General features: G+C 60.5%; 89 protein-coding genes and 4 pseudogenes. 49 read left to right on the top strand and 44 right to left on the bottom strand.

Annotation, left to right across the window (positions count from 1 at the left end; translation table 11 throughout):
- Positions 1-348 precede the first annotated feature (348 nt).
- From NKJ00_RS22555 to NKJ00_RS22520, 8 genes are all read right to left on the bottom strand, one after another.
- Positions 349-744 carry a hypothetical protein gene (locus NKJ00_RS22555; RefSeq protein WP_352631294.1) on the bottom strand — a complete coding sequence of 132 codons (396 nt, stop codon included), beginning with the start codon at positions 742-744 and terminating at the stop codon, positions 349-351.
- Entirely contained in the window at positions 741-980 is a 240-nt protein-coding gene (locus NKJ00_RS22550; protein ID WP_352631293.1) for an HTH-like domain-containing protein, read from the bottom strand. The genes NKJ00_RS22555 and NKJ00_RS22550 overlap by 4 nt, the downstream gene beginning before the upstream one ends.
- A 453-nt stretch (positions 981-1,433) precedes the next feature.
- The gene (locus NKJ00_RS22545) at positions 1,434-4,196 is read right to left on the bottom strand and encodes a DEAD/DEAH box helicase (RefSeq protein WP_352631292.1); all 2,763 of its coding nucleotides are present in this window, start codon (positions 4,194-4,196) and stop codon (positions 1,434-1,436) included.
- An 11-nt stretch (positions 4,197-4,207) separates the two neighbouring features.
- Positions 4,208-4,708 (bottom strand): hypothetical protein, encoded by a 501-nt coding sequence (locus tag NKJ00_RS22540; protein WP_352631291.1) that lies wholly within the window; start codon positions 4,706-4,708, stop codon positions 4,208-4,210.
- Positions 4,709-4,710: 2 nt separating this feature from the next.
- Positions 4,711-7,914, bottom strand: coding sequence for a DUF1156 domain-containing protein (locus NKJ00_RS22535; RefSeq protein WP_352631290.1), 3,204 nt, complete (start codon positions 7,912-7,914; stop codon positions 4,711-4,713).
- 12 nt (positions 7,915-7,926) lie between these two features.
- Positions 7,927-8,916, bottom strand: a complete 990-nt coding sequence (locus NKJ00_RS22530) for a hypothetical protein (RefSeq protein ID WP_352631289.1) — start codon at positions 8,914-8,916, stop codon at positions 7,927-7,929.
- Positions 8,916-11,660, bottom strand: a complete 2,745-nt coding sequence (locus tag NKJ00_RS22525; RefSeq protein WP_352631288.1) for a DUF499 family protein — start codon at positions 11,658-11,660, stop codon at positions 8,916-8,918. The genes NKJ00_RS22530 and NKJ00_RS22525 overlap by 1 nt, the downstream gene beginning before the upstream one ends.
- A complete protein-coding gene (locus tag NKJ00_RS22520) occupies positions 11,647-12,543 on the bottom strand; it encodes a BrxR family helix-turn-helix transcriptional regulator (RefSeq protein ID WP_352631287.1) in 897 nt (298 codons plus the stop codon). The genes NKJ00_RS22525 and NKJ00_RS22520 overlap by 14 nt, the downstream gene beginning before the upstream one ends.
- Positions 12,544-12,714: 171 nt before the next feature.
- On the opposite strand from NKJ00_RS22520, the gene NKJ00_RS22515 reads away from it, so the two are divergent.
- Genes NKJ00_RS22515 through NKJ00_RS22505 form a run of 3 tightly spaced genes read left to right on the top strand, consistent with a single transcriptional unit; the run spans position 12,715 to position 22,143 of the window.
- Positions 12,715-15,375 (top strand): PD-(D/E)XK nuclease family protein, encoded by a 2,661-nt coding sequence (locus NKJ00_RS22515; RefSeq protein ID WP_352631286.1) that lies wholly within the window; start codon positions 12,715-12,717, stop codon positions 15,373-15,375.
- Positions 15,375-18,779: a UvrD-helicase domain-containing protein gene (locus NKJ00_RS22510; protein ID WP_352631285.1), complete on the top strand. Its 3,405-nt coding sequence runs from the start codon at positions 15,375-15,377 to the stop codon at positions 18,777-18,779. The genes NKJ00_RS22515 and NKJ00_RS22510 overlap by 1 nt, the downstream gene beginning before the upstream one ends.
- 22 nt (positions 18,780-18,801) lie before the next feature.
- The gene (locus NKJ00_RS22505; protein ID WP_352631284.1) at positions 18,802-22,143 is read left to right on the top strand and encodes a DEAD/DEAH box helicase; all 3,342 of its coding nucleotides are present in this window, start codon (positions 18,802-18,804) and stop codon (positions 22,141-22,143) included.
- Positions 22,144-22,383: 240 nt separating this feature from the next.
- Here the strand turns inward: NKJ00_RS22505 and NKJ00_RS22500 are convergent, their stop codons facing one another.
- Entirely contained in the window at positions 22,384-22,815 is a 432-nt protein-coding gene (locus NKJ00_RS22500) for a hypothetical protein (RefSeq protein ID WP_352631283.1), read from the bottom strand.
- A gap of 361 nt (positions 22,816-23,176) precedes the next feature.
- On the opposite strand from NKJ00_RS22500, the gene NKJ00_RS22495 reads away from it, so the two are divergent.
- Positions 23,177-24,229, top strand: a complete 1,053-nt coding sequence (locus NKJ00_RS22495) for an ADP-ribosylglycohydrolase family protein (RefSeq protein WP_352631282.1) — start codon at positions 23,177-23,179, stop codon at positions 24,227-24,229.
- A gap of 529 nt (positions 24,230-24,758) precedes the next feature.
- Here the strand turns inward: NKJ00_RS22495 and NKJ00_RS22490 are convergent.
- Positions 24,759-27,347, bottom strand: a complete 2,589-nt coding sequence (locus tag NKJ00_RS22490) for a phospholipase D-like domain-containing protein (protein ID WP_352631280.1) — start codon at positions 27,345-27,347, stop codon at positions 24,759-24,761.
- Entirely contained in the window at positions 27,337-28,752 is a 1,416-nt protein-coding gene (locus tag NKJ00_RS22485) for a hypothetical protein (RefSeq protein WP_352631278.1), read from the bottom strand. The genes NKJ00_RS22490 and NKJ00_RS22485 overlap by 11 nt, the downstream gene beginning before the upstream one ends.
- Before the next feature lie 518 nt (positions 28,753-29,270).
- Here NKJ00_RS22485 and NKJ00_RS22480 point away from each other — a divergent pair.
- Positions 29,271-30,071: a type IV toxin-antitoxin system AbiEi family antitoxin gene (locus tag NKJ00_RS22480; RefSeq protein ID WP_352631276.1), complete on the top strand. Its 801-nt coding sequence runs from the start codon at positions 29,271-29,273 to the stop codon at positions 30,069-30,071.
- Entirely contained in the window at positions 30,068-30,883 is an 816-nt protein-coding gene (locus NKJ00_RS22475; protein ID WP_352631274.1) for a nucleotidyl transferase AbiEii/AbiGii toxin family protein, read from the top strand. The genes NKJ00_RS22480 and NKJ00_RS22475 overlap by 4 nt, the downstream gene beginning before the upstream one ends.
- Positions 30,884-31,076: 193 nt before the next feature.
- On the opposite strand, the pseudogene NKJ00_RS22470 reads toward NKJ00_RS22475, so the two are convergent.
- Positions 31,077-31,499 (bottom strand): annotated as a pseudogene (locus tag NKJ00_RS22470) (DUF6088 family protein); the annotation flags it as partial.
- A 199-nt stretch (positions 31,500-31,698) separates the two neighbouring features.
- Between NKJ00_RS22470 and NKJ00_RS22465 the strand changes: the two are divergent.
- From NKJ00_RS22465 to NKJ00_RS22455, 3 genes are read left to right on the top strand one after another with little or no spacing between them, the layout of a single operon-like run.
- The gene (locus tag NKJ00_RS22465; protein ID WP_352631270.1) at positions 31,699-32,457 is read left to right on the top strand and encodes an ImuA family protein; all 759 of its coding nucleotides are present in this window, start codon (positions 31,699-31,701) and stop codon (positions 32,455-32,457) included.
- Positions 32,372-33,892, top strand: a complete 1,521-nt coding sequence (locus NKJ00_RS22460; protein ID WP_352631268.1) for a Y-family DNA polymerase — start codon at positions 32,372-32,374, stop codon at positions 33,890-33,892. The genes NKJ00_RS22465 and NKJ00_RS22460 overlap by 86 nt, the downstream gene beginning before the upstream one ends.
- Entirely contained in the window at positions 33,889-37,185 is a 3,297-nt protein-coding gene (locus NKJ00_RS22455) for an error-prone DNA polymerase (protein ID WP_352631266.1), read from the top strand. Before NKJ00_RS22460 ends, NKJ00_RS22455 begins: the two co-directional genes overlap by 4 nt.
- Positions 37,186-37,324: 139 nt before the next feature.
- Here the strand turns inward: NKJ00_RS22455 and NKJ00_RS22450 are convergent, their stop codons facing one another.
- A complete protein-coding gene (locus NKJ00_RS22450; RefSeq protein WP_352631264.1) occupies positions 37,325-37,888 on the bottom strand; it encodes a hypothetical protein in 564 nt (187 codons plus the stop codon).
- Positions 37,889-38,222: 334 nt separating this feature from the next.
- On the opposite strand from NKJ00_RS22450, the gene NKJ00_RS22445 reads away from it, so the two are divergent.
- Positions 38,223-41,000: a UvrD-helicase domain-containing protein gene (locus tag NKJ00_RS22445; protein ID WP_352631262.1), complete on the top strand. Its 2,778-nt coding sequence runs from the start codon at positions 38,223-38,225 to the stop codon at positions 40,998-41,000.
- 251 nt (positions 41,001-41,251) lie between these two features.
- Positions 41,252-42,244, top strand: coding sequence for a non-homologous end-joining DNA ligase (ligD, locus tag NKJ00_RS22440; protein WP_352631260.1), 993 nt, complete (start codon positions 41,252-41,254; stop codon positions 42,242-42,244).
- Between the two features lie 28 nt (positions 42,245-42,272).
- Here ligD and NKJ00_RS22435 read toward each other — a convergent pair whose 3' ends face one another.
- Positions 42,273-42,863, bottom strand: coding sequence for an SOS response-associated peptidase (locus NKJ00_RS22435; protein WP_352631258.1), 591 nt, complete (start codon positions 42,861-42,863; stop codon positions 42,273-42,275).
- A gap of 58 nt (positions 42,864-42,921) precedes the next feature.
- Here NKJ00_RS22435 and NKJ00_RS22430 point away from each other — a divergent pair, with 58 nt between their 5' ends.
- Both NKJ00_RS22430 and NKJ00_RS22425 read left to right on the top strand, forming a co-directional pair.
- Positions 42,922-43,428, top strand: a complete 507-nt coding sequence (locus tag NKJ00_RS22430) for an SOS response-associated peptidase family protein (RefSeq protein WP_352631256.1) — start codon at positions 42,922-42,924, stop codon at positions 43,426-43,428.
- Positions 43,429-44,043: 615 nt separating this feature from the next.
- Entirely contained in the window at positions 44,044-44,949 is a 906-nt protein-coding gene (locus tag NKJ00_RS22425; protein WP_352631254.1) for a DUF3991 and toprim domain-containing protein, read from the top strand.
- A 50-nt stretch (positions 44,950-44,999) separates the two neighbouring features.
- Here NKJ00_RS22425 and NKJ00_RS22420 read toward each other — a convergent pair whose 3' ends face one another.
- Positions 45,000-45,638 (bottom strand): hypothetical protein, encoded by a 639-nt coding sequence (locus tag NKJ00_RS22420; RefSeq protein ID WP_352631252.1) that lies wholly within the window; start codon positions 45,636-45,638, stop codon positions 45,000-45,002.
- 164 nt (positions 45,639-45,802) lie between these two features.
- On the opposite strand from NKJ00_RS22420, the gene NKJ00_RS22415 reads away from it, so the two are divergent.
- The 14 genes and pseudogenes from NKJ00_RS22415 (at position 45,803) to NKJ00_RS22350 (ending at position 64,216) form a co-directional block, all read left to right on the top strand.
- Positions 45,803-46,405, top strand: coding sequence for a DUF1419 domain-containing protein (locus NKJ00_RS22415; protein WP_352631250.1), 603 nt, complete (start codon positions 45,803-45,805; stop codon positions 46,403-46,405).
- Positions 46,406-46,415: 10 nt separating this feature from the next.
- Positions 46,416-46,814 carry a DUF3085 domain-containing protein gene (locus tag NKJ00_RS22410; RefSeq protein ID WP_352631248.1) on the top strand — a complete coding sequence of 133 codons (399 nt, stop codon included), beginning with the start codon at positions 46,416-46,418 and terminating at the stop codon, positions 46,812-46,814.
- Positions 46,815-46,898: 84 nt separating this feature from the next.
- Positions 46,899-52,007: a helicase-like domain-containing protein gene (locus NKJ00_RS22405; RefSeq protein WP_352631246.1), complete on the top strand. Its 5,109-nt coding sequence runs from the start codon at positions 46,899-46,901 to the stop codon at positions 52,005-52,007.
- A 313-nt stretch (positions 52,008-52,320) separates the two neighbouring features.
- A complete protein-coding gene (locus NKJ00_RS22400; protein ID WP_352631244.1) occupies positions 52,321-54,015 on the top strand; it encodes a ParB N-terminal domain-containing protein in 1,695 nt (564 codons plus the stop codon).
- A gap of 94 nt (positions 54,016-54,109) precedes the next feature.
- Positions 54,110-54,583, top strand: coding sequence for a UCP036055 family protein (locus NKJ00_RS22395; RefSeq protein ID WP_352631242.1), 474 nt, complete (start codon positions 54,110-54,112; stop codon positions 54,581-54,583).
- Positions 54,580-55,466 (top strand): annotated as a pseudogene (locus tag NKJ00_RS22390) (DUF7007 domain-containing protein). Before NKJ00_RS22395 ends, NKJ00_RS22390 begins: the two are co-directional and overlap by 4 nt.
- The gene (locus tag NKJ00_RS22385) at positions 55,463-55,798 is read left to right on the top strand and encodes a hypothetical protein (RefSeq protein WP_352631240.1); all 336 of its coding nucleotides are present in this window, start codon (positions 55,463-55,465) and stop codon (positions 55,796-55,798) included. The pseudogene NKJ00_RS22390 and the gene NKJ00_RS22385 overlap by 4 nt, the downstream one beginning before the upstream one ends.
- Positions 55,799-56,262: 464 nt before the next feature.
- Positions 56,263-56,850 (top strand): hypothetical protein, encoded by a 588-nt coding sequence (locus NKJ00_RS22380; RefSeq protein WP_352631238.1) that lies wholly within the window; start codon positions 56,263-56,265, stop codon positions 56,848-56,850.
- A 367-nt stretch (positions 56,851-57,217) separates the two neighbouring features.
- Complete coding sequence (locus NKJ00_RS22375) at positions 57,218-59,611, top strand: NHL repeat-containing protein (protein WP_352631236.1); 2,394 nt, start codon at positions 57,218-57,220, stop codon at positions 59,609-59,611.
- Positions 59,611-60,726, top strand: coding sequence for a cytochrome-c peroxidase (locus NKJ00_RS22370; protein WP_352631234.1), 1,116 nt, complete (start codon positions 59,611-59,613; stop codon positions 60,724-60,726). The genes NKJ00_RS22375 and NKJ00_RS22370 overlap by 1 nt, the downstream gene beginning before the upstream one ends.
- A complete protein-coding gene (locus NKJ00_RS22365) occupies positions 60,726-61,082 on the top strand; it encodes a VOC family protein (protein ID WP_352631232.1) in 357 nt (118 codons plus the stop codon). Before NKJ00_RS22370 ends, NKJ00_RS22365 begins: the two co-directional genes overlap by 1 nt.
- 652 nt (positions 61,083-61,734) lie before the next feature.
- A complete protein-coding gene (locus NKJ00_RS22360) occupies positions 61,735-61,920 on the top strand; it encodes a hypothetical protein (protein ID WP_352631230.1) in 186 nt (61 codons plus the stop codon).
- A gap of 244 nt (positions 61,921-62,164) precedes the next feature.
- On the top strand, positions 62,165-63,094 hold the full coding sequence (locus tag NKJ00_RS22355; RefSeq protein ID WP_352631228.1) for an ArdC family protein: 930 nt from the start codon (positions 62,165-62,167) through the stop codon (positions 63,092-63,094).
- A gap of 810 nt (positions 63,095-63,904) precedes the next feature.
- Positions 63,905-64,216, top strand: coding sequence for a DUF736 domain-containing protein (locus tag NKJ00_RS22350; protein ID WP_352631226.1), 312 nt, complete (start codon positions 63,905-63,907; stop codon positions 64,214-64,216).
- Between the two features lie 20 nt (positions 64,217-64,236).
- Here the strand turns inward: NKJ00_RS22350 and NKJ00_RS22345 are convergent, their stop codons facing one another.
- The 4 genes from NKJ00_RS22345 to NKJ00_RS22330 form a co-directional block, all read right to left on the bottom strand.
- A complete protein-coding gene (locus NKJ00_RS22345; protein ID WP_352631224.1) occupies positions 64,237-64,551 on the bottom strand; it encodes a WGR domain-containing protein in 315 nt (104 codons plus the stop codon).
- A gap of 137 nt (positions 64,552-64,688) precedes the next feature.
- A complete protein-coding gene (locus tag NKJ00_RS22340) occupies positions 64,689-64,967 on the bottom strand; it encodes an HU family DNA-binding protein (protein WP_352631222.1) in 279 nt (92 codons plus the stop codon).
- A gap of 564 nt (positions 64,968-65,531) precedes the next feature.
- The gene (locus tag NKJ00_RS22335; RefSeq protein ID WP_352631220.1) at positions 65,532-65,855 is read right to left on the bottom strand and encodes a hypothetical protein; all 324 of its coding nucleotides are present in this window, start codon (positions 65,853-65,855) and stop codon (positions 65,532-65,534) included.
- Between the two features lie 4 nt (positions 65,856-65,859).
- Complete coding sequence (locus NKJ00_RS22330) at positions 65,860-66,549, bottom strand: AAA family ATPase (protein WP_352631219.1); 690 nt, start codon at positions 66,547-66,549, stop codon at positions 65,860-65,862.
- A 275-nt stretch (positions 66,550-66,824) separates the two neighbouring features.
- On the opposite strand from NKJ00_RS22330, the gene NKJ00_RS22325 reads away from it, so the two are divergent.
- Together NKJ00_RS22325 and NKJ00_RS22320 are read left to right on the top strand one after the other, a co-directional pair.
- A complete protein-coding gene (locus tag NKJ00_RS22325) occupies positions 66,825-67,361 on the top strand; it encodes a MobC domain-containing protein (protein ID WP_352631217.1) in 537 nt (178 codons plus the stop codon).
- Positions 67,362-67,399: 38 nt separating this feature from the next.
- Positions 67,400-69,739: a relaxase/mobilization nuclease domain-containing protein gene (locus NKJ00_RS22320; protein WP_352631215.1), complete on the top strand. Its 2,340-nt coding sequence runs from the start codon at positions 67,400-67,402 to the stop codon at positions 69,737-69,739.
- A 111-nt stretch (positions 69,740-69,850) separates the two neighbouring features.
- On the opposite strand, the gene NKJ00_RS22315 is transcribed toward NKJ00_RS22320, so the two are convergent.
- The 4 genes from NKJ00_RS22315 to NKJ00_RS22300 form a co-directional block, all read right to left on the bottom strand.
- Positions 69,851-72,157, bottom strand: coding sequence for an nSTAND3 domain-containing NTPase (locus tag NKJ00_RS22315; RefSeq protein WP_352631213.1), 2,307 nt, complete (start codon positions 72,155-72,157; stop codon positions 69,851-69,853).
- Positions 72,158-72,255: 98 nt separating this feature from the next.
- Positions 72,256-74,706: an AAA family ATPase gene (locus tag NKJ00_RS22310; protein WP_352631212.1), complete on the bottom strand. Its 2,451-nt coding sequence runs from the start codon at positions 74,704-74,706 to the stop codon at positions 72,256-72,258.
- Positions 74,703-75,290 carry a hypothetical protein gene (locus NKJ00_RS22305; RefSeq protein ID WP_352631210.1) on the bottom strand — a complete coding sequence of 196 codons (588 nt, stop codon included), beginning with the start codon at positions 75,288-75,290 and terminating at the stop codon, positions 74,703-74,705. The genes NKJ00_RS22310 and NKJ00_RS22305 overlap by 4 nt, the downstream gene beginning before the upstream one ends.
- Positions 75,287-76,990, bottom strand: coding sequence for an SIR2 family protein (locus tag NKJ00_RS22300; RefSeq protein ID WP_352631208.1), 1,704 nt, complete (start codon positions 76,988-76,990; stop codon positions 75,287-75,289). Before NKJ00_RS22300 ends, NKJ00_RS22305 begins: the two co-directional genes overlap by 4 nt.
- A gap of 485 nt (positions 76,991-77,475) precedes the next feature.
- Here NKJ00_RS22300 and NKJ00_RS22295 point away from each other — a divergent pair, with 485 nt between their 5' ends.
- Entirely contained in the window at positions 77,476-77,757 is a 282-nt protein-coding gene (locus tag NKJ00_RS22295; RefSeq protein WP_352631206.1) for a DNA -binding domain-containing protein, read from the top strand.
- Positions 77,758-77,772: 15 nt separating this feature from the next.
- On the opposite strand, the gene NKJ00_RS22290 is transcribed toward NKJ00_RS22295, so the two are convergent.
- From NKJ00_RS22290 to NKJ00_RS22265, 6 genes are all read right to left on the bottom strand, one after another.
- A complete protein-coding gene (locus NKJ00_RS22290) occupies positions 77,773-79,947 on the bottom strand; it encodes a type IV secretory system conjugative DNA transfer family protein (RefSeq protein ID WP_352631204.1) in 2,175 nt (724 codons plus the stop codon).
- 27 nt (positions 79,948-79,974) lie between these two features.
- Positions 79,975-80,949, bottom strand: a complete 975-nt coding sequence (virB11, locus tag NKJ00_RS22285) for a P-type DNA transfer ATPase VirB11 (protein WP_502906409.1) — start codon at positions 80,947-80,949, stop codon at positions 79,975-79,977.
- Between the two features lie 74 nt (positions 80,950-81,023).
- Positions 81,024-82,469 (bottom strand): type IV secretion system protein VirB10, encoded by a 1,446-nt coding sequence (virB10, locus tag NKJ00_RS22280; RefSeq protein WP_352631200.1) that lies wholly within the window; start codon positions 82,467-82,469, stop codon positions 81,024-81,026.
- Positions 82,469-83,278, bottom strand: coding sequence for a TrbG/VirB9 family P-type conjugative transfer protein (locus tag NKJ00_RS22275; protein ID WP_352631198.1), 810 nt, complete (start codon positions 83,276-83,278; stop codon positions 82,469-82,471). The genes virB10 and NKJ00_RS22275 overlap by 1 nt, the downstream gene beginning before the upstream one ends.
- On the bottom strand, positions 83,275-83,964 hold the full coding sequence (locus tag NKJ00_RS22270; RefSeq protein ID WP_352631196.1) for a VirB8 family type IV secretion system protein: 690 nt from the start codon (positions 83,962-83,964) through the stop codon (positions 83,275-83,277). Before NKJ00_RS22270 ends, NKJ00_RS22275 begins: the two co-directional genes overlap by 4 nt.
- Positions 83,965-84,086: 122 nt before the next feature.
- On the bottom strand, positions 84,087-85,124 hold the full coding sequence (locus NKJ00_RS22265) for a TrbL/VirB6 family protein (RefSeq protein ID WP_352631194.1): 1,038 nt from the start codon (positions 85,122-85,124) through the stop codon (positions 84,087-84,089).
- Between NKJ00_RS22265 and NKJ00_RS22260 the strand changes: the two genes are divergently transcribed.
- A complete protein-coding gene (locus NKJ00_RS22260; protein WP_352631192.1) occupies positions 85,102-85,410 on the top strand; it encodes a hypothetical protein in 309 nt (102 codons plus the stop codon). The two genes, NKJ00_RS22265 and NKJ00_RS22260, sit on opposite strands and share 23 nt — an antisense overlap.
- Here NKJ00_RS22260 and NKJ00_RS22255 read toward each other — a convergent pair.
- The 6 genes from NKJ00_RS22255 to NKJ00_RS22230 are packed head-to-tail and all read right to left on the bottom strand — an operon-like array spanning position 85,385 to position 91,009.
- A complete protein-coding gene (locus NKJ00_RS22255; protein WP_352631191.1) occupies positions 85,385-86,122 on the bottom strand; it encodes a type IV secretion system protein in 738 nt (245 codons plus the stop codon). The genes NKJ00_RS22260 and NKJ00_RS22255 overlap by 26 nt on opposite strands.
- Before the next feature lie 20 nt (positions 86,123-86,142).
- A complete protein-coding gene (locus NKJ00_RS22250; protein WP_352631189.1) occupies positions 86,143-87,318 on the bottom strand; it encodes a transglycosylase SLT domain-containing protein in 1,176 nt (391 codons plus the stop codon).
- Positions 87,302-89,713: a VirB4 family type IV secretion/conjugal transfer ATPase gene (locus NKJ00_RS22245; protein WP_352631187.1), complete on the bottom strand. Its 2,412-nt coding sequence runs from the start codon at positions 89,711-89,713 to the stop codon at positions 87,302-87,304. The genes NKJ00_RS22250 and NKJ00_RS22245 overlap by 17 nt, the downstream gene beginning before the upstream one ends.
- Complete coding sequence (locus NKJ00_RS22240) at positions 89,710-90,012, bottom strand: VirB3 family type IV secretion system protein (protein ID WP_123150346.1); 303 nt, start codon at positions 90,010-90,012, stop codon at positions 89,710-89,712. The genes NKJ00_RS22245 and NKJ00_RS22240 overlap by 4 nt, the downstream gene beginning before the upstream one ends.
- Before the next feature lie 3 nt (positions 90,013-90,015).
- Positions 90,016-90,324 carry a TrbC/VirB2 family type IV secretion system protein gene (locus NKJ00_RS22235; RefSeq protein ID WP_352631185.1) on the bottom strand — a complete coding sequence of 103 codons (309 nt, stop codon included), beginning with the start codon at positions 90,322-90,324 and terminating at the stop codon, positions 90,016-90,018.
- Entirely contained in the window at positions 90,305-91,009 is a 705-nt protein-coding gene (locus tag NKJ00_RS22230) for a lytic transglycosylase domain-containing protein (RefSeq protein WP_352631183.1), read from the bottom strand. The genes NKJ00_RS22235 and NKJ00_RS22230 overlap by 20 nt, the downstream gene beginning before the upstream one ends.
- 250 nt (positions 91,010-91,259) lie before the next feature.
- On the opposite strand from NKJ00_RS22230, the gene NKJ00_RS22225 reads away from it, so the two are divergent.
- Genes NKJ00_RS22225 through NKJ00_RS22210 form a run of 4 tightly spaced genes read left to right on the top strand, consistent with a single transcriptional unit; the run spans position 91,260 to position 92,944 of the window.
- The gene (locus NKJ00_RS22225) at positions 91,260-91,871 is read left to right on the top strand and encodes a hypothetical protein (RefSeq protein WP_352631181.1); all 612 of its coding nucleotides are present in this window, start codon (positions 91,260-91,262) and stop codon (positions 91,869-91,871) included.
- Positions 91,852-92,412: a thermonuclease family protein gene (locus tag NKJ00_RS22220; protein ID WP_352631179.1), complete on the top strand. Its 561-nt coding sequence runs from the start codon at positions 91,852-91,854 to the stop codon at positions 92,410-92,412. The genes NKJ00_RS22225 and NKJ00_RS22220 overlap by 20 nt, the downstream gene beginning before the upstream one ends.
- The gene (locus tag NKJ00_RS22215) at positions 92,409-92,615 is read left to right on the top strand and encodes a hypothetical protein (protein ID WP_352631178.1); all 207 of its coding nucleotides are present in this window, start codon (positions 92,409-92,411) and stop codon (positions 92,613-92,615) included. The genes NKJ00_RS22220 and NKJ00_RS22215 overlap by 4 nt, the downstream gene beginning before the upstream one ends.
- Entirely contained in the window at positions 92,612-92,944 is a 333-nt protein-coding gene (locus NKJ00_RS22210) for a hypothetical protein (protein WP_352631176.1), read from the top strand. The genes NKJ00_RS22215 and NKJ00_RS22210 overlap by 4 nt, the downstream gene beginning before the upstream one ends.
- Here the strand turns inward: NKJ00_RS22210 and NKJ00_RS22205 are convergent.
- Positions 92,938-93,060 (bottom strand): hypothetical protein, encoded by a 123-nt coding sequence (locus NKJ00_RS22205; RefSeq protein WP_352631174.1) that lies wholly within the window; start codon positions 93,058-93,060, stop codon positions 92,938-92,940. The genes NKJ00_RS22210 and NKJ00_RS22205 overlap by 7 nt on opposite strands.
- Before the next feature lie 58 nt (positions 93,061-93,118).
- Complete coding sequence (locus NKJ00_RS22200) at positions 93,119-93,505, bottom strand: hypothetical protein (protein ID WP_352631172.1); 387 nt, start codon at positions 93,503-93,505, stop codon at positions 93,119-93,121.
- A gap of 320 nt (positions 93,506-93,825) precedes the next feature.
- On the opposite strand from NKJ00_RS22200, the gene NKJ00_RS22195 reads away from it, so the two are divergent.
- Positions 93,826-94,719: a serine hydrolase domain-containing protein gene (locus NKJ00_RS22195; RefSeq protein WP_352631170.1), complete on the top strand. Its 894-nt coding sequence runs from the start codon at positions 93,826-93,828 to the stop codon at positions 94,717-94,719.
- 135 nt (positions 94,720-94,854) lie between these two features.
- Here NKJ00_RS22195 and NKJ00_RS22190 read toward each other — a convergent pair whose 3' ends face one another.
- Entirely contained in the window at positions 94,855-95,238 is a 384-nt protein-coding gene (locus tag NKJ00_RS22190; RefSeq protein WP_352631168.1) for a hypothetical protein, read from the bottom strand.
- 243 nt (positions 95,239-95,481) lie between these two features.
- Here NKJ00_RS22190 and NKJ00_RS22185 point away from each other — a divergent pair, with 243 nt between their 5' ends.
- Together NKJ00_RS22185 and NKJ00_RS22180 are read left to right on the top strand one after the other, a co-directional pair.
- Positions 95,482-97,095, top strand: a complete 1,614-nt coding sequence (locus NKJ00_RS22185; RefSeq protein ID WP_352631166.1) for an RcgA family putative transporter — start codon at positions 95,482-95,484, stop codon at positions 97,093-97,095.
- A complete protein-coding gene (locus NKJ00_RS22180) occupies positions 97,085-98,092 on the top strand; it encodes an RcgR family putative quorum lactone hydrolase (protein ID WP_352631164.1) in 1,008 nt (335 codons plus the stop codon). Before NKJ00_RS22185 ends, NKJ00_RS22180 begins: the two co-directional genes overlap by 11 nt.
- A gap of 927 nt (positions 98,093-99,019) precedes the next feature.
- Here the strand turns inward: NKJ00_RS22180 and NKJ00_RS22175 are convergent.
- Positions 99,020-99,502 (bottom strand): hypothetical protein, encoded by a 483-nt coding sequence (locus NKJ00_RS22175; RefSeq protein WP_352631162.1) that lies wholly within the window; start codon positions 99,500-99,502, stop codon positions 99,020-99,022.
- A complete protein-coding gene (locus NKJ00_RS22170) occupies positions 99,499-99,702 on the bottom strand; it encodes a hypothetical protein (RefSeq protein WP_352631160.1) in 204 nt (67 codons plus the stop codon). Before NKJ00_RS22170 ends, NKJ00_RS22175 begins: the two co-directional genes overlap by 4 nt.
- A gap of 739 nt (positions 99,703-100,441) precedes the next feature.
- Between NKJ00_RS22170 and NKJ00_RS22165 the strand changes: the two genes are divergently transcribed.
- Entirely contained in the window at positions 100,442-101,245 is an 804-nt protein-coding gene (locus tag NKJ00_RS22165; protein WP_352631158.1) for a hypothetical protein, read from the top strand.
- A gap of 101 nt (positions 101,246-101,346) precedes the next feature.
- Here the strand turns inward: NKJ00_RS22165 and NKJ00_RS22160 are convergent, their stop codons facing one another.
- A complete protein-coding gene (locus NKJ00_RS22160) occupies positions 101,347-101,877 on the bottom strand; it encodes a helix-turn-helix domain-containing protein (RefSeq protein WP_352631156.1) in 531 nt (176 codons plus the stop codon).
- An 87-nt stretch (positions 101,878-101,964) separates the two neighbouring features.
- Between NKJ00_RS22160 and NKJ00_RS22155 the strand changes: the two genes are divergently transcribed.
- From NKJ00_RS22155 to NKJ00_RS22145, 3 genes are all read left to right on the top strand, one after another.
- Positions 101,965-102,471, top strand: a complete 507-nt coding sequence (locus tag NKJ00_RS22155) for a hypothetical protein (protein ID WP_352631154.1) — start codon at positions 101,965-101,967, stop codon at positions 102,469-102,471.
- 85 nt (positions 102,472-102,556) lie between these two features.
- Positions 102,557-102,886, top strand: a complete 330-nt coding sequence (locus tag NKJ00_RS22150; RefSeq protein ID WP_352631152.1) for a single-stranded DNA-binding protein — start codon at positions 102,557-102,559, stop codon at positions 102,884-102,886.
- A 172-nt stretch (positions 102,887-103,058) separates the two neighbouring features.
- On the top strand, positions 103,059-103,220 hold the full coding sequence (locus NKJ00_RS22145; protein WP_352631150.1) for a hypothetical protein: 162 nt from the start codon (positions 103,059-103,061) through the stop codon (positions 103,218-103,220).
- A gap of 2 nt (positions 103,221-103,222) precedes the next feature.
- Here the strand turns inward: NKJ00_RS22145 and NKJ00_RS22140 are convergent.
- Together NKJ00_RS22140 and NKJ00_RS22135 are read right to left on the bottom strand one after the other, a co-directional pair.
- Positions 103,223-103,538: pseudogene (locus tag NKJ00_RS22140) on the bottom strand (ATPase, T2SS/T4P/T4SS family); the annotation flags it as partial.
- A gap of 56 nt (positions 103,539-103,594) precedes the next feature.
- A complete protein-coding gene (locus tag NKJ00_RS22135; RefSeq protein WP_352631296.1) occupies positions 103,595-103,876 on the bottom strand; it encodes an acyl-homoserine-lactone synthase in 282 nt (93 codons plus the stop codon).
- Positions 103,877-104,347: 471 nt separating this feature from the next.
- Here NKJ00_RS22135 and repA point away from each other — a divergent pair, with 471 nt between their 5' ends.
- From repA to repC, 3 genes are all read left to right on the top strand, one after another.
- Positions 104,348-105,565 (top strand): plasmid partitioning protein RepA, encoded by a 1,218-nt coding sequence (gene repA / locus NKJ00_RS22130; RefSeq protein ID WP_352631148.1) that lies wholly within the window; start codon positions 104,348-104,350, stop codon positions 105,563-105,565.
- Between the two features lie 196 nt (positions 105,566-105,761).
- Positions 105,762-106,775, top strand: coding sequence for a plasmid partitioning protein RepB (gene repB, locus NKJ00_RS22125; protein WP_352631146.1), 1,014 nt, complete (start codon positions 105,762-105,764; stop codon positions 106,773-106,775).
- A gap of 212 nt (positions 106,776-106,987) precedes the next feature.
- A complete protein-coding gene (gene repC / locus NKJ00_RS22120; protein ID WP_352631144.1) occupies positions 106,988-108,331 on the top strand; it encodes a plasmid replication protein RepC in 1,344 nt (447 codons plus the stop codon).
- A gap of 298 nt (positions 108,332-108,629) precedes the next feature.
- Here repC and NKJ00_RS22115 read toward each other — a convergent pair whose 3' ends face one another.
- Complete coding sequence (locus NKJ00_RS22115) at positions 108,630-109,562, bottom strand: recombinase family protein (RefSeq protein ID WP_352631142.1); 933 nt, start codon at positions 109,560-109,562, stop codon at positions 108,630-108,632.
- Between the two features lie 285 nt (positions 109,563-109,847).
- Between NKJ00_RS22115 and NKJ00_RS22110 the strand changes: the two genes are divergently transcribed.
- The 4 genes and pseudogenes from NKJ00_RS22110 to NKJ00_RS22095 all read left to right on the top strand — a co-directional run.
- Complete coding sequence (locus tag NKJ00_RS22110) at positions 109,848-110,966, top strand: RHE_PE00001 family protein (protein WP_352631140.1); 1,119 nt, start codon at positions 109,848-109,850, stop codon at positions 110,964-110,966.
- 97 nt (positions 110,967-111,063) lie between these two features.
- Positions 111,064-111,747, top strand: coding sequence for an XRE family transcriptional regulator (locus NKJ00_RS22105; protein WP_352631138.1), 684 nt, complete (start codon positions 111,064-111,066; stop codon positions 111,745-111,747).
- Positions 111,748-112,095 carry an RES domain-containing protein gene (locus NKJ00_RS22100; RefSeq protein WP_352631136.1) on the top strand — a complete coding sequence of 116 codons (348 nt, stop codon included), beginning with the start codon at positions 111,748-111,750 and terminating at the stop codon, positions 112,093-112,095.
- 1 nt (position 112,096) lies between these two features.
- Positions 112,097-112,168, top strand: a pseudogene (locus NKJ00_RS22095) (IS6 family transposase); the annotation flags it as partial.

Below are 112,168 nucleotides of genomic sequence, written 5' to 3'. Positions count from 1 at the left end.
CAGTCCGTTTTGCTTATCATTTCCCTTTGAATATATTGGCACAGGCTCGCTTGCTTCGAAAACCCCAAGGGAGCGGTCATTGCGCTTTCCAGCCGATGCAGACCAGTTCGTCGGAATTGGGTCTTTGCGCGATAGAAATCACGGCAAATTGGAGGACAGTCTTGGGGACCTCAACCGATGCTCATTGCTCCGCTTGTGGCTATGACACGTTCTTGATGCTCGGAGGTGGGATGGCAAATCACACAACCTATGCGGCCTGGCCCGTCAGCTGCATAGCGTGTTCTGCGATCACCACGGCCAATTTCGAACAGACGCCATTAGCTTGCGAGGTGTGCGCGACAACGAGGGTCATCCCGGCTTCCGATCCTCGCGAATGGAAAGGAGGTGGTCGAGTGCCGCGAGGGGCTGGCCAGGCCCGCCGCCAAACCAAAAGAACGGGCCCATGCCGAGGTCAGCTTCCAGCCGAATCCAGATCGCGCACCCACTCGGTTTCTCAGCCAAGGCCCGGGAGAGTGATACGGTGCCGGGCTCCTTCTGCGTTCCGGTCTTGAACTGGATGTGGCGAACGATCTTTCCTCGTGCCATCACCAGGTCGTAGCCGTGGGCGTCGAATTCCGATCGGAGGACTTCGACATCGTACACGCCGAGCCGCCAGAGCTCTCGGAGAGCGTCGCCAACGAAAACGTGTTCGACGATTCGCTCCCGCAAGGTCGAGTAGAGGTAGTTTGAAGCGACCGTCGTCATATCCGGTCCACATCAAGGCCGGCGTTCACTAGCCTGCCGGCGATCTTTCGCATCTTCGCAAATTCAGTCCCGAAGGCCGGCGTCAGCCCCACGGCTTCGCAGAACTCTCTGCCTGTTACACCCTCCAGAACATCGGCATACTTGATCACCTGAACGTGGAGCTCGGCGATATATCCATTCCGCGGCGATGTCTCGATCGCAACCTTGATCTTCTTTAGTGCTTCGTCAGCCCTCATCCGACTCCCCATGATTACTCGGTATCGCTGACCGTACCCTGGCGTTTAGCTAATTGCAATATGCTTAAAGCTAATAAGTACAAAGACAGCATCGCTGGCCAAGGGATATCGTCCTTCGAGCGGGTTCGTCTGCGCTCGACTGGCGAGCTAGGCTGATGAGAAACTTTCCGGGATCAGCATTCTAACCGGAAGTGCTCAAAGGCACATCGCATGCGGCAAGCGGCACGGGCTGCGCCGCACCGGGGGAAAGCGTTTCTCGAACAGGTGGCGATTGGGCAAACAATGAACTGCGAAGCGCGATGCGGTCGAAGTGGCCGTGTCATCGTCTACGACCGGGTGATCGCCGTGTGCCGTGTCGGCGGTCGAAACATCGGCGATCTTCTTCGTGGCCTCCATGCATCTGAAGGCGGAAACTGAAAGGCCCGGGCTTAACAGCGGATTGGCGATCGGGCCTTAGGCGATCTCCACATATCCGATCAACTCGGCCGAAAAACTCCCGTCTCCATTCGCAGCCCCCTTGTGTTTGAGCTCCCGCTGCAAGGTGGGCTCAACAGCACTTGCGAAGAGCGAGAGGCGCTCATCAGGGGATAGGGTGGGACTCGTTTCCGCCGCGTGGAGAAATTGGCCGGCCTGCCGCTCCACACTTGGAACTCGCGTTCCGTCTGTATTAACCGCGATCGGCTGAACGGAAATACGCTTCTCCCCGGTGCCGGCCGATGCCTCAACAAGCCAAAACGAGAGAAGCGTTGTTCCAATCTCGCTTCCTCCAAGCGAAACGCCGAGTTGCTCTGGTGGCAGACTGCGCCACCGTCCCAACTCCTCCTGTACAAGGGGATGATCGAGCCCCATTAGGTCCACGTTGTCATTTGACGTGGCCATGTTGCGGTCCAGTGTGAACCGCTTCTTTCGTGCCCCATCCGTGGCGATCAAGTCGTAGGTCAAATCGTCGACCTTGTTGAGCCTCCAGTTCCTATCGGCCAGAGCCACCGCTAGGAACCGGACTAGGCGATCCATCCCCGACGAGACATCGGAAAACGGCTTGTAGTCGTCGAGACTAAATCCATCGAGGTCCTGAAACAGATCGAAGACGACTTCGCGTGCTTCCCGCGCGTTGGAAAGCGCCGCTTCAAGTTCAACGGCCGTTCTCTTCAGTTCGGGATCAGAAAGCGCTTCCTGATACAGTCGGTCGTAGTTCAATCGCTCGGAAAGTTGACCTAGTATCTGAGAACGAAGATCCTCCGCGATGTTCCCCTGATCATCCACCTTGCCGAGCGTTCGTGCGATCTCGGTGAGCTTGTCATCCAAGAGAAGAAAGATGCGTCCCTCGATCGTGTCTGAGAGCACTAGATTGTAGACCTGTGCCGCGTGAGCCTGGCCATACCGATGGATGCGGCCGATCCGCTGCTCCATATCCATCGGATTCCAGGGCAAGTCGAAATTGAAGAGAACGCGCGCGAACTGAAGGTTTATGCCTTCGCGGCCGGCTGCCGTACAGACCAGGACCCGCGGCCCGTCCTTGAGACGAAAGCGCCGTTCAGCTGCAACCTTTGCACCGTGGTCCCCGCCACGTAGGACGACGACCCCCTGGCCTGGATAAACCTGTTCAATCTCGCGGGCGAGCAGGTCAACCGTGCCGAGGTAGGTGGCGAAAATCACGATCTTCTCGTTGGAGTTCTGGCGCCACAGCGTGCCCAATCCATCGAGCAGTTTTTGGACCTTGGTCTCCCGCTGCTCAGGAAATACCGATAGCAGATCGGCAATGCGAAGCCGTTCCTCGGGCAGATGAATATCGACTGCGGCCGACGCGGCGTCCTCCATATGCGATGAGGCGAACTCGCTGCCATAGGGGTCGGAGGCCAATTCGAGCGCCTCTTCGTCCAGCTTCTTCGCAAGTCGATACTTGAGGTCGGCCATCACCCGGTCGACTTCGGTCCGGCCAACGGGATCGCGCCCGAGAACCCATTCGGCATGGATCAGCTCGCGGGCCTCATCGTAAAGGCGCTCGCGGCCCTCAATGTCGAGGTCGCGATCACGAATAAGGGCCTCGTGCAACGTTAGCATCAGCATCCGGCGCTTCAAGGTCCGACGCACGGCGGCAAAGCTTGATGCTGCGATCTTCTGGAAGATGGCCATCAAGAAGCCAAGGGCACGACCTTGGTTGCCCTGTCGCTTGGCAAGATCGAAACCGTCCTCGAGGTACTCGCGCAGCTTCTCATAAAATCGCCGCTCCTCGTCCCCCATAAGAAATGATTCTGTATGCACCCACCGCCGGGCAAAAAGGGGATCACCATCCGGCCGGCAGGCATCGGCCTTGGTCCGACGGAACATGACAGTGTTCAAGCGATGACGATTCTCGAGCATCTCTTCAGGACTGCCGAAGAGGGTCGGATTGAGAAGTTGAATAAGCATCCAAAACTGAAAATGATTGCCTTGATGCGGCGTCGCAGAAAGCAAAAGGAGATCACGCGCGTGACTCTTCAGCGCCTCTCCGAGCTTGTAGTTCTCCGTCTTCCGAACCTTCCCTCCCGTTCGGTACGCGGTCAGGTGGTGCGCCTCATCGAAAACTACCAGATCCCAGCGTGGCGCTTCCAGCAACCGCTTGATACGCGCCGGTCGCTTTAACGTATCGATGCTGGCGATCAGTCGATCATGCTTGGCAAAGGCGTTGGTCTTCCGATCGGTGATGTCGCCTTCCGATCCGAACACCTCGAAATCCAGATTGAAGACTTCGTTCAACTCCCGGTGCCAATTATTTACGAGGCCCGCGGGAACCACCATTAGTGCCCGGTCCAACTCGCCTCGACTGACCAACTCGCGCAAGATCAGGGCAGTTTCGATAGTCTTGCCAAGACCGACCTCGTCGGCGATTAGGAAGCGGCGGGGCGAAGCTGTGGCAATCCTGTGCGTCAGAACCACCTGGTGCGGAAGCAGATCAATCCGTGCCGACGTTAGGGCCGACGCACTTTCCATGACCGGCAACGTGTGGGCTTCATAGGAAAGCCATACAGCCCGCGCCCGCTCGGGCGTACCTTCGACCGATCGCAGAATTCGCTCCGTCCGCGACACTTCGCGCCGGACGCTTTCGTGCGGAACGCGCCGCTCCCCGCTGCTGAAGAAGGCTCGCAGATAGCCTTCGTGCGGAGAGTCGAGCACAACCCCTGCGCCAAAATCAGGGTGGGTTATCCGATCGCCCGGACTGAAACTTACACCATCCATCAAACAGGCCCTCAGGTGATCCGCAGGTGAAACAAGCCGACTGGCTTGCCTCCCTCAGAGAGGATGATTTCCTGCGGGTATTCCCGAGCCTCGCCCCACAGGAGACGCCCAAACTCGATTTTCTGGTCGGCGTGGGGCGCCGAGCAGCGCCAGCGGACGGCATCCGTCGCCATGTCGGTATGAAAACGGCGATGTCCGACGGGCAGCCAGAAAACGAGGGCAGCTTCACCAGAATATTCATCCTGGAAGGATAAGATGGCGGATTTCAGCTCGTTTGCCAGCCACCCGTCAGCGTCGGCCGGAGTGAGTAGATCGAGACATGCATCTAGGCCGGCCACCACCAGCGTATTTCCGCCGTTGCTCGGCAAATCGTCCGGCCAATCCCTCGGGGCACGGAGGAGTTCGCGCAAGCTGTAGACTTCGGAGGGCTTTGCGACGACCGAGAGCGCTTCATCGTCCCAAATCCAGCTCACGCCACGCCGCTGCCAGACGCTGTCGAGCAATTGCTTCACGCTCAATCCTCCTGGAACAGCGACATCTGTGCGACCGCCTCTTTGTGGCTGGAGGCCCAGTTGTTGTAGATCGACAATGCCCGCGACGACCCGTTTCGCTTCGGCGGGGTCGCGCCGTGCTTGCTGAGCCATTCGAGGAGACTCTTCAGGGCGGGATGCGGCCTGAAATTCTCGTTCTTCAGCGTATCCGATGCGTTGATGCCGCTGCCATCGTAACAAGCGCCGATCAGCACGAGCGCCTGATCGAGATCGGCTGTCAAACGCCGGCGGTGCCTTCCCTGCCAATCCTGAGCAAAGGCAACAGGGTCGGCGAGATGGAATACCTTCTTCTCTTCGTTCGCCCAACCACGGTTGGTGAACTCGTCGGGCGCGATACCGGAGCCACGCAGCAGTTTTTGCATCTGGTCGCGCGCGAGCTCAGTTTGGCCGTTGAAGATGCGGAGGAACTGCCGGGTAATGGGTTCTGCCGTAACTGGCGGCGGTTCGGTCGTCTTATTCGCGTCCTCGTCGATCAGTTGGTTAATGCCTACAAGGGCCTCCTTGACCGAGATAGCACGACCTTCATCCACGAAGACCTTGCCATAGTGGCGGGAGAAATACTCCAGCGCCTTACCTCGACGAATGACCTGAAGGTCCGCAGCCGGCAGACCGGCTCTTGCGTGGTTTTCAAGCATTCCCTGAAGCTGGCGGACATCGGCCAGCACCTCTCGGCGCATGCGTCCCCAACTCACGGCCTTAGGTTCTTCGGTGCGTTTCCGGCACACGTGGATGATGTCATATTCTATGGTCTTTGAGCCGAACTCACCGTCCCCCTTTGTTTCATCCGACCGGATCGGATAGGTGGCTTCGAGGAAAAAACCCGCGTCAAATAGCGATTCAAGAACGGAGACCCATGGGGCGTCTTCGCTGTGGTGGAACGTGAACGCGAGCATGCCACCTGGTTTCAGGATACGGTGCGCCTCCTTCCAGCACGCCGTCAGGAGCCGTTGGTAAAAACCATCGGGGTCATCGGGCTCACGTGCTTTATTGGAGACCGCTTCCATTGATTTGGGCGTGTACTCGGGTCCGAAAATCTCTGGATATTTGGTTTTGAGCGGCAGACGCATCCAAACGTAAAAAAAGTCGGCCAGTTCCGAGTAGTGAAGCAATCCACCGAATGGCGGATCGGTAATCACCAGATCAACAGATTGATCTGCATAGTGGAGAAGATCCGTCGACGAGCATTGAAGTATTTCTGCGCCGTTGACGGGATCTCCAGGAAATACTTTTTCGCTTTTTCCACTCACTTTTTCAGCAATGGCTGGATGAACAGTGCTGAGAGTTTCGGCGCTAACGGCTTCCCAAGGTTGTTCGGACCACTCCTTCGACTCTGTGAGGGGGCCGACCGTTGATGACCATGGGCCATACCCAACCGGCGAAAAGACTCCTACCTCGACCACAGTCGATTTGGGATGGTAATTGTTATTTGAAAGAGCAGGAACGAAATGGTCCTTAGTCACGTGCCAAAATGCAAACATAGTATTATTGCGCAGAAAATTCTGGAACGACCCGAGAACATATTCTCGGGTAGACCAATCGTGATCTCCCGCTTCGAATATGGCCTTCAGGATTTGGGTAAGAGCCAAGAGTTGACGCGGATTAAACATTGTCCACCAATGCGTGAAACCGTGATTTGGCACCCCGCCTTGAAGATGATGGGTCATGAAACCATAGGGCAGCTCTGATCGCGGCCAGTAGTCAGATAAATCTGTATTCCCGCGCTTTTCCCACTCTAGAATTGCCGCGTCGTATTGGCGTGACAAACGGTTGTCGAACGGTAGAAAGAAACGACCACCGTAGGGCAGACCGCCCTTATCCCGTTGCGGTGAATAAGCTTGAACCGCATAACCGGCCATTGGCGCTGTTTTGCCAGTAGCCTTAACGGCCTCAAGGACATCATTTTCTTTTCCGTCTGCTTGGCAAGCAAACGTGGATTTTTTGGGAACCGTCCCTCCTGATTTTCCGGTGTTAAAGGTAACCATTGTTACTGGACAGGTGACTTCAGGCGGCAGTGTGCCGCGAACCTCCAAGAGGCGAATCCTTGCGGCTCTTTCCTGATTCCAGCGAATGGTTGATTCCGCATCGTCCTGCGCCGAACCGCCGAACCGCTTTCCATTTGCATCCTTTGAGGGACTTCCCCCCAACCATTCCGGATGCACCAGCAGGGACAATTCTACTTTCTTATTCTTACCCTTACCAAGTTTGACCATCGACGTGTGGCCGCAACTCGGGCAGGTCACGCGCCCCCTAGCGTCGAGGACCGAATACGGCCTCTCGTCCGGGGCGACGTAGAGCGGCACGTCAGGCGCCATTCGGGCCTCGGCATCCTCTATCTCAAACTCGGTGCCGCATGCGGAGCATTCATGCTCCCAATGCTTCACGGTCAGCGTCTTCACCGCCATGACCGGGCTGGTCATGATCGGCGTTCGATGGCCACAGCCCGTCACCTGGCACGGGCCGTGCTTGGCCCAGAAGGTGTAGATCATCTCCGGGCCTTCGTAGTTGTAGTCTCTGCGCTCTTCGGACTTGATGGTCAGCGGATCGAAGTCCGGTCCCATCGCCTTGCCCGTCGGCTTGTGTGTCCAGATCCCTTTCTCGCCGTTCGGGCCGTCGCAATAGTAGAATGGCATAATCTGAGGCTTCACTTCTGCCTCAATGTCCGCCAGCAGACGCTGCACCTCGTCGAGATCTACATCGGCTAGCTCCTGCTTCACAACAAACCATGCAACCGGATTGAGGTCGTTGCCGGACATCTGCATACCCAGCCGTGAGCCCTCCACCAGGGTCGTGCCGCCGCCCATAAAGATGTCGGCGACCTTCAAGTGCTTGAAGGCCCCCTTTTTCTGATGATTCGCGTAGTAGTTGTCCCAGACGAGCTTCGCAGCTAACGCGGGATCTTCTGGAGCCTTTGTTGCCGCCGCGATGAGCATCGACCGGAACACGGTCGACCGACGGCGCGCCCACCATTTCGACATCTGATAGATCGGCTTGCCCGCGTTGCCTTCGATGACGGCGACTTGGTTCACGGGCAAGATTGGAAAATCAACTTCAAGACAGGTCTTCGAACGATTCGGATCGCCGAAATCAACTGTCTCCAACGCAACCGTCTTGCCAGCACCAACTGCGCGAGCCACTTCCTGAGCAATAAAGTCTTTCTTCGTGGCCATACGCGGCGTTCCCTACTTCGTCATTTCTATGAATGGTGACAGCATCTCAAGCAGAGAGAGCCCACCATGCGCCAGCGTCGGGTATCCACCCTGGCTGCGCCATTTCCATCGACCGACAGCAAGCAGATGCTTGCCATGCGGACTGTTCGCTTGCAGAGCCACCGGCGGCACAAACGATCCGGGATCGTGCTCGCCGGCCACGAGGCGGCCGCTCTTGAGGATGCCCTTTAGGAAGGCGGCCTGTTCGTCTGGAGCATCGAAGAACAAGCCGGTCGCGGCGTAGCCGTGGTCTGACGTGATCACCAGCCGCCTGCCCTTTGCAAGACGCTCGACAAACTCCCAAAAATCATCGCTGCCCAGTTGCGCCGCAATGTCGCGAGTAAGAGTGTCGAGCCCCTGACCGGCGCCAGAACCATCGTGCAATTTGCTGTCTGGCCATTGATGCCAGAAGATCCAATTAGGGGACGCATCGATGAGATCGGCGCAATCCTTCCACGGCAGATCGACGCATTCGGTTCTTGCTGGCGCGAAGCGATGCGCCTTGCCACCGCCGTTATTCTGAAGCTGGCTTCGGCTGTTGAATCCAAGGGCACGGGCAAAGGCATTTGTCTCGCTCGGCACCTCCGCCCCATGCGCTGTCGTCCTGTGAACAGCAAAGCCACGGGCCTTTGCGCCCTCAACCAACCAAGGCAGTTCACGCAGACTTAGCCCATCGAGGATAAGGATGGCCTTGGCGCTGTAGGGTGACGACCACCAGTCGACGAGCCGATCAGCGTTCCGGTCGACAGTCTCGCCGAACTGTTCCCATAAGTCCCACGCAGCCGCCGCGAGGAGATGGTCAAGCGCGCCAATGGCGCGGTCCCGTCTCGTGACCTCCCCCGAGGCGTTGGGCGCCGACAAGGGCTGAACGCAGACCGAAAGGATGTCGTCGATGATTACCCGCCATGCCTCGTCAGGCGCTGCAGTCGTCAGGGCGCGAAACTGATCCGGATCAAGCGCCATCAGTTGCTCTCCTTGTCGAGGGAGAGTTCAAAGGTCATGCCGTCCGGTAGCTTTTTCAGCAGCTCTTTCAACTGAGCGCCGGTTGCCGCTGTGACCTTTAAGGTCACTTCCCGGACCGGGGTGGCGGGGCCGATTCCCCAACCCTCCAGCTTGCCGATCAGGTTGAGCGGCGAAGTCGCCGGGTTGGAAAGGGTCGTCCGCGAACCAGGCGCCGTTCCGCCAAAAATTCCGCCAGGTATCTGTGGGCCAGTTTCGGAATCTGAAGGCGCATCTGGACTGCCTTCTCCCGGCGTTGGGGGCGGTGCCGGCGCTGCACCTCCACCGAACAGTCCTCCAGCGGGCAAATCACTCGGCGATGCCGCCGGCGGTGCTGTTCCCCCGGTCGATGGCACGGCAGAGGGCGGAAGCAGGAAAATCTCATCAAGCTGGCGTCCGGTATAAGCCAACTTGGGCCGCAGACGCCTCCACGCCGCGTCCTCATCCTCTCCGGCTTGCGTTTGCAAATACTCCATGCCCCGGAGATTGATCGCCACCTTGCCGCGCGCGCACATGCGGACGATGCGCTCCTTCATCGCCGTCTCGCCCAGCCAGGGGATGCAATCTTGTCCCGCCGGTCGCGGCTCCTGAAGCTCACGCAACAGCTTGCCTACGGGGACATTGTCGCTAGCCGCCTCCAGCACGAGAGCTTCGAAATCCTCGGGGACGAAGAGATCGTTGACTAGGGCCTGCTCGATAGCATCGGGAATCTTCGCGCCTTGTTCGCGAAGTGTCTCAACGTGGAATTCGCATTTGGCCGGTTCCGTGAAGTTCCAGCGGTGCAGCACTGCGAAGCGGTCGAACCGCTTCTTTAGAATGTCCCGGAGTTCGTTCTGATACTTCGTCTGGAGTTTGCGATATTCCGGGCTTTGGACGCTCCATTCCTGCGCCTTCATCTCGGCGCGCGCGAGGATCAACAGGTCACGGTCATAAAACGCGTTCGTCGTCCCGGCTCGCGGCAGCAGGAAGCGAACGGTGTTGCGGCGCTTCTGGAGATGATCTTTCAACCACCGCCCAAGGCGTTCGCTCAACCGGTCCGGCTCCTCCGGCAACACGAGGATCGGCAGGCGTTCATCCCATCTCTCCGGCTGCTCAGCTTCGTCTAGGCCCGACCAGGGATCGGTCAGCCACGTGCGCGGCAGGGCAATGACGCGGAAGGTACGCGCCACCTCCTCGGAACCGCCGATGACATAGCGCGTCTCCCTCGCCAGTTGCGCGAGATCGGACCCGTCCGTGAAGAGCTTATCGTTCCGGGCGGAGGCCATGACCTTGGCCTGTGGGTTCTCCTCCTCCTTGAAGACAAGCCGCGCACCATCTTGATGGATGTTGAAGCTGTTCTCGATGATCGTGGCCAGCTCGACCTGGAAGGCGTTGTCGTCGATCGGCTTGGTCTGAGTGATATCCGCTTGAAGAACGGCTGGTTCGGCGCCCGCAAGATTTCCAACTGCGATCGAGCGAAGCCACAACGCGCCCACGATTTCCTGCAAGTGGGGAGCCTTCGACGCATGATCGGAGACTGCCTCAGTGACCGAGGTCAGATTGCGCAGCGCCTTGTCGCGAAGCGTCCGATGTTGCTGATTGGCGACCGAATCCAGGAGCGCGCCAATGCCCGAGGCATCGTCATCCATCCTGAAGTCCGCCGCGGTCAACACGGGCGTTTGGTCTCCGCGGCTCTTGAAGAGATTTGCCAGAATTCTGATCAGATCTCGGGTCTCTTGAGCATCGGTGGCGACGAGGACTTGATCTTCCAGCAACTGCAGAAGATGCGGCGCAAAGGGCCACGACTCAATAAAATCCCGTTGCTTGCGATCCTGCTCCGCCGCTGGCGTGCTCAAGAGTCGGAAATATTCCGAGATGTGCCGCGCAAGGGCGGCCTCGATCGACGATGATGTGATCTGGAGCCGGTTTTCGAAGAGACGGTGCAACAGCATCCGTCGCCGATCATGCTGGATCCGCTCCGGGCTTCCGCCCGCTTTGAAATCGATCTGCACGGGGTTGACGCGATGTATCTGCTGATATGCGTCAGTTTCGCCATTTCGTACAGAAACGACGAGAACAAGGAGCTCAGGATGCTCCTTGGCGATCTCAGACAGGATCTGGATGAAATTGAACGCCCAGTGCTTCCATGGATATTGTTTGGTGTTCGTGAGGCCATCGTACCAAGTCTGAAATTCATCCAGCAGCAGCATGACAGGCTTATGCCGAAGGAGTTCCAGGATGAGTTGGTCAGACGGAATATCCGTCATCGCGGCACCCATGCCTTCCCACTTACCTTTGATGTAGGCACCGTGCGGATGCTGCTCGAACAGTAGGTCCCAAAGAAACTTGTAGCGCTGCCGATGCAGGCTCTCGCCGATGACGAGCATCCCATCGCGCAACTGGATGTCGCCGATGTGCGGATCGCCCAGCGTGGTCGACCAATTCTTCAGCCAAGCGCCGGTTGAAGCCGCATCGTTGACCGCGTGAAACAGTGCGGCCATCAAGTGGGACTTACCAAGACCGCGCTCACCAATAACGACGACCGGGCGACCTTGATTCGGCCCGACAGCTTCGATGCCCTTCAACAAGTCATGCGTCGGATAGGTGATTTCCAGAAAATCCTTGGCCGCGATCTGCGTGGCGCCGGTATTTGCCTCGTTTGATAGTTCGATCGCCGTCCCTTTGAGACGCCGCCCTCTAAATTCTTGCCTGAGATTAAGCCCGAGCATTCGCCGTCCCCGTTGCCCCGTTCGCGTAGGTGCCGCTGTACGTAGCCAGCGGTTCCAAGAGAATGATTTGTTGATCTTGTGGAGCGCGTGAGTTTGGATCGACATCCAACCCCAGGCGCTTCAGTGTGTAATAGAGAAGAGCTCTGCGAACCTTCACTCGCGCTTTTCCCTCGCGCATGCCGTAGTCCAGCGCGATTGCTTTCTTCTGAGCGTCGGAAAGACCAGGGTGCGGGCCAATTTCAAGCGTGACCTCGTCCTGCCAATCAGTATCTGCACCCGCTTCAATCTCACCCGGTTTCGCGCCTCGCGTCTCTAAGATGCGAGACAAAAGGAAATCCTTGAATACTCGGTCGACACCGCAGAATGCCCGTGCATGCCATCGAAATCCGTCAAAACCGAGCGCATGCGGCGTGATCCAACGCCATCTCGATTCGGAGCTGGACAGGGACTGATATCGAATTTCTACGGCTTCCCTTTGGCGAATCGCGGAAAGCATCGATCGCAAGACCTCTGCCCTGATTTCTCGCGCAGGGCTGGGAGCGACGCCAAACGATGGAAAATGCCCAAGCCACGCTTGTGACGGATCGAGAATGCCGTCAGCAACCGAGCGAAGCTGACTGAGATACCCATCGGGGTCTGGCTTTAGGAAACAGGGTGTGAAGGCGTCACTCGCGATATAGCGCTTGGCGCTCTTGTCGTAGATCGCGTTATGAGGCGCCCGCTCCTGATAGAGAGTGAGGTCCTTGGACGCCTGCGGCACCGAAACATCGAACATCTCGATGATATCGGCGCGGTTGACGCCACCTTCCCAGAACAGCCGGAACTCGATGAATTCGAGTCGCCGCTCCACTCCCCACTTTAGTCCCGCGCCGGCCTGCGCCATCAAGTTCGCCTCCAACGATACGGATAGAAACTATCTGGACATATCTATACGATCCATCTATTTTCTATTCGCGAAGGGTGCTTGGGTCAAGGCGGAATGCGTCGCAGTGGACGGGTGCGTCGCCTCGTTCCTCAGAAAGCGCGGTTCCACGGGGGTTAAGGCGGAAAAGTGATGGAAGCATCAGGCAGACGAACCATCATCGCCCACGGGCGCCTAGCAATGCGCGAGCGTCGACTCGCCGCCGCGCGGGAACGCCAGCACGGCCTTCAGATCATGTCGTTTGAACAATTGGCGGTTCGCCTTGCCGGCGGGTTCGCCAGGCCGATCGACGATGAGAGTTTGCGCGCCGCGATCCAGGCGGTCTTGCCGTCCACCCCGCTCGGCGAACTGGAAAGCATCAAACTGCTTCCCGGTATGGTCGATGCGTCGGCCGACACCCTTCACAAGGTCTGGCGCGCGGGGATCGACCTGGCCGCGCGCGCAGCGGACCATCCCCGCCTCGACTCCATCGCGCGGCTTGAAACCGCGGTGCTGGCGCAACTGCCGTCAGGGATGATGCGCCCGGTCGATCTCGTCGCCGCGGCCAGTCTGCGCCTTGGTCATGCCAAGGCCGTGCTCGGCCCGGTCGAGATCATCGGGATCACCGAGTTGTCGCCCTGTTGGCGTCCCCTCCTTCAGGCGCTGACCGCCCATACCGCAGTGACGTGGACCGCGGGTCCGCGTTCCACACCCGCTTGGCTCGAAGCAGCGGGTGTCGCAGTCAGCCGGACAAGCCCTCAAACGCCCGCCATCAGCGCCGTCAGCGCGGCCACGGCCTATCATGAGGTCATTGAAGCCGTGCGCTGGGCCCGCAGCCTGTTGGCCTCCGGGGAAGCCGTCCCCGCTGACGTCGCCATCGCAGGCGCCTCGACGGCCGAGTATGACGACCATTTCCTCTCACTTCGCGCCGACGCCAATCTCGATCTTCACTTCGTTCACGGGATCAAAGTCACGACAACGCGGGACGGCCAAGCCGCCGCCGCGCTCGCCGACATCCTCATCCGAGGCCTGTCGCAGACCCGTATGCGCCGCCTGGCTGGACTTTGCGGATCGGCAGCAGGCCCGTTCCAGACCTTGCCCCCGGGTTGGATGCGCGTCCTTCCGTCGGACGCGCCGCTGGCTTCTGCCGCCGCCTGGACCCGCTTGCTCGATCGCCTGACGCCGGCTGACTGGCCCGACGCGCAGGATCATGCCGCGACGCTGCGCGGCATCGTCGCGCTCCTCGCCAAGGGCCACATCGCCGCAGAGGAAATCGGCGCTGCGCTTCTCAATGGTCGAGCACTGGCGATCTGGCGCAAGGCGCTGTTGGCCGGTCCTTCCGGATCGCTCGACGCGACCCTCGAAACCTTGAAACAGGATGACGGCCTGGAGGCCTGCGTCTCCGTCGCCTGGATGCCGGCCAGCGCATTGGCTGCATCGCCGCGCCGGTTCGTCCGGCTCGTCGGCCTCAACTCTGCGCGTTGGCCGCGCGGCATTTCGGAAGATCGCCTGATCTCCGACCACATCATTCCGACCGTCGAGCTCGATCCGCTCCCGGTCGGCGCGGCCGACCGGCGGGATTTCGAGACCATTCTCGCGACGACCGAGCGCCAGATCATTCTGTCGCGGTCACGTCGCGACAGCGAAGGCAGACTTCTCGGGCGCAGTTCTCTGGTCGGTGATCACGCTAGCGAGACCTACATCCGCCGCAATGCGGTCCCGCTCCACGCTTTCAGCGAAACCGACCGGCTTATGGCGCGTCCGCAAGAGTTTGCACATGAACCGCAGGCGATCAGCGCGACGACCTGCTGGCGCGACTGGCACCACAAGGAGATCACGCCGCACGACGGGCTGGTTCGGGCGGACCATCCTCTCCTGCTGGCCATCCTGGCCCGAACTCAGTCGGCCAGTTCGCTCAAGCTCCTTCTGCGAAGCCCCCTCGGCTTCCTCTGGAAATATGGGATGCACTTGCGGATGCCCGAGAGCGGGACCGATCCCCTGGTTCTCGATGCGTTCGGCATGGGCGACCTCGTCCACATGACGCTTGACCTCGCGCTCCAAAAGCTGGAGGCGGCAGGTGGCCTCGCCAAGGCCGACGAAAACCAGATCGCAGCGGCGGTGCGGAACGCCGCCGCCGAGGTTTCAGGTGTCTGGGAAAGCGAACGCGCCGTCCCGCCCGCTGTCATCTGGCACCGGACACTGGATGAAGTGCGCCTGCTCACCAGCCGCGCGCTCACCTATGGTGATGAGCATCTGCCGGACGCCCGGTCCTATGGCGAAGTGGCGTTTGGCGGGCTTAGCGTCAAATCGGATGCCGACAGCCCGTGGGATTCGGCAACGGCCGTCGAAATCCCCGACGCCGGGTTTCGCATCGCCGGCTACATCGATCGTCTCGACATTTCAGGCGATGGCAAGCGCGTCCTGGTCCGCGACTACAAGACGGGCAGGCCACCCAAGGACAATATCGGCCTGGACGGTGGCCGGGAATTGCAACGCTGCCTCTACGCCTTCGCCGTGAAGGCGTTGCTGGGCACGGATGTCTCTATCAGCGCGTCGCTGCTCTACCCGCGCGACCAGATCGATCTGCAACTCGACGATCCCGAAGCCACACTGGTCGAGATCACCGGATATCTGCAGGCGGCGCGAACCAATCTGACAGCCGGCAACGCGCTCATCGGACCGGATACCGGCGGAACCTACGACGACCTGGCTTTTGCGCTGCCGGCGAACGCAGGCGCCACCTATTGCAAACGCAAGCTTTCGGCCGCGACCGAATTGTTTGGCGACGCCGCGCAAGTCTGGGAGGCGCAGTAATGACCGTTGTAACGAAAGACCTTCGCGATGACGCCGCCCGCTGCAACGCGATCCGCGTGCATGATCGCTCGATCCTGGTCGAGGCTGGCGCCGGGTCCGGCAAGACGGCTGTCATGGCCGGTCGCATCGCGGTGATGCTGGCCGAAGGCATCGCGCCCAAATCCATCGCGGCGGTGACGTTCACAGAACTGGCGGCCAGCGAGCTTCTGATCCGCGTGCGCGACTTCGTCAGCGACCTCTCCGCCGGACAAATTCCGCCCGAACTGCGGATCGCCTTGCTCGGCGGTCTGTCAGACACCCAAAAAGCCCATCTCGCGGCAGCGAGCGCTGCGATCGACGAGATCACCTGCTCGACCATCCACGGCTTCTGCCAGCGCCTGATCAAGCCCTATCCGGTCGAGGCTGATATCGATCCGGGCGCCAGTGTGATGGATCGCAACCAGGCCGATCTCGCCTTCATCGAGATCGTCGAGGTCTGGCTGCGGGAGCAACTCTCAGGTGGCGAAGGCGGCATCATCGCCGAAATGGTGCTTCAGAATCCCGGTGAGACCGTCGGGCTGATCCACAAGATCGTCGCGAACCTGCGCCGGCGTCGAACGGTGTCCGCCCCGGAGGTCACCCCGCTGGCGCCGCACCTTCAAGCCTTCCTCGCCGCGGCGGACTCCTTCGCCGAGTTCATCCGCACAGCGCCCGCGGTCGAGGAAGAAACGGCGACGATCGCCGAGCGGTTCGCCGAAATGGCGCAGGCCCTTGATCAGGCTCCGGTTGCCGAAACGCCGGCCGGGCTGGTCCGCCTGCTGGTATCCCAGCCGCACCACGATCTTTGCACCAAGAGTGGGGCCTTCTCCGCATTCAGGAGGAAGGGCAAATGGGTCGATGCGGCCAAGCGCGAGGGCTTGGCCAAGGCTGATGGCGAGCGGCTCAACACGGCAGCCGAAGGCCACTATATGGCGTGCTGCGAGGCATGGCAGACCATGCTTCAGAATGTCGCCAGCCGCGTGCTCGCCGATCTGATCGCCCAGGTGCAGCCGGTTCTGCACCGCTTCCGCGACCACAAGCGTTCAGCCGCTCTGCTCGATTTCGACGACTTGATCTTCGCGGCGCGCGGCTTGCTGCGCGATCATGATGATGTTCGCCGCGCGCTCGCGGCGCGTTTCGCCCATGTACTGGTCGATGAGTTTCAAGACACCGACCCGCTACAGACCGAGATCTTCTGGCGTCTCTGCGGCGAACCGCCCGCTGACGGTTCGACCGCCGACTGGTCGGCTTTTCAAATCCGTCCCGGCGCACTGTTCCTGGTCGGCGATCCCAAGCAGGCGATCTATCGTTTCCGCGGCGCTGACGTCAGCGCCTATGTGCGGGCACGGGATGCGTTTCTCGCCCAGAACCCGGACAGTGTCCTGTCGATCTCGACCAACTTTCGCTCCTGCGCTCCCATTCTCACTTATGTGAACGAGCGCTTCGAGACGTTGCTGTCGAGCGAAGGGCAGCCGGGCTTCACCGCGCTCGACCCGTTCCACGCTGATCGCGAAGAGGCGCTGTGTGTCGCAGCCCTGGATGTCGCGGTCGCCGACGAGAACGGCAAGGCCACGGCCGAACAGCAGCGTGACGCCGAAGCCGAAGCGGTCGCCGAAATGTGCGCCCGCCTGATCGGCAGCGAGATGATCCTCGATCGCCGGAGCGGCGCCAGCCGGGTCTGCCGGCCGGGCGACATTGCCTTGCTCGCCCCTACCGGCAGCGATCTGTGGCGCTATGAAGAGGCGCTGGAACGACACGGCATTCCGGTCGCGACCCAGGCGGGCAAGGGACTGTTTCGCCGCCAGGAAATCCAAGACCTCATCGCCCTGACCCGCGTCCTCGCCGATCGGCGCGACACCCTCGCTTTGGGCGCACTGCTGCGCGGCCCGCTCGTCGGCCTGACCGAGGAGGAGCTTCTCGACATTATCTGGACGCTGCCGCGCTCCGAGGGCTACCCGGATGCGCTGCCCCGGCTCGATCTCGGGGTCGATGCAAGCGGTATCGAACACACGCTTGCCCGGACCACCATCGAGAAGCTGCAAACGCTCTACCGTCGGACCAACAGCACCACGCCGCACGACCTCCTGTCGCAGGCAGTCGATGTGATGCGGGTACGCCCGATCCTGCTCGAACGGCACCGGGGACAGGCGGAACGCGCACTCGCCAACGTCGATCTCTATCTGAGTCTGACCTCCGCCTTTGCGGTTCGGGGCCTTCGCGCCTTTGCCGAGACCATGACGGCGGCCTGGACCGACGAATCGCGTGCCGTTGAAGGACGACCCGACGCCCAGGAAGAGGCCATCGCCCTCTACACCATGCACGCCGCTAAGGGCCTGGAATGGCCGATCGTCGTGCCCGTCAATACGATGACAGGGATCATGGCGCCGGAAAGCGCGGTGACCGATCGCGACAGCGACATTTTCTATTGCCCAGTCTTTGGCGTCCGACCGGTCGGGTATGACGACGCCCGCGACGCGGAAAAAGCCGAGCTCGATCGCGAGCGCATCCGGCTCTGGTATGTCGCCGCCACCCGGGCGCGCGAGCTGCTTGTCCTGCCTCGGCTTGACGCCGCGCCGTCGAAATCGGCCTGGATCTCCCTCCTCGATTTGTCGATCGGCGAGCTTCCGGCGCTCGATCTGTCACATCTCTCGCCGGACGTGGGAGCAGCACCGGCCGGCCAGAGCAACCCGCAGACACGGGAGATTTTTGCGGCCGAAGCCGCTGCCATCGCAGACCGTCATCGCCGCCTGACCTGGCTAGCGCCAAGCCGCGACGAATCCAGCACCGGGCCTGTTGTGACACCCGAAGCGGTAGAAATCTGGACAGCAAGCGACGCGGGTCAACCTCATGACGATGCCACCCCCGCCAGCGTCCAGGGCGGACGCGAACGTGGTCTGATCCTGCACAAGCTTTTCGAGGAGGTTCTGACCGGCGAAACGCCCGACGATGTGGCGTCTCTGGCCAAACGCGCGCAGGTGCTCATCGCCACGATCGACAGCCCGGTGGTTGATGATCCCGCCCAAGGTCTTTCGCCGGCCGAGCTCGCAGGCTGCGTGGCTCGCACCCTCGCCTTGCCCGAAATCGCCGAGCTTCGGCCGACCCTTGCGCCGGAGTTTCCGGTCTATGCCTCGGCGTTTGTCGACGATCTTGAACAGGCGACCGCAGGCATCGCGGACGCCATCAGTTTTGCGCCTGACGGAAAACCGCAGGTCGTCGTCGACTGGAAGAGCGATGTTCAGCCAAGCCCGGAGGCCATCGAGCACTATCGCGCCCAGGTACGGAACTATCTTGATATGACCGGGACACAACGGGGGCTGATCGTACTGGTGACGTCGGGCGAAATCCTCGCGGTTGCGCCTTCGCCAGTCGCCGCGGTCGCGGCGTAGGCGGCCGGCGCAGGGGGGATCGATGCACGCACGAACAGACGCCACCGCTCCAAGACAGGACGACCTCTTCACCGAGGAGGTGTCGCTGCTCCTCCCGGCGCGAATGGCCGTCGAGGGCAGAGTCTTGGGCAGCACGACGCGCCAGCAGGCGGGGCCATCGATACAAGCCATTTGCCGGCTCAAGCCTTTCACGGTTCGGCGGGTCGGTGGATTTGAGACGACGCTGTCAAACGGCCAGACCCTCATCGTACTCAGCGGAAAAACGGCGACTAAGCTGGATGCTGACCTCGTCCTGCTCGTACCCGATGCCCAGCACCCAGAGGAAATCAAGGCAGCGCTGGAGCGTGGAGAAGGGCGTTGGCTTCGTCCTACGCCCCTCAATCCCGCTCTGGTAAGCGTTCCAGATATGACGACCCGACTTGCGGCCGTTACCGTATCCTGGGATGACGCCTTCCATCTGCGCGAAGGCCGGGCGGCCGCGGATGGCAAGCTAGCCGTCCCCGGACTGAGGAGACCCCAAATCGGCGCACTCCACGCGGCCCTCGCGCATGCGACACGCTCGACCGAGCCCGCGACCATCGTCATGCCGACCGGCACGGGCAAGACAGAGACCATGCTGGCCCTGAACGCTAGCCAGCAGTTTGATCGGTTACTGGTCGTGGTGCCAACCGACGCCCTTCGCGAACAGATCGCCGGGAAATTCGAAACCTTTGGCGTCCTCAAGAGTCAGGCGTGCCTCGACGCATCAGCCGACTATCCCGTGGTGGTCCGTCTTGCGCACATCCCCGCGTCTGTTGCCGAGGTCGATCAAATCTTCGACACGGCCAACGTCATCGTCACAACCATGCACATCGCCGGGCGGGCAGAACCCCAGGTTCAAGAACAGATGGCGGCGCGAGCCGCAGCGCTCTTCATCGATGAGGCACACCATATCGGCGCCCGGACATGGTCGGAATTTCGCAGTCTCTTCGTCGACCGCAAACCACCGATCCCGATCGTCCAGTTTACCGCCACCCCGTTTCGCGAGGATGGGCGGCGCGTGGACGGCGAGTTCATCTATACCTATCCCCTGAAGAAGGCGCAGGAAGAAGGCTATTTCAAACCGATCCGGTTCGAGGCCGTCTTCGGACTTGGTCGTCCTGACGCCGACCTGGCGATCGCCGAAAAGCTAGGCGAAGTCCTTGCCGAGGACCTCGCGGCTGGCCTCAACCACCTCGCCATGGCCCGTTGCAGCACCATCGAACGCGCAAAGCACTTGCACCGGCTGTATACCGAGAGTTATCCGGAACATCGGCCAGTCATCGTTCACAGCCAGCAGCCGCTGCGGGAGAGACGCGAAAATCTTGCAGCGCTTCGACGATTCGAGAGCCGGATCATCGTGTGTGTCGACATGCTGGGTGAAGGGTTCGACCTTCCCGAACTGAAAATCGCGGCTCTGCACGACCACCACAAAAGCATCGCGGTCACGATCCAGTTTGTTGGCCGCTTCACTCGCCAAGACCCAACCTTGGGTGATGCGACCGTCATCGCCAACACCGGCATCGACGACATCGATCGATCACTGGCGAAGCTCTATTCCGAAGACGCTGATTGGAACGCGCTGGTTGAGGCGCTGAGCTCGGCCAAGATCGAGCGCCAGGTCCGGCGTGCCGAGATGTTCAAGGGCTTCACCGGCGATCTCGACGATATTCCGTTGCAAACCCTCGAGCCGAAGATGAACGCGGTCGTGTACCGGACTTCGTGCGATGGCTGGGATCCCTTCCAAGCCGAAGATCTATACGACCCCGGCTTCTACCTCGGCATGAAAATCAATCCGCACCAGCGCGTGGCGATCTTCGTCACCCGGGCGGAGGAACAGGCCCGCTGGACGACGGCGCAACACGCCATCAACGTGACGTGGGACCTGCATATGCTGCATTGGGACCAGGCAAGCGGCCTGCTCTATATCAGTAGTTCAGCCAAGGGACCGTTCGACCGCCTGGCCAAGGCCGTTTGCGGCGAGACGGCCCGCCGCGTCGAGGGCGAAGATGTCTTCCGCAGCCTGCACGGCTTCAAGCGCCTGATCCTGCGTAACCTCGGCCTCACTCACCATCAGGGCCGCGGCGTTCGCTATTCCATGTACATGGGCGTCGATGTGGCCGACGGGCTGGACAGCGCCAAATCCCAGTCACGGATCAAGAACAACGTCTTCGCCACCGGGTTTCTCGACGGCGCGCCGGCTTCGCGAGGCTGCTCGGCCAAAGGCAAGTTCTGGTCGATCTCCAAGGTACGTGATCTCACCGACTGGGTCGACTGGTGTCAGGATGTCGGCCGCGCCGTGAATGATCCCGGCATCACCACCGACGGTGTGTTCAAGAGCGCTATGCGTCCGCGCCAGATCAGTGATCGCCCGGCGGTCCCGCCCGTGGCGATTCATTGGCCGGAATCGCTGTTGATGCAGATCGAAGACCGGATCGAAATCACCTTTGGCGACAAACCAGTCGTGTTCACAGAATGCGACATCGAGCTGCTCGACAATGCGCGAACAGGGCCGCTCCGCTTTGCGGTGCGAAGCGACGACCAGTCCGCCGAGTTCGAGATCGTCTTTGCCGATGGCGGAGCGCGCTACCCCCAGCGCAACGGACCCAAGGCGACGATCAAGGTGGGCAGCAAGATCCAGACGCTTTCGGAGTCCTTTGCCGATGATGCACCGCAGATCGACTTCGGTGACGGCTCCCTGCTGATCTATAGCCACCTCTATGCCCTGCCCGAGGACGAAATGGTCCAGCCCTATCCGCCCGAGAAGATCGAGGTGTGGGACTGGTCGAAAACCAACATCCGCGCCGAAGCGCAGGGCGTCGAGAAGCGGATTGATTCTGTACAGCGCCTCGTCATCGAAACCTTGTTGGCCGACACCGAGCCCTATGACGTCATCTTTGACGACGATGGCAAAGGTGAAATCGCTGATGTGGTCACGTTGCGCATCACCGACAGCGTCGTGTCGGTGACCTTGTTCCACTGCAAATATTCAAGCGCCGCAACGCCCGGCGCTCGGCTCAACGACCTCTACGAGGTGTGCGGGCAAGCTCAGAAATCGGCCAGGTGGCGTGATCGGCCCAACCGGATGCTCCAGCACATGCTGAAGCGGGAACAGATGCGGCGTGACAGGGGGCTCAGCTCGCGGATCGAGAGGGGTTCGGCGGCCATGATCAAGAAGCTGAAAGCCGGCTGGCAGGACCATCGCTTCGAATACGACGTTCGCATTGTGCAGCCCGGTCTTTCCCGCCAAGCGATTGGCGAGGAAGGTCTGCACCTGCTTGCCGGCGTCGAGACATATCTGCTGGAGACCCGTGCCATGCGCCTGCGGATCATCGGTAGCGACTGATGCCCAGGTTCATTCAACAGCGGCGCTGGTCGCCCAAAACAAAGGTGCCGCGACCAATGTCGTCACTTGCATTGGCTCAGGAAAACCTATCCCCGGAAGATGCGCACAAGGCGCTCGCCGCAGACCTGAACCGAATCCGGTTGACGGGATGGAGAATAAACTCGCGCGGCTTGGCGATACAACGGCGATCACCGGAAGGATCAGCACAGCCCCGGGCAGCGTCCTGATCCCCGGTATGCACTACGCCGAGGCCGCCGCCAGATCGAGACCAACATAAACCGTTGAGGTCAGCGGCCCCGTTGCGATGCCGTGGGTTTGGATGCAAAAAACGAGCGGAACCTTCCCGATGGACGGCAGGTGTTCCTGCAGGACATCGAAATCGTCGAACTCCTCGTCGCCATCGGCCGCTTCCAGTTCTTGGCGCTTCCTGTCGATCTCTTCCTTGAGCTGCGGCCGGATGAAGTCGAACTCGCCCGTCTCGGCCGTGTAGTGAAACAGAACCGTGGGGATGTTTTCCCACTCTGGAACGTGCTCTCCGTAACCAAACTCCCCGGTCGCCGGATCGTATCCTGCAGCGACGACTTCACCCGTGATGGGGCAGCGCAACACGAGAAGCTTTTCTTCCTCCCAGTCGATCGTGACGAGAGCCTTCGAGAATGCGGTATCGGCCATAATTCTTTCTCCGGCTGCTTATGAGTCTGGCTGCGGATATCGCGGCAATAGTACGCACGTGCAACAGCCAATTTCAGTCAGATTGTCGCATTGGCGGCGTTGAACACCGCAGTCGCGCCCTATGAGGTGCAGCGCTCAGAGCCGCCCATGCGGATGCGCCACTCAGCTCCCCCCAACTGTTCAAATTTCATCCAAGCAATTCAATGAATCCATTAAGATCAAAGCATGAGTCGTATCGATGTTCTGGCGCCCTTGCATAAACTGCACCTCCGGAAGGCGCGTAGCATCGCATCATCGTTCCAGACTTATCCGTGCGGAAAGCTACACACCCGCATATCCATATCAGACGCAGGAGATGTCATTGACGCTGTATGACCACATCTATGGCTGCCTGTTGGGAGGCGCGTGCGGAGACGCTCTTGGCGCTCCCGTAGAATTTCTCAAGCTGGAGGAGATTACCGCTCGATATGGCTCGCAGGGAATCTTGGACTTCGATGCAGCCTACGGCGTCACTGGTGCGATCACTGACGACACGCAGATGACCCTTTTTACGGTCGACGGGTTGATTAGGGCTGCCATTCGAATGTCTGAGAAGGGTATCGGACATCCGCCGGCTGTCGTGCATCATGCTTACAAGCGCTGGCTCGTCACACAGGATCAGCCATTCGAGCAACTCTCATCCGACGACGAACTCGACGGCTGGCTGATCCGCGAGAAGAGGCTTTGGACGCGAAGAGCACCTGGAAATACTTGTCTGTCTGCACTTCGGGAAAGTAGGTCATTCGGCAGCGCCGCGAATAACAACAGCAAAGGCTGCGGGACGGTCATGCGGGACGCGTCCTTCGGCTTTTTCGCAGTCGATAACCCGCACCACGCTTTCAGTCTCGCGATGGAGACAGCAAGAACCACGCATGGGCATCCCTCCGCTGCCTTTTCATCCGGAGCGCTCGCGGCGATCATTGCCTTTGTGGCGCAAGGAGAGCCACTTCCGCATGCCATCGAGCAGGCACTATCGATCCTGCAGAGCGAACACGACGCCCGCGAGGTCCAGGACGCGCTCCGGCACGCGGCGCAACTAAGCAGTGCAACAGATTGGCGCGATCGGCTGTCCGAGCTTGGCGAGGGCTGGGTTGCAGAAGAGGCGCTCGCGATCGCCGTTCTTTGCGCGCTCGCCGCTGAAGACCCTCGCGAGGCGATCATCGCGGCGGTCAACCATAGCGGCGATTCCGACTCGACTGGCGCGATAGCGGGAAACGTCGTGGGGGCTTTGCATGGACCCCGATCACTACCGACGGCGTGGGTGGAACGTGTGGAGCTTGGCGATGTGATCGAGACGTTGGCGAGGGACTTCGCGGCTATCATCGAAGGTCGCTATGAAACCGAAACCTTCTGGGACCGATATCCGGGCTGGTAGGTGAACCAGAGGACATCGCAACAAATTAACCCTGTCGGCTCGGCTTCTTTCATTTGAGATCTGTCTCGGATCCCGATCGGTTACGGCCGTTCACGCAGCGGCATGAACGCAAGCGGCCCCCGATGGTGCGTCAACACCGAACCGAGGCGTGACCCGCAACCTGGTGAGAGGTCTTGGGCTATGAGAATTGATAGATGGCATTTCCGCTTTCCGCCGTCCGGAAGGGGACCGCCGGAATTCGACGGTGCGGCTGGCGGGTTATCGACGCCATTTTGGACAATCGACAGGATCGCTGCCGCCTGGAGCCTTCGACAACGACGTCGACAGGCTGGTCGATGAAGCTATGAAGGCGGCGCTTGGGCGAACGCCGACGAGCTTCTTCCGTTCGTCGGCGAAGCTCAGCGAGCGAGGCGAGCGAGCGCATCTATACAACAATCCAGGCATAGGGCACCAGCGAGCGCGGCTAAATCTTCGAGGTCGAGCCGTCGCCGCGTTTCGGCCTAACAAGGGACGAAAGATGAAGCAAAGCCTATCCCTGCTTGACTTCGAGATATGAGTTCCAGGACGCGACTTGCGCAACAGCCAGATGTTCGGCCCGGTAGACGAGGCGGGGCTTGTCCTCCCTCAGCGCAATAAGGGAAACTTTATTGCCGTTGCGGCCCGCAACCATTCGAACAATCCAGTCCTGGGCTGTTCGATGGAACGCGATGTCGCCGGCTTCCGCATTCTCTCCCTGTCGCAGTGCCGATACATTCCCGCGATGCGTAGTGCAGTCGTCGCTCAATCGCTGAATATCCTTTAGCCAATCCAGTTCGATTGAGGTTAGGCCTCCGATGCTCTGACGTGCTTCATCGATCACCGCTTCGTCTGAAAGGATGATCTGTGCGAGCGCAAGAATCATCGCATTCTGTTTCAGCCTCTGCTCGCCTGCTTCAGGGTTCTCCCTGAAAGGCTTCTGCAAATTCAATGTCAGTCCGCAGTCCCAAGCCAGCCAAAGCAGCAAGCCCTTGAGCCGCGCCACGTCGTCGCTATCCCGAAAATCCTCTCCAAGTGGTTCGAGGCTGAGCAGCGACGTATTGGACATTGAGGAGTCTCGTTCGAAGAGATTCAACATGACTGCCTCCAGGAGACGCAGCCGCTGATCCCGCGGAACTGTGGTTGTGCCTTTTGCGACCCAGGCGACACGCCCATCGCACGTTCGCAGTTCTCGAAGAACAGCCAGCACGCCCAACAAGCGTACCAATACTTTTGTAAGGGGTTGCGTTCCTGCGGAGAGGGCTTTCAACTGCGATACCATCCTGTTGATGATAGTGCGTACCTTCGAATGACAAATGCGAAGCAGATCAGCTTGTTTTGCGGACGTAAGATTCGTGATCTGGCCATCGGGATCGTCGTCAGCGCCAATCTGCTCTTCTTCAGTGCGGCCAAACCGATCGGTCTCTTCGTGCGACCTTTCCTCCTGCATGCGTAAGTGGAAGATCAAGGCATCGAGCAGATAGGCAAAGTCGCTAGAATGTTCCAAGCGCCGCTTTTTGCCGCGCTTCTTCATCTCGCTCACATCGATGGCCAGCGTCTCAGGAACATCGGATTCGTTTGGCTGATCCGTACTGCGCGAGCCTGATTTCCTTAGCTGCTGGGTCGGGGCGGGGGCGTTCTCTTCGTCAAATATGATTTTATCAATGCACTGAATGAGTAGTGCGATGTCAGGAGTATCGCTGTCCAGGCTGAGCAGAGCTTCCTTGAAGCGCCGCTGCGTTCCGCTCCGGGCCTGCTCCTCTACCATGCCAGCATGATGGAGGATAAGTTTCAACACGACGCCGCCTGCAATTATGCCGTGGAGTGTAGTGGCCTTATCGATGTCACGGGCCGCAAAATCCAGAACCGCAAAACCGTCTTCGACGGTGAGCCCACCCGCCTGGCAGATTTCGCTCCCATCAGGAGCGTTCAACGTGAAAGCCAGGTTCTCAAGAGCCTTCAGGAGGCTTATGTCGAAGAGGACGCGCGTATCTTCGGCTAGCGCAACGCCGCTGCGAACGCCTGCGGACGAGGTGTCCTTTTCCTGCGCCTGGTTGATCTGGATGGCGTCCCAGTCCTCCGTGGTAAGCGCCGGTAGGTTGCGAATGTCCCCGCATCCGAGTGCATTTGCCGTCAGCAGAGCATCATCGCCAACGCGGGCGAGCACCAGCTCGACGTTGCCGCTGTCTTTGTCGGCGAGCCATGCGGGTCGACTGGGGTTCGCGCTACCCGATGCAAAGACGGAGGCACCGCCGGTCTGCTCTGCCAGAACGAATTTGGCGTGGAGATACCGGCTTTCCGAGTTCTCATCACAACCAAGTCCGTCAGCCCGGACAAAGGATACCCCTTCAAGATCATGAGCGCGAACGGGCATCTGCACGGTTCCGGGATCGACGGCTACAGTCATCCTTCCCGGTTGCAGCTCCTCCTTCACGCGATGGAGGAAGTTCAGCTTTTGATCGAAGAAAGCCCCGCCGATCGAAATCTGGGCAGTTTCTCCCCCCAGCAGCGCGGTGAACTGTTGCCATAGGGATTCCCCTCCCGGACGAGCGGCAAGAAGCCTCAGTCTCGTATCAGGAAGCGCCGCCGCATTCATCCAAGGGGCGAACTCCTTCACACGTCGAGTCATAGCCCGGACATGATCGGGGATGCCATCCGTGAATGCGTCCAGCCAGTATTCGACTTCCGTCCAGACTGCTTGAGCAAGCGCTATCCCTGAACCGTCATCGTCCCCTTGGATGCGCACAAGATTTGTCATCTCGCGATTAAACCCGAAGCCGGCAAGGGTCATATTGTGACTGCCGATCAGGATCGCTCCCTTGGTCTTGCCCGTCAGAAAAACCAGCTTTGGATGAAAAGCGCCCGGAACCCTCACCGGTAGAAGGCTGTACTGACGGCCGGCAAGTCGGGGCGGGTGGACCGTCAAAGAGGCCGCATATTGCTGAGCATCCATTAGAAGGACGTTGTGCCGTACGCCGGCATTGACCAACCGGCGCAGCACCACTTCTTCATAGAAGGGCAAATACGCATTGTAGGTCGTCGTCAGCGAAGCTTCGTAACCCCCCTTCTTCAATTCCTCCATCAGCGAGATTTTAGGGAGCATCCGTAAGCTCCAGCTGCGCGCGCCCCAGCATGCTGGGCTGCCAACCCGACGCGGTTCTCTCAAGCGCGCCAATGTCCTTGAGCACCCGGACAGCCTGATTGAAACGAGGCCGTGTGTGAACAGCCGGCGGGATTGCAATGACCTCCATCCCGCGATCAGAAGGGCGTATTCTGAATGTAGATTGCGACTGGCTGCGAAGTTTTCTTAGGGCCACGCGTAGGTGCATCTCCAGGCCCCAGTTGATCAAGAGCCACCGGAGCACATCTTGAATTGTCGTGGAGGCCCAAATGCCCGTGGCATTGCGGGCAAACGACTCCAGATTAATCGGGTAATAGCGGAAGTAGTCCGGCTCAAACACCAGGTCGGCGTAATGCCGATCGGTAGGATCGGCCCTGCTTGCGAGTGCAATCAGCGTTCGCAGCGCAGCCAAAACTATCTCTCTGCGGTTCTGGGGCGACTTGCTGGCCCGTGAGAGCGACGTGATGCGCTCGGTCAGCTTCACTTCATGCATTTGCTCGTTCCAGCGCGTAAGGTCGGGCAGCCACGCCTTGCTGTCCGCGACACACTCCGAAAATGACTTCTGCGGTCCCAGAGCCTCCAACGCTTCAAGAACTTCAAATTGCTGCATGAACCAGTCTGCGATGTCTGCGCTCGCATCGAAGCGAAGAGTCGATGCTTCGTAGGCATCTAGCAAGGCGTAAAATAGCCCCTGCACCGCAACCGAGAGCAGCTCGTTGCGAGCGTAGACCGCCCATTTCTCATGGGTACCGGATAATTCGGGAGAGATAGTCCACGGCTCGCCTCCGGGCAGGCTGCTCGCATAAGTACAAGCACGAAACGCCGTCTCGGAGAGCTGTTGACCGTGGGCACAAAGAAGGTCGGCAAGCTGCAATATCAATTGCAGCGACCGGCGGCGCGGCAGCGCCTCGCTGTCGTGGAAACGATCCCTAACAAAGAACAGCTCGCCGAGGATCTTCTGCTCACCCGGACTGTTGCAAAGCTGGCAGGGGCAGAAGCCATGTAGAGCATCCAGCTCCGACGCGGTAACCAAGTCGGCATCGACCGCTTTCATGAAAAGCGGTCGATTGACGCTGGCATCCATTCGTTCAGCGATGACAGCCCCCACTTGCCTAGTATAGCGGACCCCAGCGGACGCATCGCCGTCGATAATCGAAAGCTCTCTTAAGACTCCGAGATAATACTGTCCGAGCCCACCCAGATCACTCGCGAAATATCGCTTCTTGGCCCCCGACCGCAGTGAGAAGTCGGACAGATGGATTGTGCCGTCGGCCCCCAGCGACCGCGCGACGCTTGCCAGAGTATCACTACCCACCATTGCTGCAGCATGATCGTCAGCATCGCCGCCGCATACAGCGGCATGGCGATGCGCGATAAGACAGAACAAACAGTCAGCCCGGCGAAAACGCTCGATGAAGGCGTCATTGAATTCCCGGTGGCCGGCCTTGTCGAGAGCCCATATAAGCCAAGGGTAGAAAGAATAGTATCGCGCTCTGTCCGTAACGTTAGTGATGCCAGGGAGCAGCCGTCCATATATGCTTATGCAGGGCGCCTGGACAGCTAGATGATCAAGCCCTCCAATCTGTAGTGGTGGCTTAACCCACGCCGTCTCTATCTGCATAAATCATGCCCCCCGCAATCATTTCCATATCCACCCTGATATTCAAATCAGCTTATCAATTAATCAACGCACTACAAATCCAAGAAGCGTCGCGGATTGGCAAGGGGCAAACCGCTGCCAAGAAACGATCCCTGCCGCCTATCCATAGGCGGGGATTTTCCGGGTGGCGCGAATCCTCTGGCCGGGCAGGACCCTCTCGCTCTCGGAGATGGCCGAGTGCTGCCGCCCCATTCGTCGTCTCCAAATCAATTGCGTAACGTATCAAAAAATAATACTTTATGCATATGAAATCAGAATCGCGCCTGCATGCTCGTAATTATATTTCCCGCTTGGCAGCCGGCGGTCACTATCATTTCAGCTCTGCCGATGCCCAGTCCGCTTTGGGCGTGTCTGCCGATGCCGCCAAGCTGGCCCTGAACCGGCTTGCGAAGCAAGGCTTGATCGCTTCCCCTGCCCGGGGGTTCTACGTCATCGTTCCTCCGGAATACAGCTCTCTCGGTTGTCTGCCCGCCGAGCAGTTTATTCCCGCGCTGATGAAACGGTTGGGCCTGTCTTACTATACGGGTCTGCTGTCCGCCGCCCAGTTTCATGGCGCGGCCCATCACCGCCCCCAGGAATATCAGGTGATGGTTGTTAAGAGCCGCCGCCCCATCTCCTGCGGCGCGGTGCGAGTCGCCTTCGTCATGCGCAAGAACATCAGCGCGATTCCCGTGCAAAGCTTCAATACGCCGCGCGGCACGGTTCTCGTATCGACGCCCGAGTCGACGGCCGTCGATCTTGTCGGCTATTACAACCATGTCGGCGGTCTCGACCAGGTCGCGACAATTCTCGGCGAACTCGCCGACAATCTTGACCCCGACAAGCTTGTAACCGCTGCGCAGACAGCGCCTGTCCCGTGGGCGCAGCGGCTCGGCTATCTGCTGGAGCGCGTGGAGGCAGGCGAGCGCGCGCAAGCACTGAAATCCCATGTCCGCAAACATGCCCGGCAGGCGACGGTCCTGCTGCCGACAGCGGAGGCCAAGGGCGCTGAACGGGATGAAGGCTGGAAGCTCGACATCAACGCCGACGTGGAGGCCGAGCTGTGATCCCGCGCGACTACATAACCGAGTGGCGGTCACAGGCCCCTTGGGTTCAGGACATCCAGGTCGAGCAGGACCTCGTTATCTGCCGCGCGCTGGTCGAGATATTTTCCCATCCCGTTCTATCGGAAGCGCTGGCGTTTCGCGGCGGCACAGCGCTCTACAAACTCTACCTCAAACCGGCCGCGCGCTATTCCGAGGACATCGACCTCGTGCAGATGCGCGCCGAGCCGGCGGGGCCGGTCATGGAAGCCCTCCGGTCAGTGCTTGACCCTTGGCTTGGCACGCCGCGCTGGAAGCAGACCGAAGGCCGCGTAACCTTCGTGTACCGGTTTTTGTCGGAGGATGCTCCGCCGATCAATATGAGGCTGAAGGTCGAAATCAATTCGCGCGAACATTTCGCCGTTCACGGCTTCAAGCAGATGCCGTTCGGCGTTTCGTCGCGCTGGTTCGAAGGCGCGTGCGAGATACCGACCTACGAGTTGGACGAGCTTCTCGGCACCAAACTGCGCGCGCTCTATCAGCGCAAGAAGGGCCGCGACCTGTTCGACCTGGCGGTCGCCCTTACGCATGACGGCGTCGACCCCGGCCGCATCGTCGAGACCTTTGCGGCCTACGTGGGCCATGGCGGGCACACCATAACGCGCGCCCTGTTCGAGCAGAATATGCATCAGAAGCTCACTGATCCGCAGTTTACCGCCGATATCAGTCCGCTCCTCGCGACCGGGTATTCTTGGGATTTATTGGCGGCGGCCGATGCCGTCGGTGCCGCGTTGATTGAGCGGCTTGCCGGTGAGCCGTGGAAGGGCGCTTCATAACTATGCCAAGTGAGATTGGCGACAAGGAATGCATCGCCTCTCGAAACTACAGCTTCAATCCGCGATGGTTTTCCAGGTACGCACCGCTTTGTCCAGAGCGCGCATGATCTGAAGTTGATTAGCACCAAATGCATAGTGACCTGTGATCGCGGTTGAAACAGGCATCGCACGCCCTTTTCGTCGATGAAAGTTATCGGGTAGGGGCAGCGTATTTGAAGGCATTTCCTGCGTGCCGAGCTTGATTGGCTTCAACCGCGCATCGACCAGCACTTCTATTCGGGCGGGGACGGCAGTCGTCAGGCCGAGGTCGTTGGCGGCCGTCATACCATCGATGACGGCGCGCGCCCGATCGCGGCGCATGACGGCGCGGATCACAGCGCGATAATCCGGCACGGTGGCGCGGCCAGTCAGGTTGTTCGTGCGCGGCCGGTCATAGAGGCCTCGGTCAATCCGGCGCAGCTCCCCGGCGGCTGCCAGGCGCTGCAGGGTTTTGTCCACGGCGGCGCGCGAGCCGAGATCGGCGAAGTCGCCGGGGGTCCAGACCTCGTCGGGTTTGGACTCAAATGCGGGCAAGCAGGGGCGAGCGAAGATCGGTATCGGGCTCAACTATGGGCATGTCTGAAATATGCTACAGTTTTCGGACACTCCGTGGCGCCCAAACTCCAAAAATGGAACTCGCATTTTCGCATTGAAGGATATGGCCCGAGCATCGAATGCCTCCTTCCGCAGGGGCACGACATCATCCCGGTTGACTCTTAGCCAAGACGAGAACAAATGTAGAACATATGACAGGCTTTCCGCGTTTCAAGGGTCAGATGAGTGTATCGGCGCCCCCTGCTGCCATTTCCGAGCTTCGAGACCGCATCGCGCGTCTCGAAGGCGGAAAAGCGCGCGCGCGAACGGTTTTGCCGTTCGGAGTGGCCGCAATCGACAGGGTTCTGCCGGGAGGGGGATTGGCTTTTGGCGGTCTGCATGAGGTCGCGGGTGGTGGAAATGACGCTGTCGATGGTGCGGCCGCGGCGCTCTTCGCCGCCGGTATTGCGGCGCGCACGGTGGGCAAGGTGCTGTGGTGCCTTACCCGGCCCGATCTTTTCGCGCCTGCGATCGAACAGGCCGGCCTTTCTCCGGGACGGGTAATCTATGTCGAAGCCGGCGACGAAAAATCCGTTCTCGCCTGTTTCGAAGAGGGTCTTCGTGGCGGTTTTGGCGCTGTCGTTGCCGAGATAGCCCGGCTTTCGATGACGGCCTCACGGCGGCTTCAGCTCGCCGCCGAAAGCTCCGGCGCCATCGGCATCGCCATTCGCCGCTGGCGCCGCCAGACGGAGGCAACCGATTTCGGCCAGCCGACAGCCGCCGAAACCCGCTGGCGGGTGTCGGTCGTGCCGTCGACGCCATTGCCGGTTCAGGGAGTCGGGCGTGCGCGCTGGCAGCTTGAACTGATCCGATGCCGGGCCGGAGAGAGTGCGGATTTCATAGTGGAGGCTTGCGATGCCAAGGGTCGTATCGCTCTTCCTTCCGATGTGGCCGACAGACCGCTTCAGAAGGAAATCGGGCGACGCCGCGCCTCCGCCTGAGACGCCGCTCGTTTTGATCGGCCGCGATGGACGTCGCCGTGTGGTGCTCGCCACTGACGCTGCAGCGCGCGCAGCCGGCCTGCGCATCGGCATGCCGGCGAGTAAGGCGCAGGCGCTCGTTCCGGGTCTTGTCGTTCATGATGCCGAGCCCGAAGCAGATGAGGTGGCGCTCGAGCGATTGGCGCTGTGGGCACTGCGCCGCTACGCGCCGATCGTCGCTGCCGATCCGCCGGATGGCATCGTGATCGACACGACCGGCGCCGATCATCTGCATGGCGGCGAGGCGGCGATGCTTACCGATATAGTGGCGCGACTTGGCGCGTCCGGCTTCGCCGCGCGTGCCGCGGTCGCCGGCACCTGGGGTGCAGCTCACGCACTGGCCCGCTTCAGTACACGGCAGACGCTTGTGGTTCCATCCGGCGATGGACAGGCGATCCTGCCTTTGCCGATCGCTGCCCTCCGTCTTCCCGTCGCGACGATCGATAGCCTGCGACGGCTTGGCTTCGAGACAATCGCGGATCTTGCTGGCACGCCGCGCGCATCGCTGGCCTTGCGTTTTGGACCGGAACCCGGCCGCCGCCTCGACCAGGCGTTCGGGCGGGTGAGCGAACCGATCGAGCCGATCCGGCCGGAAGAAATCGTCGAGGTCCGCCGCAATTTTGCCGAGCCGATCGGAGCGGCAGAAACAATCGCGCGTTATACCGGCAAGCTGGTCGCTGAACTATGCGCCTCACTCGAGACGCGAGGGCTTGGCGCGCGCCGGCTCGATCTTCTGTTCTTCCGTGTCGACAGTCGCGTCGAGGCGATCCGTATCGGTACGGCAATGCCGGTTCGCGATGTGAAGCGTTTGACCCGGCTTCTCACAGATAAAATAGAAACTATCGATCCAGGGTTCGGCATCGAGCTGATGCGGCTTGCCGCGACCGTTGCCGAGCCGCTGAGGGCCAAGCAGATGATTTCCTCGCTCGCCGAGGCGCCCGAACCCGATGTGTCGGATGTGATCGACATCCTCGCCAACCGTGTCGGTGAGGAGCGGCTTTATCGCTTCGCCCCGGTGCAGAGCGACGTTCCCGAACGGTCGGTTCAACGCATTGCCCCAATGGCGCCCGATGCCGGCGAGGGCTGGCCCGGCCATTGGCCACGACCGTCACGGCTGCTGCCGCGGCCCGAGCCGATCGAGACGGTAGCACTTCTTCCCGACCATCCGCCCGTGACCTTCACCTGGCGCGGCGTTCGCCGGCGCGTGAAGCGTGCGGACGGCCCTGAACGGGTTTTCGGGGAATGGTGGAAGCGTGACGCCGAACTCGCAGCGGTGCGGGACTATTTCCAGGTCGAGGATGAGAACGGCGAGCGGTACTGGGTCTATCGCGCCGGCGACGGCGAAGACACCGCGACCGGATCGCACAAATGGTTCATGCACGGGATCTTCGGATGATTGGCGGAGCCCATTATGCCGAGCTGCAGGTGACCTCGCATTTCTCGTTCCTGCGGGGAGCATCGTCATGCGAGGAACTATTCGCGCAGGCGGCACTGCTCGGCATCGAGGCGCTGGCTGTCGTCGACCGCAATTCGCTTGCTGGCATCGTGCGCGCCCACGAGGCCGCGAAGGCGACAGGCGTCCGGCTGATCGTCGGCTGCCGTCTCGATCTCGCCGACGGAATGGCATTGCTGGTCTACCCGACCGACCGACCGGCTTATTCGCGGCTTTGCCGCTTGCTGTCGCTCGGCAAGGGCAGGGCGGGCAAAGCAAAATGCCATCTCGAATGGGATGACGTCGTCGCCTATGGCGAGGGGCTTATCGCGGTGCTCGTTCCCGACGAAGCCGATGATCGCTGTGCCGTCCGTCTACGACGCCTGCGCGAGGCCTTCGCCGATCGCGCCTATCTGGCGCTCACCTTGCGCAGGCGCCCGAACGACCAGCTCCGACTTTACGAGCTGGCAAATCTTGCAACTGCAATGCGCGTGCCCACCGTCGTCACCAATGACGTGCTCTTCCACGAGCCGGCCCGCCGCATGATGCAGGATGTCGTCACCTGCATTCGGCACAACGTCACTATCGACGACGCCGGCTTCCGTCGTGAACGTCATGCCGATCGCTATCTCAAACCGGGCGATGAGATGGCGCGGCTGTTCAGCCGCTATCCCGAGGCCTGGGCGCGCACGATCGAAATCGCCGACCGCTGCCGCTTCTCAATGGACGAGCTCGCCTACCAATACCCGCTGGAAAAGACGATGCCCGGCCTCACCGCCCAGCAGGCGCTGGAAAAGCTAACCTGGGAAGGTGCCGCCCGCCGTTATCCCGAGGGTCTGCCCGACAAGGTGGTCGGTATTCTGAAGCACGAACTGCGGCTGATCGAGACGCTCGAATACGCGCCGTACTTTCTCACCGTGAACGCGATCGTTCGTTTCGCCCGCAGCCAGGACATCCTGTGCCAGGGCCGCGGCTCGGCCGCCAATTCGGCCGTCTGCTATGTGCTCGGCATCACCTCCATCGATCCCGAACGCAACAACCTCCTGTTTGAGAGGTTCGTTTCGCAGGAACGGCGCGAGCCGCCCGACATTGATGTCGATTTCGAGCATGAACGGCGTGAGATCGTCATGCAGTGGGTCTACGAGACCTACGGCCGCGACCACGCAGCACTTTGCTCGACCGTCATTCGCTATCGCACCAAGGGCGCGGTCCGTGATGTCGGCAAGGCGCTTGGCCTGCCTGAGGACATGACCAAACTTCTGTCCTCACAGGTCTGGGGCCATGGCGAGGCGGTGGATGAGCAGCGCGCCCGCGAGCTCAACCTTAATCTCGGCGATCGCCGGCTGCGGCTGACCCTCGATCTCGCGGCGCAACTTGCCGGCACGCCGCGCCACCTCTCGCAGCATCCGGGTGGCTTTGTCCTGACCCACGACCGACTAGATGATCTCGTGCCGATCGAACCGGCGGCGATGAAGGATCGCCAGGTCGTGGAATGGGACAAGGACGATATCGACGCCCTCAAATTCATGAAGGTGGATGTCCTGGCCCTGGGCATGCTGACCTGCATGAAGAAGTCATTCGATCTCCTGTCCGAGCACAAGGGCATCGCCCTCGACCTGGCGACGTTACCGTCGGAGGATCCGCGCACCTATGCGATGATCCGCAAGGCCGACACACTCGGGGTCTTCCAGATCGAATCCCGCGCGCAGATGTCGATGCTGCCGCGCATGAAGCCGCGCACCTTCTACGACCTGGTCATTGAGGTCGCTATCGTCCGTCCAGGGCCGATCCAAGGCGACATGGTCCATCCCTATCTTCGCCGGCGCGACGGGACGGAAGAGGTGACGTTTCCGACACCGGAGCTCGAGCGCGTGCTGGGCAAGACGCTTGGCGTGCCGCTGTTTCAGGAGCAGGCAATGCAGGTCTCCATGATCTGCGCCGGCTTTTCGGCCGGCGAGGCCGACCAGCTGCGGCGCGCCATGGCCACCTTCAAGCACACCGGCGGCGTCTCGAAGTTCCGCGACAAGCTCATCAACGGCATGATCGCCAACGGCTACACCCAGGAGTTTGCCGAAAAGACCTTCTCCCAACTCGAAGGTTTCGGCAGCTACGGCTTTCCCGAAAGCCACGCCGCCTCCTTCGCTTTGATCGCCTACGCCTCGAGCTGGATGAAATGCTGGCATCCCGATGTCTTCTGTGCGGCGCTCTTGAACTCGCAGCCTATGGGCTTTTATCTGCCGGCCCAGATCGTGCGCGACGCTCGCGATCATGGCGTCGAGGTCCGTCCCGTCTGCGTCAACGCCAGCCGCTGGGATTGCACGCTTGAGCCGACCGATGCCGAAGATCGCTTCGCAGTCCGGCTCGGCCTGCGCATGGTGAAGGGTCTCGCCAATGATGATGCGGCCGCGATCGTTGCGGCGCGAGCCGATGAGCGTTTCCTCTCGGTCGACGATCTCTGGCGCCGCGCTGGCGTGCCGGCGTCGTCGCTGGTCCAGCTCGCCGAGGCAGATGCCTTTCTGCCGGATCTGAACCTTGCCCGCCGCGATGCGCTCTGGGCGATCAAGGCGTTGCGCGACGAGCCTCTGCCCCTGTTTGCGGCCGCTACCTCTCGTGAGCAGAAGACAGTGCCGGAGGTTCACGAGCCTGTCATCACTCTCAGGCCCATGACGGCCGGCCGCGAGGTGGTCGAGGATTATGGCCATGTCGGGCTGACTTTACGCAGCCACCCCGTCTCATTCCTCCGCGCCGATCTTCGCCGGCGTCGCATCGTGACCTGTCAGGAAGCCATGCAGGCGCGAGACAAACGTTGGCTCGAGGCCGCGGGCCTGGTGCTGGTCCGGCAACGGCCGGGCTCGGCCAAAGGCGTGATGTTCCTCACCATGGAAGATGAGACAGGCGCCGCCAACGTCGTCGTCTGGGTCAAGGTCTTTGAGAAATTCCGTCGCGTGCTTCTCTCGTCGGCCATGCTCGGCGTGCGCGGCCGCATCCAGCGGGAAGGGGAGGTGGTGCATCTCGTCGCCCACGAGTTGACCGATCTTTCGGCCGAACTCGCCAGCGTGGGAAACCGCGAGATGCCGTTTCCGTTGCCACACGGCCGCGGTGACGAGGCCCATTATGGCGGATGGGGCATCGATCCGCGCGGCATGCCGAAGGGGCGCGCCATCGTCGATGCCTTATGCCGAGTTCGGCATAAGGGGTCTTATCCCGAGTCGGAGACTATGTCGATCAAGCTGCCTAAGCCACGGGACTTTCGGTAGAAACGCCGCCGCGGCTCGGCATGGTAACGGTGTTCGGCGTCGCGAATATCTCAGTTGGGGTGGCAGCTGTCAGTCAGCTTTGCCACGCTTACGTCGAGAACCCGACATTCTGCAACATTTGCGACGGTTGAGGCAGGCGTTAATCTATTCCATCAGGCGAGGGGTAATCGACCGCAATAACATCAGCGATCATCGCACTGCCGCTATCAACTTGGGCGACCTTTTCCTCCGAGGCATCTTCGCCCTCGGTATTGTTGTGTTGAATTGGGTACCAGCCGCTCAATGAAGCGACGTAGGCGAGGACGTTGGTGTTAGCACCGTTGTGGCTAAATGACGTAATGTCGGCACGGGCATCGATCTGCAGAGCATTTTGAAGATACTGGACGAGGAAGAGAGCAATTTGCTGCGAAACGGCTGAACGGAATTCCTCAGTTTTCTGCGGTCCACCGAAGGACGCGGCCCCAGATGGCAACGCTACGGCGAAGTAGTAATCCGAACAGAGGTAGTAGACAAAATATGGATTACCGGATCGAGTGCCGAAGGAAATTTCAAGTATCTGACCTTCCAAACGGTCCTTTGCATACGTCTTTACGATGTCACCGGTGTAGAGCACCTCTGCGTCACGGGTTATGGAGACAACGTTTACGTCATGGCCCATGACACGCAAACTGCTGAACGGCTGCTTTTCGAAGAATCCGAACACTGAGGCTCCTATGATCTGGGGATCCGCCATCTCAGCCAGCCCGTTTGAAATTGCAAGCTATTGTTTCGCAAAATTTATTACCTGTATTCTTCCTGAAATGCGGATCGCGACGAAGCCAAAGCCAGATCGGCGACTGCGGGGTGTCCTGCTAACCGCCCCCCGGGTTGGACGGATGGGCTCACCACTAGGATGACCCGAGATCCCGGGACAGAACTGTGGCCGCGACAGCGTCTCCGCGAACTTTCATTGCTGTTGCCCGCGATGATTTGGAACATCTCAATATGTTGATGATAGTCAGCTCCTTGGGAGCCTTGATTTATTGGACATATCGAGTGTGGCACTGAGTAAATTGCTATCTGGCCGCGCGCGCGCATACCGGCCTGGTTTCCTTGCGCGGATGTTTCCTTCCGGAAAATGGAAGCTGACCCTGGACCCCAAGCTGTCCGGGCGCATTCGGCTGAGCCAGGGTCGCGATGTTGATCTCAGCTGCCTCGATATCGTGTCGGTTTCGACCAGCAAGGCGCTGCTGTGGCATACCGTCGAGATCCGCGCACGCGGCAGAACGGACAATCTGTCGAGTCTGTCGGGGGACGCGTCCGAGCAACTGGCCGCAGACCTTCATGCGTTCATCAACACCCATCTCTTCGACCTCATCGGCACAGAGACGGATCATTTGCTCGATGTCGATGCCAGGCTTCGGGAGATCACCGAAGACAACAGACAGTATCTCGCGCAGGCCGATCTCGGGCGGGCCATCGCCAGCGTGCCCGGCAGCGCCGCTGCCGCACTTTCTCACCCGCTTCTGGATCCACAATTGATGCCGGCCGGGCTCAAAACGTCCCTGCCGGCTTCGTTCGCCATGCTGACCGACCCGGGCGTCCGCCACGCCTACAATGAAGCGTTCGTTGCCGCGGAGCTGCGCAAATTCGAGCCATTTTTCGACGATCTGGACGGGCGCTCCTTTTCCGATCAGCAACGCGAGGCGTGTATCCGATTGGAGGACAATAATCTGCTCGTCGCCTCGGCCGGGTCCGGCAAATCCGCGACCATGGTCGGCAAGGTGGCCTATGTCCTGGAAAGGCAGCTCTACCGGTCCGATGAGATCCTGCTTCTGGCCTTCAATAAGAGTGCAGCAGATGAACTCAGGACCAGGATCGCACGACAGCTACAGGTCGAGGAAAGCGCCCTGGAGTGTCGCGTCACGACGTTTCACGCGCTTGGACGGGGCATCATTAAGGAGGTCGAAGGACGTCCGCCCCAGCTTGCCAACTGGGTGGATCATCCCGCCGGCGAAGCCAGGGTCATCGAAGAGATCATCCAGAGCCTTGTCGAGACCGATCCGGAATTCGCGCGATTGTGGTGCGACCTGCTCGTGGTGCATCCCAAGGCGGACATCCCGGCCGAGGTTTTCGACACCGAGGCTGACTACCGTCGCTATGTCTCGGATCGGCTCAGAAAGGGCGAAGCCACGATCGGCTCGCTTGCCGGAGTGATCGTCAAATCGCTGCAGGAGCAGAAGATCGTCAACTGGCTGTGGCTGCATTCCGTCGCATTCGAATACGAGCGGCAGCTTGCGGTTGAGGAGGATGACGGCACGGTTCGCCATCTGCATCCCGATTTCTACTATCCGATGACTGACACGGTGCATGAGCATTTCGCGCTCAACGCCGATGGGACCTCACCGTTTGCGGATTATGTCCAGCACGCCGAGAGCAAACGTCAGGCCTATCGCCGCAAAGAGATCGATTTCTTCGAGACGACTTCAGCCCAGGCCAGCGACGAGACCCTGCTCAGCACACTCGAGGCAGAACTGGCGCGGCGCGCGGTTCCGTTCGAGCGCAAGAGCTATGCCGAGATCACCGAGGCGATCGAGCCTGTGGTCATCAAGCACTATCACAAGCTCATATCCACCTGCATCAAGCATATTCGCGCCAGCCATCTGACGCTCGATATGCTGCTCGAGCGCGCCAAGACCCTGCACGACAAGCAGCGCGCGAAGCTCTATGCGCGGGTCGTGTGGATGATCACGAAGGGCTATTCGCAAAAACTCGTAGAATCCCGGCGGATCGACTTCGATTCAATGATCGCCGACGCGGTCCGGCTGGTCGAGACCGGGCAATATCAGAGTCCCTATTCCCTGATCCTCGTCGACGAGTTTCAGGACATTTCCGAGCCGCGCGCCAACCTCATCAAGGCGCTTAAGCAGCAGAAGGCGTTCAGCAAAGTGTTCGCAGTCGGAGACGACTGGCAGTCGATCTATCGCTTTGCCGGATCGGACATCACGATCTTCACGCAGTTCGAGGCCAATTTCGGGGCAAGCTGGCAGGGACGCCTGGAACAGACCTATCGCTGCAATCAGCTCATTGCGGAGACGGCCGCGACATTTGTCCAGCGTAATCCCGAACAGATCACGAAATCGGTTCGTTCGACACGGCCTGCCATTCCGCGGTCGATTCGGGTTATTCCCATTGATGACGAACGCGGCAGGCCCGAATTCGCCCAGGCTTGCCATCGTCTTCTCGAACGGCTCGACATCGCCCTGGGGAGCATCGCCGAGCAGTGGCGCAGCGAACCAGACGCCAAACTCAAAGTGCTGGTTCTATGGCGGTACAATCTGCTAGATCCGTTCGGCGGGATCCCACCCTCCTTCGCCAATATCGAGGTTTCGGGCCAATCCTTTCACCGGGCCAAAGGGCTTGAGGCGGACTACACGGTTCTGCTTGATGTGAGTGAAGGCGATTATGGCGTGCCGAGCCGCATCGAGGACGATGAACTGCTCAACCTGGTTATTCCCCAGCCTGAAACCTTCGTCTATGCTGAAGAACGACGCCTGTTCTACGTCGCGCTCACGCGCGCCAGCCGGGGCGTATACCTCATCACCAACAGCCGCCAGCCGTCCCGCTATATCCGGGAACTTTGCGAGATAGCCGGGGATGAGGTGCGCTACGAGACGATCGAAGGCGCTGCCTTGCGTCAATGCCCCGTTTGTCTGGTGGGCCAAATGGTCGAGAAGCGCAACAGGAACGGGACGGTGTTTCACGGATGCAATCAGTTCCCTGATTGCAGGCACAGCGAAGGTGTTCCGGCGCAATCGACGGCGCACCCTGCATAGACGCGCCTAACGCCAGGAGCACCGCTCGCGCAGTTGCAGCGGCGTCCGGGCGATGCTGCCGCGCGGACGCCGTTTCGATTCGCACGACGCCGCGCCGCGCGGTTTGTCCCGATCAATCCACAAGATCAGCGCTCGACGCGCCGTTGTCCATTTACGCGAGAAAGGTCGCAACATTCCCGACGTTCTATACCGTCATCATGTGGTAGTCTGGCCCGCAGGGCGACGCTTTATCTCAATTGGCGCGGAAGACGGTGAATCCCACAAAGCCGAATAAAACGCATCCGCCGAAATGGATCGAGCCTCAGCTGACGCGCCTGGTCGACGAAGCGCCCGACGGCCCCGATTGGCTTCACGAAATCAAGTACGACGGATACCGCATGCACGCGCGGATCGACGGCAGCGACATCCGCTTGCTCACCCGCACCGGCCTCGATTGGTCGCATCGCTATCGAGCGACGATAGCGGCCCTCTGCGCGCTCCCGGTGAAAGAGGCATATGTCGACGGGGAGCTGTGCGCCGTTCGGGCAGACGGCGTCACCTCATTCAGCCGCCTGCAGGCCGCTATGGACGAGGGCCGCACGGGCGATCTTGTCTTCTTTGCTTTCGATCTTCTGTTCCTGAACGGAGAAAGCATTGCGAAGCTGCCGCTCATCGACCGCAAGGCGCGACTGGAAGGCCTGTTTTCGACCGACATGCCCGGCCTGCGCTTCAGCGATCACGTGATCGGGGACGGGCCTGCGTTCCGCAAGCACGCCTGCCGGCTTTCCCTCGAGGGCGCGATTTCCAAGCGGATCGACAGCGCCTACACATCCGGCAATCGCGGCCTATGGGTCAAGTCAAAGTGTCTCAACAGGGAGGAGTTCATCGTCGTCGGCTGGACCGATCCGACTGGAAGCCGCCCGCATATCGGCTCGCTGCTTCTCGGCTACTACACCGATGATGGTCGTCTGATGTACGCGGGCCGCGCCGGCACGGGCATCACGGTTGCAGAGCTCAAGCGATTGGCTCGCCGGCTTGGGCCACTTCAGGCAGCTCGAATGCCCCTCGACGTTCCGCCGCCACGCGAGAGCCGGTTCGGCTCGCCGCTTGAGCTGTCGCGCGTGCATTGGGTCAGGCCTGAAGTGGTGGTCGAGGTCACCTATCTCACCTGGACGGAAGACAATCTCCTGCGCCAGGTCTCGTACCAAGGCGAGCGTCAGGACAAGCCAGCCCGGCAGGTGGTGCGCTCCCCGCCCCATCCCTGATCGACATCGGGCGCCGTTTCGTTTCAAGTCACCCGACTTGCTCTACCTGCAGTGTGCTGGGTGGAAGTGCCTTGATCAGCGACTTCGCCGACACCGAAGGGTCGAGCCAATCCGCCCACGCGCTGCGATCGAGGATAACAATCTGCCTGTCATGATAGGGCGCGATATCGAGCCCAGGCTCCATCGTCAGCATGGTGAACGCTTCGCCGACCTCCGGCGTGTCACGCCAGATTCCAGCAATGCAGAAGATCGGCTCGTCCGTCTTTGTGAAGAGCCACTTGTCTTTTCGCTTCTTCTTGAGGTCTATCGGATCGGTGAACTCGTAGAAGCCGTCCGCGACGATGAGGCACCGGTTCGACGAGAACTCCCGGCCCTCTGAACGGAAATTGTAGACGGGCCGCTTGTTCGGTCCGGGCCAGCTCCAGCGCCGTTGCACCATGTCGCCTTCGCCTCGGACGCCCTCGATAGTCCTGATGATCGGCGCCACGTCCGTGATCTTGATGTCCTCGCGCGCCTCGATGTTCGGCGCACCTTCTCCGAAGCGGATCTTGATCTTCAGGTCGGCGAAATCCTCCCCGATCGAAGCGACATCCACCGTCAATCGATAATCATTGCACATCGGTCCTCCGTCCGATCGCATTGCACCGCGATCGTGTTCCTGTTATGTTCGCGTGACCATGAGCGCGAAGGTTTTCGATTCCGACGCATCGCTCGACGAACGCCGCGTCATCATAAGGCGCTACGGCGGCGATGTTGAGATGGCAGAGCTGCCTTGGGGCCTTCAGCCCAGCGAAGTTGGAGGCAGACCCTTCACCGTTGTGCGCGCTGAGGGCAGGACGTTTCCCAGTCACCGTTGCCTCGTTCCGGCATCCGAGTTCCGGCACCGGAGCAGGGGCAAGGCCTATAGCTTCTCGCTCGCCGACGGTGACTGGTTCTATTTCGCTGGAGTCTGGCGCCCGGCGACACGGGACTGGCCTGAGGCTTATGCCATCCTGACGATCGAGGCGAACGACGACGTGGCGCCCTTCCACGACCGGCAGATGGCGGTGCTGCGGCGCGATCAGCGGATGGCTTGGCTCGACCGGACCTGCTTGGAAGAAGAGCTGCTTCGGCCATTGCCTGCCGGCACGTTCGTGGTTTCGCAGCCGCGCAAAGCATCTGCACAGGCGGCGCTCGCATTTTGAACCAAAAACCCGAACTTCGTGATTGGCGTCGCCCTGCGGGCCGGGCTGTTGGCGGAGCTGAAGCCCCAAAGGGGTCTTCACCCGTTCGGGCAGCCATCCCTGACGCGCACTGGGGCCGTCGTGCGAAGAGGGAGGGGTCCATGTTTACCGCGATCCGGCGATGTGTCGAACACAGACGGGCGATCCGGCGGCGTTGGCAAGCCGATGCCCGTAGGCTCATCTTGGCCGAAGAGGTCAACGCAATTACGAGGCATAGCGCCGCGCGACCCGAGCGCGCCTGCAAGGTGACGCGGGCGAGTTCTATCACTGGGCCAAGTTCGCCGCCGAGGTCGGCCGGATCGCGCTGCAGGCGGCGATGGATATTGACGCGGTGCGCGCGATCGTGGCCGAGGAAGAGCGCTGCAGTACCTGATGAGTAGGTGGTGTTGCCGCTTGCGCGCTGCGGCCGGCAAGGGAAGCTGCGCCGCAGCCTGCAGTTCGTTCAACCCGACACTATCGCCGGGTTGCCGGCCGCGCCCTTGCCCGCCTTGCTCTTCGCGGCATCCGGTTCATGCCCCATAAGCTTGGGGCGGGAATCGGATAGGAAGGAGCGCGTCACGGCACGTGCAGGCGAACATGGAAAAAGCAGAACTGGAAGAGCTGAAAGAAAAAGTGCCCTGCGGCGCTGTACTCGAGCATTGCGGGTTTGCGCTCGATCTAAAGGAGAGCACGCGCAGGGCGATGAAATATCGCCGCGGGGACGCGATCATCATCGTCATCCATGGCGGCAAGGGCTGGTTCGATCCGCTTTCGGACGCCAAGGGCGATGTCTATTCGCTGGTCCAGCATCTGGACGGCTGCGATTTCCTGGAAGCATTCGTTCAGGTCGCGTCCTTGGTCGGCTTCGTGCCCTCGGAGCCCGCTTGGACGCGGCAGCCCCGGGAACGCGAACCGGATCTTTCCATTCCCGAACGCTGGCGAGCCCGTCGCAAGCCATGGCGCGGATCGGCGACCTGGCGCTACCTGCGCGACGAACGGTATATTCCTGAACCGGTGATCCGCACCGCGATCACTCGGAACGACCTGCGCGAAGGCCCGCATGGCAGCATGTGGGCGGCACATACCGATGCGGCCGGCATCGTCACCGGTTGGGAGGAACGCGGCCCGGAATGGCGCGGCTTTGCGACGGGCGGCAGCAAGGTGCTGTTCCGGCTCGGCCCGGCAGACGCCGGCCGCGTCTGCGTGACCGAAGCCGCCATCGACGCCATGAGCCTCGCTGCGATCGAGGCAAGCAGACCAGACACGCTTTATGTCAGCACCGGCGGCGGCTGGTCGCCAGCGACTGACGTGGCCATTCGCCTGGTGGCAGAGCGGCCGGAGGCACGGCTTGTCGCGGCCACCGATGCCAATCCTCAGGGCGAGGTCTTCGTCGCTCGCCTGCGCGAGCTTGCCTTCGAGCTCTCTTGCGAGTTCGAGCGGTTGAAGCCGGCGGCCGAGGACTGGAACGCGATGCTGAAACCAGGAACCGCGCAGCAATGCTGACAACCACTTCCGGGGAGCATTCCTGGGGTTCAACATCGGTTTTGCCGTCGTCATGTGGACCCGCAGCGGAGCGCCCAGCCGGGACTCGGCATGCTGCCGCAGTGCCTCGACGTCCGTGCCTCGGCTCCCGGAATGTAGATATCCAGTACGATCTCGCCCGTGCGTTCATCCGCATAGGTCCCCTGTAGCCCAGGGAACCTGCCGCGGAACCATTCGAGGTTGTCCGCGTGAAGCTTTTGAAGCTCCTCGCTTGTGTGCATCTGGCCGGCAATAAACGCGACCGTCAGCGGCTCGCCGCAGATCGAGAGCTTGCGCGTTTCGACAGGATCGTCGCGGGTCAAGCGCAGGACCAGCCTGCTGTCGGCGCCTTCCTGCTGATCCCAGAACAGGCCGGCGAGTCGGGACGCATAGGTTTGGCGCAACTCTCTGACGAGAGCGTCGCCCCTGTACTGAACCCGGAGCAGTTTTGCTCTTTCCGGCGTGTCCGCATCGAGCACGGGCGTCGAGCAGTCAAAGAGTGGATCGACCCTGTCGGGAGAATCCAGCTCGACGGCCATGGCCGTGGTTGTGCCAAGCAACATGAGTGCAATGACGGCTGTTGGTCGCGTCCGTGCATGAGAGCCGCTGCGTGCGACCAATTGGGGAGCGAAATGAAGAGGCGAGAAGAAAATCAATTCCGGCTGCCGCATGCCCGCCGGTCGCCTCAAGGGCGAAGCTTCGCCCGGCTGACGCCGGCCCTTGACCCGCCCGGACGGAGAGGCGGCCGCGGGGAGGGGTCCGCAAGGGCTGAAGATGATGGTGACGTCAAGAGGATGAACCGCGCTCCAGCCCCGCAACTGGCCAAGGAGCCGCTATGAACCCCGTCTCTCCCTCCCGCAAGATCTACCAGGGCGTCGCCGATCGCCGGCAGATGTTCCGCCTGTTTGACCGTCATGCCCAGCGCCCCGATCGCTGGCAGAGCGACGACAGCGCGTTGTTCGTCGGCGAGTGGTTCGAGATCGCCCGAGCCGACCACGACTACATGCTCGAAATCCTGCCGCCGCTCTGGATGCGGGGTGAGATGTTCGCCATGCGTGAGTTCCTCACCGACTCGATCACCAGCATCTTCTATACGTTACGCATCGACGGCCGGATCCGGTACTTCCATGCCTATTGCGACCTGAATGTCGCTCGCTCTCCTGTCGAGATGCGCGACGCTATCGTCGAGCGCGAGTCCTGGCCGGTGAAGGCGATGACGCAGGAGGAGCGCCTGGAGCATATCTGGAGCGCCACCCATGACGAATATCGCGGCTATGCCGGCGAACGCTTCTTAGCCCAGCACCGCGGCAACCGCACCGTTCTCGTCTATGGCCAGGGACGGACCGAGCTCAAGCTGCTCGATGATCTGACCGACGAGGAGATCGCGGCCAAGCTGCCAGTGCATCTGCGGCACCTTCCCGTCAAAGCGGCGGCTTGAGGTGGGGGCAATGTTCACCTTTCCCATTCCTGCGGTGCGCAAAGTCGTCGACCGCGGGATTTCCGATGCCGCCTTCAATGGCGGGTTCCGCAATCCCTATTACGGCACCCGGCCCGGCGAGGGCGAGAAGCCCGGAATCTGGTTCGTCGGCGACGAGGGCGTCTACATCATGTCCAACGGAAAACTCGCCGAGGGCGAACGTCCGCTCGTCATCTATTCCGAGCAATGCCATCCAGCCGGCAATCCCGACTGGTGGGACTACAAGCGCCGCCACTTCGGCGGCGATGACGGCATCGAGTTTATCGAAGCCGAGCGGTTGATCCCGCTCTTCGACCGCAACATGCGATCGACGCACCTCAACGTTGAGCTCACCGAGACCGAAATCGCGCTCTCGCTGATCACCCGCTGACCTTTCCCGAACCCCACGCCGCAGATCCCCGGCCGACCTGCTCGGCCGGCGTTCGTGCGCGCCATCCCTCCAGGAGACATCACAATGTCCAACGACGATCCCTTCACGCTCGACCTGTTCAACAACACCGCCCTTTCGTCCGGCCTCGGTCTCGGGGTCACTGCCTTCGGCAGCGACTTCGACATCAACGACCTCGAAGACGACCGGCCGCCCTCCGCGCCGGAGGCGCGGAAATCGCCGCTCAGCCCGCAGCCGGCTCCTCGACCCGACCTCGCGGGCGAGCCAGTCGCGCGAGGCGAGAACTTCATTCTCGAAGGCGATCGCGATCTTGCCAAAGGCTGGAAGCAGCGCGCAAGCGACAACCTGGCGGCTATCCGGCTCGCCGCCGAAATCGAGGCCGAGGATCGTCCGGCGACTGCCGACGAACAGGCGCGGCTCATGCGGTTCACTGGCTTCGGGGCCTCGGAGCTCGCCAATGGCGTGTTCCGGCGTCCCGGCGAGGACGGTTTCCGGGCCGGTTGGGATGAGATCGGTGCCGCACTCGAGGAGGCGGTCTCGGACCAGGACTACGCGTCGCTGGCGCGCTGCACGCAGTATGCGCATTTCACGCCCGAGTTCATCGTCCGGGCGATCTGGGCCGGGCTGCAGCGTCTCGGCTGGCGCGGGGGCAAGGTGCTCGAACCCGGCATCGGCAGCGGGCTGTTCCCGGCGCTGATGCCGGCGGGACTTCGCGACCAGGTGCATCTCACCGGTGTCGAGCTGGATCCGGTCACCGCCCGCATTTTCCGGCTGCTGCAGCCGCGGGGGCGCATCGTCAATGCCGACTTTGCCCGTGCCGATCTGCCGGCAGTATTCGACCTCGCCATCGGCAATCCACCCTTTTCCAATCGCACCGTCCGCTCGGACCGCGCCTATCGATCCATGGGGCTGCGCCTGCATGACTATTTCATCGCGCGGTCCGTCGATCTCCTGAAGCCGGGCGGATTTGGGGCATTCGTCACGAGCGCGGGGACAATGGACAAGGCCGACAGCTCGGCCCGCGAGCACATCGCAAAATCGGCCGATCTCGTCGCGGCAATCCGCCTTCCAGAAGGCAGCTTCCGCGCCGAAGCCGGCACCGACGTGGTGGTCGATATCCTCTTCTTCCGAAAGCGCCAGCCGGGAGAGGCCGAGGGCGACGTCACCTGGCTCGATCTCGAACAGGTCCGTCCCGCCGATGATGATGTGGGTGCAATCCGGGTGAACCGCTGGTTCGCCCGCCATCCCGATTTCGTGCTCGGCACGCATGCCACGGCCTCCGGACCTTTCGGCGAGGGCTACACGTGCCTGCCGGTCGACGGCGTCGATCTCGACCAAGCGCTTGCCGATGCGATCTGTCTTCTCCCGGAAGCCATCTACGACGGTACGCCCGAGGTCATCGATCCCAGCGCCGGAGACGATGGGGAAGGGGAGACGCTTCCCGACGCTTCGTCGATCCGCGAGGGTAGCTATTTCATCGCGCCGAACACGGCGCTGATGCAGATGGTCCACGGCGCGCCCGTGACCATCACGGTGCGAAAGCGACGCGGCGCTGAAGGCGTGCCCGACAACCACGCCCGCATCATCCGCAAGCTCATCCCCATCCGCGATGCGGTGCGCGAAGTCCTCAAGGCCCAGGAGCTCGACCGGCCCTGGAAGCCGGCGCAGGTCAAGCTGCGCATTGCCTGGTCGAACTTCGTCCGGGCCTTCGGTCCGGTCAACACCACGGTCGTCTCCACCACGGAAGACCCGGAGACCGGGGAGGTGCGTGAGACGCATCGCCGGCCGAACCTGCAGCCGTTCCTTGACGATCCCGACTGCTGGCTGGTTGCCTCGATCGAGGACTACGACCTCGAGACCGATACGGCGCGGCCGGGCCCGATCTTCACCGAGCGAGTGATCGCGCCGCCGTCGGCGCCGATCATCAATTCGCCGGCCGATGCCCTCGTCGTCGTGCTCAACGAGCGTGGCCATGTTGACATCGATCACATTGCAGAATTGCTGCATGTCGATGCCGAGACGGTGATCGCGGACCTGGGCGACTCCATTTTCCGCGATCCGGAAAGCGGGTCATGGCAGACGGATGACGCCTATCTCTCCGGCAAGGTCCGCGACAAGCTCAAAGCCGCCGAAGCGGCCGCCGCGCTCGATCCGGCCTTCGATCGCAATGTCCGGGCAATGGTCACGGTCCAGCTGGCCGACCTCGGTCCATCTGACATCACCGCGCGTCTCGGCGCGCCATGGATTCCGGCCGCCGACGTTGTCGTCTTCGTCAAGAATACAATGGGTGCCGAGATCCGCATCCACCACATGCCCGAACTGGCCTCATGGACTGTCGACGCCCGGCAGCTCGGCTGGATGGCCGCCGGCACTTCCGAGTGGGGCACCGAGCGCCGTCATGCCGGCGAGCTCATCGCCGATGCGCTCAACAGCCGCGTGCCGCAGATCTTCGACATCATCAAGGAGGGCCAAGCTGAGAAGCGCGTGCTTAATGTCGTCGACACGGAGGCGGCCAAGGAGAAGCTGACCAAGATCAAGACGGCATTCCAGAGCTGGATCTGGTCCGATCCCGACCGGACCGACCGGCTGGCGCGGGTCTATAATGACCGCTTCAACAATATCGCGCCGCGAAGTTTCAACGGCGACCATCTCCAACTCCCAGGCGCCTCTGGCGCCTTTTCTCTTTATGGGCACCAGAAGCGCGGCATCTGGCGCATCATCTCTGCCGGCGCGACCTACCTCGCCCATGCCGTGGGCGCCGGCAAAACCATGACCATGGCGGCCGCCATCATGGAGCAGCGCCGCCTCGGGCTCATCGCCAAGGCCATGCTGGTCGTGCCGGGCCACTGTCTCGCTCAGGCGGCCCGCGAGTTCCTCGCCCTCTATCCGACCGCACGCATCCTGGTCGCAGACGAGACCAATTTCACCAAGGACAAGCGGCACCGCTTCCTGTCGCGGGCGGCGACCGCGACCTGGGACGCGATCATCATCACCCATTCGGCGTTCCGCTTCATCGGCGTGCCGTCCGCGTTCGAGCAGCAGATGATTCAGGACGAGCTCGAGCTCTACGAGACGCTGCTGACCAGGGTCGAAAGCGGCGATCGCGTGTCGCGCAAGCGTCTCGAGCGCCTGAAGGAGGGCCTCAAGGAGCGGCTGGAGGCGCTCGCCACCCGCAAGGACGACCTGCTGACCATCTCCGAAATCGGCATCGACCAGATCATCGTCGATGAAGCGCAGGAGTTCAGGAAGCTCAGCTTCGCCACCAACATGTCGACACTCAAGGGTGTCGACCCGAACGGCTCGCAGCGCGCCTGGGACCTCTATGTGAAGTCGCGCTTTGTCGAGACGAAGAACCCCGGACGGGCGCTTGTACTCGCGTCGGGCACGCCGATTACCAATACGCTGGGCGAGATGTTCTCGGTGCAGCGCTATCTCGGCTATGCCGCGTTGTTCGAGCGCGGGCTGCACGAATTCGACGCCTGGGCGTCGACCTTCGGCGACGTGACCACCGAGCTCGAATTGCAGCCCAACGGCAAATACAAGCCGGTGACTCGTTTCGCCACCTTCGTCAACGTCCCCGAGCTCATCGCCATGTTCCGCTCCTTCGCGGATGTGGTGATGCCGGCGGACCTGCGCGAATATGTGAAGGTGCCGGCGCTCTCGACCGGCTCACGGCAGATCAGGACCTCCAAGCCCTCGTCGGCCTTCAAGCGCTACCAACTCCTGCTCGATGCTCGCATCAAGGCGATCGAGCAACGCGACCGGCCGCCCGAACCCGGCGACGATATCCTGCTCTCGGTCATCACCGACGGGCGCCATGCCGCGATCGACCTGCGCCTGGTCGATGCCGACAATGACAATGAGCTCGACAACAAGCTCAACGACCTCGTCGGCAATGCCTTTCGCATCTGGCAGGAGACGGCGGACGTTGCCTATGTCCGTCCGGACGGCAAGCCGTTCGAGCAGACCGGCGCCGCCCAGATGATCTTCTCCGATCTCGGCACGCTCAGCGTCGAGAAGACCCGGGGCTTCTCGGCCTATCGCTGGATTCGGGATGAGCTCGTGCGTCTCGGCGTCCCAGCCTCCGAGATCGCCTTAATGCAGGATTTCAAGAAGTCGGAGGCCAAGCAGCGGCTGTTCGGCGATGTCCGCGCCGGCAAGGTCCGCTTCCTCATCGGCTCCTCCGATACGATGGGCACCGGCGTCAATGCGCAGCTGCGCCTCAAGGCTCTTCACCATCTCGACGTGCCGTGGCTGCCCTCGCAGATCGAGCAGCGCGAGGGCCGTATCCTGCGACAGGGCAACCAGCACGACGTCGTCGACATCTTCGCCTATGCCACGGAAGGGTCGATGGATGCGCAGATGTGGCAGAACAATGAGCGCAAGGCCCGCTTCATCGCGGCAGCCCTTTCGGGCGATACCTCCATCCGCCGGCTCGAGGATCTCGGTGAGGGGCAGGCGAACCAGTTCGCTATGGCCAAGGCCATTGCATCGGGCGATCCGCGCCTCATGCAGAAAGCCGGCCTCGAAGCCGACATCGCCCGGCTCGAAAGACTGCGCTCGGCCCATCAGGACGATCAGTTCGCCATCCGCCGACAGATCCGCGACGCCGAACGCGACATCGAATATTCGACACTTCGCATCGGCGAGATCGCCGAGGATCTTGAGCGTCTGGTTCGGACCGCGGGCGAGGCCTTCCGGATGGTGGTCGGCGACGCGACCTTCGCCGAACGCAAGCTCGCCGGTCGGGCGTTGATGAAGGAGATCCTGACGCTGGTCCAGCTCCAGTACGCCGGCGATGTCGTGATCGCGACGGTCGGTGGGTTCGAGCTCGAATACTCCGGCGAGTGCTTCGGCCAGGATGGCTATCGGTACGCCACCGTGCTGATGCGCACCGGGGCCGAGACGGAAATCGAGCTGCCCGTGACCACGCCACCCCTCGGTGCGATCGCCCGCCTGGAGCACGTCCTCGCCAGCCTCGAGGACGAGCAGGAGCGTTATCGAGATCGCCTCGCCGAGGCCGAGCGACGTCTGGCAGCCTATCGCTCGCGCGAGGGCGGCAGCTTCGCATTCTCGGGTGAGCTGGCCGAAAAACGCCGACAGCTTGGCGACATCGAGAAATCACTCGCCCAGGACGTCGAGGGAAATAGGAAGGACGAGGCCCGCGCAGCGTGAGGCGGCGTGCGTTGGCGCCGTCGCTTCCATTGAGTGTCAGTCCAGGGGAGACGAAAGACCGGGGAGCGGAGGGAGGAAGAGAGGGCTCCTCGCAGATCGCGCGTTCCGCCGACGCTGACGCTCAATCGCCCCCGTCGCAGTCCCGGCCCGTCACCCTGCGCAGGGCTGGAAGCCCCGCTTGGCCGGCCGGGCAGGAATGCTCGGGCGCAATTGCACCGGCCCGCCCGCCCCGCGGGCCGGGGGATGTCTTCGGAAAGAAGACGAGAAAGGACCGGCGATGGGCCGCGTCCGCAACCCTCCAAGGAGCATTCCCATGGAACTGAAATTCGTTGATCCGCGCTCGCTCAAGGACAATCCCGACAAGGCGCGCCGTTCCAAGTCCAGCCCGCAGGCCGACGCCCTGCTGCTGGCGACGATCAAGGCTGTTGGCATCGTGCAGCCGCCCATCGTCGCCGCCGAAACGGATGGCGCCAACGGCTTCGTCATCGACGAGGGCCACCGTCGCGTCAAGCAGGCGATTGCCGCCGGCCTCGAGGAAGTCGCCGTTCTGGTGGTTCCTCGGGCCGAGGATGGCGGCGCCATGCGCTCGCTGGTCACCACGATCGCGCATGAGCAGCTCAACCCCGTCGACCAGTGGCGGGCCATCGAGCGTCTCGTGGCGCTCGGCTGGACCGAGGAGGCGATTGGCATCGCGCTCGCGCAGTCGGTGCGCCAGATCAAGAAGCTGAGGCTGCTCGCCAATGTGCTGCCGGCGATGCTCGACCACATGGCCAAGGGCGACATGCCCGACGAGCGTCAGCTCCGTACCATCGCGGCCGCCTCGCTCGAAGAGCAGAAGGAGGTCTGGAAGGCGCACAAGCCAAGCAAGGGCGATCCGCAGGTCTCGTGGTGGGCCGTTGCCAACGGCCTCGCCAAGACCCGCATGTATGCGCGCGACGCCAGCTTCGGCGACGATCTGGCGCAGGCCTACGGCATCGCCTGGGTTGAGGATCTGTTTGCGCCCGCCGACCAAGACAGCCGTTACACGGCGGATGTAGATGCCTTCCTCGGGGCCCAGCAGGAGTGGATGACCCAGAATCTGCCCAAGAAGGGCGTCATCACCGAAGCGAACACTTATGGCGAGGTGAAGCTGCCGCCCAAGGCCGAGCGCGTCTATGGCACGCCCAAGAAGTCGGACCACACCGCGATGTATCTCGACCGCGAGGGCAAGGTGAAGACGGTCCACTTCCGCATGCCCGAGGCCAGGAAGATCAAGGGCAAGGGCGTGGAAGACGCCGCCGGCGATGAAGAGGCGATCGTCGTCTCCAAGCCGCGACCCGCGGTTACCCGCAAGGGTATCGAGATGATTGGTGACCTTCGCACCGATGCCCTGCATGAAGCACTGTCTCGGGCGCCGATCGAGGACGACACGCTGCTCGCGCTGCTTGTCCTCGCCTTCGCCGGCCAGAACGTGCGCGTCGACTCCGGTTCCGGTGGTGATCATGGGTTCGGCCGGCGTTTCCCTCGCCATGCTGCGACCCTGTTCGACGCCGAAGGCAAGTTCGCCTTCGACACCGACACGCTGCGCATCGCGGCGCGCGGCGTGCTGATCGACGCGCTCTCTTGCCGCGAAGGCATGAGCAAGTCGGGTGTAGTGGCGCTCGTCGCCGGCGGTGCGATCGGCGCCGACGGGTTCCTAGCCAACATGGGCACCGAGGACTTCCTCTCCTGCCTGTCGCGGCCGGCACTCGAGGCATCGTGCGCCGATACGCCGGTGCTCCCGCGCGCCAGGGTGAAGGACACCCGCGCCGCCCTCGTCGAGCACTTCAGGGAGGGCCACTTCGTCCATCCCGCTGCCCTGTTCGCGGCGGACGGGGCCGCCCTCACCGAATGGCTGGCCAAGAGCGCCGTCAGCGAAGTCGAGGATGACGATGTCACCGACGTCGAGGACATCGGCGGCGACGACCATGTGGTCGACGGCGACGCCGGCGACGAATTCGAGGAGGGCTACCGCGACGCTGCCGAGTAGTGCCTTCGCCTCTCATTCTCTTTCGATCGCTCTTCCGCCGCCGGTGTTCACCCGGCGGCGGTTTTGTTTCCACCTTCCCGAACAGGAGGACAGCATGTCCGCACACACGATCTTTGAACACGCACCCATCGGCGCCATTGTCGCCTGGTCCGACGGCACGCCGCGGCCTCCGGAGCGGCACCGCAGAAAGCTCGACGCCTGGAAGACCAGCAACAGCCAGGGGCGTCTCATCCGCAAACAGGGTGGCCGCGACATCGGCACGCTCGATCCGTATGCGAGTTTCACCCTGCACGAAGCCGACTACGGCGCCTGCGGTGTCATTGCTATCCGTGTCCACCGGACGTTTTCGCCGGGCTCCAGCCTGCGCTTCACCATCATCGAGCGTCCGCCGGTCGGCGCTGTGCGTGTGTTCGACCGCCCCGGTGACCATTCCGAACTGGTTTACCTGGCCCCGCATCGCAGCGGCGCCGAGCAGTGGTTGTCGGAACACGGCTATCCCGCCGCCGTGCTCGAGGAGGTTACGGCCGACGAGGCCGCCGCCGCCGTCGAAGGGAGGGCAGCGGTATGAGCCAGATTCTGCAAACCTCGCCTTCGTCGGAAGCTCCGGATGCGCGCGGGGTTTCGTTCGGCCGTAGCGCCGACGGGATGCTGGTCGCCCTCGTCGGCCCGAACGCCTATGCCATGGCGCCTGGCCGGGATGGTAGTCACTATTTGGTCAGCGGCTGGCGCATCGCCCGGCCGATGGCGGAATGGAACCGCTCGGACTTCTTCGGCCATGGTGGTGATCTGGCCGACAAGGCCGGGTTTCGGGCGAAAATCCTCGATCAGGCCCAGCACTACCAGGAGAAGCGTGCGCTTGGCCGCCGTGACACTCCCGGTGGCGCGCACACGCCTTGGGTCCTTCGCAGGGCGGCACGGTTTATGCCGAAGGCGTCACCTCGCACTCGACTGCTGGTCACGGTGGCTTCAAGCTCTCGGCCGAACGAAACCGCCAGGTCCATCCGATGCTCCGCGCGGCCGGCGGGTGGTATGAAGAGGATGAGTGCTGGGCAATCGTTGCCATCACCTTCCCGCACCATTTCACGGCGCTCGAGCGCCACTACGCCGAGCAGACCATCAAGGACTCATGGCCGGATGCGTGGGAAGCCATCTTCGGCACCATCCTCGCGCCGGGCGAATCCCGCAGGAAGGACCAGCGGGCCTTCGAGGCGGAGCACGCCGCAGACTGGATCGTCGTTTCAGCGATCACCTCGGAGGAGCAGAAAGGGTTCGTCGAGTGCGTCGCCACGCCCGGCGGTAAACGCGGCACCGGCACCGAGGAGCGCCGCTTTCTCGTCCCTGCCGACGAGTACGATATCGGCCGCTTCGGCTTCGTCATCGATCCGGACCGGCATGCCGTCTATGCCGGACCGTCTAGTTTCGTCGGCTGGCGGGGGAGGGGGTCGCCATGACCCACGCGCCCGAGCTGCGCCGCCAGCTCTCCCGCATGGAGGAGGCGCGCCGACAAACGCAGCGTCAACTGGACATGGTCGACCGGCAGATCACACACCGCATGACCGCGCTGATCCCCGGCCTGCTTCCACGCCGGACACACTATCGTCGGGGCAAGGCGTCCGATCCCGGCGCGTTCCTCGAGCGCTATCGGTCCCAGCTCGCAGCTCTAACCGCTGGGCGCCAGCCGGAACTCGACGCCCTGTCGCGCAAGCTCGCGCGGCAGGAGCAGGCGATCGCCAGGTTCCTCGACCGGCACGCCGAAGCCGCCGACACGAGCGAGCAGGTCTAGCCGTGCCGCTGTTCGGCCGACATGGCCAACGCTGCCGATGATGCCGGATGCGACAAGCACGCGAGCGACCATCGTGGCAATGGTGGTCGCGGCAGCAATCCTGCAGGATCGAACCGTGAATTGGCAGATGGTCATGACCGCCTGTCCTTCGGCTCCCATGTCGAAATCGAGGCCCCGTGCCGGTCCTCCCTCGGGCTGTAGGCGGTCCTGAACCGGCGGCCGGTCGCTTCAAGGCCGCGTTCCGCGCCGCGGGGGCGGCCGGATCGAACCGGTCTCGACATGGCAGGCCCGCGTCCCGCGCGAGGGCTGAAGAAGCCCTGCTGGGCCGCAAACCTTCCATGCTCGCCTCGGTCCGCCCGGACCCTGAAACGCCCGTCATTCCGCCGGTTCTTGTCAGACCGCGCCCGAGGGAGGGCCGGCATGGGGCCGGTCCGAGCTTCGGGAACCTGAAGAAAGGACATGCCATGACCAAGAAAACTGCCACTTCCCGCCCGAGCGCCCGCGTCGTTCCGCTCCGCAAAGGCACCACCCTGCAGATGGTCCGGCTCGCGTGCCCCGACGCCGCACAATGCTCCCTCATCGCCGAGAGCTTCGGCCTCCCGGTCCTCGACAGCGACGGCATCCGCGACCTGCACGAAAAGCTCATCGTCGACACAGCCGCGGCACTCGACGAGGGACTTGGCGAACGCGCCATGCAGATCCACCTGCAGCGCATCGTCGGGGCGTTTGTGGGTTCCGCCCACGGCGCCGGCCAGTTCTACAGCCGGGCAGTGACCGAGGCCCGTGACGCGACGGCCAAGGCCGCCTGCGACGACCGGGACGAGGATGTCGGTGGTCCGGTCGGCTTCGACAGCGCCGCTCAGCGCAAGCGCGAGTTCGCGGCCGACATGGCCCTCCAGGCCCACGCACTTCGCATGGCCGCCGAGGGCGCCGTCACCGCCTACGAGCACGTTGTCGGCGAGGCCTGGAAGCCCTTCGAGCGTCCCGTGGAGATTCCGGGCCAGTCCATCGACCGCAAGGCCGCCGAGCTGCAGATGGCGGCCTTAGGATAAAGCCTTGGGCGGAGCCGCGGCTCCGCCCGCTTCTTCATACCCAAAGAGACCATAAAATCGGAACGGGTCCACAATGTGCGAAGGGCGGCTTCGCGCCTCAAGTCGGTCGTTCAAGATACTCTTGGTAGTTCTCCGAAGCAGCCGAACGGAGGGTTCAATCGAAAGGCTGATCAGGCAACTGTAGCATCCTCCACCGCACTCCCCTGCGTAGTGGCCCGCCTCGGGTGCATCGCACGGCAGCCACTACTAGCGGACGCAGACATCGATCGGAAGCAGCAAAGGAAGGAGATCAATGGCAACCAATCTTTTAACTCGATAGTGTTCCGCCAAGAGTATATGTTGGGCTGTCACATGTGAGGGGGATACGATGAGACGCATTTCCGCAATTGCATGCTCATTCGCCTTTCTGTTTGGCGCGGCATCAGCACGAGGAGAAGAACCGCGTCATTTCTCGAATCTTCTAGTTCCGGAGGCTGAATTCGGAGAGTATGGTTCCGATAGAGCTCAGTTGAATACTCCGCTTTCTGTGGACATAGGTTCCGAAAGAACGATTTACATTGCAGACCACAAGAACCACCGAATTCAGGTCCGGAATCAATTCGGACGGCTTCTTCGTAACATCGGTCGGCAGGGAACGGCCGACGGCGAGCTCCAGTTTCCTTCATCTGTTGTTGTCATCAATGATAAGATTTTCGTTGCCGACAAAGGAAACAGTCGCATCGCCGTCTTCAAGGTAGATGGTACGTTTCTACGCAACATTGATATTCGGGCGAAGAACGGTGAAACTGTATCACCCTACTATATGGATGCCAGTGACACTCGTATTGCTTTGATACCTTACGACGATCCGACCCTCTTTGTCATAGATGAGGACGGCCAAGTTACAGAGCGGGTGTTGCCGAGAGAGATTGGAGGGCTACCATTCGACCCTGGTGGCATTGCATTGGTTGGGGAGGAATTGATCCTAACAGATGCTGCCAGTGGAAGATTGGTGGTGTTTGACCGGCACGGAAACGTACTCCGATCCGCGGCAGAATGGGGTACGCACCCCGGGTTGCTTGCCACACCTGGCGGTCTTTCACGCACGGCAATGCATATTTTTGTTGCCGATCAGGTCAATCACCGAATCCAAGTTTTCCGGCGAGCGGATCTGAAGTTTGATTTCCAGTGGGGCCGGCATCCGGTCACCGGTCATGAAGGAGGCGGTCGTCTACACTACCCAGGAACTGTCGCCGTAACCGATCAAGAGGATTTCGGGGTTGTCTGCGAGCCTATCGAACATCGATGTCAAACGTTCGACTTGGCAAGCCTCAGCAAGACGCCTGTCACGGCAGTGAGTGAGACGGCATGGTGGGAGAAACGCGGACGATTTCACTATGGGGCTCGAACAAAAGCCTTGGCTGGCCTCTTGCTCGTGACTGAACAAGACACGCACGCGGTACTCGCGTTCGACATTTCGGGAGAGTCACCGACGCTGATCCGAAAGTTCGGGGGTTTTGGCACTGAGTTTGGCAAATTTGTTATGCCGAGCGGCCCGAATTTCGACCCTGCGAAACGACTTGTTTCGATTAGTGACCGTGGGAACAATAGAATCCAGCAATATGCTCTCCTGCGAACGGATGGTTTGGAAAAAGCTGCAGCCCTCGAAGAAAGCACGGTTATCGATCTCAAGACGGTGCTTGCAAACTCGCAGGATATCCCGGCCGGCTACGATCCCACCCGCGTTGATCCGGGGCCTCAGATCAACCTGAACGACGGCAGTATGTTAGTTGTCGACGTTGCACAGGGCGCATTTCTGCGGGTCGATAGCAAGTTTCGTCTCTTAGCGCCCCCAATCTTGTTGGAGAAGGGGCCATCCGGATTCCATCGGAAACCCGTGTCGGCGGAAGTCACTGCGGACGGGAAGTTCGTGTACTTCGTCGATCCGTGGAGCTACCAAGTCGTGAAAGCCAGCTTGGACGGAAAACAGATACTGAGCTGGGGGAAGTCCGGTCCGAGAGACGATGAATTTCTGTTTCCCTTCGGCATCACGATCGACGACGAAGGAAACGTGTTCGTGAGCGATACCGGAAAGCACTCGATTAAGAAGTTCGACAAAGATGGCAAATTTATCCTCGAATTTGGCTCGTACGGAGTCCAGGAGGGGCAGTTCTATAAGCCAAAGGGAATAAGCTTCGATACGGAACGGAAGCGGCTCTATGTAATGGATTTTGGTAATCACCGGGCCCAAGTCTTCGATAAGGACGGGACCTTCATTTTGGCTTTCGGGATCGGCGAGCAATATGTGCCAGCAGCTAACGAACTTGTGCTAAAGCAGCCTCTTATAAGCTTGGCCACAAAGCTGTCGACGCCAACAACCAACCTGCAGTCCGGATTTGCGGTCCCTGACGCACATTCGCGTGATCTTTTCTCGACCACGCAACCTATAATAGCAACGATTAGTACTGTGGATTCCGCATTCTCAATCCAAGTGAAAATAGCTTCTGCAAATTTTGTTGCAGGCACACCATCAGATCCGGTTATTTCGGTAATTGAGGATGGACGTGACGTGACGTCTGACGTCGAGATACGAGTCAATGCGTCGATGCCGGCCCATGGACACGGACTCGGCGAGGAATTGCAAATCGAACGGTCTGCCGGTCAAGCGACGCTGAGAAATTTGAATTTCACGATGCCGGGAGACTGGCAGATGGAGATTTACGTCGGGCGAGGAGGCGTGTGGCATCGCGCTTTCGCTGATATTGCTGTCACTGAAAACTAATGCGCTGGCAGCACAGTCGTAGCACCTGGTTGGTCGCTGGTGTGATATTGATTGCGCTGACTTCGACATGGGTCCGAGGAGAAGAGGCGCCCGATCCTGGAAGTTGCATCGCGAAAGAAATAAAAGCGGATCTCGAAGAGGCGGGCCCATATTGGGGCCTTGGAGCATACGCGTTCTTCGACAAGAATCTATCGAGAGATCGTTCGGTCGCATGCGCTGATTGTCACGACCCGAGGTACTCATATACCAATCCAACACCATTGCGGGATGTCGAATCCGGTCTGGCTAAACGACGTGCTCCTAGCCTCTTGAACTTACGCGATCAACGATGGCTCTTTTGGGACGGCAGGGCGTCGTCATTGGAAACGGCGGTTCTTCACCCGTTGTACGGCCAGAACGAACTCAACCTCGACCGGGAGACTATGGTCGAGAGGGCACGGGAAGACGAGAAGTATCGGCTGCTGCTCGATGCGGGCGAGCGAGACAAGTGGTTCGGCAAGCCTGAGCGGACGGACGATCCTGATCAAGTGATTGAAAGAGCGCTGGCGAAAAGCTTGGCATCGTATCTGAAAACACTGGTATCTTGTGGGACGAGCCGGGAGAATATCTACTTTGCCAAGGACTTATCAGCGGGAAGGGAATTGTTTCGGGGGAAGGCCGGTTGTTCCAATTGCCATTTTGGACGTAACTTTACCGACGGGCAGTTCCATAATATTCGCGTGCGACCCATAAGAAATTTTGAAGAGCCGGACTCTGGTCGATACGCCATCGTAAAAGAATTAAATTCGAACGGAGCGAAATTGAAGCTCACTCAAGAGATGTGGGGTTCCTTTAAGACGCCGTCCCTAAGGAATGTGGGACGACGTCCGCCTTACATGCATCAAGGCCAATTTGACACCCTTGGAAAAGTGGTAAAGTTCTATTCGGATTTCGAAAACGCTCTTCCCGAAGACCATCATTATGCTGGACTGCTGAAGCCTTTGCAGCTTTCTCCAACGGAGATCAGTCAGTTAGTTGCGTACCTAACTTCGCTCAATGATACTTTCTATACTTGTGTCACTAACACTGAGGGCGGAATGCTGCTGCCCAGTAGCTGCAAGTTTGAGGATAATTGATGATCAACCCGGTGTGCCGAGTAATAATCTTCGTAGAGGATATGCCTCTGATGGCCAACTTTTACTCCAACCTCATCAATGGTCGCGACCTGACAACAGAAGAAATCAATGAGCATTGGACAGAGATAGCGAACCCGGGACTGAGCATCGCATTGCATAGCGGCGGAAAGAAAACGTCCGAGGCGAAATTGCAAGATATCAAGCTCTGCTTCCATGCCCCCAATTCGACTGGGCTTGACGAGACTATGAGGAGGATCGGTGCGTCTGTCGTCTCCGAACGTTTGCCAGTCGACGGCGTCTTGGTAAAGGATTTCCTGGACCCCGAAGGGAATGAATTCTCAATCGAAGTATACTGACGACTGTGGCTTGCCTATGAGTTGGTGGCCGAACTCGGCGAATGCCGATACGAGAGCCGCAGCTCGACGGCGTCGTGAATCTGTGTGGCGAGATGGCGAGATGGCGTTTCCCCTGTTCGCCACGGTTGCGACGCATCAGCAATCCCGAGCCGCGTGCGAGAAGCCGATTAGCATCGCCAGGGTTGTTCGTGCGGCTGGTCGACCATCCACGCCTGAGGTCACTCACTCCAACGCCGTTCCCGTGACCAATGTCCGCTTACGCTCCTCCGTCGCCCTAGACTTACCGGTCTGGTAACGGCCCCCGTATTTGCCATTGCCTACGGGCTACGACCCTTTGTGGCGCAAATCACCTCATCACGCGCGCAGCGGCATCGCTTCCACCCTGATCACCTCGGACAAATCCCCTTCACCGCGGTGACGGCACCTCAAGCGAATCGGAACGCCGACTTAGGCTCCGGGGACTTAGCGCACCCAATCCCGCTCTCGTAATGGCTTTCCTGGTGCGGCGGCGGATCTTCCACGATCAACCCGCAAGGGGTCCGCTAGCAAGCTGCGGCCGCTTGGCTGAAGCCTGCGCGGTGATCGCGACCGCCGCCGCACACTGACGGAGCCATCGAGCGGGAATTGGCCCGCTCCAAGATGGAGCCCTCAGATGTCGCACGATCTCACTCTCGCCCAGAAGGTCGCCTGGCACCTCGCCCGCACCCTCATGGCCCCGGTGGTCCTCTTCCAGGTCGACGACGAATACGGCGTGCTGCCCGCCGACGAGCTCGACGACGCCGACGTCGAAATCCTGTTCGAATACGATCCCTACAGCGGCGGCCGGTCGGTTCATTGAACCGACCTTTCTCGGGACCGCATCGAGGCGGCGCCCAGCGCCCGCCTCGCTTCTTTTCTGCGCCTGCTCCCGCCCCCGTCCTGCCCCGCGGTCCTGGCGGAGCCGGTCGGTCAGCGCAACGGCTTCGCCGTCCTCCGCTCCGCTCCGGCCTTGCAGGTGCGCGGCCCGCCATCCTGCTCCGCCCAAGCGGACCCCATGACGGGGCCGCGATCAGCGCGGCCTCCAGAACTGGAGGTTCATGAAAATGAGCAGGAAAGAGAAAGCGCCGCGCATCGACATCTATGCGCGCATCACCGATCATATCGTCGCGGAGTTGGAGAAGGGCGTCCGCCCCTGGATGCAGCCGTGGCATTCCACCAACGCCATCGGCCGCGTTACGCGGCCGCTACGCCATAACGGCCTGCCCTACAGCGGCATGAACGTGCTGCTGCTGTGGTCCGAGACCATCGCGCGTGGCTACGCCATCCCGATCTGGATGACGTTCAAGCAGGCCCTCGAGCTCGGCGGCGCGGTTCGCAAGGGCGAGACCGGCTCGATGGTTGTCTTCGCCAGCCGCTTCACCAGGACGGAGACCGACGCTGCTGGTGAGGAATTCGATCGCGAGATTCCGTTCCTCAAGGCCTACTCCGTTTTCAACATCGCGCAGATCGATGGCCTGCCGGACCATTACTACGGGCAGAAGGCAGAACCCGTGCGCGATCCGATCGCGCGCATCGAGCATGCCGACCGGTTCTTCGCCAATACCGGTGCGGTGATCCGGCATGGCGGCGACCGCGCCTACTTCTCGCCGGCGACCGACCACATCCAGATGCCGCCGTTCCAGACCTTCCGCGACGCTGCGTCATATGTGGCGACCCTGAGTCATGAAGCCACGCATTGGACGTCGGCACCGCATCGCGTAGACCGCGATCTCAGCCGCCACGCCAAGGATCGCAGCGAGCGTGCGCGCGAGGAGCTGATCGCCGAACTTGGAAGCTGTTTCCTTTGCGCCGATCTCGGCATCGCACCGGAGCTCGAGCCCCGGCCCGATCATGCGAGGTACCTGGATTCGTGGCTCAAGGTGCTCGCCGAAGACAAGCGAGCGATCTTCTCGGCCGCTGCCCAGGCGCAGCGCGCCGTCGCTTTCCTGCACGGCCTTCAGCCGGCGGCCTCCGAAGCACGCGAGGCCGCATGATGTTCCACGCACCGATCGTCGGCGGGGAGGGTCACGGACCTTCCCCGATTATCTGCATCGCTCGGCCGTGCCGCTCGATCAGGCAGATCTGTCAACGCTGGCAGATCACGGTCAGCTCGATCGGATGAACGAATGCGAGGGCATGTGCGGCGTCTGACACATGCTTCTGTTCGAACTGAGCCAGCATTTCCTTTCGGAAGCGTCCTCTTCTGCTTGATGGTCCGTGACCGGCTCTGGTCTTGGAATGCGTGGCATCAGGAGATGCGAGGGAACCTTGCCGCCATATCGTGGAGACCGGCATGCGAGGCGCGTGGACAATCAAGGGCGCCAGGTCGACAACAGTGTTCGGCGACGCGATCTCGCGGTACTCCCGGACCTGGCCGATCACTGCCACGGTCATCGGTGATAGAGCTACCCGACCTTCATCGAGGGAGCCCGTCACCCGCAACGGCCCATGCCGACACCGGTTACGCGGCATGCTTTCGCACCAGCGATACCATCAATGCCGAACTCCGACACGTGGGCCAGTCGGTCCTTCAGCAACCTTGCACCTGGCCAACCCCTCTGCGGCTCGATGAGGCATGTCTGACCGGAAACCGGCTACGCCTCGATCGTTCTCCCGCAACGGCCATCCGCAACTTTCTTCCCCTGCCGGCTTCGCCGCCTTTCCTCGCGGACCAAGAAAGCCGCTTCCGGCCGCCCTCCATTGCATTCCGGCCCTGGCGGGTGCGGTCCGATCGTCTCCGGTCTGTCGACTGCCATCGAGGCCGCGAAGGGCGCGGCCCGAAACACAAGGAAAGGAACATCACCATGGCCACCATCGGCACCTTCACCACCTCCGCCAACGGCTTCACCGGCACAATCAAGACCCTCAACCTCAACGTCAAGGCGCGCATCGAGCGGGTCGACAATCCCTCCGACAAGGGCCCGCACTTCCGCATCTACTCGGGCGCCGTGGAACTGGGCGCCGCCTGGCAGAAGACCGCCAAGGAAACCGAGCGCGATTACCTTTCGGTAAAGCTGGACGATCCGAGCTTCCCGGCCCCGATCTACGCCACCCTGATCGAGGTGGACGGACAGGAAGGCCTCCAGCTCATCTGGTCCCGCCCGAACCGTGACTGATCGGCTCCGCAGCGGCCCCGTCAACCAGACGGGGCCGCTTCTGCGTGTCGAGCGGCAATCCTCGGCCGATAGCCGCGCTGCCGCTTGGTGCGCAGCAATTGCAGGAATAGGCCGACTGCCTCACCCTCGCTGTCGAAGGAGTGCTGGACCATCCGTCCGCGCGTCCCGATCCGTCCCCAACGGCGGATCAGGCATGTCTGACCGAACAGCGTCTCATCGAGCGACATGGCGTAGAACCGGGCCATGTTCCGGCTCGCGTCCATGCGTTCGATATAGAGGCGATAGCGTTGCGCAACCATGCCAACAGCATCGCGCAGGCGGAGTCCGCTGTCCAATGACAGCTTTGAATCGCTGGACCCGGATCGATTCATTCTCGTGATGGGTCGTTGGACCGGCACACGCCCCGAGGCGCCGAGGTTGACAATATCGGCTTCCTGCCAATCGGTGCAGTTCGCGAACCGGGGCAGAGCGGTCAGCCGTTCAACGCATCCTTCACCGCCTTCGCCGGCGCGAAGGTGAGCTTTCTCGAGGCGGCGATTTTGATCGTGGCGCCGGTCGACGGGTTGCGCCCCTCACGCGCCGGCGTGTCCTTGACCTTGAACTTGCCGAAGCCCGGTATGCTGGTTTCCGCCCCCGATCGGGCGGCGTCCGAGATCTCCTTAAATACGCTTTCCACGATAGCCTTGGCCTGCGCCTTGCTCAGGCTCTGCTCCGCGGCAATCTTGTCGGCGATTTCGGTTGTCGTCGTCATGATCTGCATATCCTCTGCTGCATCATCCTCGCCTACCTATGGCAATCACAACATGCCAATGGAACTCACGGAGCGTAGGGTTTCGTCGGCAATCCACTGGAAATAGCCGCGGATACCAATTTCAGGATCTTCCATGCTCTGACAAGAGGCGGATGCACGCCAGCAGCTTCCGAAATCTCCAGGCGGCATCTCTTCTCACCGCGCGCTTGCGCCACGTCAGCGCCTGGAGCTTCTGCCCTCCAGTTCGTCATATCCCCCCGCAGCCCCATAGGGGTCGCTAGCCAGCGTCACGATGATCGAAGCACACGCCGTTGGTCGACCAGTTAAGGTCTCGACGATGTAGCCGACGAACTCCTGGAGTTGGCGAAATCGTCGCAAACGGCGCGTCAAGCGCGAAGCGGGTTTATCAACCGCGTGGTAGGTTCCGTCCGCATCGGCGGGCAGAATGCCCCGTCGATGTTCCCAAGCACCCGTGACCGTGGCTTGAGCGCTGTCAAGGTCGCGAGGATCTGCGCCGCAGATCAGCGCGCCGCGAAGCGGTTGCCTTGACAGCGCGAAACGCGGTCACAGTTTTGGCAGGCGGTCGGCGTGCTTTTCAAGAAAATCGTTGATTGCTTCAACATAGTAATCGTTGACACGTCTACCCTCCGAAGCAGCGAGCAGGCGCAGGCGCCGCTTGTCTTTGGCGGCGATATAGACGGTCGTCGGTTCCTTCTTGTCCTCCCGGAGCGATTTTCCGGCGACAGGATCGCGTTTTTCGCCCTCTTCCTTCACCTTGCGGATATCCGTGCCGCTCAGCTCCAGTTTCGGGCGATTGAGCTTGGGAAGTACAGCCCGAGCCGGCTGCATCACGCTCAACAGAGCGTCCTTCTTGGCGTTGTCGTCCATCACGTCACTCCGCTGCGGCCGACCGATTGGCGGCCTCAATCACGTACTGGACAATCTCGGCAAATATTGCCTCGGATTCGACAATGGCTTTCGGGTCCACCCGGCCGCCCGCGTAGAGCGTCGCGCCGGTCTGCATGTCCTTGTAAGCAATACGGTAGGGCATTTCCTCACTGGCAATTCGTGTGCCGTCTTGCTGGATGATCTCGCGCAAGTCGGCAAGCGCCCTTGCCCGCTTGTCGATGACGGTGTTGTTCGTGAAGACATACATCACCGGCAGGGCAAAGCCGCGATTCTCGGCGACCAGGGGAATGTGCCCGTTCACAAGCTGATGAGCCGCGGTAATGTCGTCCATGGCAAGATGCACCGGTACCACGGCGATATCGGCAGCAAAAAGCGCTGCGGTCAGTTCGTCGTTGGTCTTGCCTTCGGTGTCGATGATGACCAGCTTGCCCTTCCTGTCCTGTTCCTGGCCGAGCGCGAGGATGTCGGTCGGCGTGGTGACTGCCACGATCTCCAGATTTTCGGGCTTGTTGCCGAAGCGGTCGAGCAGCATGGACCAGCGATCGATGTTCTTGCGCTCGTCAGCGTCAATAACAAAAACACTGTGGCCATGGTGCGCGGCGACACTTGCCAGGGCACGCACCAGCGTCGACTTTCCAACGCCGCCTTTTGCCACGGCAACAGTGATGATCATCCCGTACGTCCTTCGCTGACAGCGATATAGCGTTCTGAATTATAACGTTGCGGCGCTGCAATTTTCAAGCGAGTTGATACTCTAATTTATGGCGCTGCAGAGCCGTAGCGGCATGACGTTATGCCGCTGTTAATTGCAGCGTTGTGCCGTCGTGACGCTGTGCCATTGTGATGGTGTGTTGATATGCTGCTACAATGGCATAGAGTAATACCACTATAGAGCTAAAGCATCGTGCCATTATAAACGATGTATACGCAGCAGCGCGTAGGAGGAAAATGAATGCACCCGAAAGCGGCGCATGTGTTTCTCTTGTTTTTCCCCCATGTTTAAGGTATTTCTTCTTTGGCAGGATAGCGAGATTTGTGGAACAAATCCCTTTTGCGCGCCCGCTTTGCGGGCTTAGGTCGGAAAACATGGGGAAAAATAAGACCGTGCCACGCCAGGGCGTCAGCTACGGAGAAGTCGTCAGGTTCCGCGTCAGTGCCGACGAAAAGGCGGCCCTCGCCGCCGTCAGCGAGCGCGAAGGCGTGCCGGAATCGGAGGTCATCCGCCGTCTTCTGCGCACGGAAGCGGGGCTGTTTCTGCCGGTGGCCGATGTCGATCGACCAGCTATTGAAGGGCTGCAAGAACAGTTGCGCAAGATCGGCGGCAACCTCAATCAGGCAGTTCGCGCCATGAATGCCGGCCGCGTCGGCTATGAACCAGCGCTCGCCAAAAGCCTCACGGCACTTCTCGGAATGATGCAACCGATGAACAAGCGGCTTGTGGAAATGGCGCGGCCAGCCCGGGCACGACGGAGCCCGGATCAATGAGCGGGTATTTCACCGAGCTGGCGCTCAGCATCGACGAGATGCTTGGCGACAACGCGCTGGCCGTCGAGGCAGGGATATCAGACGAGCTGTCGGAGGCAGAGGAGATCCGGCGACGGGCCTATGCCGCTACTATGGCCGCCTGGGGCTCGCCGCCGGCGGAACTTGGCGCCGGCAATGCTCCGGCGACGCGATCGGCCGGGCGTGCTGCGGGGGCAGGCAAAGGCAGCGCTAAAGTTTCGTCGAGGCAGCGGCCAGCCGCGGCGGCGGACATCCTGTCGAAAGCGAGAGTCGCCGCGCCGGCGGCCGTGAAATTCGCTGCCACCGGAATTTCGACGCCAAACGCGCCTGCAGCGCCGCTCACGGTGCCGGCAGCAGTTGCCGGCCCGAACGACTCGGCAACCATCACCGCCGCTCTACGGCCGTTTACAGGGCAAAATGACCCGATCGCGGTTTTCACCAAAGTCGCAGCACTTGCGGTCGCCAATGACGAGGATGAAAGACGGCGACGAGGAGGGGGTGGCAGTGGCGGTGGCAGTGGTGGCCGACCGGTTCCGACCGCCGTCGCAAAGACCACGCGCGGGTCTAGCCATGCGCAGGCCATCGCGGCGCGCGCGGGAATCGCGGCCGGCGCACAGCCAGCCGTGTTCAAGGTCATTTCGACGGCCGGGACGAAGGGAGCTGCCGGCGCCTTGCTCGAATATCTCGGCACCAGGCCCGATGAAGACGGCAAGAAACACGATATCGAGGTTTTCACGAACTCAGGACTCAGTGTCGAGTCCCGCGAGCAACGGCGGTCGCTTCTGGAAGAGTGGCAGGAAGACTTTCGCGAGTCATTCCAGAACACGAATTTCGTCGAGGTCGACGTCGAGCTCTCCGGCGATCCCGGCCGGGATGAACTGCACGATGCGTTGAATGCCGCATTCGGCAGCAAGCCCTTCGTCTATGCGCGCGCCGGCAGCACCGTAAAAGTCTATGCCTACACGGGCATGAAGGCAGCCGCGCTGGCGAAGGCGCTGCAGAAAGTCGACCACGAAAACGGCAGGGGAGGTGTCCTGCAGCGGGCGGATGACGGGATCACGGCCCGGTTGAACGACGCGGGCGTCGTCGGCAAGGCCGAGATCAAAGCCGCCGTGTCGACCGAAAGAGGCGGGCAATATTTTCTGCAAAAATTCATTCGCGCCAATGCCGGCGTGATCAAGTCCGATGGCGAAGAACTGTCCGCTGGCCAGCGTGCGGACAAGGCCGCGCAAGCGCTTTATGCGTCGTGGAAGGCGGATTTCAAGACGGTGGAGCCGCGCAACGTTTTTCACGTCGTCTTTTCGGCCAGGGCCGGCACAGGCGCGCGTGCGTTGCTGAGGGCGGCCGAAGATGTGCTCGCCGAAAAGATTCCGGACCACAAATGGGCTATCGCCCATCATCCGGAGACCGGGCACGTCCATGTGCACGCGATGATCCTTGCGCGCTCGGAAAGCGGCCGGCAGCTCAATTTCAGCAAAGCGGACCTTTACGACTGGCGCGCAGCCTACGCCGAAAAAGCCCGCGAGGAGGGGATTGCCATGGTGGCGACCCGCCGCATGGACTTCGCCGCGTCGCGGCCCTTCAACCTGCGCCAGGCCGGTGTGTACGAACGATCGAAGCGGGATACGCGTTACTCTGTTTCGCCGACCATCGCGCAGCGCGTCGAGGCGAAGCGGCAGGCCGTTTTCGAGGCAAAGACCATCGCCGCCTATGGAGCCGGGATTGCGCGTGGCTGGCGGCTGACCGCCACCGTGATGCGCGGGGCTATGCCCGGGTCGCAAGCGGACGCAGGCGCTGCAGCATTTTCGGCTGCGATCGCCGAGGTGGCGGCCGTTCAGAGGTCAGAGCTTCCAACGACGCCGACGCCAAGCGGGGAGGGGACACCGCTATCGTCGTCGGCCGAAAAATTTGATACTCTAATTGATCTGACCAACCGTATACAGGAGATCATGAGCATGGAATTGTCGCCGTTGGAACTTCGCCGAAAGATCGCGGACGTGAACAAGGCCTTTGATCGGATCGACGGCTCCTTGTCGAAGAGGGAGGACAAGCAGGAACTCGCGGGCATACGCGAGGAAATGAACGGCCTCTTGAACGAACGGCTGAATGACGTGCGCGTGCAGGCGGCTACCGGCGGGACCGGGGCCAGCGACACGGTGCGCGACGAAGGCCGCTCTCTTCGCGAAAAAGAGCAGCAGGCCAAGACACAGGACCCCGCGAACGAGCAAAACCCACGGCAGCCCGACAAACGCGCCACGCCGGGCTCCGCGCCGGGAAAGAAGGCCGAGCAGCAGGCGGACCGTGTCGAACGGCAAAACCGCGACACGCAGCGCTCTTTGGACGATGACCGGGAGCGTTGAATAGCGGGGTGGCAGGCTTCCAAACGACGGGAGTCGATCCCATTACGGACAATCCCTGATGGGAGGTCAAAGCAGATCTCGGGCCATGAAGGACGAGCGGAGCCTGTTGCGTCAGCCGTTCCCACGCCAAAGAGGCGCAAACAGGTTCGCTAGGGCCACATCATCGAAGGTGTCGCCGCTCCCGCGATCGACGTTGCGCCCTGACGGCGAGGGAGCAACTCTAGTTTGTTCTTCGATTTCCCATTTCCGTTCCTGCGCAACTTCACGGGCATTGCGGAGGACGGCCTCCGGTATCGAGGCACGCTTCGCAAGGCGCTCCAGCGTCTCAACATGCTCGTCGATCGTCGACTCGGAGTCTATCTGCTTCACCACCTCGCGAACATCGCGGAACTCGCGACCTATTGCATCGGTTAGGGCGTTCTGGATCCGCGGTCCGAGCCCATCCCGCCACTCCTCTTCAGCCTCAACAAGCCGCTCAAGATCTTCGGAATTGAGGGAGAAGTCCTCGATCAGCTCGACGGCGCCGTCCTCGATGATCTGTGCTATCGAGGCCGCCTCGTGCAGCATGCCATAATAGTCCGTGTCGCGAAGTTTGGTGATTATGGCGAGCAGATCGCCGCCGTCGCGCCAGCTGTCCCATCCCTGCACCGGGAATGACGCAAGTGCCTGGATCAGTTCGACGTATCGCGCATCACCGCAAGCGAACCACCAGTCGATTAAGAGCTCGATGCGATCTGTGTTTGAAAGACCGTCCGCACTGAAAGACATGCTGTATTTAGTCTCGACGCGCTTTTGCACTGGTAGGCTCAAGAACGCTTCAGCTACTCCGCGGAAGCTGGCTGCTAGCGCGGCCAGATCGACGGAGCCCGGCTGCTCATGAATGCCAAGACGTCGACTGTGCTGCCAAACTTGGCGGGCCCATTCCGTTCGCTTGGCGGCGCGTGCGGCAAGCTTGAGCAGTGTCAGATCATCCAGGTAGGCGGACAGGTAGTCCCTAACGGAAGGATTCACGAAGGAAACCGCGCTGCCGCGGATGCTGATGAAACCGCCTTCTAGGATTCTCAGCGAGTCCTCGAAATCTTTCGGGTCCTGGGATGCGCCGTAGTTCCGGGAAAGCTCGGCATGATAGGCATCGTAGGCCTCCCGCAGAACGTCGATTGTCTCCCCAAACTGGTCGCAGAAAAACAGCGTCATCAGCATATGTCGGCACGTGGTCGGGATATGCTTCCGAAATGGCAAGTCCCAGAGCTGGGTGGGGTTGTCCAGGGCAGCAAGGAACGTTGCCGGATAGCTAGTCGCGTCTTCATCGGCGATCCGGCTGCCCTCAGTCATGAGGGCGATCAGGCGCGGATTGTAGTTCTTATGATCGATGATCCGGGGCAGCTTGCCGCTTTCGATTAACGCATCGATATGAGTCTGTGGCGTGCCGGTAACCAACAGGTGGTTGTAGAGAATGCGCGCCTTGATCCGTCGCGTGTACACGCCGACATCAAGTAGATAGCGGCTGATATCCAGTTGCTTGTCCGCCAGATGTTCTGAATGGCGTTTAGCTTCCTCGAAAATCGGTGCCCGCGTGGTTAATATGAACCGCCCGTTCGGTGACTTCCGCACGCGCTTGATGAACCGCGCCAAGTCAGAGTCCATTCTTGAAAGGGCGCTCTTGTCGAGCGCTACGCGACCCAGGAAGTCATCAAAATAAAAGACCTGCTTGCGGGTGTCGTCGATGCCAACGAGACCGTCGTCGAGGCCGCGAATCGCCACCAAATCCCAACCTTCTGCCATATGGGCATAGACGAGCATCTCCGCCAGCGTGGTCTTCCCGACACCGGGTGGACCGCAGATGATCAGAACATGGTGCTGGTCGAGTTTGACTCGAGCGTCGTCGAAGCTGGGATTGGGTGCATAAACGCGGACCTTCTCCTCGATTTCCTCACGTGTCATCGCGTTGAAGCGATGTGAGGCCGCACGCAGGATACACTCCAGTACGGCGGTTCCGGACAACCATAGCTTCAGGTGGGATTTCTCAATATCCGGATATGCCCGGAGCAGGCCATTGAGGTCATGCGGACCGAATACGTCCGCCTCGCCAAGCAATGCAGGACCGATTATTCTCGCCAGTTCGGCCTTCGTCGTTGGCGTCAGCTTGCAAGATGTTGTCAGCACGTACCGTTGCGGTGCCAGCCGGTCAATGGAAGTGCGCTCGCGCGCCATCGTTCGTTTCAGGTCTGCAACTCGCGAGCCGGCATAGTGCTTCGCCTGCAGAATAATCTTTACCGGTCCAGAGGCGTGCCGGCCGTCGATGCCGCCATCAGGCCCTTGTGTGAACGCCTCGAAGCGCACCTGAAGCTCCCGGCCGATAAGATCCCGCGAAAGATCTTCGAAGTCAGCGCCGGAAAGTGCCGAAAAATCGTATGCCATTACGTCTACGCAACCCTCCTGTCGATAACCGGAAGAATTGACCCGATGCAGACATCGGCTCACTGGGCCGTTGATGCCCTCTTTGGCCGCGCTGCCCGCTAGGCCGCAATGGCGCGATCTTCCTCGTAGCTCAAAGCCTGCGGTGTAGCGACGGCATCGCCATCGAAATTGCGCGTGATCTCTATCGATATCAGACTGTCGCCCGGGAACGCTGGGCTTAATTCTAGGGTGAGATAGTCGAATAAAGCCCGCTCATGGACGGCGACGACCAATTGCCGGCCCATACCTTTGGAGAAGGTGCGTAGCAGCGCCGCAAATTGCGCAATGTGGACGTCGTCCATCGACTGGACCGGATCATCGAGGACCAGCCAAGGCATCCTCGATGGCACCGAAAGGTGGAGAGCGAGAAAAAGGGTGAGCGCTGCCGTGTTCAAATTGCCTTGACTCAACATCGCACCTGGCGAACCCGACGCCTTGCCGGAACGATGCAACGTCTCGAGCACGGCCTCGACCTTGCCGCTATCGCTTGCCGGCAATTTGAAAGTCGGCACAAACTGCTCGAACGGCGCAAGGCGCACGAACAGGTCACGCCAGACCGCGTTCAAAGAAGTGTTGAAAACCGCCTTGACGATGTCAGACCGCACCTTGTCGGCTGAATCGGCAAACTTCTTCGCATGGGCGCGGAAATCACCAATCTCAACGTCGGCCTTTTCGACGACGGTCAGGCGCGCAGCGATGAGGGCGTTCGCCGCTTTGAGGTCGGCGATTTGGTTGAGATCCTTGGCGTATAGTTCGAGCTCCGACAGCGCCCGGATCCGCAACGTAGTGACGCCTTCGGCAGCCACTATCTGTTGGGCGAGTACACGCTCTGCTTCCGCCAGCGCTGTCGTCACGCCGTCGAAGCTGTTTACCTGCCGCGCTGTAGTCCGCGCAACCACCGTATCGATCTCGGGAAGGATCGACGTCGATAACTCGTCGCGCCGACGCGCCAATGAGACGGCGTCTCTCGCCGCGGCGGCGTTTGCGATGAGTATAGTGCCTTGAGCGGCATCGTCCGCCATGGCCTTCAGTTGCTGAACGGCGCTCGCCATTTGTGCACTCCGCACCGTCAAATCGGCCTGATCTTCGGCGCCCAATTGGCCGCCCTTGGCGCTCAACAAATCACGCTGCGCGACTGACAAGCGACTGCTTTCCTCGGCTCGTTCATTAGCGAGAGATTGCAGCCGGCCGGCCTCACTGGTCAGCGACGCGATCTTAGCGGCGATGTGAGCCGACAAGGGCCCCTGATCCAGTTCGCCAAAATTGCGATCGCACACCGGGCAGGTCTCGCCGGCGACGTGGGGGGCGATGCCCGCCAATGCGTTGGCAAGGGACTTCGCGTCTTCCACTCCCGCGGAGAGCGCCCGGTTGAGTTCCTCGATGCGCGCCGTCGCGCGCTGAATGATGGTCTCGAGGGCATTTCGCCGGTCGGTGGCGGTCTTGGCACTCGCGAGAAGGGTGGTGCATCGAGTCACCTCCGCCTCGGCGCGCCTTAGCGCCGCCGAGCGCGCCTCTTCCGGTCCATCATCGATGGAAAGCAGGTCGGCGAAGCTGGCCCCAAGCTCGGTCAGGACCGCTTCTAGGGCATGGCCTTTCCCCACGCGCCAAGTGGAGAGCGCTTCGGCCGCAGACTGCTCGGCGCGTTCCTTGCCGGCACGGTCGTGCGACGCGTCTTCGGCGGGCAAGTTGCGCCACTGCTCGGTCAGGGCTTTCAACTCGGAGCGAACGCGGCTGAGATCTACCAACATCCGATCCTCGTCGCGCGCGGTCTCGAGCACCCTGCGCAGGGCTTCAAGCTTAATAGCGCCAGTGACGACCAGCGGGGCCGTGGCAGGAATCTGGGCCAATGTCGCATTTAGCGTAGCAAGCCGCCTTGCCGATGCGTCCGTGACACTGGTGATCGACTGTACGTTCGCGCGGGTTTCATTTTGCAGAGACGCCCGCAATGTCTCGAGCTGGCGATACGCCGGTACAAGATTGCGGACCCGCGCGACGTTGAAGGCAGGATAGAGACCGTCGACCAGGGCATCGAGTGGATGGAGTCCGAGCAGCTCCTTCACAAACAAAGTAAGCGGTGATGTCGTGCCGGTCTTCTGGTCGTCGTAAATCTCGAGCAAGCGCCCAAGCGTTGCTTGGGGCAAGTAGCAGCGTTCCGAAAAAAACCGCGCGTCCGCCGCGTCGAGCAGCGCCGTCGGCTCGAATTTGATGTCGCTAAAATCCAATGACCCGCCAACATTGCCGCCGGGCTTATAGGCGCCCGTCGTAGTGAGCTCGATCGAACCGCCATCTGTTTCGAGCGTCGTCAGATAGCTCTGATAGCCATCGCCGTCAGAGGCGAGATGGGCGATCTTGCCGGTGAGCGCGAGCTCGAGGGCCGACAACACGCTCGTCTTGCCCATGCCGTTCGAACCATGGACGAGCACAACCTGAGCATCGAGCGGAATGACGACCTTGCCCCTCAGGCTGCGGAAATTCTCGATCACTAGTGTTTTAAGCCGCGGGACCGTCATTGCTCATCCTGATCGTCTTCGAGGACGGATTCGACCGGAGCCTGGATTGCCGAAGCGAGCATCTGCTCCACGGCCATCTTGCCAGCTGGCGCGGCTCTCAGCAGCTCCTCTAAGAATGGTCCCGCTGCGCTCGCAGGGATGCTGCTACGCAGATCACCTTCCCAGTCGACAAGGGTTTTGACGGGTGGAGGCTGGGCAAGTGGAAGCAGGACCGACAGCCAGTCGCGCACCGCGTCGACGGCTTTCGGACCGAAAGGCGCGCCGACCGGCAAGACGCGGCAGACGCGGCTGATCGAGTGGATCGTTTCGGGTGAGGCCTGGCCGGATGTGAGCACCGCCGTGACCGAACGCTTAGATTGGAGAACATCGAGAGCGCGGGTGAGCGACAACACCTTCCTGATGACGATATCGTCGGGCGTATCGCCTTTCAGCTCGATGACGATGACGAGATCGTTAGCCTTGTCCCCGGCGACCAGGGCGTGCGCGAAGTCGAAGGACAGTGAACCAACCTTCAGCGGCCGCGGCAGTTCCCGATATCCGCCTTCGCCAACCAGGATTTGAACGACGCTCTCGCTAGTTGTCATATCGCGACTTCCGAGCGAAAATTAGCCTGCAACTCGGCCAGGCTCCCCGCATCCATCAGCATCGACCCGAAAGCCAAGTAGCGCGGACCGATTTTTCCATCCCGCAAGTTGGCCTTGGGGCTGCGCTGCTGACGATTGCTCACCTTTCGAGAGCAGATCAGCACCACGTCCGCATCGTCCTCATCGAAGGCGCCGCAATCCATGAGGTTCGTGATGTTCTCGTCATTGGCAGCGAAAAAGACTCGCGCTGTCCCATTCGGAGATGTCAGCCGAAGCGCGCCCGAACGTGGATCGGTTGGATCGTCCACCGCCGCCGTCCATTCGGCCGCCTGGTCGCCAAGACCGATCAGCCCAAGCGCCGCCGCCGCCTCGCGCTGGCCCGTTGCCACAGTCCGCGGCATACCCTTCATTTGATGGGGCGGCTCATTGTCGATCGGAAAATACATGGGCGTGCCGTCTGGGCTGGTGCCATTCTGCATTTGATGGCGACCGCGCGCGAGCCCAGCGGCAATGCCGTTCGCCAAGCTTAGCCGGTCGGCATTACCCGCCTCCGCGACACGATCACGCAGCCGCTTGATTCCTGAAGCGACCGCGTCATGGGCCGCGGCATCCAGCGCTGGCGCGTGCACGTCGCTCGCCAAAGTCTGAAGCTTGGCGGCGAGCACCGTGAGCAACAAGCCGAGTAACAGCGGCTTTCCATAGGCCTGTACACAGGCAGCCTCGCAGATCGCCGCGCGGTTCTGCTCATATACGTCATTGCCATAGGCAATATTGAGTACATCTTTCTGGTCGGTTCCTAACTCCTGCGCCGAAAAGACGATCGGCGTTGGCTGGTCGGTCCATTTCCATCCCTGCTGCGCGCCGACCTGGCCAAAGAGATGCTGAATATTCTTGTCTTGGGCAGACATTCCGATCATCAACGTCCGCGACCGCTGCGCAAGCGCCTGAAGCTGGTCACGAACGATCTTGAAGGTCCCGTTGCTCATCCACCCGGTAATTTGCGCCGCCCTGGCCACGAGCAGCGGCCGATAATCGTCCTCCTGCGCGATCGCGCGCAACGCGCAGCCATGAAACTTGTAAAGCACGGCTGCCGCCGCCGGTCCGCGCAGATCCTCGCCAGTGACGGTGATCCGAAAAAAGGTCTCGGGATAGCCCAGTTTGCGCATCGCGGCTTCGAGCAGCCCGTCCCAGTTGGCCGTGGCAAGTTCGGTGACGACGCCCTCGAGCGCAAGCATGCCAATAGCGAGATGCTCAGCATCCGCGTCCTGGCTCGCAAAGGTGTTCACAAAATCGAGGCCGACCCACAGCAGATAATCGAACTTCTCGGTGCCTACCTCGACCGATAGGACATCGGCATATTGCTTCCAGAGTCGGCTAAGCACGCTCGGCAGGCACGGCCAGTTGATGGCAGGCTGGCTGAAATCGATCGCGGCCTTTTCCTCCGCGGATGGCGCTGCCATGCCGAGGACCTTTTCCAAGGCCTTGCGATAGGCACAATCCACGTCCGCCGTTGCATTGCCGCGCAGGAACTCGATCAGCTTGGCGAGCACGCCATCCAGACCGACCACGCGATCGCGGGAGATACCGGAACCGAGCCAGAGCGCGTATCCGCCCTCAACGACGCCCTGGCTCAGACCAATGAACGTCCCGTCGAGCAGGTCAAGCGTTTCCTTCACTGATATCGTCGCAGCCGTCGGCAATGATCCCCCTCCGCTCCGCACCCCGAGGAGCGGCCCTTCGCCATGATCCAGCTGATCGAAAGCCCTCCCCTCCGACCGCCTCCTTTTGCGGCACCATGCCAGAACAATGCTGGAACATAAACCCACAAAAGGCATAGTTACAGAGGTAACCCGGTCGTTTGCCAAATGTGACTGCTACCGTGACGATTATCAGCAGGAGGTCGCCAATGGCAGGCTCAGGCTACGTCCGCCTTCGTGCCGCGGTCTAATGACGGCTCATGGCGCTCCTTGCTCGTTCCGATGGACGGGACGAACCGTACTTTCCAGCCCCTTCTGCGACCTTCCCGCGCGATGGATCGCTTGGGTCGCCAAATCTCATTTCGCGCTACACTTCACTTGTGAATTTGACAAACGGACCGATGATGTACCAAGGGGAATGCGATATAGGCAGGTGCGCGATCGCTGGCATAGCGGGGCGGTCGCGACGACGATAAGGAGCAGTCGCTATGCCGATAAAGCCGCCGCTTGATCCTGATGTCGCGGACGAGGCGCCCAAATCCCCGATGCTCACGGGCTATGACGAAGAACACTTTGTGACCTATCTGCGCTTGCTCGACGCAGCGGCGGAGGATGCCGATTGGCGCGAAGTGACGCGTGTCGTACTGCATATAGATCCTGACCGCGAACCGGACCGGGCACACAGAGCTTGGGAAACCCATCTGGCGCGGGCGCGCTGGATGACGACGACCGGATATCGGTATCTTTTTCAAGGCGGCGCGCCGCACTGACTTTGCAGGTCTTGACTAATCAACGCCCTGCAAGGCCATCTCAAGATCGCGCAAGCCGGCGGCGGCTTCCGATTTATTGGCCGCCTGCGCGGTGACCTTCGCGACCCGGCTGAGTGCCTCCGCAAGCCTTTCCTGTGCTTCTGTGGATACTGCGTCGTTTCGCCCGGCGGCGCGTGTAACTGCAGCCAAGTCAGGCGTGTTCCGAGGTAGGGGCGGGCGACTGGTTGATGGTTTAGGGCTCGCTGCAACGTAGGTCGTCACGCTGATCTGACGCGCCGGCGGGGGAGGGCGTCTGCCGGCCTTGGCCGCGAAAACGGCGCCTCGCGGCCGCGTCGATGCCGGCGCCGCTTCACTCGCCCGCGCAAACCGCGGCGGAACCAACATGTCGCCAAAACCAGCACTCGGTTTTGGTGCTGCTTTCCGGCCGGCATCCGGTTCTGTGTCCACCTTGGCGGCCGCCGCCTTGAAGACCGGAATCGGCATCCAGGCACGTTTCGACAGCTCAGTATCGGCAAAGTAGAAATTGCGCGTGCCAAAAATCGCATGCGAGCCGCGAGGAAGGATGATGCATTTGTTGCGGCTCATGGTGCGGATCTCGTCAGGGCGCATCAACGGTCGACGAACCTCCTTCACGTGAACAGTGCGCGCGTGATGCATGTCGAACATCGTCGCTTGCGTCTTGCTGACATCCTTCTGGACTTCCATGCGCTCGCCCAGGGTGTCGGAAATGTATTTCAGGTCTTCGGCGTCTTGCGCGCCGAAAAACACCTGGACACGTGCGGAGTTGACCAGCGTCTTACGGCCTTCCTCGCGATAGATGGTGTCCACCGACTTGAGCGACTGTACAAAGAACCAGGTCGGCACGCCATAGCCGCCGAGGATGGTAGCCGCTTCCATGACGTTTTCGAGTTTCCCGAGGTTCTGGAACTCGTCGAGCAGGATCAGGACGCGGTGCTCACCCCGCCCAGGCAGCTCTTTGGCCATAAAGTTCATCAGCTGCGTAATCAGGACGTTGAACAATGGCCCGATGGATCGGATTTGCTCGATGCGAAAGTCCAGATAGAGCGAGACCTTGTCCCGCTTGAGATTGCGGATGTCGAACGTGCTCTTGTCGGTGGCGCGCAAAAGCCGCTCGTTCATGAACGGGTTTAGGCCGGTTCTCACGCTGCCGAACAGGCCGGAAAACTGCTTGTCCGACATGTCGGCATAGCTGGCGAGCATCTGCAGCGTGTAGTCGGAAATTTCCCGCGCTTCCTCGTCGCGGAGTGCCTGAATCCATTCCAGGAACGGCCGATCGGCGCCATTCATGATGCGAAGCGCCTGGCGCAGCGTTCGCTGGCTGTCCTCGAGGCGGGGCGTTTCCATGACGTAGGAGATCACCCCGGCAAAAAGCATGCGACCGTCGTCGATCCAATAGGTTTCGCCTGCCGTCGGGCGGGGAAAGAGCGCGGCGGCGATGTTGCGGATGTCGATGTCGCGCTGGTCGGTGTCGAGGCTAATGAAATCGAGCGGATTATAACATTCCGTCTCGCCTTTTTCGTCGGCCGGCGAGAACCGAATGACCTTGGAAAAGGTCGAGCGATAACCCGCTGTCGCCTGATAGGTCTCGCCGCGCATGTCCAGCACGACAAGCGAATCCGGCCAGAGCAGGGCGTTTGGGATAATCAGCGCGGCGCCCTTGCCCGATCGCGGCGGCCCAACCACGAAGCCACCGACGTCGTCGCCATCAACCCATAGCTTTTTTCCGCCTACGAGCTTCGGCTTGGTCAAGTGCCTCTTGTTGGAACCGCGCTGGGTGAACGCGCCGATGACGTTCACGAGGCTGCCGCCAGCTCGGCCGATGAAGACGCCGCCGCGTTTCGTCAAACCGGCTCGATTGACTTCCGCCAAGCTAAGAAACCTGGCGTCATTCGATGCCTTGCGCGTCATCAGCACGGTCATGACAGCCAGCACCATCACGCCAATGAGCGCCAGGCCGGCCGCATAAAGCGCTTGCTGATAAAGGCCGAGAACGGCGACATTGGCGTAGGCGCGGCGCAGCGTGGCAAAAGGATCCCGGTCGAGATCCTGGATCAGGGCGAAGGAGCCCGTCTCGTACCAATGGACGCCTGCATAGGCGATGGCGAAAAAAACGACGCCCACGGCCAAGACCATGAGCGTCACGACTAATCCCTTGATGACCTGCACCATTACGCCCTCATTTGTCGCCTTCCAGGATCAGCCGAGGCGCTCGGCTTTTGTGAATTTGACCTCGCTCACCACCCGCCGTCCGGCATCGCGACGCGAGAGCTGGACGACGATCGGGATCACCTCTTTCAGGTAATCCATGATCTCTTCGCGAGAGAGCTTCACGCCGCCCTGCATGACCATTAGCGCCAGACGTTCATAGGCCGCGCGCGCCGAATTGGCGTGCACCGTGGTCAACGATCCGGGGTGTCCGGTGTTGATCGCTTGCAGAAAGGAAAACGCTTCCGCGCCGCGCAATTCGCCGAGCAGCAGTCGGTCCGGTCGCATACGCAACGACGCCTCGAGGAGGCTTTGCGCGTCGACCTTCGCCAGGCCTTGGTCGCCTTTGGAGGAGAGCAGGGCGACCGTATTCGGCGTGACGGGCTTCAGCTCGCGCGTATCCTCGATCGTGATGATCCGTTCGCTCGAAGGAATTAACTTTAGCAAGGCGTTCAAGAAGGTCGTCTTGCCGGTCGAAGTGCCGCCCGAAACAACGATCGACACGCGATTCTTGACCGCATGCTCCAGGAATTTCATCGGATCAGAGCCGCCGATCAGCTCAACCAGTTCCGTTTCCTCTTCCGACAAGCCGAGCTCATTGCCCATGCGCGTTTCTTCGAAGGCGCCGCGCTTGGCGTAGTCGTCGACGGTCATATCCATGATGACCTGCTTGCGGATCGAAATCGCGCCGCCGTCCGGTGCCGCCGGCGGCAGCACGAATTGAATGCGCTCGCCGCTGGGGAGTGCCGCCGACAGGATCGGCTTTTCTTCATTCACCTGTTGATTGGTCGAGCTGGCGACGAGTGTTGCGAGGTTGCGAATCCATTTCTCGGTCAGCCTGGCGTCAGCGATCCGCTCCATTTCCTTGGCGCCAAGCCGCTCGACAAAGATTTCGCCCGGCCTGTTGACGGAAAGCTCGGAAACATCGTCCTGCCGTAGCAGTTCGTGAAGCGGTTCCAGTTCCATTTCCAGAATGGGGAACTTGGCATAGGGGCTCGACGATGCGGCCGGCGAAGCGACGGCCGGGTGTTTGATCATGTTCATTTGGTCACCGGGGGTGCTGCCGGAAACCAATTGTCCTTCGGCGTCATGTAGAGGGGAACAGGGTCGATCGCGACACGCGGCTTGCCGCCGCGTTTCAGCCTCGCCAGCTCTTGCTGGACCGGATCGGCGTAGAGCTCCGAAAAATCGAGATCGCGCCGCACAAAAACGATCACTGACGTACCTTGGTCGACATAGATCGTCGGCGGGATGTTGCGCGAATCCTCGAAAGCCTCCTTGGCCAGTTCGGTCATTGTGCTTGCGGAGCGTTCGATCGCGATCTGTCGGGCTTCCTCTTCCGTCCTCTCCGGATCGATCGTGATCGTTGTCACCTCGCCGGTGATAGGATCGACACGGGTAATGGTCTCTTGGCGCCGGCCGCCGCTAGGGTCGGCGAGCGCCGAAAGGTATTCCGCCGCACCGCCAACGATCGACAGCACGATCGCCGAGCCGAAGCGCTCCAGCCAGTGCCGATCGACACGACCGGCCATGCCACCACGGCCAAGGCTGTCAGCGCCAGGCGAACCGATGTTGACCGACACGCCGTCGGACCGGATCATCCGGTTCCAGACGATAAAAACGCGCGTTTGGCCGCGAGCAATGCCGGACTTGTATTCGCCTGTCAGCCGCGACCCCTTCGGGATCAACACGCGGCGGCCGTCAAGCGAATAGACATCCTCGCGAACGATGGCCCGTACCATGCCGGGCAGGTCAGTGTTGATCGCCGTTTCAAGAAAACCGCGGATCATGGTGCCCTCGGCAATCAGGGCGTCCGTACGGTTGTTCTTTCTCGCCGTCGCCTTGGCGTTCCGACTGACCTCGGCCTGGGCGAGGAACGCCTTGTTGGGGTCCAGGTCTGCCCCGGGAACAGGAACGAGCTGCCCGTCGCCGGCGATCGCCGCGCCCGCTTCGCCCGCCGGGGCGTCCTGTTCGCCGTCGGTGACGATCTGGTTCGAACGAAGACGCTCCCACAGCGCCTTTTCTTCTTGCTCCTTGCGCTTGCGTGCCTCCTCCGCCAACCGGGCTTCTTCCTCCCGGCGACGGGCCTCTTCTTCGGCTAGCCGGCGGGCCTCGGCTTCGCGCATTTGCTGTTCAAGCAAACGGCGCTGCTCCTCGAGATCGACGCCTGGCGCGACCGTCTGGTCGACGTCGGCCGACTGTTGTGGCGGCGGTGTCTGAGGAGGCGGAATGACAATCTGGTCTTGCGGTGGCAATGCCGTCGCGGGCGTCGCCGGCTCGCGCGGCTGAAAAGTCGAGGTCTCGAAAGCTTCGTCCTCGTTCGATGTCGCGTTCCGGTCGGACGGCCCGCTCGGCCAATTGATATACAACAGGCCACCGGCCAGAAGCAGCCCGATGCCGGCTATGCCGAGTTTCGTGCCCAAACCTGCACTTCGCCGGGCAACGGGGCTACCACCGTCGAGCTCATGATAATCTATGTCCGACATCAGCGGCTCCTCTGATCGAACCGCCCGCGCTCGCTCTTGTTGTCGAGTTTCGACGGGCCATAAATGTCTCCAATCGGATCCGGCAAGCGCTGCGATGGGGATTGACGGTTGTACAGGCACAACGTCTTGTCGCCGGCCCGCAGGGTAAATTGCTGTGCAACCTTGTCGACGATCGTGTATTCGCCTTCGGTGCGCAGATTCACCAGGGACTCACTGCCTTTAGCCTCGACAACGAAGATCGCCGGCACGTCGCCCGTGAATTGCAGGAACATTTTCGTTCCGTCATCGAACACGACGCGCGGCTTGAGCGAGTCATCACCGCGATAGGCATAGTCGTAATTCAGCATCGACGGGTCGATGTTCTTTAGCGATGGATTGCGGACGCTTTCTTCGGCCTGGGCGAGGAGCCGCGCGTTCACGTCCTCGTCAGGGTATTTGAAGCGAACATGGAACGATGCCCGCAGGGACGGTTCGCGCGAGCCGACCAGGAGCAGAGAATAGACCCGCTTGTTGGTGACGATATTGACGTTAGTCTCGGCCTTTTCGACCAGCGGCTTGACGAACAGGATGCCCGATCCCTTCTTCGGGACGATCGACCAACCGATCGTGTCGCCGGCCGAAATCGTTTCGATTGCTTCCGTCGGGCTCAGCTGGATCATCGTCGAGACGCCGATCGCCGCCTGGACCGTCACGACATTGTCGTTGTTGAAGGTGACGTAGCGAATTCGGTTGTCGCGCGACAGCGCCGGGCCTGACAACGCAACGCAAAGTGCGGCCGACAACGCGACCGTTCTCAGCCGCCACCTCATTGGACCGTCCTGTCGGCCGGTGCGGCCTCGGGCAGCGATTCCTGGTCACGCCGGTATTCCGTGATCTGGAAGCCCAATGGATTGTCGAACCGATACTCGTTCTTGAGCGGCGTGCTGGTGTAGCGGAATTTGACGACCGCCACCCAGTGCTCACGCCGCGTCGTGTTCTGCCGTTTCTCTTCGGTCGAAAGGCGGACCGTTGCCGTCGTGCGATTCAGGAACGACACCGACTTCACCGTGACGCTGATGGTCGTGTCGGTCCCGAAGCGCTTGTCTTTGGAGTTCGGATTTGAGGGCGTGAATTCCCGCACGAGATCTTCGGCGGCTGCTCCGGTCGAATAGAGCTGCGCCAGATCGAAATTCGATTTGATCATGCGCGGGTCATAGGTCTCGCGCGCCCTGATATAGCGCACGATGTTCGCCGCCGTGACCGCTTCATCCTGGGCCAAGTCACCCGGTTTCAGGGCTCGCGCAATTTCGAGGTAGCCGGTCGTCTTGTCGACAGCGACCATATAGGGCTCGTATTGCTTGAGCGGAAAAAGCAGGACGAGCGCTACCAGTGAGAGAAGCGCCATGACGCCGAAGACCCCGGCCAGCAGCCAAGCGAATGTTCGGGACCGCCGTAAACGGCGATGGGTGTCGTCTTCCCACGATTTGCCTTGCTGGTAATAACGCTGGTCGACCAAGCCAGTTTCAGTCGGTTCGTTTGACACTTTAATTTAGCCTTGCTTTCAAACTCGCTTCTCGCCGCCGTCAGATCGCAAGCGATGACGAATTCGGCGCTTTCTCTGCCGTCTACCCGTGAACCCTATAGCGAGGACGCGTTCTTAGCCGTCTCGCGCTGAATACTCGCCTTCCCCACATCAGCCGCAAATCGGGGGCGTCCTTCGGCTGATCTCCTAAGGAGCGAACTGCCAGCCCGCGTCGCGGTCCGCGTAACTGCGTTGTCCACTGTTCCCCTTGCCGAGCGCCGAATGCCGTGAATGGCTCCGGCGGTACCTATCGGTCCACTCCCGGTCAAAATGCCCGCGATGATGGGTATTTGTAACAGAACATAGAACCCGACCAGCGTGACCAGCAGGAGTGGCATCACGTGAGAAAGCTTGCCGGTTATGTCGGTCCCGGCGCCGCCCTCCATCGCGGAAACGGAGAGCTGAACCATGTAGTAGTAGAAACCCAGGAAGCCGTAGATCAGCAACTGCTGCACCACCAAATTCGCAGTGACGGAGAAAAAGCCTTCGGTGAATTTGAAGGAATAATTGAAAAGGGCCATGATGATCCACACCGGCCCAAGAGCCAGGATGATGAAAAGAAGGACTTTTGCAGCGATAATCGCCGCTACGGCGACGCCGATGAATAGCAGGGTAAAAATGATGATGATGATCGCCAGAAGGGCGCCGAAGAAATCGGTCAACACTGACGTGTAGAGTTCCGGCACCACCCGCAACGTCGCTTCGTAGAGGGCGTCGAACATTGCCGGCACAGCATCGACCGATGAGACCTGAGTGCCGGTCGTCGACGAAATCGTTTGGACGATGCGGTTGGCCAGAACTTCCGGGATCGACTGGACGAGCGTATAGATCGTCTCGGAGAACGGAGCCCAGTTCGTGACCATCCAGTAGATGAACATCGCGCGGCCGAGGCGCCACGCGGCCTCCAGCGGCGAGGCCGTCGAGCGGCCGAAAATCTGCATGTAACCCCAAATGACCACGTAGAGGAGCAGCATCGCGAAGAACAGGTTTTCGCTATAAAGGCCGATGCGCTTGTACAGGACCTCTACAAAGCGAGCCCCGGCCTGATCGACACCGCTCAGAAGGTCGCTGATGATGGTCGAAACGGGGCTCATGTCTTATTCCGACATCACCTTGTCGAATGCCGAGTTTGCCGGCTTCAACTCGCCGCACTCGTCGTTCGCCGCATACGAGGAAATCGGGCCGCAGGGCGCCTTGAGCTCACGGCCAGGTCTTGCGCAGGCAGTTGCCAGCGCGGCGATCATCAGCGCCAAAAACACCCTAGAATTCATGAGCTTTCCCGCCGTGAGAGTCTCGATCGGCGGCACCGTTCCCCGGACCGATGCCGGCGAACTCGCCCCCGCAAGGCATTCGCCTACTGCGAACCACCGGCATCCTTGAACGGGTTCACATCTTTGAATTGCAGCAATTTTTGTACCTGAGATTGTTGCGTCAGCCGGAATTTCAGGTCTTCGTTGAGGGCTGATACCGCGCCGTTCTGGACGCCGATCAGCTCATTGATCGAGCGCGCGGTTTCCAGCTGCATGCGCGTGTTTTCGTCCACCGAACCCTTGACGTTCTCCGCCTGACCGATTTGGCCGGTCGCGGACTGCAACGATTGTTCCCGGGTCGTCACGCCTTGGGACGCTTGCTGCGTCAGTGCGGCCAGCAGTGCCGAGGTGTTGACGCTGCCGCTGTAAAGGCTGTTCACGGTGCCTGGGTCCTCACCCTCGATGACGGCTTTCAGCTGCTTGACCAACTGCAGGCCGTTGATCACGGCGCCGGCGATCTGTTGTGCCTGACCTCCAAGCCCGCCAAAGGAAAGCGTTCCGCCATTGAGAACCGATCCGAACGATGGCGCCGACGCGATCGACATTCCCCCGCCGAGACCCTGTTGACCGATGCCGAGCGATCCGTTTCGCGTCCCGGAAAGTGCCTGCAGGATCTCCTTCGACTTCTCGAGGATGTCGTCATTGCTCTTCATGATCGAGTTGGTGTTCTCGGCGTTTTCTCGCGCGACATCCAGATTGGCGCCGTCGATGACCGCGATTTGCGCATTCCCGAGCGCAGTCGACGCGACCAGGAATAACGATGCTGCAACAGTCCGTTTCATAAGGGAGGGCTCCTTTCAGTCTATTGCGCGTTGCGTTGCATGATTTCCAAAGCACCCGCCGCCGCGTTGGCATTTGGAACCAGTGTGTTTTCTTCAGCGCCGCCCGGTCCCACGACGCGTTTGGCGCAGCCGGGCCACAAATGGTCCGGCACTTCCAGCTTGCCCAGGATGACGGGATCGCAGGTGAAGGGGTTTTCCGTGCCCTCACTGGTGCCGAATTTAGACACCTGAGAAAGCTTGGTGTTGCGCTGCAGAAGACGGGCGTTCAACAGGTCGTTCACCGCTGCGGAGCCCTGGACTAGCTGGTTGAGCAGGTCGGCATTCAAACCGCGCGCCGTGGAGTTTTCGTCCCAAGCGTCCATGTATTCTTCCTTGGTCCCGACACCCGCCGCCAACGTCTCGATTAGGCTGGAATAATGCGATCGTTGCGCGCCGCTTGTTTCGAGCCCGGCAGCCGTCTTGTTGACGGCATTGACACCGCCCGCCTGTGCAGCACCGGCAGCGCCGGTGCCGCTAACCTCGATGCTGAAGGGCGGCGGGGCGGCAGCTGGCGCTTTACCCGACCCCGCATACTCATTGAAGTAACCATGCCAGCGCCCGACGCCGGCCGACCAATTGGCCTGTTCAGCCGCCGTCGAACCGTTGTAGTAGGAGGCGAGGCATGCGTAGTTCGTTCCGCCGCATTTCTTGACCGCCTGGCTCAGCAGCTTCACCCCGCCCTCGACATTCTGCTCGTTGATGTCGCGATCGAAGCCGAGGCCGCGGCCCGTCCTCTTGGTGAGCTGCATCGCGCCTTTCACGCCAGTATGGCTGCCGGCGCAGGTGTCGAAGCGCGCTTCCTGGTAGGACACGGACAGCGCCAATCCTTCCGAAATACCATACTTCTTTGCGTAGTGCCGGATGAGCGACGCATTGCCGGCATCACGCGCGAGCGCCTGTTGCGGGGAGCGGCGGAACATTTCGTTCCGGTATTTGTTCGAATAGGTGCAGACGACGGCCTTGCGCTGACCAGTTTCAGACTTCTTGTCCTCATTGGAACTGTCGTTCTGGAACTCATCTTTTTTCCGCTCGACGAGGTTGGGATCGTCTTCAACAGCGATCTGTGCCAGACCAATGCTCGGGGCGATGAGCATCGGCGCCGTCACGGCCGTTGCGAACAATACGGCCGTCGGGCCGGCTCTACGCTGCCTGCTCATCCGCTTCCGTCTCCCATCCACAAAAATAGGGGAGCCACGCGGTCGGCTCTTCGCCATAGCGCTTGCGCAGCTCCTCACACTCGCGAACTGTCTTTTCGTTGCCCGACAGGACCTTCACCAGGTCCGGCATCGTCGAAAGGTCGAGTTTGGCGACGATCGAATCCGACGCATGCTTCACAAGAAACGCCCGGCTTTCCTTCGCCGTCTCCCTGACAAACCGAAACTCCTTGGCGGTTAAGGTGAACCGTCTGCGGTAGGATTCCTGATCGGCCTTGGGGTTCGGGAAGAAAATGTTGGTGGAGGTTTGCTCAATCAACGTGTTCGAGATTGCCGACTTTGCAACATCGTCCGCGGATTGGGTGCCGAAGCCGACCACGCCGTTGCGCTTTCGGATCGTCTTCAACAGGTCCTTGATGAACTCGACGAAAACGTCGTCATCCAGAAGCTTCCAGCCTTCATCGAGGAATACCAGGAACGGATCGCCGTTTATCTCCTGGTCGATGCGGAAAAACATATAGAGCAGCGCCGCCGTGCGGATTTTCGGCTCGTTCAGGATTTTGGTCATGTCGAAGCCGATCACCGCCGACGAGAAGTCGAGTTGGTCGGTCGCATTGTTGAAGAGCCAGCCTCTGCTCTTCGTGTCGAGCCACGGCTCGAGCCGTTGTGTCAGGTCGTTCATCCCCGGTTGCAAACGACCGCGCAGAACCTCCGGCAGCATCGAAAAGACGCGCCGCTCTTTTGGAATCCTGAAAATCTGGTCGACCGCATCGCCGATCACGCGGATCTCGGCGGGCTCCAATGTGCCGTTGTCAGGCTTCAGCAGATATTGGAGCAACGTATCGACAAATGACCGGTTTTCCGGCGTGTCATCCAGCTGCAGGGGCGCGAACCCGGTTTGAACACCGGGCTGCAGAACTTCATAGCGGCCGCCGAGCGCCCGTACGAAGATTTCCGCGCCGCGATCCTTGTCAAAATATACGCAGCGCGGCCGAGGCTCGACCCTCATGCTTTGAGCAAGCAGGAAGGACATCGCCACGGTCTTGCCCCAGCCGGTCGGGCCAAAAACCGTGAAATTTCCCACGTCGTCGACATGAAAATTGAAATAGTAGGCCGTTTGGCTTGTCGTCTCGAGCAGGGCGATCGGACGTTTCCAATGCAGCCGGTCCTTCTGGCCGGACGGGAAATTATGCCCCGAAAACAGTCCCGCGAAATTCATCGACGAGATCAATGCCTTGCGCGCGATGTAGCTGAAATTCCCGGGCAGTTGCGCCCAAAAAGCAGGCTCCATATTCATGCGCTCTCGTACCGGAATGATCGCCAGACGCGACATTTCCGACTGCACGTCGGAAATTGCCTTGTTGAGCTCCGGAACTGACCGAGCGACCACGCAAACGGTCAGATGATGGTCGCCGAACACGACTTCGCCTTGCGCCAGCTTGTCCATGCCGTCGTGAACGGATTGCTCGACTGAGGTGCCCCCTTCATCAGAGCCGACAACCTGTCGACCGATCTTGCGGATTTGGCCCATTGCGGCAACGCGGTCCTCCAGGGCGAAGGATTGTGTAATGATGATCTCATGAGGCAGGCGAAGAAGCCCGTCGAGGCCGCCCGGCGTTGTGTAGGGGGGATACTCCTTCATGGAGATCATCGCGGCCAATTTCGAACTAGAGGGCTCTGCTCCCTTGATTTCGATCGCCTCGCGCCCGAACAGCAGTTGCCGCATCGGAATTGCCTCAGCCAAACTCATTCGGGGAAGCGGAACTTCCACCTCATCGGCGCCGGCCAGGATCTTGGCTAGAAATTCTGCAGGCTCCGAAAATACGCTGCCGTTGCGCTCGACCACCCCGAGCTTGCGTGCCCCATAGGCGCCGAAATCCTGCACGATGCTGTCGGTCACATCGTGCAGTTCCTTGAGTGCTTCGGCGCGGGTTTCCTCGCCGGCCGATTGTAAACGAAACTGATCAAAGATCTTGTCCACCCAGCCGATCTTGCCGGCCATCGGCCGGCGTATGACCGTCATGTAAACTTCGTTGACGAACAGGTTTTTGGAGGACAGCGCCTCCATGTAACGCGCGTCCAGCTCAGCGACAAACGGGTTGTCGAAGCTACCTTCGATGTCCGGCGTAATGTGACGACGAATGATCGTCGCATAGACGGCAAAGCGCGACGACGAGAGATTGCGGAATGTGGTGTTGCGGTTCAGGACACGGGCGTTGAGCTCTGATTGGTCCATCGTCTGGAACGGCAGACCGCCCATGCGGATGATGCAAGCCAGAAAGCCCGCCTTGGTCACCAATACATTATCATCCACATGACGCAAAAAAGGGACGTGTTCACTCACGCCCTGCTCTTTTTTGCGCTGCTTGCCGTATTTCAGATCAGCGTTGATGCTCATGGAGAATAGCTCCTGGCTCCCCAAAACGAGGTGTTTCCCATCGCCCGCTTGGTCAGAAAAAGGCGCTCGAAAATATGAAACATGTGAATGTCGCGCTGACACAGATAGGCCGACACCCCGTGGCCGATCACGGCCACGAGGGGCGGAAGCAGAATGTTGCTGGTGGCGATGAAAAACACGACGCCGATCAAGCCGTTCAGCCAAAAAACCTCGTAACGCACGCCCAACACCATCAAGGGGCGCGTTAAGGCGAGGCTCACAGGCTCGGCCGTCGGCAGGTCGTCTTCGTTGTCGTTCATGCCCTAGCTCGAAGCGGTCTCACGGATTGCATCGACCAGTGTCGATGCGCCAAACACGAAAGCGATGCCGACGACGATTGAGAACGCCAGCGGCCAGGCCAGGCGGCCGGTCATTGCCATAAACCCGAGGAAACAGACCGCGATGATCGCAATAGAGCGCGCGATGTTGCCCTGCAGGACGCCGACCAGCCAATCGAAGACACCTTCGATGGGTGCGGCGTCCTGGGCGAAGGCGGCGACCGGCTGCAAAATCGTGCCGATTGCAACGGCAGCCGCGAACTGCAGCGTGAATTTACTCCACTTCAATGACATGTCCGTCCTTCCACGCATTTTCGATTTTCCCTTCTCCTTTGACCTCAGACACGTTCGCCGGCTGCGACGAGCCGACCACGGCTGACAGCTTCCAGCGGTTGAGAACCTTGATGATGTAGCCGGCTGTCTCCGGAAACTCCGGAATGCCCCGGCTATGACGAACGTTTGCAGGCCCGGCGTTGTATGCGGCGAGCATCAACAGTGGGTCGCCGAACTCACCGTAGAGCTGCTTCAGATATTTGATGCCGCCGCGAACGTTCGCCTCGACATCACACCTGTCACGAACGCCAAGATCGCCCGCCGTTCCCGGCATCAGCTGCATGATCCCCACGGCGCCCGCCGACGATTGCTTGCGCGCCGCGCCATGCCGGCTTTCGACCCAAGCCACCGCATCGGCCAGGTCAGCATCGACGCCCTCCTCCGCCGCCACCGCGCGCACGAGGTCGCTTACGGCCTTGCTGTCGACTGCCGGACACTCGGTTGCCGCTGGCGACTGCGTCTCAGGCGACTGATGACTCAACGTCACGGTGTGCGCGGCAGGCTTCTCGTTCCGAAACGCCGCTGCCATGCGGGCTGCTACATTTACCGGTTGCAGAGCCTGCCGAGGGACGGCATCCTGCGCATGGCCCTGTGTTGCTAGCGCAACCCCCGCCACAAGAATTCCGACGAACGAAACTCTGGCCATTGCGTCGCTCCGGTTATTACTTTAACTTACGTCATAACCGCGCCAATCCTGCTCGTCAACAAGCGACTACAACTATGGCTTTCTTTCTCGTCGGTAATTCGCCCCTTTTTGCTGCTGACCATAGCGCGGGCGACCTCAGCGCGTCCAAGCCGCCCGTGTTGCGCCTTCGGCGCTGCCCGCGCCAGCCGCTTGACGCGTTCGGTCAGCCGCGCACAGATGCAGCCATAAAACGGAGAATACCGTCATGAAAATGTTCGTTTCCGCCTTGGTTGCCGCCGCTGCATCGATGAGCGCGGCATCCGCCCAGGACGAGTCGTCACCATTCGCCGAACCGAGTGTTGAATATCTCAGCCAGTTCGCCGAACCCCACAAGAAGGTCTTCGTTCTTGAACGCTACGATGCATCCGGCAAGCTGTTCGCTCGCGACGTCGACGAGATCTCTTCTCCCGTCGAAATCATTGACGCGACCCATCGCAAGATCAACGGCGTCGAATATGTCTTGCGCGGCCTTACGTCCTGCCCGTCCAAGAAGGTCATCTACAATCGGGTGCAGACGTGGGATTGCAAAGACGCCGCGAAAGATGACGCCGGCACGATCTACAACAAGCGTGCCAGCGTAATCCTTTGCAAGACGCTGGTCCTGCAATCGACGCCCGGAACGCCCGATCCTGTGTCCTGCTTCGCCCGCGTTGGCCAAGGGTCGAACAACGATCCGTTCCTCGTCGCCAACGACGACGACTCGATGGTCTTCCAGGGCTTTGCTCAGATCGCTGTTGACAAGAAGGGCAAGCCGCTTCGCCCCGACCTCCTCGAGTCGGCCGTCATAGGAAAGGAAATGGGCCTTGGCGATACGAGCCAGTGACATTCTTTTGACGGCTACGACAATCGCCGCAACCTTGCTTCCAGCCTATGGCCAGCAGGTGGCATCGAGCTTCGCCGTTCCTAAGAATATCACGCTGCAGACCGGCGACACCTGGGAGTCCGATGGTCAGGTCTATCGCCTGTATGGCGTCCAGTCCTGTATACGCGGCAGCATAGCTACGGACGCTGCCGGTAACAAACACGACTGCGGAAGTCTTTCGCTGGCCCAGCTCGGAGGCTTGTTTCAGACGGCGGCAGTGACTTGCCAACCGATCGGGCGAGCGCGGGACGACGCGATTTTCGCAGTTTGCGCCGCCGAGATCGAGGGTTCGACAATCGATGTTGGCACAGCCATGATTTCTTCTGGCTTCGCCTTTGCGGCAACCTATCCCGATGGCAACGCCGTCAACATGGGCTATGTTGTTGCGGAACTGACGGCAAAAGGCGCGAGTGAGGGCTTGTGGGCCTATAAATTCCCACATCCCGTCCAGGCGCTTCTGCAGACCTCGCAGCCCACGGCTACGAAAGGAGCTGGCCAGTGACCATGCCAGAATCTCAGCCTATGACGATCGTGCATGCGGAGGGGCTGGAAGCGCAAAAGCAAGCTGAACGCGATCTCGCCGATCTCCACAGCGGTAACGGTTGGGCTGCTGTAGCCGCCATCATTTTCCTTTTGGCGCTCACGTGGCTTTGCAATCAATTTCCCTCTCTAGGCGATTTGCTGCTTAGTTTTTGGCACTCATGAACGGCATCGCATCCTGCGCCATCGCTCTCGTGATCGGCATCGCCATAGGAGTTGGCGGGACCTATGCACTGACATCGTCGGCGCCTCGAGACTCCCAATTGGAAATTCCCACTGAAGAAGAAGCTCGCGTCTCGGTTCAAGCCGCCAAGCCCAATGATTGGCCGAATCTACAATTGTCATTGGGGCAATGCGACAAAGACACCTTGGGACCTGGTGTACGATGCGCTGTTGATGTTACCTATGATGGACTCGGCGGCCAAAGAAAAAGACAATCCATCGTCGGCTTTGCTAAAACCCCGAGCGGCTGGATGGCCTCTCTTTATCAATAACCGTCACGATCTGAAAACGACTGCAAAAGCGTCTCCCAGTCTTTCTCGTCCATGCCGCTCGCCCCGTCGCCTAGCAGCGTCCGTACATAGGCCGCCTTGGCGGCAACATCGACCATTGTCGAAGCTCTGATTAAGGCACGGACGTCCAAGTTCCGCGACGCGGAAGCCAGTCCCCTATCCTTTCCACATCGTCGAACGGAGAAGAGCCTGCATGTGCACTGCCAAGTCGAGCTCGCCGCGGCCCTCGATCCTCAAAAGATATCTGGCCTTGGCCCGGCGATCACCTTCCCTGACCGCAGGATAGGCACAGACAGCCAGCAGTGCCCTTTCCTCGGCCCGGCTGGCTCTGTCGTGTTCGCGATTACTGCCGTCCCTTTCTTGGATTGCCTTGCCGAACGTCGCGTACGTTGCCTTGTGCGCCTTTATCAGCGCCCGCAGGTCGCGGGACGGTTCTCGGTCCTGGCGTCGAGGCTCTCCGGCGTGAGCCGTTGCCGCAATCGTCGAGCCGATGACGGCGCTGCCGGAGCTGAGAAGCAAGACGCGGCGGTTGATCCCGGACATGGTGAACTCTCCTCTTCACTGCATGGCAGGCTGGCAGATCGGTATCGTAAACACCGGCCGACCGCTCTCATCGTAGCACGACAGTTGGCGCATTCCTGTCAGGATGGGTCGCACTGTCGTCCGCGTTACAGCCAGGGCATGCCAGTGCGACCGCCTGGATCGGGCTTGTCGCGGACCTGTTCGATCGATCAATTCCCCTCGGACGTCGAACGCGAAAGAACGACCCATGGCCGCCGTCGATGACACGCACGATGGATGACCGGATTGAACCCGAAACGGACAGGCTGGCCCGGCTCGGCGCCCCGTGATACGAGACGCCCGTGCAACAGGCGGCAGGTATCCATTCCTGTTGGATCTCCGGTGACGGGCGCGAGGGAGCTTTGGGTGATGCCTCCCTGCTTTTCCCGTATTGGAGCTTCACGAAGACGGTCATTGCCATCTGTGCCCTGAAGCTGTTCGAGATCGGCGGGATCGATCTCGACAGCCGTATTCCGGGCGAGTCCTACACGCTCCGGCAGTTGCTGAACCATACCTCCGGATTGCCAGATTACGGCGTCTTGAAGGAATACCAGCACGCGGTTCGCGCCGGCGAAGAGCCTTGGTCCCGCGAAAGGCTTCTGAGCGCGGCCTTGGCGCAAGGGCTTCTTTTTCCTCCCGGTCGCGGCTGGTCCTATTCGAATATCGGCTACATGCTGGCGCGCGAGCATATCGAGGCGGCATCGGGCCGAAGTTTTGCCTGTCTTTTCGAGGAAATGATCCGCGATCCGCTCGGGCTCAAAAGCGTGGAACTCGCGACCACGCGCCGGCAATTTTCGCGCCTCTGCTGGCGCGCAGCCGATCGGTATCACCCCGGCTGGGTCTATCACGGATGCTTGGTGGGAAGCGCCAGAGATGCCGCCCTTCTCCTGCATGCGCTTTTCTCGGGTGAGGTGCTGAACGCGGCCACGCTCGGGCAGATGTTGCTTCGCTATCCCCTGGGCGGCGCTGTCTCGGGCCGGCCCTGGACGGATTGCGGCTACGGCCTCGGCCTCATGAGCGGCAGCATGGGCGAGGCGGGACGGGCGATCGGACATTCCGGAGGCGGGGCGTTCTGCGTAAATGCCGTTTACTACTTCCCGGATCGGGATTGCCCGGTTACCGTGGCGAGCTTCACCGACGGAAGCGACGAGGGGATAACGGAGTTCGAAGCGGCCCGGCTCGCCCTGACCGAATGACCGAAAGGGTCACATGACCGCCGCTCAGCCTATACCTCACGGACTTCCGGCTTCCACCCTTTCGCGACGGCGAAGATGGCGCCTTCTGAAAAATCTTCGTTTTCTGGCAGGCACCTTTGGCGTCCGCACGCAAGCTTAGGAGAAAGCGCCGGCGGCCACCGGGGTACTATTCACAAACGACTGCAATAGCAGATTCCAATCGGCGTCTTCCAATCCGCTGTCGCCCTCGTTGAGCAACCACCGAAGGTGCTCGGCCTTGGCAGCGCAATCCTCGATGCTTTCGACCGCAAATCGAAGCATCTCGTCCCGTGCATGCTCTTCCTGGGCAAAGAGCTCGTTCAGTCGCATCTCGAGCCGCGCTGAAAACCGACTTTCCGTCTCGCGCTCGACGAAACGCCGACACAGACGCTCCACCTGCTCTCTCAACTGACGATGCCGTCGAAGTATCGTTGTGAGCGGCCTCTCAGTGATAGGATCCTCAAGGCGTTCACCATTAAACGTTATTACAGCCAGAGCCATATCGCGCATCCTCCTTGCGGGGTGAGAAGCTACGTTGGGCGTCCCTCGCCCGCTCCAAGGAAATGATTCGGCCATGTTCCTTCCCAAAATCAATCAGTTGTACGCTTCATCCGGGGGCGCATGTCCAAAGCTTGGAAGCGCGCTACGTAGTTGCATCGAGTTGATAAATACGTTGATTGAGGACGAAGGCACGATAGGATACGAAGCCTAGCGAAACGGAACGAAACCAGAGCCTGTAAGTCATTGTTTAAGAACGGAAAGTTATTTCTCCCTCCGCCGAGAGACGGGAGTGATTTCAAAGAATTATTCAAACGACTGGCGGCGGCGGGTGCGGGTCGGCCGTTGGGCAAAGACGGGTTTCCTGCAGGCCCATGGACGCCCGAGCTTCTTGCAGAGGCGATTTCACAGATTGATTCCAACCGGGTTGGGGTCGATCTGCGAACGGTGCAGCTTTGGTATCAAGAGAACGAGAAGGGAATTAGCACTGCCAACATTCGTTGGCTGGCGAGGATTTTTGGATGCGATGATCCGCTCGCAACTAGCGAATGGCAGATGGAGCTTAGTGCGGCGCAATCGCGGTTATCGGCCAAGAGACGAGAATGGAAGAGAGCCGGAAGCAGCTTTGCACAGGAGATTCCAGATACGGCACTGACTGCGACCTTCGATGACGAGACAGACTCCCCGGCAGAGCTGATACGGGATACTGACGCCAAGGGGCCGAGGCGGCGTTTTAGTTTGGCGAGGAAATCGGAGGCGTTTTTTAGTCACGGATCTCCCCTGAATTTACCCGCGTCGGTGTTTGCCGGCATGACCGCACTCGGCTTTTTGTCGTACATCATTGGTATCCACAACGTCACCTACGAGCGAGCGGACGGGCTCGTTAAGCAGGTTGGATTCCTTTGGGCCGCAAATTGGACACTCGACTTTATGGTGTTCTTACCGCTGTTTTTCTTCTTCGTTATAGAGTTGCTGGTCTTCTGGAAAAGTGAGGGGCGCAGAAAGCTCGCAGCGCAGGGCGATCAGGTGGAAAGCGACGACGCCTGGTTGGGCAACGTTGACGCTTCCTCGTACACATATTGGTCGGTTTTTTTGATTTGCTTGCTGTTCGCGGGTCTTTTTCAATGGATCGGCGTGTCCTTGATCCCGTTGATGAAGGGCGGTGGCAACTATGCCATGGATTGGGGAAAAATAGCTCTTGTGCGTCCTGAGGTCATATCTGTCCCCGAAACAGTCGTTTTTACGGGGCTCGCTTACCTATACATGTGCCTGGTATTTTATCTTTTCTTCGCAGGTCTCATTTTGCTCTATACGGTTGTTCATGATCTTTGGAGAATTGGAGACGGATTGAAGAAGCTGCCGCATGTTGATCATCAGCAAAAGCTCAATGAAGCCGGCCTCACAGTGATGCGTGGGGTTTTTCGGTGTACGGTTTTGGGGGTTCTGGTCGCCATATGGATGAAGGTCCAAAGCTCTTATCTGGCATCCAGTGGTGAGAATATTGTGGCGTGGTTGGTCGGCGATATGTCTTCGATGTTCCAAGGTCGCGATGATGTGAGCACCGGGTTCCGCTATCGTATGCCGACGCATTACAGCAGCCTTCTTATCGTTATTTCGACCTGTTTTGTATTTCTGTATGGCTCCATCCGATTAGGTGTCGGAGGTCGATTTCACGCGCCTTTGTGGAAGATGTCGGCGGTCGTGGCGTTACTTGTTGTCAGCTACTTGTTGATCGACGCGTTTGCCGGCTTTTCGACCCTTCTGGCCATGTCAGTGCTAGTCGCACTATACGGCCTGTTCGATCCAGGATTAGGCCGCTGGCGAGCGAGCGAGTTAGGAAACAATCAGAGTGTTTCATAGTTGGCTCGATCGTTGGGACGAACGCCGGGCCCTTCGCGGTGAGGAAGGGAAGAAACCAACGGATTTCATCCTTGACGCGGAACGCGCCTTTCCAGGTGCGAAGAAGATAACAAGTATCGAGGAATTCTGTGCCCTTGCGGACCAAGCCGTGGCTGATCCAGCCTTTTTCGATGAGCCGAGTGTGAGTGATCAGGGTTTTGAAAGGCTAGATGGGTGGCTCAAATTTCCATCGGACATTTCTACTGATATCGAACAAAACAATGTCGTCTCGGCGAAAATCACAGAAAGCGGGTCGTTCGATCAGGCGATGGTGATTTTTCACCATTGGAATGCAAGCGCCCGGAATCGTCAGATTGCCAACTTTTTCTCGCAGCGTGGCATCACGGTTGTCGAGATTGCTATGCCTTATCACTTCGAACGCAGCCGTCCCGGCTCCGTGCACGCCGACTATATGCTTAGCCCTAATCTCGGTCGAACGATCCAATCTGTAAGGCAGGCAGTGTTGGATGGGCGAAAACTCATACGTTGGCTGAAAAGCGAAGGCTATCGAGAGATTTCGGTTCTCGGAATGAGCTTAGGTTCCTGGGTTGCGGCCATAGTCGCGGCACACGACTTGGCTGTGTCAAAAGCCTCGTTGTTTCTGACGGCGGGGAGTCTAGCGGATATGGTTTGGACGGGCCGCGCGACACGATCGATACGCGATAGCCTTGAGCCTGAGATTGAGCTGACCGATCTCAGAAGGGCCTGGGGTCCCCTTAACTTGGAGAATTACGCGCATAGTTTGGCACGGCCTGATCTCGATCTCCATGTTGTGTTGGCTAAGAGAGACAAAGTGGTGTTGCCAGAGCTATCGGAGAGGTTCATGCAGAGGCTGAAGGACGCCGGGGCTAGGCCAAATATTTTGGAATTAAACTGTGGCCACTATTCGCTCGCCAGGCCGCCTTACATTTTGTTGGCCGGCTTGAGCTTGAAGCGGTTACTAAGGCGCGGCCGTTGAGCGGTTTCTGTCGTCTGCTGACAAATTGGCCCGGCGATCCTGACCTGTGTAAACGATTATCTGTATGGGCTGGCCGCGCGCACCTGCCTGTTTCTCGGTCCAGCGGCGTTTGTGCGTATGGCGGAACGGCTGGGTTGGAAGTACAGGATGCTGGAATTCCTAGGACCACCGTAAGCATCCGCCGGGCACCGCGGAATTTCCTCCGCGCTCAAGCGCCCCGGCCACCAGTATCAAGGTCTGTTTGCCAAAAAATCTCTTGAGGCGGCGTGAAGCATGTCGCAAAAAGGGGCTGGTCCTCGATCGCCGGGACCTGAAAAATCTGCATTCGACACCTCGCTGCCGATTCCGACGAAGCCGCCATTTGCGGCCGCGGATTCGGACATGATGTCGCCCCCTGCTACCGTTGATTGTCGTACTTTAATTGAGGTTTGTGTCAAGCTTTTCGCTGCTGCTTTTTCAACGATGGATGAGCCAGCCCCGGGGAACTGTCTTTTCCGGGCATCACATGACGCGCTACGTTTTGCAAATCCCCCGCCTAGCTCCGCAATGCCTTGCCGGACGGGGACCGGCGCAGTCTTGCTCGCCGTCCCTCATGTGAATCCGGGGATGCTGTGGGGAGCGACAACGTCGCAGAGGTGAACAATTTCGCTGTTTTTTTCCGGTCCGAACGCGCCGATTGGCTGGTTTGGATTGGACGGGAACAGTTCCCCTAGCGGCGAAAAAATTTCATGCCGGCGCAGCGGCGGCAAGGCTCAGCTGCGTATCCCACACCGTTCTTGATCACGGCAGCGTCGCGATCGTTTTCGAGCTCCTGCAGCCCAACACCGTGACACGATACGCAAGGCACGGCGCCTTGCTGATGCTTGCCAAGTTCAGCGGCCCACCATCGGAGTTCCCGACGCTGCCTTCGGGTCAAACTGTCCGGTGTCATCCCTTTGGCATTCCCGCAGATTCTGGAAGGCAAAAAACGCCTTGCGTGATCGAAAGCACGACCCCTCCTTTCGGTTCGACAATGGCTCCCGTCCAGGCTTGCGAGTAAGTGCGGCTCGCATCGACCGCCGTCAACCACAGAACGCGGTTGTCCGCCAGCTCGACTTTCACCTCCGCCTGCAGGGGACTGTCATTGACCGTCTGCCGGTAGTGTCGCTTGATCTTCACCGTCCCGTCGGGAAACAGCGCACGGCTGTTTTCAAACTCGATCTCGAACTTCACACCGCCTGCATCGCCGATTTGGCAAGTCCCGTCTCGCTCACAGATCGTGCGGGCCGTCGCTTCGCACGTCCAATTATACCCTGACTGCCACATCGGATTGCCTGCCTGCGCAAACGTGAATCCGGGCACCAGTAGAGTGATGATCGCTGCGGGGGCGATCGCACGCATTGGAAAGAGTGACACGCTGTCATTGTTCATGGTTCTTGCGGCCCGTTTACCTCAGTCGTCGGCGTGACCAGCAACGGCCCTTGTCGCCGATGAAATCCAGTGCTGGCGCTGTTCTGATAGAACGCCAGCGTCATCGCTGCCACATGCAATGCAGCGTCAATCCCCTCGCGCTCTGCGCGTTCGCGCAGTTCCTCAAAATACATGTCCGCGATCTGCTGGGAGTCGCTCATGCAGCGATGTTAAAGTATCAATTCCATAGTCGCTAGAGGGAAAGATGGCTCTCCCCAACAACGCGAAAACCGGCATCCCCCATTCTTCCTCCGCGGCTTCGCCGGCTCCGTGCAGGACCGGCTGCGGATCCGCATGCGAGAATCGTGCGCCGGCCCTTCGGGTGAGTGGTCCCCCTACCGGCTTTCGCCTTGCCGTCACGATCCTGAGCGGCACGCGCGCCGACTGGATCAAGAACAACGTGAACGTTGGCGACAGCGTTTACGTGGAAGGCCGGGTTGGCGAACTCGTCCAACGAAAAAGACGGCAAAACAGTCCACACGACAGATGTGATTGCGGCCATCTTCACCCGCGTCCATCCCCGCTGCGAAGCTAAGGAAGACACCGACGACAACGAAGAATAACCAGCAACAGGGGCGGCGTAAGCCGCCCTGCTCCTTTGGAGCGAGCCCGATCCGAGCCGAGAACGAGCGCGCTGACGGCGCAAGGCCGAATTGGGCCAGGCGGCGCACGGAAAGCCGAGGGTTGTCGGCGATCAGGTTTTTACTTTAACTTATGCACTCAGCCGCTTACGGTGGCAAATCATCGAATCGTGGAGAACGGATACAGGCAAAAAGAAAACCCGGCGCGAAGGCCGGATTTCCAAGAGGTTGTAGCTAGAACGGAACGCCAATTCCGTCGATTGCCACCAAAAGAAGATGGCAAAATCTAGCTGCTTCCTCTGACAGTCGCAACAGGAAAATGCGCTTTCGCGCCACGGATTTTCTTTGCCGCAAGCAAGGGAAAGACGTGGTGACCATACACACCGAAATGGCCCAGTGGCTTGCCGACATCACGACGGCCAAGCAGATCGATCACTATCTGGTGCTGGTCTGGCGAGGGCTGGCCGAGGGCGCCTTGAGGGACCAGGAGGCGCAAGAACTAAGCGAGGCCGCCTGTTCGCGGCGCTCCTTGCTGCAAGTGGCGCGCGAAGCCCGGTTGCCGCCGGCGCGCACCTACTTTCCGCAGCGCCCGAAATCCAAGCAGTCGCGCCATCAAGCGGCGAGCGGGTCGCGCTGCCCCGTCCGATGGGCGAGGAAACGACGCTTGGGCGATATGGCCGCCCTACCCCCAAATGTGCGGGATCGCTTCACGGAGGGTGAACGGGCCGTGCTTTATATTGTTGCCTCGGACTGCCGTCAGCACGGCTCTTGCGGATCGAGCGTCAAAGAGATCGGCGACCGCGCCGGCGTCGGCGCCACCACCGTCCGCAACGCGCTGCGCCGGGCCCGCCATCTTGGCCTGCTCGACATCACAGACCGCCCGCAATGGCGCGCCAGGCATCTGCCAAACCTGGTAAAGATCCAGTGCCGGCGCTGGCTCGCATGGCTCAAAAAATTTCGGCCGAACCTCGGCCTTAAATTTTGTCCGACTGGGTTCAAAAAAGCGGCGTCCTCAGGAACCTTCGGCAATAAACAGAAAGGCGGACAGCCATCTTACAGCCGGACCGGTGGCCCTTCGGGCCGCCTTCAGCGGTTTGCCGGACGCAAACCACCGTCCGGCTGACGGCTGGGAAGCCTAGCCCCACCATTCCGCACCCAGTCGAACCGTCGCAAGGGGCTTTTGAACAAGCCTGCCGGAGCCGCTTGCGTCCGGCAAGGCAAAAATCAGCGCTTAGGGACGCGGCCGAGAAGCAGAGCGGCCGTCGGCACGCCAAGCCCTTTGGCGATCATGCCGATAATCGCCAGCGTCAGATTCTGTTGCGCTTGCTCGATCTTGTAATACGTGACGGTCGAGATGCCGATCAGGTCGGCAACCTCCCTCTTCATTAAGTTCTTCCGCTTCCGGTAGCCGTTTATCGCGCGCGCGATGTTGTCCTTAATCTGCTGGACGTCGAGCCGCTTCATCGATGGTTCCACGACTGCCGGCGGCAGCAGCAGTTCAGCGACGCTGATTTCAAGCGCCCGCGCGAATAGCGCGACCGTCGCGAGTGTCAGGTTCTGCTCCTGTCGCATCGTCAAATAGTAGGTGCGGTAGGAGAACTCCTTTTCGCTGGCGAAGCTTTTAATCAGCGCCACGAAATCTCGATTCGACAGATTCCGCCGCTGGCGTTCTTCTTCGAGTTTTGCCGCTATTTGCGCCTGCATGACATCGCGCTCTGGGTTGTCCAAAACGTTTCTCGGATCGTATTTTTCCACCGCCGTCCAACCCCATACAAACCTCCTTTCGCGGTCGCAAAAAATCAATTAAAGTATAAACAGCGACGTCCGTGAAAGGAGCTCCCATTGACCAAATCTCTGCTCTTTGCCGCCGCCATTGCAGTCGGCTCCCTTTACGCCAGCAGCGCGCCGGCTTCCGAATGGGGCTGTCAGGTACTGCTGTGCGTTTCCGGGAACTGGCAAGCCACCCCAAGCTGCCACCCGCCCATGTACCGGCTCATCGCCGCGATGAAGCTTCCCGACTTCTCCTGGCCAACATGCCCTGACGCGAACTCCTCTGCCGCGCGGAAAGACGTCTATGACGACTGCCCGGACGGTTGGACCGTCGGCTACAGCGACGTCGGGCACGAGGGCAACCGCTCAAAACCAAACATGTGCGAGAAGCGCGAGAATGGATGCTTCGACCATCGCAACGGCAGGCCCATCTTCAAGACAGTCACCAACCGCCGTGACGGCGACAGTTGCCAGAAGACCATCAGCATGCCGCGGCCGATGCGGTCAAAGCCTTGGTACGTTGAGTATACCGACGCCAACGGCTTGAGGCAGCGGGCCTGGTTCAATCTCAACATCTGACTGCTGCTTCCGTCGATTCTATGATGACACTCTAATTGACGTGCGAACGGAAATCGAGCCACCTAATTATAGAAGGTATCCCAATATGCGCAGCATCAATCGTTTCACCGTTGCCGGGAACGTAGGCAGCGTCACCAGCTTCAATAAGGCGGTCAAGGTCAGCATCGCTGCCGACCGCCATTGGACCAACGACGCCGGGAAAAAGGAAACGAGGACGGATTGGGTCACCGTCACCGTGTTCGATGATCAGGCCGCGTGGATCAAAGACAACGTTTCCAAAGGCCAGCCGGTCATAGCCGAAGGCCGCATCAGCAACTCATCCTACGAAAAGGACGGCGAGACGGTCTACACGACCGATCTGGTCGCAACGACGTTCAACGCCTTCCAGGCCGCCAATGTCAATGCGAACGACTGACAGGATCCGCCCGACGGCTGAGCACTGTTCGTTTGTCCCGGCAACTCTGCAGCGGCCTAGTCGTCGCGGCGGCGCAATCCGGTAAAGGCACCGCTATCGCGGCTGGGTTCGTGCCCCTCCCCTTCGGCCGAGTGGCGCCCTGGCAGCCATCCGGCAACAGGGATGATTGGTCATGGAAGACGACTTACTGGATGTGATCACGGTCGCGACCACTGGCATCGTGTGCTTCTTCATCGCCTTGATCTTCAACTTTTACATCAGCCCCGCCCTTCTGTGCGGGGTCGTAGGCAGTGCTGCGCAAGCAGCTCTCATCAGGGCTGTGTATCCGCGTTAAGCGGGAAGGCCGGTGTTTGAGGCCTCAAGCAGCGTCAGGGCGGCCCCGTCGCGGACCTCGCCGCCGACGATCCGGTCAGGGCGAAACCTCATCGTGCTCTTCAGCAGCCGCGCCATGTCGATCGCGTCGCTGGTATGCAGCGCTACGGCGTTCTCGGCCGCGCACTGCATCTCTGCGGTGTCCTCGAGGATTAGAATGCGATCGTCAGGCGCTGTCTCTTCGATTTCAGCGATCACCGCATTGGCGAGAGTAGGTCTTTCCCGATCCCGAGCCGCCGCAGATGACGACGTTGAGCCGGGAGGCTATGGCGTTGCGGATGACGATCTCGCGGTAGCCATGCGTCATTGACCACTCGATGATCGCCGAGAACAGGGTCAGGGCACGGCATCATGCAGCGCACGCCCTCCCCTGCCCTCGCGGAGCGATGTGTCGACGCAGAAGCGTGAACTCTCGACCATCCCGGCACGGGCTTCGAGCCGGCTGGTCGCCAGCAATTGTGGAAACCTTTCACCAGCATAGTCGGTCCTGTCACCGGTAAGGAGCGGCGCGCAGCCGACGACATCGAAGGCCGAAGAAATCGCCAGAACGTCGGTCGGCCTCAGGAGGTCGAAGGCGTCGACCTCACGGTCGTCGCTGGCTTCAACATTCCACTCCAGACGTCACTTGAAAGACGGAGCGCGAAGACGATGCATCGTTTCGACAGAAGTGCGAAGCCGTCATACGCCGCGGCTGGAATAGCGAGTGCCTGCATCGGTATTGCTCCGGTTCGGAAGCGTTCGGAACCATTGCGCGGCCGTCCGCGGCTAACGAAAACATGAATCCGATTCTCTCCTGCGTCGCGGCTGAGTCGGGTCTACCGCACACGAAGCGCGTCTGGACACCTGACAGGGCGCGCAGAGTGCACTGATAAAAGCATCAGCAGCTCTTAGGCGAATACTGAGCACGGGAATGCCATAGAGGATTGTTTTGTAATGGGAAATCGCCCGTCTAGCGTGGTGTGGAAGAGGTTCCCCCAGGCTGCCGTTAAGGTATTGTTAACCAATAACTTCTTGCAAGCCTAAGGCGAATAGGTATCGTCACGGTTAAATGACGGAACACGTCGATTAACCGTGACGAGAGTTTAGACCGTGAGCAAGGCTGCCGCTATATCTCGGAATGATCGTCCGTCGGTCGATGTGACCATCGGCGAGCATGCCGATCGACTCAGTTCGCAGTTGCAGGCGATGAGCGAGGCTTTGTTTCCGCCGACGTCCCAAAAAAGTCTGCGCAAGTTTACGTCGGGGGAAGCAGCGCGTCTGATGAAGATATCTGATTCCACTCTCAGGAAAATGACGCTTGCTGGTGAAGGACCTCAGCCAGAACTCGCAAGCAATGGGCGACGATTTTACACGTTGGGGCAGATCAACGAAATCCGCGGAATGCTGGCTGGGAGCACGCGTGGCCGCGAGAGCATTGAATTTGTGCCCCATCGTCGTGGAACCGAGCATCTGCAGGTCATCGCAGTAACGAATTTCAAGGGTGGCTCGGGCAAGACGACCACTTCTGCCCACCTAGCTCAGTATCTTGCATTGCAGGGATATAGAGTTCTCGCGGTTGATCTGGATCCCCAGGCAAGTCTCTCCGCGCTGCTAGGGGTGCTTCCGGAGACGGACGTGGCGGCAAACGAAACACTTTATGCCGCGATTCGATACGACGACGCCAAGCGTCCACTTCGGGAGGTAGTTCGTTCGACCTATTTCGACGGATTGGATCTGGTCCCCGGCAATCTTGAGCTGATGGAGTTTGAGCATACCACTCCTAAAGCGCTGACCAGTCGCGCGGGGGCGGACGGGTTGTTTTTTACTCGTGTTGCGCGGGCATTCGACGAAGTTGCCGACGGCTATGACGTCATAGTGATCGATTGTCCTCCCCAACTTGGATTTCTTACGCTAAGCGGTCTGTGCGCTGCAACGTCGATGATCATTACGGTGCACCCGCAGATGCTCGATGTTGCGTCGATGAGCCAATTCCTTCTGATGACCCGAGACCTTCTCGGTGTTGTAAAGGATGCCGGCGGGGATCTTCAGTACGACTTTATTCGGTACCTCCTCACGCGATTTGAGCCACAGGATGCCCCCCAGACAAAGGTGGCGGCCCTGCTTCGAAATATGTTCGACGATCACGTTCTCACCAATCCGATGGTCAAGTCGGCAGCCGTGTCTGACGCCGGACTGACGAAGCAGACGTTGTATGAAATTGGTCGCGAGAACCTCACGCGGTCGACTTACGACCGCGCTATGGAGGCATTGGATTCGGTAAATGCAGAGATTGAGGTACTGCTGAAAAAAGCGTGGGGTCGCGCGTGATGGATAGAAGATCTGACGTGTTGGGAGCTCCCAACACGAAGCTGTTGAAGAGCATTTGCTGGGCTGGTGAACAGACACCCAGATGTCTTCCCTCACCCCGCTGTCGCGCAGCTAAACGGTTGTTGGGAGCTCCCAACGCGCGCGCCGCAGGTGCGGTGCAGGTAGGTCCACTCGCAGATCCGCAAGGAGCCTCGGCATGAGTCGCAAGGATGCTATAGACTCGCTATTTTTGAAAAAGCCCGGCCCCTCGCTGCCGCCAGCTGCTGATAAAATAGCCGCCCGAGTACGCACAGGCGCCATTTCCGCGATGGGTTCGTCCTTGCAGGAGATGGCAGAAGGAGCCAAGGCGGCAGCACGCCTTCAAGAACAGCTAGCATCAGGCGACGCAGTTGTCTCATTAGACCCGTCTAAGATCGAAGGATCAACGATCGCGGATCGTTTGCCGGCAGAAATCGATCGAGGTTTTGATCAGCTGGTTATGAGCATTGCCGAGAACGGCCAACAAGTGCCCATACTTGTGCGGCCTCACCCCGAGACAGCGGGGCGGTATCAGATAGCATACGGCCGTCGTCGATTGAGGGCTGCTGCTAAATTAGGGCGCGAGGTAAGGGCAATTGTCCAGACCCTCAGCGACGACGACCTTGTGATTGCCCAAGGCAGGGAAAACCTCGACCGGGCGGATTTATCTTTCATCGAGAAAGCTCTCTTCGCTAAACATCTCGAGGATGCTGGCTATGAGCGCGCTACAATCATTGCCGCGCTTTCAACGGATAAGGCGGACCTTAGCCGATTCATTTCGATTGCCCGTAGCATTCCTGAAAATCTTGTCTCGAAGATCGGACCCGCACCTAAGGCGGGACGCGCGCGGTGGGCCACGCTCGCTGAGGGATTAGGTCGCCCTAAAGCAATGCAGTTAGTCGAATCTGCGGTCGACACCGCTGAGTTCAGGAAGGCCGACAGCGACGCTCGCTTCGCTCTGGTGTTCAGACTCGTATCCAACACTGCGTCCAAGCCTTCGCCGAAAGTGAAATCGTGGACCACTCCATTAGGCAAGAAGGCGGCCCGCATCGAACATGCGGCGGCAAGGACGGCACTAATATTCGATGAGAAGCAGGCCCCTGCGTTCGGAGCATTTGTCGCTCAGCAGCTGGACCGCCTCTACGATCAGTTTATGGAAACCAGGGAAGGAGGAGGTACCGCTCAAAAGTAAGGCCTTAGGTCCCGACTGAGCTTTCTCGGTGGGGTCGATTGATCACAAACCGCAAAAGAAAAAGGCCCCCGAAACGGCATCCCGGAAGCCCTTCTCTGTAGTCTCGCAACTTAGAGAATCGCACTTCCGAGAATCGCAGTCAAGAGTCCCATAGGGACTAAATCGTCGTTTCGACGAGCAGATTTCTTTTGCCTGAACACAGGTGAAGGAAAATGAGGACGCATATCTCAACGACGCCCTTTGGGCGGCGGCCGATGACGCTTGGCATGATCTCAAGCCAAGTCACTGCAAGGGCGGCGTCGAAGGAGGCGACCGTCCACAAGTGGCATGTCTTCCAGGATATCAAGGACGCCAGGATCGCTCTGGGCGCCACTGATCGCGCTTTGGCTATTCTCGACGCGTTGTTGTCGTTCCATCCGGACACGACGCTTTATGGCGACAGCGAGCTGATCGTCTGGCCATCAAACGAGCAGCTTATTCGCCGCGCCAACGGGATGCCGCCAACGACATTACGGCGGCACCTGGCCGTCTTGGTCGAGTGCGGATTGATTATCCGTCGGGACAGCCCAAACGGCAAGCGCTTCGCCCGGAAAGGGCAGGGGGGCGAGATCGAGCAAGCCTATGGCTTCGACATCTCGCCGATCGTCGCGCGCGCTGAGGAGTTCAAGGATCTTGCGGAAGCGGTCAGATCTGAGAAGAAGGCCTTTCGTCTCGTTAAGGAGCGGCTAACCATATGCCGCCGTGACATCGTCAAGATGATCGACGCGGGGATTGAGGAAGACGTGCCGGCGAACTGGGGCAGGGTCCAGCAGGCCTACCAGGCGATTGTCGGCCAAATACCACGCACCGCGCCCAGGCAAACCTTCGAGGCGATTGCCGAGGAGCTAGAAGGCCTTTGGGCTGAAGTGCGTGAAGCATTGGAATCATTTGTAAAAACACAAAAAGCGGACGCCAATGAGTCCCGAAATGGACGCCACATACAGAATTCAAAACCAGACTCTAAATTTGAATCTGAAATTGGCTTAGGAAATAAAGATGAAGCGGGCGCCAACGTTGCGGACACCGACAACGTACGCAGCCTGCCGAAGCGCGAGCTGCCGTTAGGGATCGTGCTGGATGCCTGCCCGAACATGCTTTGGCTGGCGAAGGGCGGCGGCGGAATTCGCAATTGGCGTGAATTTCTGGCCGCGGCCGAGGTTGCCCGGCCGACCATGGGCATCAGCCCGAGCGCCTGGGAGGAAGCGCGAACGGCAATGGGTGAGCAGCAGGCGGCGATTACCATTGCTGCGATCTACCAGCGACAGGACCAGATCAACAGCGCCGGCGGATATTTGCGCAGCTTGACGGACCGGGCAAAGGCCGGAAAGTTCTCGGTCTGGCCGATGGTGATGGCCTTGTTGCGGGCAAAGCTTGACGCGTCGAAAGCTGCCGGAAACGGAGCTGAAGCCGCTGCCGTCGATTTGGAGACGGCAGGCAAGGTTGTGCGCACCGAATCCCGGCTGGAAATCAGCGATGCGTTGCGCCGCAGCCTCGAGAAGCCGAGGCGCGGATCATAATCAGCCGGCGGGTTTCGATCCACACTATGACATGGACGGTGGCCGCAGCGCTTGTCGGGACGAGCGTCTTATGAGAGCATCGAAGGCATGAAAAACGAACACGACCCGGAACCGACGCCCGATGAAACCGCCGGGATGGTGTGGTGGAATTCGCTTACCGAATCCGATCGTGCGGCTTGGCTGGCGCGGGCCGGCAGCGCTGTTCCAGCTGATGCCTGGGCCGCGTACACGCGGCTCGGGAATGTTGAGCGTCAGCCACGGACCGTAAACTGAGGACTGTTCTGCAGCGGGATGACGGTCAGCTCGCGGGTAGTTCGGCGACGAGTCCAAGCCGGCGGGCTCGATCGAGCAGGTTCTTGACTGAGGAGGCAGACCATTTTGCGCTTCCTCGTGGGGTTCGCTGATGCAGACGCTCGAGCTGGCCAGCGATGTCGCGGAGCGACAGATCTGGGTTAGACTGTGAAATCCCTGCCACAAGAGTCATCAGGCGATCTTCGGGAGGCAGAGGAGACGCCCGCTTTAGCAGTGTGGATTCGGCCAGGTGCTCGGTGACGAGCCACCTCACTGCCCGCCGCAGTCGTTCAGGCGTCCAGTCGAGGCCGCGCTGGTTCAGGACCCGAGCGATATCGTCCCAGTTGTGGTCTGGTCGCATCCGACGGACCGTCGGAAGCCACTGGTTCATCGTTGATTGTAGCCGTCGGCCATAGGCTGCCTTTTGCACCGCTGTCATCTTCGCCAGGGCTTCGGGCCTGCGCTCCCGGATACCAGGATTGCCTGGCAGCCGCCCCTTCGATCGTGCAGCGATGATGCCGGCCTTGGTCCGCTCCGAAATCAGCGCACGCTCGAGCTGGGCAACGGCGCCGAGTACCTGTAGCGAAAACATGCCCTGTGGCGTCGACGTGTCGATTGGATCTCGGAGAGATCGGAAATGCGCGCCCTTCTCAGTCAGATCCTCGATCACCTGAAGAAGATGGCTGACCGAGCGCGCAAGGCGATCGAGACGCACGACGACCAGGACATCGCCGGCGCTGATGTCGCTCATCAATCGCAGTAGGGCAGGGCGAGCTCTCGACGCACCGGATCCATGTTCCTGAATGACGACGTCGCAGCCGGCCGATCGCAGCTCAATCTCCTGCGCTTCCGTCGCTTGTTCGTCCGTCGACACGCGTGCGTAGCCGATTTGCCGGCCCTTTAGTCGTCCGGAGCGTCGATCTTGCGCTTCACGGGCCATTCGCGTCGTCTCTCAGCATAGGAAAGGGGCGTTTTGTACAAACACCGAAGATATCAACAAACGATCGTTTGTAAACGTCTCTAGTCGCCCTTTGCGTAGCTCCTGGGGCTTTGATGAGCCTGAAAATCAACGTTTTCTAGCCTCCTGACCGCCCCAGGGCGCGGTGCTGTACAGTCCCGATATGGGGTCATTATCGATAGTGAGAAGCGCGGTTGAGAAAGTGCCATGCAAGTCAAGCTAACATCCAGATAGCTTGACTATGGCAATTCTGCTATCGTGAAAACAATGACTTACGCGATTCGAGACTTGCCGTTGGAGGCCCTGTTCGGGCCCGTCGCGCGTGCGACCGAAGCTTCGGCCCGCCTCGACGAGCGGCTGGCTCGCTCGCCGGTCCGCGACGGCTTTGTCGAGCGCCAGCATTTTGCCGACGCGGCCGCAGCTCTTTGGCTGGAAGGCGAACTCGTCCACCTCGAGGACCTCGTCCTCCACGACGCCCACATGGACATCCGCACCCCGACCCACGAACTCACCCGGGCCCATGCCGTCTTGCGCGTCCGCCGGCGAATTTTTTCGAACAACCCGGACTGGGCGCTCAGCCGTGACGGTTTTTTGGCGCTGGCCGGCCGCGGCGGCGCGACGCCGGCATCGGGGCCAAAAGGCTCGGAAGGGGAGGGGGCTGGAACTGCCTCTGTTGATCCCGAGGTTCGAGATGACGCTGAGGACGATCTCCTGGCCGAAGAATTTGCCGACATCGATGCGGTCCTGGCGCGCTCGTCGAAGATTCTGAGCGGCGCCGACGTGCCGGCGAAAGCGGCGCGCCCGGACGGTCGGCCGGACCTCATCTACGATCTCGACTGGGACGAAGACGCGCGGCTCGCCGAATGGCAGGACGTTATCGCCAGGACGCGCGATCTGCCGGTCGTCCTGCGCGCGGCGTTGCTTCTCGACGCCTGGCAGGACATCGAGGTGCTGCAGCATGCAGCCTGGCTCGGGCCTCTGCTGATTGCCGCGCTGCTGCGGCAGGAAGGTCTTGCCGCCCACCATCTCGCTTGCATTCATCTCGGCGCGAAAAACATTCCGCGCGAGCGGAGGCGGGCGCGCAATCGCGGCGATCGGCTGCTCGCCTGGCTCGATGCCATTCACGACGCAGCAGTGGCTGGGCTGAAGGAACACGATCGGCTGGTGCTGGCAAAAAGCCAGATGGAGCGGCGGCTCGAACAACGGCGCGCTAGCTCGAAACTGCCCGACCTGGTCGAGCTGGTACTGTCGCGACCGCTGGTCTCGGCGGGCATGATCCAGGAGCGTCTAAAAGTGACAAAACAGGGGGCGCTCAACCTGATCGGTGAGCTTGGCCTGCGCGAGATGACGGGCAGGGGAAGGTTTCGGGCGTGGGGGATCGTGTAGTCCGCAGCCGCCGTAAGGTTCGTCTACCTTACGAAGTTATCCAACTTGACGAAATTGCGCTGTGTAACCATATTGGTGACAGCAAGAGGTTGTCATCATGGCCGCTCCAAAACGCAGCAATCATAGCGGGACCGCATCGCATGCGGGAGTCGCCACCCTGAGCTTCACCACAAAACTTCCGGCGCAGGCAGACTTCAAGAAGGTATTGCTCGAACGCTATCAGGAAGCGATCGCACGCAGCCGCAAGATCGGCCATCGCGTATCGTTCCGGGTAGAGGTCGATCCGGCGGCTGATGTGCAGACGATTACGCCGGTCGAGGAACGGCCGGTCGCTTCGGATGAGTTTCCCGTCGACGACACGGGCATGCCCGATACCGAACTCGAGGCGGCGCTTGCCGGAGCACGCGTGCGTGGCCGCAAGCGCGTCGCCGAAATTGTCGCCGGCGAGGACATGCTGACCGCGGATGCCTTTGCCAAGCTGCTCGGCACGTCGCGGGTGACAGTCAACGCCAGGCGGCAAAGCGGGCAGGTGCTCGGGATCGATGGCGCCAAGCGCGGATTCCGCTTTCCTGTCTGGCAACTCGACAAGGACGGCCGACCGTTCGGGACATTGCCGGCGCTGCACGAGACGCTCGGCAACAGCGCCTGGGCGGTCTATCGGTTTCTGGTGTCGCGCCATGGCGCCCTCGATGGGCGGACGGGCCTTCAAGCCCTTCAGCAAGGCGATGACGCCGCGGTGTTGGCCGCGGCGGAAGGCCTGGCCAGGGGCGATTTCGACTGAATGCCCGGCGTTCCACCTTCACCCGATTTCGGGCGTGCAAAGCTCGAAATCGAGACCATATCGCCGGGACGGACATTCGGCCGGATCTGCTGGAGCATCTATCCCGATCCGCTGGGATACGGGAAGTCGCCGAGCCGATTCAGCGATCCTCGACGCCGCGTTGACGCCAATCGGTTTGGTGTTCTCTATCTCGGTGACTCCCTGAAGGTGTGCTTCCTCGAGACCGTGCTCCGCGACCGCCGCGAAGGAATCCTTGACGATCTTCCGGTGGAGGAGGTGGGGATGTGTTGCAAAGTTTTTGGTAACGAGGCGCATGGCATTGGGCTCCGGTGTTCCCCGGAGAGTTGAGATGTTCAAAGGCCGCCATTTCGACCAATCTGTGAACTTGCTTTGCATTCGCTGGTATCTGGCCTACGGACTC

Origin of the sequence: Mesorhizobium sp. M0227, from assembly GCF_040321855.1 — a bacterium.
Lineage (GTDB): Bacteria > Pseudomonadota > Alphaproteobacteria > Rhizobiales > Rhizobiaceae > Mesorhizobium.
This window is presented reverse-complemented; position numbering and strand designations above follow the sequence as displayed.

Bases quoted from the DNA above. Each gene is read 5' to 3' on its own strand.
- NKJ00_RS22555 (WP_352631294.1), bottom strand. From the start codon at position 744: ATGACGACGGTCGCTTCAAACTACCTCTACTCGACCTTGCGGGAGCGA.
- NKJ00_RS22550 (WP_352631293.1), bottom strand. From the start codon at position 980: ATGAGGGCTGACGAAGCACTAAAGAAGATCAAGGTTGCGATCGAGACA.
- NKJ00_RS22545 (WP_352631292.1), bottom strand. From the start codon at position 4,196: ATGGATGGTGTAAGTTTCAGTCCGGGCGATCGGATAACCCACCCTGAT.
- NKJ00_RS22535 (WP_352631290.1), bottom strand. From the start codon at position 7,914: ATGGCCACGAAGAAAGACTTTATTGCTCAGGAAGTGGCTCGCGCAGTT.
- NKJ00_RS22530 (WP_352631289.1), bottom strand. From the start codon at position 8,916: ATGGCGCTTGATCCGGATCAGTTTCGCGCCCTGACGACTGCAGCGCCT.
- NKJ00_RS22525 (WP_352631288.1), bottom strand. From the start codon at position 11,660: ATGCTCGGGCTTAATCTCAGGCAAGAATTTAGAGGGCGGCGTCTCAAA.
- NKJ00_RS22520 (WP_352631287.1), bottom strand. From the start codon at position 12,543: ATGGCGCAGGCCGGCGCGGGACTAAAGTGGGGAGTGGAGCGGCGACTC.
- NKJ00_RS22515 (WP_352631286.1), top strand. From the start codon at position 12,715: ATGGAAGCATCAGGCAGACGAACCATCATCGCCCACGGGCGCCTAGCA.
- NKJ00_RS22510 (WP_352631285.1), top strand. From the start codon at position 15,375: ATGACCGTTGTAACGAAAGACCTTCGCGATGACGCCGCCCGCTGCAAC.
- NKJ00_RS22505 (WP_352631284.1), top strand. From the start codon at position 18,802: ATGCACGCACGAACAGACGCCACCGCTCCAAGACAGGACGACCTCTTC.
- NKJ00_RS22500 (WP_352631283.1), bottom strand. From the start codon at position 22,815: ATGGCCGATACCGCATTCTCGAAGGCTCTCGTCACGATCGACTGGGAG.
- NKJ00_RS22490 (WP_352631280.1), bottom strand. From the start codon at position 27,347: ATGCTCCCTAAAATCTCGCTGATGGAGGAATTGAAGAAGGGGGGTTAC.
- NKJ00_RS22480 (WP_352631276.1), top strand. From the start codon at position 29,271: ATGAAATCAGAATCGCGCCTGCATGCTCGTAATTATATTTCCCGCTTG.
- NKJ00_RS22465 (WP_352631270.1), top strand. From the start codon at position 31,699: ATGAGTGTATCGGCGCCCCCTGCTGCCATTTCCGAGCTTCGAGACCGC.
- NKJ00_RS22460 (WP_352631268.1), top strand. From the start codon at position 32,372: ATGCCAAGGGTCGTATCGCTCTTCCTTCCGATGTGGCCGACAGACCGC.
- NKJ00_RS22455 (WP_352631266.1), top strand. From the start codon at position 33,889: ATGATTGGCGGAGCCCATTATGCCGAGCTGCAGGTGACCTCGCATTTC.
- NKJ00_RS22435 (WP_352631258.1), bottom strand. From the start codon at position 42,863: ATGTGCAATGATTATCGATTGACGGTGGATGTCGCTTCGATCGGGGAG.
- NKJ00_RS22430 (WP_352631256.1), top strand. From the start codon at position 42,922: ATGAGCGCGAAGGTTTTCGATTCCGACGCATCGCTCGACGAACGCCGC.
- NKJ00_RS22425 (WP_352631254.1), top strand. From the start codon at position 44,044: ATGGAAAAAGCAGAACTGGAAGAGCTGAAAGAAAAAGTGCCCTGCGGC.
- NKJ00_RS22420 (WP_352631252.1), bottom strand. From the start codon at position 45,638: ATGCGGCAGCCGGAATTGATTTTCTTCTCGCCTCTTCATTTCGCTCCC.
- NKJ00_RS22415 (WP_352631250.1), top strand. From the start codon at position 45,803: ATGAACCCCGTCTCTCCCTCCCGCAAGATCTACCAGGGCGTCGCCGAT.
- NKJ00_RS22410 (WP_352631248.1), top strand. From the start codon at position 46,416: ATGTTCACCTTTCCCATTCCTGCGGTGCGCAAAGTCGTCGACCGCGGG.
- NKJ00_RS22405 (WP_352631246.1), top strand. From the start codon at position 46,899: ATGTCCAACGACGATCCCTTCACGCTCGACCTGTTCAACAACACCGCC.
- NKJ00_RS22400 (WP_352631244.1), top strand. From the start codon at position 52,321: ATGGAACTGAAATTCGTTGATCCGCGCTCGCTCAAGGACAATCCCGAC.
- NKJ00_RS22395 (WP_352631242.1), top strand. From the start codon at position 54,110: ATGTCCGCACACACGATCTTTGAACACGCACCCATCGGCGCCATTGTC.
- NKJ00_RS22385 (WP_352631240.1), top strand. From the start codon at position 55,463: ATGACCCACGCGCCCGAGCTGCGCCGCCAGCTCTCCCGCATGGAGGAG.
- NKJ00_RS22380 (WP_352631238.1), top strand. From the start codon at position 56,263: ATGACCAAGAAAACTGCCACTTCCCGCCCGAGCGCCCGCGTCGTTCCG.
- NKJ00_RS22375 (WP_352631236.1), top strand. From the start codon at position 57,218: ATGAGACGCATTTCCGCAATTGCATGCTCATTCGCCTTTCTGTTTGGC.
- NKJ00_RS22370 (WP_352631234.1), top strand. From the start codon at position 59,611: ATGCGCTGGCAGCACAGTCGTAGCACCTGGTTGGTCGCTGGTGTGATA.
- NKJ00_RS22365 (WP_352631232.1), top strand. From the start codon at position 60,726: ATGATCAACCCGGTGTGCCGAGTAATAATCTTCGTAGAGGATATGCCT.
- NKJ00_RS22360 (WP_352631230.1), top strand. From the start codon at position 61,735: ATGTCGCACGATCTCACTCTCGCCCAGAAGGTCGCCTGGCACCTCGCC.
- NKJ00_RS22355 (WP_352631228.1), top strand. From the start codon at position 62,165: ATGAGCAGGAAAGAGAAAGCGCCGCGCATCGACATCTATGCGCGCATC.
- NKJ00_RS22350 (WP_352631226.1), top strand. From the start codon at position 63,905: ATGGCCACCATCGGCACCTTCACCACCTCCGCCAACGGCTTCACCGGC.
- NKJ00_RS22340 (WP_352631222.1), bottom strand. From the start codon at position 64,967: ATGACGACGACAACCGAAATCGCCGACAAGATTGCCGCGGAGCAGAGC.
- NKJ00_RS22335 (WP_352631220.1), bottom strand. From the start codon at position 65,855: ATGGACGACAACGCCAAGAAGGACGCTCTGTTGAGCGTGATGCAGCCG.
- NKJ00_RS22330 (WP_352631219.1), bottom strand. From the start codon at position 66,549: ATGATCATCACTGTTGCCGTGGCAAAAGGCGGCGTTGGAAAGTCGACG.
- NKJ00_RS22325 (WP_352631217.1), top strand. From the start codon at position 66,825: ATGAATGCACCCGAAAGCGGCGCATGTGTTTCTCTTGTTTTTCCCCCA.
- NKJ00_RS22320 (WP_352631215.1), top strand. From the start codon at position 67,400: ATGCTTGGCGACAACGCGCTGGCCGTCGAGGCAGGGATATCAGACGAG.
- NKJ00_RS22315 (WP_352631213.1), bottom strand. From the start codon at position 72,157: ATGGCATACGATTTTTCGGCACTTTCCGGCGCTGACTTCGAAGATCTT.
- NKJ00_RS22310 (WP_352631212.1), bottom strand. From the start codon at position 74,706: ATGACGGTCCCGCGGCTTAAAACACTAGTGATCGAGAATTTCCGCAGC.
- NKJ00_RS22305 (WP_352631210.1), bottom strand. From the start codon at position 75,290: ATGACAACTAGCGAGAGCGTCGTTCAAATCCTGGTTGGCGAAGGCGGA.
- NKJ00_RS22295 (WP_352631206.1), top strand. From the start codon at position 77,476: ATGCCGATAAAGCCGCCGCTTGATCCTGATGTCGCGGACGAGGCGCCC.
- NKJ00_RS22290 (WP_352631204.1), bottom strand. From the start codon at position 79,947: ATGGTGCAGGTCATCAAGGGATTAGTCGTGACGCTCATGGTCTTGGCC.
- virB11 (WP_502906409.1), bottom strand. From the start codon at position 80,949: ATGGAACTGGAACCGCTTCACGAACTGCTACGGCAGGACGATGTTTCC.
- virB10 (WP_352631200.1), bottom strand. From the start codon at position 82,469: ATGTCGGACATAGATTATCATGAGCTCGACGGTGGTAGCCCCGTTGCC.
- NKJ00_RS22275 (WP_352631198.1), bottom strand. From the start codon at position 83,278: ATGAGGTGGCGGCTGAGAACGGTCGCGTTGTCGGCCGCACTTTGCGTT.
- NKJ00_RS22260 (WP_352631192.1), top strand. From the start codon at position 85,102: ATGATGGTCGAAACGGGGCTCATGTCTTATTCCGACATCACCTTGTCG.
- NKJ00_RS22265 (WP_352631194.1), bottom strand. From the start codon at position 85,124: ATGAGCCCCGTTTCGACCATCATCAGCGACCTTCTGAGCGGTGTCGAT.
- NKJ00_RS22255 (WP_352631191.1), bottom strand. From the start codon at position 86,122: ATGAAACGGACTGTTGCAGCATCGTTATTCCTGGTCGCGTCGACTGCG.
- NKJ00_RS22250 (WP_352631189.1), bottom strand. From the start codon at position 87,318: ATGAGCAGGCAGCGTAGAGCCGGCCCGACGGCCGTATTGTTCGCAACG.
- NKJ00_RS22245 (WP_352631187.1), bottom strand. From the start codon at position 89,713: ATGAGCATCAACGCTGATCTGAAATACGGCAAGCAGCGCAAAAAAGAG.
- NKJ00_RS22240 (WP_123150346.1), bottom strand. From the start codon at position 90,012: ATGAACGACAACGAAGACGACCTGCCGACGGCCGAGCCTGTGAGCCTC.
- NKJ00_RS22235 (WP_352631185.1), bottom strand. From the start codon at position 90,324: ATGTCATTGAAGTGGAGTAAATTCACGCTGCAGTTCGCGGCTGCCGTT.
- NKJ00_RS22230 (WP_352631183.1), bottom strand. From the start codon at position 91,009: ATGGCCAGAGTTTCGTTCGTCGGAATTCTTGTGGCGGGGGTTGCGCTA.
- NKJ00_RS22225 (WP_352631181.1), top strand. From the start codon at position 91,260: ATGTTCGTTTCCGCCTTGGTTGCCGCCGCTGCATCGATGAGCGCGGCA.
- NKJ00_RS22210 (WP_352631176.1), top strand. From the start codon at position 92,612: ATGAACGGCATCGCATCCTGCGCCATCGCTCTCGTGATCGGCATCGCC.
- NKJ00_RS22205 (WP_352631174.1), bottom strand. From the start codon at position 93,060: ATGGTCGATGTTGCCGCCAAGGCGGCCTATGTACGGACGCTGCTAGGC.
- NKJ00_RS22200 (WP_352631172.1), bottom strand. From the start codon at position 93,505: ATGTCCGGGATCAACCGCCGCGTCTTGCTTCTCAGCTCCGGCAGCGCC.
- NKJ00_RS22190 (WP_352631168.1), bottom strand. From the start codon at position 95,238: ATGGCTCTGGCTGTAATAACGTTTAATGGTGAACGCCTTGAGGATCCT.
- NKJ00_RS22175 (WP_352631162.1), bottom strand. From the start codon at position 99,502: ATGAACAATGACAGCGTGTCACTCTTTCCAATGCGTGCGATCGCCCCC.
- NKJ00_RS22170 (WP_352631160.1), bottom strand. From the start codon at position 99,702: ATGAGCGACTCCCAGCAGATCGCGGACATGTATTTTGAGGAACTGCGC.
- NKJ00_RS22165 (WP_352631158.1), top strand. From the start codon at position 100,442: ATGCGCTTTCGCGCCACGGATTTTCTTTGCCGCAAGCAAGGGAAAGAC.
- NKJ00_RS22150 (WP_352631152.1), top strand. From the start codon at position 102,557: ATGCGCAGCATCAATCGTTTCACCGTTGCCGGGAACGTAGGCAGCGTC.
- NKJ00_RS22145 (WP_352631150.1), top strand. From the start codon at position 103,059: ATGGAAGACGACTTACTGGATGTGATCACGGTCGCGACCACTGGCATC.
- repB (WP_352631146.1), top strand. From the start codon at position 105,762: ATGAGTCGCAAGGATGCTATAGACTCGCTATTTTTGAAAAAGCCCGGC.
- repC (WP_352631144.1), top strand. From the start codon at position 106,988: ATGAGGACGCATATCTCAACGACGCCCTTTGGGCGGCGGCCGATGACG.
- NKJ00_RS22115 (WP_352631142.1), bottom strand. From the start codon at position 109,562: ATGGCCCGTGAAGCGCAAGATCGACGCTCCGGACGACTAAAGGGCCGG.
- NKJ00_RS22110 (WP_352631140.1), top strand. From the start codon at position 109,848: ATGACTTACGCGATTCGAGACTTGCCGTTGGAGGCCCTGTTCGGGCCC.
- NKJ00_RS22105 (WP_352631138.1), top strand. From the start codon at position 111,064: ATGGCCGCTCCAAAACGCAGCAATCATAGCGGGACCGCATCGCATGCG.
- NKJ00_RS22100 (WP_352631136.1), top strand. From the start codon at position 111,748: ATGCCCGGCGTTCCACCTTCACCCGATTTCGGGCGTGCAAAGCTCGAA.